This is a genomic window from Plantactinospora mayteni, from assembly GCF_016862935.1.
In the GTDB taxonomy this organism is placed as follows: domain Bacteria; phylum Actinomycetota; class Actinomycetes; order Mycobacteriales; family Micromonosporaceae; genus Plantactinospora; species Plantactinospora mayteni.
In genome coordinates this window covers 170,652-285,994 of sequence record NZ_BONX01000007.1, presented here as the reverse complement: position 1 = coordinate 285,994, position 115,343 = coordinate 170,652, and the positions used below count along the sequence as shown (strand labels likewise).

At 72.2% G+C, this 115,343-nt stretch carries 101 protein-coding genes (2 of these 101 cut by a window edge); 57 read left to right on the top strand and 44 right to left on the bottom strand.

What is annotated here, in order from left to right:
* Positions 1 to 934, bottom strand: the 5' portion of a protein-coding gene (locus Pma05_RS42370; protein ID WP_239311819.1) for a non-ribosomal peptide synthetase. It extends 16,748 nt beyond the left edge of the window; the window shows 934 of its 17,682 coding nt (coding positions 1–934); it begins with the start codon at positions 932 to 934; the stop codon falls past the left edge of the window.
* Between the two features lie 70 nt (positions 935 to 1,004).
* Complete coding sequence (locus Pma05_RS06995) at positions 1,005 to 2,030, bottom strand: iron-siderophore ABC transporter substrate-binding protein (RefSeq protein ID WP_239311817.1); 1,026 nt, start codon at positions 2,028 to 2,030, stop codon at positions 1,005 to 1,007.
* Positions 2,031 to 2,467: 437 nt separating this feature from the next.
* On the opposite strand from Pma05_RS06995, the gene Pma05_RS06990 reads away from it, so the two are divergent.
* The 3 genes from Pma05_RS06990 to Pma05_RS06980 all read left to right on the top strand — a co-directional run bounded on the left by Pma05_RS06990 (position 2,468) and on the right by Pma05_RS06980 (position 5,467).
* On the top strand, positions 2,468 to 3,514 hold the full coding sequence (locus Pma05_RS06990) for a FecCD family ABC transporter permease (RefSeq protein WP_239311815.1): 1,047 nt from the start codon (positions 2,468 to 2,470) through the stop codon (positions 3,512 to 3,514).
* Between the two features lie 5 nt (positions 3,515 to 3,519).
* A complete protein-coding gene (locus Pma05_RS06985) occupies positions 3,520 to 4,584 on the top strand; it encodes a FecCD family ABC transporter permease (RefSeq protein ID WP_203856455.1) in 1,065 nt (354 codons plus the stop codon).
* A gap of 73 nt (positions 4,585 to 4,657) precedes the next feature.
* On the top strand, positions 4,658 to 5,467 hold the full coding sequence (locus tag Pma05_RS06980; RefSeq protein ID WP_203856545.1) for an ABC transporter ATP-binding protein: 810 nt from the start codon (positions 4,658 to 4,660) through the stop codon (positions 5,465 to 5,467).
* 71 nt (positions 5,468 to 5,538) lie between these two features.
* Here the strand turns inward: Pma05_RS06980 and Pma05_RS06975 are convergent, their stop codons facing one another.
* The gene (locus tag Pma05_RS06975) at positions 5,539 to 5,850 is read right to left on the bottom strand and encodes a hypothetical protein (protein WP_203856454.1); all 312 of its coding nucleotides are present in this window, start codon (positions 5,848 to 5,850) and stop codon (positions 5,539 to 5,541) included.
* A gap of 122 nt (positions 5,851 to 5,972) precedes the next feature.
* Here Pma05_RS06975 and Pma05_RS06970 point away from each other — a divergent pair, with 122 nt between their 5' ends.
* Positions 5,973 to 8,978, top strand: a complete 3,006-nt coding sequence (locus Pma05_RS06970) for a glycoside hydrolase family 3 C-terminal domain-containing protein (RefSeq protein ID WP_203856453.1) — start codon at positions 5,973 to 5,975, stop codon at positions 8,976 to 8,978.
* Between the two features lie 83 nt (positions 8,979 to 9,061).
* Here Pma05_RS06970 and Pma05_RS06965 read toward each other — a convergent pair whose 3' ends face one another.
* The 4 genes from Pma05_RS06965 to Pma05_RS06950 all read right to left on the bottom strand — a co-directional run bounded on the left by Pma05_RS06965 (position 9,062) and on the right by Pma05_RS06950 (position 14,457).
* On the bottom strand, positions 9,062 to 11,266 hold the full coding sequence (locus Pma05_RS06965; RefSeq protein WP_203856452.1) for a hypothetical protein: 2,205 nt from the start codon (positions 11,264 to 11,266) through the stop codon (positions 9,062 to 9,064).
* A 29-nt stretch (positions 11,267 to 11,295) separates the two neighbouring features.
* Positions 11,296 to 12,588 carry an ABC transporter substrate-binding protein gene (locus Pma05_RS06960; RefSeq protein WP_203856451.1) on the bottom strand — a complete coding sequence of 431 codons (1,293 nt, stop codon included), beginning with the start codon at positions 12,586 to 12,588 and terminating at the stop codon, positions 11,296 to 11,298.
* A gap of 80 nt (positions 12,589 to 12,668) precedes the next feature.
* Positions 12,669 to 13,550 carry a carbohydrate ABC transporter permease gene (locus Pma05_RS06955; RefSeq protein ID WP_239311813.1) on the bottom strand — a complete coding sequence of 294 codons (882 nt, stop codon included), beginning with the start codon at positions 13,548 to 13,550 and terminating at the stop codon, positions 12,669 to 12,671.
* On the bottom strand, positions 13,543 to 14,457 hold the full coding sequence (locus Pma05_RS06950; RefSeq protein ID WP_203856450.1) for a carbohydrate ABC transporter permease: 915 nt from the start codon (positions 14,455 to 14,457) through the stop codon (positions 13,543 to 13,545). The genes Pma05_RS06955 and Pma05_RS06950 overlap by 8 nt, the downstream gene beginning before the upstream one ends.
* A gap of 354 nt (positions 14,458 to 14,811) precedes the next feature.
* Between Pma05_RS06950 and Pma05_RS06945 the strand changes: the two genes are divergently transcribed.
* A complete protein-coding gene (locus Pma05_RS06945) occupies positions 14,812 to 15,906 on the top strand; it encodes a LacI family DNA-binding transcriptional regulator (protein ID WP_203856449.1) in 1,095 nt (364 codons plus the stop codon).
* Between the two features lie 135 nt (positions 15,907 to 16,041).
* Here the strand turns inward: Pma05_RS06945 and Pma05_RS06940 are convergent, their stop codons facing one another.
* Positions 16,042 to 17,010 (bottom strand): NADP-dependent oxidoreductase, encoded by a 969-nt coding sequence (locus tag Pma05_RS06940; protein ID WP_203856448.1) that lies wholly within the window; start codon positions 17,008 to 17,010, stop codon positions 16,042 to 16,044.
* 94 nt (positions 17,011 to 17,104) lie between these two features.
* On the opposite strand from Pma05_RS06940, the gene Pma05_RS06935 reads away from it, so the two are divergent.
* Complete coding sequence (locus Pma05_RS06935) at positions 17,105 to 17,704, top strand: TetR/AcrR family transcriptional regulator (protein WP_203856447.1); 600 nt, start codon at positions 17,105 to 17,107, stop codon at positions 17,702 to 17,704.
* 174 nt (positions 17,705 to 17,878) lie between these two features.
* Here Pma05_RS06935 and Pma05_RS06930 read toward each other — a convergent pair whose 3' ends face one another.
* The 3 genes from Pma05_RS06930 to Pma05_RS06920 all read right to left on the bottom strand — a co-directional run bounded on the left by Pma05_RS06930 (position 17,879) and on the right by Pma05_RS06920 (position 21,690).
* Positions 17,879 to 18,562, bottom strand: coding sequence for a CPBP family intramembrane glutamic endopeptidase (locus tag Pma05_RS06930; protein ID WP_239311811.1), 684 nt, complete (start codon positions 18,560 to 18,562; stop codon positions 17,879 to 17,881).
* A gap of 41 nt (positions 18,563 to 18,603) precedes the next feature.
* Positions 18,604 to 20,142, bottom strand: coding sequence for a polyprenol phosphomannose-dependent alpha 1,6 mannosyltransferase MptB (gene mptB, locus Pma05_RS06925; RefSeq protein ID WP_203856446.1), 1,539 nt, complete (start codon positions 20,140 to 20,142; stop codon positions 18,604 to 18,606).
* A 192-nt stretch (positions 20,143 to 20,334) separates the two neighbouring features.
* Positions 20,335 to 21,690: a lysine N(6)-hydroxylase/L-ornithine N(5)-oxygenase family protein gene (locus Pma05_RS06920; protein WP_203856445.1), complete on the bottom strand. Its 1,356-nt coding sequence runs from the start codon at positions 21,688 to 21,690 to the stop codon at positions 20,335 to 20,337.
* Positions 21,691 to 21,979: 289 nt separating this feature from the next.
* Here Pma05_RS06920 and Pma05_RS06915 point away from each other — a divergent pair, with 289 nt between their 5' ends.
* Entirely contained in the window at positions 21,980 to 22,939 is a 960-nt protein-coding gene (locus tag Pma05_RS06915) for a methionyl-tRNA formyltransferase (protein WP_203856444.1), read from the top strand.
* A 192-nt stretch (positions 22,940 to 23,131) separates the two neighbouring features.
* Here Pma05_RS06915 and Pma05_RS06910 read toward each other — a convergent pair whose 3' ends face one another.
* Positions 23,132 to 23,575: a PPC domain-containing DNA-binding protein gene (locus tag Pma05_RS06910; RefSeq protein WP_203856443.1), complete on the bottom strand. Its 444-nt coding sequence runs from the start codon at positions 23,573 to 23,575 to the stop codon at positions 23,132 to 23,134.
* A 259-nt stretch (positions 23,576 to 23,834) separates the two neighbouring features.
* On the opposite strand from Pma05_RS06910, the gene Pma05_RS06905 reads away from it, so the two are divergent.
* Complete coding sequence (locus Pma05_RS06905; RefSeq protein WP_239311809.1) at positions 23,835 to 25,991, top strand: amylo-alpha-1,6-glucosidase; 2,157 nt, start codon at positions 23,835 to 23,837, stop codon at positions 25,989 to 25,991.
* 73 nt (positions 25,992 to 26,064) lie between these two features.
* Positions 26,065 to 26,853, top strand: coding sequence for an SDR family NAD(P)-dependent oxidoreductase (locus Pma05_RS06900; protein WP_203856441.1), 789 nt, complete (start codon positions 26,065 to 26,067; stop codon positions 26,851 to 26,853).
* Between the two features lie 190 nt (positions 26,854 to 27,043).
* Here Pma05_RS06900 and Pma05_RS06895 read toward each other — a convergent pair whose 3' ends face one another.
* Positions 27,044 to 27,523: a hypothetical protein gene (locus tag Pma05_RS06895; protein WP_203856440.1), complete on the bottom strand. Its 480-nt coding sequence runs from the start codon at positions 27,521 to 27,523 to the stop codon at positions 27,044 to 27,046.
* Positions 27,524 to 27,900: 377 nt separating this feature from the next.
* On the opposite strand from Pma05_RS06895, the gene Pma05_RS06890 reads away from it, so the two are divergent.
* The 5 genes from Pma05_RS06890 (at position 27,901) to Pma05_RS06870 (ending at position 33,246) form a co-directional block, all read left to right on the top strand.
* Positions 27,901 to 29,568, top strand: a complete 1,668-nt coding sequence (locus Pma05_RS06890; RefSeq protein ID WP_203856439.1) for a purple acid phosphatase family protein — start codon at positions 27,901 to 27,903, stop codon at positions 29,566 to 29,568.
* 68 nt (positions 29,569 to 29,636) lie between these two features.
* Complete coding sequence (locus Pma05_RS06885) at positions 29,637 to 30,341, top strand: hypothetical protein (protein WP_203856438.1); 705 nt, start codon at positions 29,637 to 29,639, stop codon at positions 30,339 to 30,341.
* Positions 30,338 to 31,192 carry a nickel/cobalt transporter gene (locus Pma05_RS06880; RefSeq protein ID WP_203856437.1) on the top strand — a complete coding sequence of 285 codons (855 nt, stop codon included), beginning with the start codon at positions 30,338 to 30,340 and terminating at the stop codon, positions 31,190 to 31,192. Before Pma05_RS06885 ends, Pma05_RS06880 begins: the two co-directional genes overlap by 4 nt.
* A gap of 76 nt (positions 31,193 to 31,268) precedes the next feature.
* Positions 31,269 to 32,225: a DUF1152 domain-containing protein gene (locus Pma05_RS06875; RefSeq protein WP_203856436.1), complete on the top strand. Its 957-nt coding sequence runs from the start codon at positions 31,269 to 31,271 to the stop codon at positions 32,223 to 32,225.
* Between the two features lie 151 nt (positions 32,226 to 32,376).
* Positions 32,377 to 33,246 (top strand): NAD(P)-dependent oxidoreductase, encoded by an 870-nt coding sequence (locus tag Pma05_RS06870; RefSeq protein ID WP_203856435.1) that lies wholly within the window; start codon positions 32,377 to 32,379, stop codon positions 33,244 to 33,246.
* An 81-nt stretch (positions 33,247 to 33,327) separates the two neighbouring features.
* Here the strand turns inward: Pma05_RS06870 and Pma05_RS06865 are convergent, their stop codons facing one another.
* Positions 33,328 to 34,173, bottom strand: a complete 846-nt coding sequence (locus Pma05_RS06865) for a patatin-like phospholipase family protein (protein ID WP_239311807.1) — start codon at positions 34,171 to 34,173, stop codon at positions 33,328 to 33,330.
* A 253-nt stretch (positions 34,174 to 34,426) separates the two neighbouring features.
* On the opposite strand from Pma05_RS06865, the gene Pma05_RS06860 reads away from it, so the two are divergent.
* From Pma05_RS06860 to Pma05_RS06850, 3 genes are read left to right on the top strand one after another with little or no spacing between them, the layout of a single operon-like run.
* A complete protein-coding gene (locus tag Pma05_RS06860; protein WP_239311805.1) occupies positions 34,427 to 35,335 on the top strand; it encodes an ABC transporter permease in 909 nt (302 codons plus the stop codon).
* Positions 35,332 to 36,228 (top strand): carbohydrate ABC transporter permease, encoded by an 897-nt coding sequence (locus tag Pma05_RS06855; RefSeq protein WP_239311803.1) that lies wholly within the window; start codon positions 35,332 to 35,334, stop codon positions 36,226 to 36,228. The genes Pma05_RS06860 and Pma05_RS06855 overlap by 4 nt, the downstream gene beginning before the upstream one ends.
* A gap of 52 nt (positions 36,229 to 36,280) precedes the next feature.
* Positions 36,281 to 37,942, top strand: a complete 1,662-nt coding sequence (locus tag Pma05_RS06850) for an extracellular solute-binding protein (RefSeq protein WP_203856432.1) — start codon at positions 36,281 to 36,283, stop codon at positions 37,940 to 37,942.
* 94 nt (positions 37,943 to 38,036) lie between these two features.
* On the opposite strand, the gene Pma05_RS06845 is transcribed toward Pma05_RS06850, so the two are convergent.
* From Pma05_RS06845 to Pma05_RS06835, 3 genes are read right to left on the bottom strand one after another with little or no spacing between them, the layout of a single operon-like run.
* Positions 38,037 to 38,819, bottom strand: coding sequence for an ABC transporter permease (locus tag Pma05_RS06845; protein ID WP_203856431.1), 783 nt, complete (start codon positions 38,817 to 38,819; stop codon positions 38,037 to 38,039).
* 28 nt (positions 38,820 to 38,847) lie between these two features.
* Positions 38,848 to 40,458 (bottom strand): DUF1349 domain-containing protein, encoded by a 1,611-nt coding sequence (locus Pma05_RS06840; RefSeq protein WP_203856430.1) that lies wholly within the window; start codon positions 40,456 to 40,458, stop codon positions 38,848 to 38,850.
* A gap of 1 nt (position 40,459) precedes the next feature.
* Positions 40,460 to 41,413, bottom strand: a complete 954-nt coding sequence (locus Pma05_RS06835; protein WP_203856429.1) for an ABC transporter ATP-binding protein — start codon at positions 41,411 to 41,413, stop codon at positions 40,460 to 40,462.
* A 167-nt stretch (positions 41,414 to 41,580) separates the two neighbouring features.
* Here Pma05_RS06835 and Pma05_RS06830 point away from each other — a divergent pair, with 167 nt between their 5' ends.
* Positions 41,581 to 42,816, top strand: coding sequence for a sensor histidine kinase (locus Pma05_RS06830; RefSeq protein WP_239311801.1), 1,236 nt, complete (start codon positions 41,581 to 41,583; stop codon positions 42,814 to 42,816).
* Positions 42,813 to 43,649, top strand: coding sequence for a response regulator (locus tag Pma05_RS06825; RefSeq protein WP_203856428.1), 837 nt, complete (start codon positions 42,813 to 42,815; stop codon positions 43,647 to 43,649). Before Pma05_RS06830 ends, Pma05_RS06825 begins: the two co-directional genes overlap by 4 nt.
* Positions 43,650 to 43,667: 18 nt before the next feature.
* On the opposite strand, the gene Pma05_RS06820 is transcribed toward Pma05_RS06825, so the two are convergent.
* Positions 43,668 to 44,240 carry a TetR/AcrR family transcriptional regulator gene (locus tag Pma05_RS06820; RefSeq protein WP_203856427.1) on the bottom strand — a complete coding sequence of 191 codons (573 nt, stop codon included), beginning with the start codon at positions 44,238 to 44,240 and terminating at the stop codon, positions 43,668 to 43,670.
* Positions 44,241 to 44,342: 102 nt separating this feature from the next.
* Here Pma05_RS06820 and Pma05_RS06815 point away from each other — a divergent pair, with 102 nt between their 5' ends.
* From Pma05_RS06815 to Pma05_RS06780, 8 genes are all read left to right on the top strand, one after another.
* A complete protein-coding gene (locus tag Pma05_RS06815) occupies positions 44,343 to 45,266 on the top strand; it encodes an oxidoreductase (protein ID WP_203856426.1) in 924 nt (307 codons plus the stop codon).
* 317 nt (positions 45,267 to 45,583) lie between these two features.
* On the top strand, positions 45,584 to 46,999 hold the full coding sequence (locus Pma05_RS06810) for an aminopeptidase P family protein (protein WP_203856425.1): 1,416 nt from the start codon (positions 45,584 to 45,586) through the stop codon (positions 46,997 to 46,999).
* A gap of 381 nt (positions 47,000 to 47,380) precedes the next feature.
* Complete coding sequence (locus Pma05_RS06805; protein ID WP_203856424.1) at positions 47,381 to 50,464, top strand: glycosyl hydrolase 115 family protein; 3,084 nt, start codon at positions 47,381 to 47,383, stop codon at positions 50,462 to 50,464.
* A gap of 84 nt (positions 50,465 to 50,548) precedes the next feature.
* The gene (locus tag Pma05_RS06800; protein ID WP_203856423.1) at positions 50,549 to 51,763 is read left to right on the top strand and encodes an extracellular solute-binding protein; all 1,215 of its coding nucleotides are present in this window, start codon (positions 50,549 to 50,551) and stop codon (positions 51,761 to 51,763) included.
* A complete protein-coding gene (locus Pma05_RS06795; RefSeq protein ID WP_203856422.1) occupies positions 51,760 to 52,983 on the top strand; it encodes an ABC transporter ATP-binding protein in 1,224 nt (407 codons plus the stop codon). Before Pma05_RS06800 ends, Pma05_RS06795 begins: the two co-directional genes overlap by 4 nt.
* Entirely contained in the window at positions 52,980 to 53,936 is a 957-nt protein-coding gene (locus tag Pma05_RS06790) for an ABC transporter permease (RefSeq protein WP_239311799.1), read from the top strand. The genes Pma05_RS06795 and Pma05_RS06790 overlap by 4 nt, the downstream gene beginning before the upstream one ends.
* Positions 53,936 to 54,796, top strand: coding sequence for an ABC transporter permease (locus Pma05_RS06785; protein WP_203856421.1), 861 nt, complete (start codon positions 53,936 to 53,938; stop codon positions 54,794 to 54,796). The genes Pma05_RS06790 and Pma05_RS06785 overlap by 1 nt, the downstream gene beginning before the upstream one ends.
* 136 nt (positions 54,797 to 54,932) lie before the next feature.
* Complete coding sequence (locus Pma05_RS06780; RefSeq protein ID WP_203856420.1) at positions 54,933 to 55,964, top strand: DUF4331 family protein; 1,032 nt, start codon at positions 54,933 to 54,935, stop codon at positions 55,962 to 55,964.
* Positions 55,965 to 56,076: 112 nt separating this feature from the next.
* Here Pma05_RS06780 and Pma05_RS06775 read toward each other — a convergent pair whose 3' ends face one another.
* The 5 genes from Pma05_RS06775 to Pma05_RS06755 form a co-directional block, all read right to left on the bottom strand.
* Positions 56,077 to 58,272: an AMP-binding protein gene (locus Pma05_RS06775; RefSeq protein ID WP_203856419.1), complete on the bottom strand. Its 2,196-nt coding sequence runs from the start codon at positions 58,270 to 58,272 to the stop codon at positions 56,077 to 56,079.
* Positions 58,194 to 59,414 carry a beta-ketoacyl synthase N-terminal-like domain-containing protein gene (locus tag Pma05_RS06770; RefSeq protein WP_203856418.1) on the bottom strand — a complete coding sequence of 407 codons (1,221 nt, stop codon included), beginning with the start codon at positions 59,412 to 59,414 and terminating at the stop codon, positions 58,194 to 58,196. Before Pma05_RS06770 ends, Pma05_RS06775 begins: the two co-directional genes overlap by 79 nt.
* Positions 59,401 to 60,630, bottom strand: a complete 1,230-nt coding sequence (locus Pma05_RS06765; RefSeq protein WP_203856417.1) for a beta-ketoacyl synthase N-terminal-like domain-containing protein — start codon at positions 60,628 to 60,630, stop codon at positions 59,401 to 59,403. The genes Pma05_RS06770 and Pma05_RS06765 overlap by 14 nt, the downstream gene beginning before the upstream one ends.
* Entirely contained in the window at positions 60,620 to 60,880 is a 261-nt protein-coding gene (locus tag Pma05_RS06760) for an acyl carrier protein (protein WP_203856416.1), read from the bottom strand. The genes Pma05_RS06765 and Pma05_RS06760 overlap by 11 nt, the downstream gene beginning before the upstream one ends.
* A 280-nt stretch (positions 60,881 to 61,160) precedes the next feature.
* Positions 61,161 to 62,267, bottom strand: coding sequence for an L-dopachrome tautomerase-related protein (locus tag Pma05_RS06755; RefSeq protein WP_203856415.1), 1,107 nt, complete (start codon positions 62,265 to 62,267; stop codon positions 61,161 to 61,163).
* A gap of 247 nt (positions 62,268 to 62,514) precedes the next feature.
* On the opposite strand from Pma05_RS06755, the gene Pma05_RS06750 reads away from it, so the two are divergent.
* Complete coding sequence (locus Pma05_RS06750; RefSeq protein WP_203856414.1) at positions 62,515 to 63,453, top strand: golvesin C-terminal-like domain-containing protein; 939 nt, start codon at positions 62,515 to 62,517, stop codon at positions 63,451 to 63,453.
* A gap of 252 nt (positions 63,454 to 63,705) precedes the next feature.
* On the opposite strand, the gene Pma05_RS06745 is transcribed toward Pma05_RS06750, so the two are convergent.
* On the bottom strand, positions 63,706 to 64,740 hold the full coding sequence (locus Pma05_RS06745; protein WP_203856413.1) for a TRM11 family SAM-dependent methyltransferase: 1,035 nt from the start codon (positions 64,738 to 64,740) through the stop codon (positions 63,706 to 63,708).
* A gap of 230 nt (positions 64,741 to 64,970) precedes the next feature.
* On the opposite strand from Pma05_RS06745, the gene Pma05_RS06740 reads away from it, so the two are divergent.
* The gene (locus tag Pma05_RS06740; RefSeq protein ID WP_203856412.1) at positions 64,971 to 67,352 is read left to right on the top strand and encodes a M64 family metallopeptidase; all 2,382 of its coding nucleotides are present in this window, start codon (positions 64,971 to 64,973) and stop codon (positions 67,350 to 67,352) included.
* Between the two features lie 95 nt (positions 67,353 to 67,447).
* Here Pma05_RS06740 and Pma05_RS06735 read toward each other — a convergent pair whose 3' ends face one another.
* Positions 67,448 to 68,299 (bottom strand): SAM-dependent methyltransferase, encoded by an 852-nt coding sequence (locus Pma05_RS06735; protein WP_203856411.1) that lies wholly within the window; start codon positions 68,297 to 68,299, stop codon positions 67,448 to 67,450.
* A 146-nt stretch (positions 68,300 to 68,445) separates the two neighbouring features.
* A complete protein-coding gene (locus tag Pma05_RS06730; protein WP_239311797.1) occupies positions 68,446 to 69,249 on the bottom strand; it encodes a hypothetical protein in 804 nt (267 codons plus the stop codon).
* Positions 69,250 to 69,654: 405 nt separating this feature from the next.
* On the opposite strand from Pma05_RS06730, the gene Pma05_RS06725 reads away from it, so the two are divergent.
* Genes Pma05_RS06725 through Pma05_RS06715 form a run of 3 tightly spaced genes read left to right on the top strand, consistent with a single transcriptional unit; the run spans position 69,655 to position 73,297 of the window.
* Complete coding sequence (locus tag Pma05_RS06725; RefSeq protein ID WP_239311851.1) at positions 69,655 to 70,110, top strand: (2Fe-2S)-binding protein; 456 nt, start codon at positions 69,655 to 69,657, stop codon at positions 70,108 to 70,110.
* Entirely contained in the window at positions 70,107 to 71,078 is a 972-nt protein-coding gene (locus tag Pma05_RS06720; RefSeq protein ID WP_203856409.1) for an FAD binding domain-containing protein, read from the top strand. The genes Pma05_RS06725 and Pma05_RS06720 overlap by 4 nt, the downstream gene beginning before the upstream one ends.
* A 2-nt stretch (positions 71,079 to 71,080) precedes the next feature.
* Positions 71,081 to 73,297 carry a xanthine dehydrogenase family protein molybdopterin-binding subunit gene (locus Pma05_RS06715; RefSeq protein WP_203856408.1) on the top strand — a complete coding sequence of 739 codons (2,217 nt, stop codon included), beginning with the start codon at positions 71,081 to 71,083 and terminating at the stop codon, positions 73,295 to 73,297.
* On the opposite strand, the gene Pma05_RS06710 is transcribed toward Pma05_RS06715, so the two are convergent.
* Positions 73,265 to 74,671, bottom strand: a complete 1,407-nt coding sequence (locus Pma05_RS06710; RefSeq protein WP_203856407.1) for a hypothetical protein — start codon at positions 74,669 to 74,671, stop codon at positions 73,265 to 73,267. The genes Pma05_RS06715 and Pma05_RS06710 overlap by 33 nt on opposite strands.
* 58 nt (positions 74,672 to 74,729) lie before the next feature.
* Between Pma05_RS06710 and Pma05_RS06705 the strand changes: the two genes are divergently transcribed.
* Entirely contained in the window at positions 74,730 to 75,080 is a 351-nt protein-coding gene (locus Pma05_RS06705; RefSeq protein WP_203856406.1) for an MmcQ/YjbR family DNA-binding protein, read from the top strand.
* Positions 75,081 to 75,203: 123 nt separating this feature from the next.
* On the opposite strand, the gene Pma05_RS06700 is transcribed toward Pma05_RS06705, so the two are convergent.
* The 5 genes from Pma05_RS06700 to fabG all read right to left on the bottom strand — a co-directional run bounded on the left by Pma05_RS06700 (position 75,204) and on the right by fabG (position 78,610).
* Positions 75,204 to 75,758: a TetR/AcrR family transcriptional regulator gene (locus tag Pma05_RS06700; RefSeq protein ID WP_203856405.1), complete on the bottom strand. Its 555-nt coding sequence runs from the start codon at positions 75,756 to 75,758 to the stop codon at positions 75,204 to 75,206.
* A gap of 37 nt (positions 75,759 to 75,795) precedes the next feature.
* Positions 75,796 to 76,122 carry a DMT family transporter gene (locus tag Pma05_RS06695; RefSeq protein ID WP_203856404.1) on the bottom strand — a complete coding sequence of 109 codons (327 nt, stop codon included), beginning with the start codon at positions 76,120 to 76,122 and terminating at the stop codon, positions 75,796 to 75,798.
* 73 nt (positions 76,123 to 76,195) lie between these two features.
* A complete protein-coding gene (locus Pma05_RS06690) occupies positions 76,196 to 76,666 on the bottom strand; it encodes a MaoC family dehydratase (RefSeq protein ID WP_203856403.1) in 471 nt (156 codons plus the stop codon).
* A complete protein-coding gene (locus Pma05_RS06685) occupies positions 76,663 to 77,835 on the bottom strand; it encodes an acyl-CoA dehydrogenase family protein (protein WP_203856402.1) in 1,173 nt (390 codons plus the stop codon). Before Pma05_RS06685 ends, Pma05_RS06690 begins: the two co-directional genes overlap by 4 nt.
* A gap of 16 nt (positions 77,836 to 77,851) precedes the next feature.
* A complete protein-coding gene (fabG, locus tag Pma05_RS06680; protein WP_203856401.1) occupies positions 77,852 to 78,610 on the bottom strand; it encodes a 3-oxoacyl-ACP reductase FabG in 759 nt (252 codons plus the stop codon).
* A 308-nt stretch (positions 78,611 to 78,918) separates the two neighbouring features.
* On the opposite strand from fabG, the gene Pma05_RS06675 reads away from it, so the two are divergent.
* The gene (locus Pma05_RS06675) at positions 78,919 to 79,572 is read left to right on the top strand and encodes a TetR/AcrR family transcriptional regulator (RefSeq protein WP_203856400.1); all 654 of its coding nucleotides are present in this window, start codon (positions 78,919 to 78,921) and stop codon (positions 79,570 to 79,572) included.
* On the opposite strand, the gene Pma05_RS06670 is transcribed toward Pma05_RS06675, so the two are convergent.
* The gene (locus Pma05_RS06670) at positions 79,527 to 79,829 is read right to left on the bottom strand and encodes a hypothetical protein (protein ID WP_203856399.1); all 303 of its coding nucleotides are present in this window, start codon (positions 79,827 to 79,829) and stop codon (positions 79,527 to 79,529) included. The two genes, Pma05_RS06675 and Pma05_RS06670, sit on opposite strands and share 46 nt — an antisense overlap.
* A 46-nt stretch (positions 79,830 to 79,875) precedes the next feature.
* On the bottom strand, positions 79,876 to 80,787 hold the full coding sequence (locus Pma05_RS06665) for a LysR family transcriptional regulator (RefSeq protein WP_203856398.1): 912 nt from the start codon (positions 80,785 to 80,787) through the stop codon (positions 79,876 to 79,878).
* A 68-nt stretch (positions 80,788 to 80,855) separates the two neighbouring features.
* Between Pma05_RS06665 and Pma05_RS06660 the strand changes: the two genes are divergently transcribed.
* Positions 80,856 to 81,932, top strand: a complete 1,077-nt coding sequence (locus Pma05_RS06660) for an EamA family transporter (protein WP_203856397.1) — start codon at positions 80,856 to 80,858, stop codon at positions 81,930 to 81,932.
* Positions 81,933 to 82,028: 96 nt separating this feature from the next.
* Here Pma05_RS06660 and Pma05_RS06655 read toward each other — a convergent pair whose 3' ends face one another.
* A complete protein-coding gene (locus Pma05_RS06655) occupies positions 82,029 to 82,679 on the bottom strand; it encodes a DsbA family oxidoreductase (protein ID WP_203856396.1) in 651 nt (216 codons plus the stop codon).
* A 275-nt stretch (positions 82,680 to 82,954) separates the two neighbouring features.
* Here Pma05_RS06655 and Pma05_RS06650 point away from each other — a divergent pair, with 275 nt between their 5' ends.
* A complete protein-coding gene (locus Pma05_RS06650; RefSeq protein ID WP_203856395.1) occupies positions 82,955 to 83,344 on the top strand; it encodes a winged helix-turn-helix transcriptional regulator in 390 nt (129 codons plus the stop codon).
* Between the two features lie 138 nt (positions 83,345 to 83,482).
* On the opposite strand, the gene Pma05_RS06645 is transcribed toward Pma05_RS06650, so the two are convergent.
* Positions 83,483 to 84,358 (bottom strand): sigma-70 family RNA polymerase sigma factor, encoded by an 876-nt coding sequence (locus Pma05_RS06645; RefSeq protein WP_203856394.1) that lies wholly within the window; start codon positions 84,356 to 84,358, stop codon positions 83,483 to 83,485.
* Between the two features lie 158 nt (positions 84,359 to 84,516).
* Here Pma05_RS06645 and Pma05_RS06640 point away from each other — a divergent pair, with 158 nt between their 5' ends.
* Both Pma05_RS06640 and Pma05_RS06635 read left to right on the top strand, forming a co-directional pair.
* Entirely contained in the window at positions 84,517 to 84,978 is a 462-nt protein-coding gene (locus Pma05_RS06640) for a carboxymuconolactone decarboxylase family protein (protein WP_203856393.1), read from the top strand.
* A 551-nt stretch (positions 84,979 to 85,529) separates the two neighbouring features.
* A complete protein-coding gene (locus tag Pma05_RS06635) occupies positions 85,530 to 86,549 on the top strand; it encodes a glycoside hydrolase family 11 protein (protein ID WP_203856392.1) in 1,020 nt (339 codons plus the stop codon).
* Positions 86,550 to 86,774: 225 nt separating this feature from the next.
* On the opposite strand, the gene Pma05_RS06630 is transcribed toward Pma05_RS06635, so the two are convergent.
* From Pma05_RS06630 to shbA, 3 genes are all read right to left on the bottom strand, one after another.
* Entirely contained in the window at positions 86,775 to 87,203 is a 429-nt protein-coding gene (locus Pma05_RS06630) for a hypothetical protein (protein WP_203856391.1), read from the bottom strand.
* A gap of 180 nt (positions 87,204 to 87,383) precedes the next feature.
* On the bottom strand, positions 87,384 to 88,643 hold the full coding sequence (locus tag Pma05_RS06625) for a hypothetical protein (protein WP_203856390.1): 1,260 nt from the start codon (positions 88,641 to 88,643) through the stop codon (positions 87,384 to 87,386).
* Positions 88,640 to 89,218 (bottom strand): RNA polymerase sigma factor ShbA, encoded by a 579-nt coding sequence (gene shbA / locus Pma05_RS06620; RefSeq protein ID WP_203856389.1) that lies wholly within the window; start codon positions 89,216 to 89,218, stop codon positions 88,640 to 88,642. The genes Pma05_RS06625 and shbA overlap by 4 nt, the downstream gene beginning before the upstream one ends.
* A gap of 213 nt (positions 89,219 to 89,431) precedes the next feature.
* Between shbA and Pma05_RS06615 the strand changes: the two genes are divergently transcribed.
* The 12 genes from Pma05_RS06615 to Pma05_RS06560 all read left to right on the top strand — a co-directional run bounded on the left by Pma05_RS06615 (position 89,432) and on the right by Pma05_RS06560 (position 103,039).
* On the top strand, positions 89,432 to 90,469 hold the full coding sequence (locus Pma05_RS06615) for an ABC transporter ATP-binding protein (RefSeq protein WP_275414650.1): 1,038 nt from the start codon (positions 89,432 to 89,434) through the stop codon (positions 90,467 to 90,469).
* A complete protein-coding gene (locus Pma05_RS06610) occupies positions 90,466 to 91,368 on the top strand; it encodes an MlaE family ABC transporter permease (RefSeq protein ID WP_239311795.1) in 903 nt (300 codons plus the stop codon). The genes Pma05_RS06615 and Pma05_RS06610 overlap by 4 nt, the downstream gene beginning before the upstream one ends.
* A gap of 6 nt (positions 91,369 to 91,374) precedes the next feature.
* Positions 91,375 to 92,172: an MlaE family ABC transporter permease gene (locus Pma05_RS06605; RefSeq protein ID WP_239311793.1), complete on the top strand. Its 798-nt coding sequence runs from the start codon at positions 91,375 to 91,377 to the stop codon at positions 92,170 to 92,172.
* 4 nt (positions 92,173 to 92,176) lie between these two features.
* Positions 92,177 to 93,517, top strand: coding sequence for an MCE family protein (locus Pma05_RS06600; RefSeq protein ID WP_203856388.1), 1,341 nt, complete (start codon positions 92,177 to 92,179; stop codon positions 93,515 to 93,517).
* Positions 93,514 to 94,548, top strand: a complete 1,035-nt coding sequence (locus Pma05_RS06595; RefSeq protein WP_203856387.1) for an MCE family protein — start codon at positions 93,514 to 93,516, stop codon at positions 94,546 to 94,548. The genes Pma05_RS06600 and Pma05_RS06595 overlap by 4 nt, the downstream gene beginning before the upstream one ends.
* On the top strand, positions 94,545 to 95,528 hold the full coding sequence (locus tag Pma05_RS06590) for an MCE family protein (RefSeq protein ID WP_203856386.1): 984 nt from the start codon (positions 94,545 to 94,547) through the stop codon (positions 95,526 to 95,528). The genes Pma05_RS06595 and Pma05_RS06590 overlap by 4 nt, the downstream gene beginning before the upstream one ends.
* Positions 95,528 to 96,781, top strand: coding sequence for an MCE family protein (locus Pma05_RS06585; RefSeq protein WP_203856385.1), 1,254 nt, complete (start codon positions 95,528 to 95,530; stop codon positions 96,779 to 96,781). Before Pma05_RS06590 ends, Pma05_RS06585 begins: the two co-directional genes overlap by 1 nt.
* Positions 96,778 to 98,268 (top strand): MCE family protein, encoded by a 1,491-nt coding sequence (locus Pma05_RS06580; protein WP_239311791.1) that lies wholly within the window; start codon positions 96,778 to 96,780, stop codon positions 98,266 to 98,268. Before Pma05_RS06585 ends, Pma05_RS06580 begins: the two co-directional genes overlap by 4 nt.
* Positions 98,268 to 99,554, top strand: a complete 1,287-nt coding sequence (locus Pma05_RS06575) for an MCE family protein (RefSeq protein WP_203856384.1) — start codon at positions 98,268 to 98,270, stop codon at positions 99,552 to 99,554. The genes Pma05_RS06580 and Pma05_RS06575 overlap by 1 nt, the downstream gene beginning before the upstream one ends.
* Positions 99,555 to 99,574: 20 nt before the next feature.
* Positions 99,575 to 100,585, top strand: coding sequence for an Rv1363c family protein (locus Pma05_RS06570; protein ID WP_203856383.1), 1,011 nt, complete (start codon positions 99,575 to 99,577; stop codon positions 100,583 to 100,585).
* Between the two features lie 13 nt (positions 100,586 to 100,598).
* Complete coding sequence (locus Pma05_RS06565; protein ID WP_203856382.1) at positions 100,599 to 101,177, top strand: hypothetical protein; 579 nt, start codon at positions 100,599 to 100,601, stop codon at positions 101,175 to 101,177.
* A gap of 101 nt (positions 101,178 to 101,278) precedes the next feature.
* Positions 101,279 to 103,039: a metallophosphoesterase family protein gene (locus Pma05_RS06560; protein ID WP_203856381.1), complete on the top strand. Its 1,761-nt coding sequence runs from the start codon at positions 101,279 to 101,281 to the stop codon at positions 103,037 to 103,039.
* A 30-nt stretch (positions 103,040 to 103,069) separates the two neighbouring features.
* Here Pma05_RS06560 and Pma05_RS06555 read toward each other — a convergent pair whose 3' ends face one another.
* Positions 103,070 to 103,450, bottom strand: a complete 381-nt coding sequence (locus Pma05_RS06555) for a hypothetical protein (RefSeq protein ID WP_239311789.1) — start codon at positions 103,448 to 103,450, stop codon at positions 103,070 to 103,072.
* A gap of 193 nt (positions 103,451 to 103,643) precedes the next feature.
* Between Pma05_RS06555 and Pma05_RS06550 the strand changes: the two genes are divergently transcribed.
* From Pma05_RS06550 to Pma05_RS43410, 3 genes are all read left to right on the top strand, one after another.
* On the top strand, positions 103,644 to 103,940 hold the full coding sequence (locus Pma05_RS06550; RefSeq protein WP_203856380.1) for a hypothetical protein: 297 nt from the start codon (positions 103,644 to 103,646) through the stop codon (positions 103,938 to 103,940).
* The gene (locus Pma05_RS06545) at positions 103,937 to 104,305 is read left to right on the top strand and encodes a DoxX family protein (RefSeq protein WP_239311786.1); all 369 of its coding nucleotides are present in this window, start codon (positions 103,937 to 103,939) and stop codon (positions 104,303 to 104,305) included. Before Pma05_RS06550 ends, Pma05_RS06545 begins: the two co-directional genes overlap by 4 nt.
* 68 nt (positions 104,306 to 104,373) lie before the next feature.
* Positions 104,374 to 105,399 carry a phosphotransferase gene (locus Pma05_RS43410; protein WP_203856379.1) on the top strand — a complete coding sequence of 342 codons (1,026 nt, stop codon included), beginning with the start codon at positions 104,374 to 104,376 and terminating at the stop codon, positions 105,397 to 105,399.
* 104 nt (positions 105,400 to 105,503) lie between these two features.
* Here Pma05_RS43410 and Pma05_RS06535 read toward each other — a convergent pair whose 3' ends face one another.
* The 3 genes from Pma05_RS06535 to htpG form a co-directional block, all read right to left on the bottom strand.
* The gene (locus tag Pma05_RS06535; RefSeq protein ID WP_203856378.1) at positions 105,504 to 106,658 is read right to left on the bottom strand and encodes an SGNH/GDSL hydrolase family protein; all 1,155 of its coding nucleotides are present in this window, start codon (positions 106,656 to 106,658) and stop codon (positions 105,504 to 105,506) included.
* Positions 106,659 to 106,690: 32 nt separating this feature from the next.
* Positions 106,691 to 107,230 (bottom strand): SsrA-binding protein SmpB, encoded by a 540-nt coding sequence (gene smpB, locus Pma05_RS06530; protein WP_203856377.1) that lies wholly within the window; start codon positions 107,228 to 107,230, stop codon positions 106,691 to 106,693.
* Positions 107,231 to 107,440: 210 nt separating this feature from the next.
* Entirely contained in the window at positions 107,441 to 109,354 is a 1,914-nt protein-coding gene (gene htpG, locus Pma05_RS06525) for a molecular chaperone HtpG (protein WP_203856376.1), read from the bottom strand.
* Between the two features lie 362 nt (positions 109,355 to 109,716).
* On the opposite strand from htpG, the gene Pma05_RS06520 reads away from it, so the two are divergent.
* Positions 109,717 to 112,761, top strand: a complete 3,045-nt coding sequence (locus tag Pma05_RS06520) for an AfsR/SARP family transcriptional regulator (protein ID WP_203856375.1) — start codon at positions 109,717 to 109,719, stop codon at positions 112,759 to 112,761.
* 158 nt (positions 112,762 to 112,919) lie between these two features.
* On the opposite strand, the gene Pma05_RS06515 is transcribed toward Pma05_RS06520, so the two are convergent.
* Positions 112,920 to 113,369, bottom strand: coding sequence for an SRPBCC family protein (locus tag Pma05_RS06515; protein WP_239311784.1), 450 nt, complete (start codon positions 113,367 to 113,369; stop codon positions 112,920 to 112,922).
* A 51-nt stretch (positions 113,370 to 113,420) separates the two neighbouring features.
* Here Pma05_RS06515 and Pma05_RS06510 point away from each other — a divergent pair, with 51 nt between their 5' ends.
* The 3 genes from Pma05_RS06510 to Pma05_RS06500 all read left to right on the top strand — a co-directional run.
* Entirely contained in the window at positions 113,421 to 114,005 is a 585-nt protein-coding gene (locus Pma05_RS06510; protein ID WP_203856374.1) for a TetR/AcrR family transcriptional regulator, read from the top strand.
* A gap of 107 nt (positions 114,006 to 114,112) precedes the next feature.
* Positions 114,113 to 114,889: a hypothetical protein gene (locus Pma05_RS06505; protein ID WP_203856373.1), complete on the top strand. Its 777-nt coding sequence runs from the start codon at positions 114,113 to 114,115 to the stop codon at positions 114,887 to 114,889.
* A gap of 215 nt (positions 114,890 to 115,104) precedes the next feature.
* A protein-coding gene (locus Pma05_RS06500) for a hypothetical protein (RefSeq protein ID WP_203856372.1) crosses the window boundary here: on the top strand, positions 115,105 to 115,343 show its beginning. 310 nt of this gene lie beyond the right edge of the window; the window shows 239 of its 549 coding nt (coding positions 1–239); its start codon is at positions 115,105 to 115,107; its stop codon lies beyond the right edge, outside the window.

Here is a 115,343-nt window from a genome sequence, read left to right as displayed (position 1 = left end):
CCAGTTCCGGGGATACCCGCTCGGTACCGGCCAGCAGGGTCGCCCCGGCCGGCAGGGTGAGCTCCCGGGGCATCGCGGCGAGCAGCGCGGGCGGCAGGATCATGAAGGTCACGCCGTGCCGGTGGGCGTACTCGGTCAGCGCCGGGCCGGGCACCCGACGCTCGGCCGGTACCACCACCAGCCGGCCGCCGGAGAGCAGCCCGAGGCAGAGGTCCCAGAACGCCACGTCGAAGCTGGGCGAGGCGAACTGGAGTACCCGGCTCTGCGGCCCGACGCCGAGCCGGGCGCGCTGGGTGGCGACCAGTTTGGCCACCCCGGCGTGCGAGACGACGACTCCCTTGGGTCGGCCGGTCGACCCGGAGGTGTAGATGACGTACGCGGCGTTCTCCGGGGCCAGCGGCGGCAACCCTCCCGGGCCGCCCGGCTCGACCTGATCGGTGTCGGTCAGCTCGTCGAGCAGCAGTCTCGGCAGGCCCGGGGTCTCCGGCAGCTCACCGGCCAGTTCCGCCGTGCTGACCAGGCAGACCGGCCGGGCGTCGGCCAGCATGAAGCCGATCCGCTCGGCCGGATAGTCCTGGTCCACCGGCAGGTAGGCGCCGCCGGCCTTGAGCACCGCCACCTCGGCCACGATCATGTCGACCGAGCGGGGCAGGCAGAGCGCCACCACCCGCTCCGGCCCGACACCCCGGGCCCGCAGCGCGTGTGCGAGCCGGTCCGCCCGGGTATCGAGTTCGGCGTACGTCAGCTCGACGTCCTCGCAGACCACCGCGACCGCACCGGGTGCCCGGCGTACCTGCTCGGCGAAGAGGTCTGGCCAGGTCGCCGGGGGTGCCGGCCGGACCGTCTCGTTCCACTCCACGAGGATCCGGTGCCGGTCCGGCGCGGTTTCCGTCGTCGGCCCGGCCTCGGCACGGTTCAGGTCACTTGTGGGCACGACGGAGTACCGCCTCTCGCGAGCGGGTGGGAACGGTCCGGTGTGGAGGGTGTCGGGGATCGGCCGGCGGTCAGCCGTCGCCGAGCAGCGGCAGGATCTGGTCCAGCGCGTACGGGACACTGAGTACGGTGCTGAACGAGAGCGCGGCACCGAGCGGCGGGTTCTCGTACGGCAGGAAGACCGCCCGGTTCTGCTTCGCCACGTCAAGGGTGGCGTAGACCTTGTCCGCCTTCACCCTCGGCTCGGCACTGGCGTCCGAGGTGAGGAAGAGCAGCTTGTCGACGTCGACCAGGTCGAGTCGCTCGGAGCCGATCTCGGCGGCGTACTCCTTGCCGGCCGCCTGCACGATCGTGTCCGGCACGGTGAAGCCGAGCTGGGTCATGAAGACCACCTTCGGGTCGCTCGGCGCGAAGACCGCGTACTTGCCGGCCTCGTACGGGTCGACCACCGCGACGGACCTGCCGGCGAAGCCGGGGTGTTCCTGCCGGGCCTTGGCGAACCGGGCGTCGACGTCGGCGATCAGCTTGTCGGCCTGCTCCGGCCTGCCCAGCGCGCGGCCGGCCGCCCGGGTCATCTCCTGCCACGGCGCGGCGTAGTCGGCGAAGCCCTTCGGCTGGGCGACGGTCGGGGCGAGCTGGGAGAGCTTCTGGTACTGCTCCTGGGTCATCCCGGAGTAGAGCCCGATGATCAGATCCGGTCGCAGTGCCGCGATCTTCTCGAGGTTGTAGTCGTCCCGCTCACCGACGATCTCCGGCGGGGTACTGCCCCAGAGCTGCTGCGCCCAGGGCCACTTGCCGTACGGCCGCTCCAGGAACCAGTCGATCGCGCCGACCGGTACGACGCCGAGGGCGAGTACCGGGTCCTGGTCGCTGAGCCCGAGCGTGACCACCCGGGCGGGCGCCTTGGTGATCTCGGTGCTGCCGTACTTGTGTTCGACCGTGACCGGGAAGGTGCCGCCGGCGCTCGCCGACGGGGCCGGGTCGGCGCCGTCGTCGCCACCGCCGCAGCCGGCCAGGCCGAGTACGAGGACGGCCAGCGCCGCCGTCAGGCGGGCGACCGGCCGTGGACGCATCGTGCGGGCAGGTGTCGTGGACATCGGCTCCTCTTCGGTCTCTCGGGTGTCCCGTCGCGCGGTCGGCGGTCGGGCGGAAATCGGTCTCGGCGCGGGACTCGGTCTCGGTGTGGGAATCGGTCTCGGTGTGGGAATCGGTCTCGGTGTGGTCTCGGCGCTCCGCGCCGGCTCTGGAATGCGGCTCGGAACCCGGCTCGGAATGCGGTCGCGCGGCGTCGGGCGACGGTCGCCTGGACGTCGGGCACGGCACCGGCGTCCGGCTCCGATGACGGTGATAGTAAGGTAATCCTTACCTAACCTCAACCGCTCCGCCAGAGAAGGGCTCTCCCCAACCGGCGAGGCCGTCAACTAAGGTATACCTACCCTAAGATGCGAAACCCCTGCACGTTGCCGGCGGACGGGACCCGAGCCGCCCGCGGAAGAGACCCGAGGACCGCGTGACGACCGACCAGGCAGCACCGGTGAGCCGACCCGCGCCCACCCGGACGACGGGTCACCGACCCACCCGTCCGGTCGGGCTCTTCCTGGTCGCCACGACCGTCCTGATCGTGCTGTGCCTGCTCTCCGTCGCGGTGGGCAGCCGGCAGATCCCGCTGGACCAGGTGGTGCAGACCCTGCTCGACCGGGCCGGGGCACGGTCCACCGACCCGCAGATCGAGGCGATCGTCTGGGGCGTACGCCTGCCGCGCACCGCGCTCGGCCTGCTGGTCGGGATGGCGCTGGGCCTCTCCGGCGCGCTGATGCAGGGGCTGACCCGCAACCCGCTCGCCGATCCCGGCCTGCTCGGGGTCAGCGCCGGTGCCGCGCTCGGCATCGTCGTCGCGATCGCCTGGTTCGGCATCGCCACGCTCTACGGCTACATCTGGTTCGCCTTCGCCGGTGCCCTGCTGGCCAGCGTGGTGGTCTACCTGCTCGGTGGGCTCGGCCGGGGCGGCTCCACCCCGGTCAAGGTGGCACTGGCCGGGGTGGCGATCACCTTCCTGCTCAACTCGGTGACCAGCGCCGTCGTGCTGCGCGACCCGGAGGCGCTGAACCGCTACCGGTTCTGGGCGGCCGGTTCGCTCTCCGGGCCGGACTTCGGCACCATCGGCCAACTGCTGCCGTTCCTGGCCGTCGGTGTCGCACTCGCCCTCGCCGCCGCCCCGGCGCTGAACAGCCTCGCCCTCGGCGACGACGTCGCGGCGGCGCTGGGCCGCCGGGTCGGACTGGTACGCCTGCAAGGCACCCTGGCGGTGACCCTGCTCGCCGGGGCCGCGGTCGCGGTCGCCGGGTCGATCGTCTTCGTCGGCCTGGTGGTGCCGCACGTGGCCCGGCTGATCACCGGCCCGAACCACCGCTGGCTGCTGCCGTTCACCATGGTGCTCGCGCCGAGCCTGCTGCTGCTGGCCGACATCGTCGGTCGGGTCGTCGCCCGGCCGAGCGAGGTCGGTGTCGGCATCATCGCCGCGTTCATCGGTGGTCCGTTCTTCATCATGCTGGTCCGGCGCCGCCGGCTCGCGGAGCTCTGATCGGCGTGACCCTCCTCGACCTGCGCCGCACCGGCGGGCGTACCGCGTTCCGGATCGGCCGGCCAGCGGTCTCCGGCGTACTCCGGGGGCGGCTGCTGACCTGCTGCCTCGGGCTCGCCGCACTGTCCTTCGTGGTCTTCTGCGTCGGCATCGCCACCGGCGACTACCCGGTCAGCCCGCTGCGGGTGGTACCCGCGCTCTGGGGTTCCGGCGACCCGGGCCAGGTTTTCATCGTGCGGGAGCTGCGGCTGCCCCGGGCCCTGACCGCCGTACTCGCCGGTGCCGCGTTCGCGGTCTCCGGGGCGATCTTCCAGACCATCACCCGGAACCCGCTGGCCAGTCCGGACATGATCGGCATCAACGCCGGGGCCACCACCGCCGTGGTCGCCGGCATCGTGCTCGGTGGCGCCGGGCTGAGCCTGCCGGCGCTGGGCCTGACCGGCGGGCTGGTCACCGCCGCGCTGATCTACCTGCTGGCCTGGCGGCGCGGCGCCACCGGCTACCGGATCGTACTGGTCGGCATCGCGGTCTCCTGGATGTGCGCCAGCGCCACCGACTACCTGCTGACCCGGGCTCAACTGACCGAGGCACAGGCGGCGCTCGGCTGGCTGGTCGGCAACCTCAACGGTCGCGGCTGGGAGACGGTCGGCCCGCTCTCGGTCGCGGTGCTGACCCTGCTGCCCGCCGGGATGTTGCTCGGGCGCTGGACCCGGACCCTGCACCTCGGCGACGAGGTGGCCCGGGGGCTGGGCACGCCCGTCCAACTGGCCCGGCTCTGCCTGGTGCTCGTCGGCGTCGCGATGGTCGCGTTCGCCACCGCCGGGACCGGGCCGGTGCTGTTCGTGGCACTGGCCGCACCGCAGATCGCCCAGCGGCTGGCGGGGCTCTCCGCGCCGCCACTGCTGGCCTCCGCGCTGACCGGGGCGTTGATGGTCTCGGCCAGCGACCTGGTGGCCCGCTGGCTCATCCCGGACGTCGACCTGCCGGTCGGCGTGGTGACCGGGGCGCTCGGCGCGGCGTTCCTGCTCTGGCTGCTCGTCCGGACCAACCGCGCCGGTTCTGGAGGCTGACGTGACCGTGGAACTGACCATCACCGACACCGGACTCGACGCCCCGCCGCCGAGCGCCGCCGACCACCCCGAGCTGCGGGCCGAACGGCTGCGCCTGGCGTACGGCGAGCGGGTGGTCGTCGACGACCTCGACCTGGTAATCCCGGCGGGCCGGATCAGTGTGATCGTCGGCGCGAACGCCTGCGGCAAGTCCACCCTGCTCCGGGCGCTGGCCCGGCTGCTCAACCCGACGGCCGGCAGTGTCCAGCTCGACGGCCGGGCGATCCACTCGCTGCCCACCCGGCAGGTGGCCCGGCAGGTGGGGATCCTGCCGCAGGCACCGGTCGCGCCGGACGGCCTGACCGTGCTCGACCTGGTCGGTCGGGGCCGCTCGCCGCACCAGACCTGGTGGCGGCAGTGGTCGCCGGACGACGAGCGGGCGGTGACCGAGGCGCTCGCCGCGACCGGGGTCACCGAGTTGGCCGACCGGCCGGTGGACGAACTCTCCGGCGGGCAGCGCCAGCGGGCCTGGATCGCGATGGCGGTGGCCCAGCAGACCCCGGTACTGCTACTGGACGAGCCGACCACCTTCCTCGACCTGTCCCACCAGATCGACGTACTCGACCTGGTGGTGGATCTGAACCGGCGGGACGGCCGGACAGTGGTGATGGTGCTGCACGACCTCAACCAGGCGTGCCGGTACGCCGACCACGTGATCGCGATGAAGGGTGGTCGGATCGTCGCGCAGGGCGAACCGTCGACTGTGGTCACCGCCGACCTGGTCGACGAGGTCTTCGACGTCCGCTGCGAGGTGAGCGTCGACCCGCTGACCGGTACTCCGCTGGTGATCCCGACCAGTCGGCACCATCCCCGGCCGCTGGTGCCGGTGGCCGCCGGCGCCTGACCGGTCCTCCGTCGAGCCGACCGAGGACGGGACCTCCGGCGGCCACCGTTCCGAGCACCCGAGGGCGACGGTCAGGCGCTGGCGCAGGTCGTCGTCGCGAGGTACGGCCCGGTCGTGCTGCCCGGGTAGTACGGCGTGAGCGTGGTCGCCGGCCGGGTACCCGCCGGGCAGGTCTCGGAGAGCACCCAGCGCGGGGTGAACGGGTCCGGCGCGCACTGGTAGATCCGCTGGTCGTGGTCGACCGGATAGCGGCCGTACAGCCGGAGACCGTCGGCGCTGCACGGCTGTGCCTGCGCGGCCTGTGCTGGAACGGCGGTGAGCCCGACCGCCGCGCCGGCCCCGACCAGCGCGAGTACCGCGAGCCTGATGGCGAACCTCTGCATGGATCCTCCCCTTTCCCCACTCCCATCGATGATGAGATCGTTGGGATATTAAACAAAATCGATGCGGGCGAGCACAACGAACCTGTGTCCGGGTGGGACAGGGTTCGCCGGACGGGGGAGACATGGAACGTGGCATCGGTCGGCGTCGACTCATCCGAAACGGCGGCGTGGCACTGGTCGCGGTGCTGCTCGACGTGCCGGTCCCGGCCGGCGCCGGCACCGCCGACCCGGCCGGCCGGTTTCCGTTCCAGGACCCTCGGCTGCCCGACGGACAGCGGATCGACGACCTGCTCGGCCGGCTGACGCTGGACGAGAAGCTCGCCCTGCTGCACCAGTCGCAGCCGGCCATCCCCCGGCTGGACATCGGCTACTTCAAGACCGGAACCGAGGCCCTGCACGGGGTGGCCTGGACCAACGACGTCGACGACAACTGGAACGTGGTGACCGCCACCGAGGCCACCGTCTTCCCGCAGGCGATCGGCCTGGCCAGCACCTGGGATCCGGACCTGGTCCGGCGGATCGGCTCGGCCGTCGGCGACGAGGTACGCGGCCACCACGCCGCCGACCCGACCGTCTGGGGCCTCCAGGTCTGGGCCCCGGTGGTGAACCTGCTGCGGGATCCCCGGTGGGGCAAGAACGAGGAGGGCTACTCCGAGGACCCGCTGCTGACCAGTGCGATCGCCACCGCGTACGGCCGAGGGCTGAGCGGGGACCACCCGGATCGACTCAAGACCGCGCCGGTACTGAAGCACTACGCGGCGTACAACCGGGAGGCGGAGCGGAGCCTGACCTCGGCCAACCTGCGACCACGGCTACGGCACGAATACGAGGACGCGGCTTTCCGGCCGGCGGTCGCGGCCGACGCTGTGACCGGGGTGATGGCCGGCTACAACCTGGTCAACGGCCGCCCGAGCCACGTGAACCCGGACTTCGCCGAGGTGATCCGGTCGTGGACCGACCGCGACCTCTACCACGTCAGCGACGCCTGGGCCCCGCACGCGTTGACCCTGTTGCAGGGCTACTACGCCGACGAGACCGAGGCGTACGCGGCGATGCTCCGGGCCGGGCTGGACAGTTTCACCGTCGACGACGGGCAGCCCGGGCCGATGGTGGCCACCCTGCGGGACGCACTCGACCGGGGACTGCTCACCGTCGCCGACGTGGACGCCTCGGTCCGGCGGGTGCTGTCGATCCGGCTCCGGCTCGGTCACTTCGACCCGGACGGCGGCCCGTACGCGGGGATCGGTCCGGAGGTGATCGGCAGCCCCGCGCACCGGCAACTGAACCGGGAGGCGGCGGAACGGGCGATGGTGCTGCTGCGCAACTCGGCCGGTACCCTGCCGCTGGACCCGACCCGGGTCCGGAACGTCGCCGTGATCGGCCCGCTGCACGACGCGCTCTACGGCGACTGGTACGGCGGCGCCCTGCCGTACCGGGTGACACCACTGGCCGGGATCCGGGAGCGGCTCGGCGACCGTGTCACGGTGACCGGGGTCGAGGCGCTCGACCGGGTGGCGCTGCGCGAGCTGGCGACCGGGCGGTACCTGACCGCCACCGGCACCGCCGCCGGGCAGAACATCGTCGCCGCGACCGGTCCAGCGACCGAGGCGGCGCACTGGGACCAGAACGACTGGGCGGGTGACGTCAGTACGCTGCGCAACGCCGGCAACGGGCGGTATCTGGCCGGCAACTGGGGGCCGTACCACACCGCCGAGGCGGAGATCGGCGGCTGGTTCGTGCCGCAGCAGTTCGCGCTGGAACGGCAGCCCGACGGGGCGTACCTGATCCGGTACGCGGGCTACGAGACCAACGAGAGCTGGTGGCCGTACCCGGGAACGTATCTGACCGTGAGTGCCGACGGCACGGTCGGCACCGGGGAGCGCGCCCTCGCCGCCCGGTTCGGCCGGGAGGTGGTGCGCAGCGGCGCCGCCACCGCCACCGCGGCGGCTGCCCGGGCCGACGCGGTGGTGGTCGTGGTCGGCAGCCATCCGCTGGTCTACGGCCGGGAGAACTCCGACCGGCGGAGCCTGGCGCTCGGGGCCAGCCAGTCCGCGCTGGTCGAGGCGGTCACCTCGGCCAACCCGACGACGGCGGTGGTGCTGGAGACCAGCTATCCGGTGACGCTGGCGGCCGAGCCGGCGACGCTGCTCTGGACCACGCATGCCGGGCCGGAGACCGGCCGGGCGCTCGCGGGCACGCTCTTCGGCGACCGCAACCCGGGCGGGCGACTCACCCAGACCTGGTACCGCGCCGACGCCGACCTGCCGCCCGACCTGCGCGACTACGACATCATCCGGACCGGGCAGACCTACCTCTACCACCGGGGAGAGCCGTTGTTCCCGTTCGGGCACGGCCTCTCCTACACCCGTTTCCGCTATGGCGAGCTGCGCACCAGCGCGCCGACGGTCGGGCCGGACGGCACGGTGACCGTGACAGTGGAGGTGACCAACACCGGCCGGCGGACCGGGGACGAGGTGGTGCAGCTCTACACCCGGCAACGCACCTCCCGGGACCGGATGCCGCTGCGGCAGCTCCGCGCCTTCCAGCGGGTGACCCTCGCCCCCGGCCAGACCCGGCGGGTGGCGTTCGCCGTCCGGGCGGCGGAGCTGGGGCACTGGGACGTGACCCGGGACCGCTGGGTGGTCGAGTCCGCCGGGCACGACCTGCTGGTCGGCGGCTCCGCGACCGACATCCGGCAGCGCGGCACGCTGCGGGTGCGCGGCGAGACGATCCCGGCCCGGGACCTGTCCCGGCCGACCCGGGCGGAGAACTTCGACGAGTACGCCGGGATCCTGCTGGTGGACGAGTCGAAGGTGCGCGGCACCGCCGTCGAGGGTGCCGGCTCCGGCGGCTGGATCGCGTTCGCCGGTACCGCCCTGGAGGCCCGATCGGGCACCCTCACCGTCCGGGCCGCCAGGTCCGCGCCGGGTGACGGCACCATCGAGGTACGCCTCGACTCGCCGACCGGTCCGCTGCTCGGCCGGGCCACCGTGCCGAGCACCGGCGACCGGTACGCCTACACCACCGTGCACGCCACACTGGCCCCCACGGCCGGGGTCCGGGACGTGTACCTGCGGCTCGACGCCGGCCTGCGGGTCAGCGAGTTCACCATCGGGCCGCCCGCCTGAGGTGAGGCGTCAGGGCATCGGGGGCGGCCTACCGAGGCGTCAGGGCATCGGGTGCGGCTGTCGGAGGGCCGCCGACCGAGGCGTCAGGGCATCGGGTGCAGTCCCTCGTGCCGGACCGTCCAGCTTCCGTCGTCGGGAAAGCCCGGCGTGGGTCGGCCGGCGTCCGCGTCCGAGCCCCGGGCCATCAGCGCGACGGCGGCCAGCAGCCCACCGTTGCCGGGCAGGTAGACCGGGAGCGCGGCGGTCTGCCGGTTGTGCCCGTTCGGCAGGTAGCCGTTCTTCGGTTCGGGTCGCAGCAGCGCGTCGACGGCGGCCTGCGGCTCGCCGAGCCGGGTCGCGGTCATCGCGATGGCCGGATAGTCCCAGCCCCAGGTCGACGGCCAGTCCCAGTCGGCCAGTACGCCGTGCAGGGTGGCCCGCATGACCTCCGGGTCGACCAGCTCGGTGGGTGGGACCAGGCCGAGCGCGTACAGCATCGACGGATGGTCGTCCCGGACCGTGTACGGCGGCACGTCGACGGCGGCGTAGACCCCGTCCCGGACGTGCGGCCGGACCAGGTCGGCGGCGACCTTCTCCCAGGACGGCTCAGGGGGAAGGCCGAGCCGGACCCGCCAGCGCTGCGCGATCCGCAGCCCCCAGCACCAGTACGCCAGCTCGAAGGTGGGATTGCGCAGGGTCTCCCGGACGTCGGCGTACGACTCCTGGGCCGGGACCAGTGGCGGGCCGAGCTGGAAGCCGTACTCGCCCCGGACCGGGTGGTCGGCCATGAACTCCGCCGTGCCGAGCACGACGTCGGCGTACCGCCGCAGCGCGGCCTCCGGGTCGGTGCTGGTACGCCGGACCAGCTCGGCGAGGAAGATCGGGTGCGGCTGCTGCCAGAGCAGGAACGGCCCGATCGGGCTCGGACTCTCCCGGCCGTCCGGGCCGACCTGCTTGGGCCAGCGGGCACCGGCACAGCCCTGCCGGCGGGCGGTCTCCCGGGCCCGGGGCAGGATGCCGGCATACCAGCCGAGGCTGCGTTCCAGCAGGCCGGGCCGGCCCCAGAGCGGGAAGTGCGCCCCGTGCCACCAGTGCATCTCCAGGTGGAACCGGCCGCGCCAACTGTTCACCATCAGGCCGGTCTCCTGCGGCGGCAGCGAACCGGCGCAGTGCACCGCGGTCAGGTATTGGGAGAGCACCACCCGCCGTTCCAGCTCGACCGCCCGCCCGTCCCGGCTGTCGGCCAGCTCGACCGCGCCACCGCCGGTCCAGAACGCGGGCCAGTGCCGGGCGGACGCGGCGGCCACCTCGGCGAAGGTCGGCAGCGCGGTGCCGGCCGCCGAACCGGCGCCGGGCGCGAACGCGACGACCAGCTCGACGGCGGCCAGCCCGGTGCTGACCAGGAACTCGTGCCGGCCGACGTGCAGGATCCGGGCGCCGTCCGGCAGCCCGATCCCGACCGAGTACGCGGTGTCGTCGAGTACCCGCCGCAGCACCGCCCCGTCCGGGCTCGGGCGGAGCGTGGAGGAGTGCGCCTGCGGCCGGGACCAGTCGGCGGCGTTGCTCCACTCCTCCGAGCCGTACGGGAAGGTGATCCCGACCGCGAGACCCTCGGCGAGCAAGGCCGACTCGACGCGTACGGCGAGGACGTCGCGGTCCGGGTGGCAGACCGTGTCGACCCGCACCGGGCTGCCGGCCAGCCGGAACCGGCTGCTGATGGTGCCGGTCCACAGGTCGAGTCGCTGGTGCGGATCGGTCAGCTCGGCCGGCTCGGCTGCCCGGGTGGTGATCCCGGAGCCGGCCGAGCGGGCCGTCCAGACCAGCCCGATCCGGCCCAGGTCGAGCCGGTGCGGATTGTTCCGCAGCCAGGACTCGGCCGGCGACTCCGGGGCTTCGGCGGTGCCGGAGAGTGCGCCACGCATGTCGACGTACTCGACCGGGCCGCGCGGCGTCGGATAGGCCCGACAGGTCTCCGCCAGGTCGTACGCCCGCCCGCCCGGCACGCTGTGCCAGCCCCACTGTGCCTGGGTGCCGAGCAGCGTGCCGGGCGTGCCGGTACCGCCGGGATTCTGCACCGGGTAGTACTCCGGAAAGGTCTGCAATCCGGTGACGTCGACGGTGTAGCAGAACTCGCCGTTGCCGACCGAGAGCGGGGATTCCGGCAGGATGCCGGTCAGCTCGACGGCGTGCCGGTCGACGAGGGCCCGCCGGTCGATCCGGGGCCCGCCGCGCGCCGCCGGTCGGCCGTCGTTCCCACCCCGGTCGGCTGCGGTCTTCTCCCGATCGCCGCCCCGCTCGGAGGCCGTCACCTGCCGACCCCCGCCCCGGTCGGACCGCGTCACTTGCCGATCGCCGCCTCGACCTGCTTGACGAACTCGTCGGCGGCCTCGGCCGGGGACTTGCGGTCGAAGAGCACCTCGGCGTTGAGCCGTTGCAGGATCAGCCGGGTGTCGGTGGAGCCGGTCGGCCCGATCACCAGCGGCGGTCCCACCTGCGGGGTGACCTTCTCGATGAACTTCGCCTGGGCGGACTGGTCCGGGTTGAGCCCCGGCAGCACCGCCGAGAGCACCTCGGAGTTCGCCGGGATGCCCCGGTCGGTCAGGATGATCTTGCCGGCCTCCGCGCTGTTCACCAGGAAGTCGACGAACTTCGCCGCCTCCTTCGGGTGCTCGGTCCGGGCGTTGACGGTGTAGATCTGGGACGCCTGCAACCACATCCCCGGCTTCTGGGTGCTCTCCCCCGGCGCCCGCAGCAGTTCCAGCGGCTGCCCGGAAGCCTTGCGCAGCGAGCCGAGCTGGTTGCTCCAGTCGAACTGCATCCCGGCCAGTCCCCGGCCCATCAGGGTCTGCTCCGGGGCCGGCTGGCCCTCCAGTTCGGTGGTCACCGAGGCCGGCGGGGTGGCGCCGGAGTCGCGCAGCCCGACGGTCGTCGTCCACCACTCGGTGATGGTGTTCCGGCTGATCGCGACCTTGCCGTCCGGAGTGTAGAGCCCCTCGCCGCGCTGCCGGGAGTAGAGGTCGAGCATGTCGGCACTGCTCGGGTCGGCCGCCCCGTAGGTGCCCTTCGGCGACTTCGCCGAGATGTCCCGGGCGATCCGGGCGAAGTCGTCCCAGGTCCACGTGCTGTCGTCGGGCAGCGGCACACCCGCCTTCTGGAACACCGCCGGGTTGACCACCACTGCGAAGGTGTTGACCCCGGTCGGTACGCCGTACTGCTTCTCCTCGAAGCGTCCGTTGCCGAGCGCGGCGGCATCGATCTTGTCGGTCCTCAGCTCGTTCTGCACCCGGGCCAGGTCGAGCAGCGCGCCCCGGTCGCCGTACTCCCGGGGGTAGGCGCCGCCCAGCGTGATGACGTCCGGCGCGTCACCGGCCGCGACCTCGGTGGCGAGCTTGTCGAAGTACGCGTTGAAGTCGGCCGACGAGCCGCTGACCTTGATGTCCGGGTTCTGCGCCTGGAAGGCGTCGATCACCTTCTGGGTGGCCTGGGCCCGGTCGTTGTTCCCCCACCAGGAGAAGCGCAACTCTACGGGCCCGCTGTCCCCGCCGGAGTCGCCGCAGGCGGCGACCGAGAGCAGCAGGGTGGCGGAGACGGCGACGGTGCTGAGGCGGGTCCGGACGGATCTGACTCTCATCGGAACTCCTTCGCTGACGGTGGGTGTAGCGATGGGGTGGGTATGACGATGCGGTGGGTGGAGCGGTGGGTTGGAACGGTTCACTTGAGGCCGGTCGTAGCCAGCCCCTGCGTCAGATAACGCTGCCCGGCGAGGAAGAAACCGAAGATCGGTGCCAGTCCGACGACGGACATCGCGAACAACTGCCCCCAGGCGGTCTCGCCCTGACCGTCCATGAAGGACCGGAGCGCGACCGGTACGGTGTAGAGGTCGGGGTTGGTCAGGAAGATGAGCTGGCTGAAGAAGTCGTTCCAGGTCCAGATGAAGGTGAACAGCGCCGAGGTGGCCAGCGCCGGTACGGAGAGCGGCATGATGATCCGCCAGTAGATGCGTACGTGCCCGCAGCCGTCCATCCGGGCCGCCTCGTCCAACTCCCTCGGCAGGGAGCGGATGAACTGCACCATCAGGAAGATGAAGAAGGCGTCCGTGGCGAGGAACTTCGGCACGATCAGCGGCAGGCTGGTGTTGATCCAGTCGAGCTGTGAGAAGAGGACGTACTGCGGCACGATCAGCACGTGGATCGGCAGCATCATCGTGGCGAGCATCGCGGCGAAGAGGATCCGCCGGCCCCGGAACTCCAGCCGGGCGAAGGCGTACGCCGCCAGCGAGCAGGAGAGCAGGTTGCCGACGATCGAGGCGATGGCGATCACCGCCGAGTTCCACAGGTAGTGCTGGAACGGGTGCTCCAGCGCCGTCCAGCCGCCGGTGTAGTTGCCGAGGTCGAACTCGCGGGGCCAGATCGACGGGTCCCGGAAGATGACCTCGGTCGGCTTGACCGAACTGGAGACCATCCAGAGCAGCGGATAGATCATCACGACGCCGAAGACGATCAGCAGGGCGTGTTTGGAGATCCGCCGCGCGGGCGGGTCGGCCCGGGCCGCCGGCCGTACGGCGGCCCCGGTGGTGGTGGTCAGGTCAGTCACCGTAGAACACCCATCGCTTGGCGAAGAGGAAGTTGAGGCCGGTCAGCACGGCGATGATGACCAGCAGGGTCCAGGCCAGCGCGGACGCGTAGCCCATCTCGAACGAGCCGAAGCCGCGCTCGTAGAGGTAGAGCGTGTAGAGCAGGGTGGAGTCGGCCGGGCCGCCGCTGCCGCCGCTGACCACGAACGCCTGGGTGAAGCTCTGGAAGGCGCCGATCATCTGGAGGATCAGGTTGAAGAAGATGATCGGGGTGAGCAGCGGGATGGTGATCCGGAAGAACTGCGAGACCGCACCGGCGCCGTCGACCGAGGCCGCCTCGTAGTACATGCTCGGGATCTGGCGGAGCCCGGCCAGGAAGATCACCATCGGTGCGCCGAACGTCCAGGCGTTCAGCACGACCAGCGTGCCGAGCGCGTAGTCCGGATGGGACACCCAGCTCACGCCCTCGACGCCGACCTTGGCGAGCAACTGGTTGACCAGTCCCTCGCTGCCGAAGATCTGCCGCCAGAGGATGGCGATGGAGACGCTGCCGGCCAGCAGCGACGGCAGGTAGTAGACCGAGCGGTAGATGGGCAGTCCGCGTACGCCCCGGTTGAGCAGCATGGCCAGGCCGAGCGCCAGGGCGAGCTGCAACGGTACGGAGACGAAGACGTACTGGACAGTGACCAGCAGCGACTTGTGCAGCCGGGAATCCTCCAGCATCCGCTGGTAGTTCTCCAGCCCCAGCCACTCCGGCGGGCTGAGCAGGGTGTAGTCGGTGAAGGAGAGGTAGAGCGAGGCCAGGATCGGCCCGATGGTGAAGACGACCATCCCGACGATCCACGGCGTCAGGAAGCCGTACGCCACCCGGGTTTCCCGGCGACGCGGCCCGGACCGTGCGGTGCGGCTGCCCGTGCGATCGCTCATCAGAGCACCCTCCGGGGAGATACGTCGCGGGTGGAGCCTCGGTGCCCGCCCGTCATGCCCGCCGTGCCCGCAGGGCCCACATCCGGGCTGAGTAACCAGTTTCTAACAAAGCCAACATCAACTGTCAACGCATCGAACACTCGCCAACTAGCTGTGGAAACGTCCCAGCGCAGGCCGGTGGCCACGTCGGAGAAACCGGTTGCTTCCAAGATCGGGTAACCGGTATCTTCGGTGCCCACGAGATGGCCACCAGGGCGTCAACGGACGACCACGGCGTGATGTCCGAACTGGACGGTCGACACGGCGGCCACGCCCTACTGCCCAACCGGATCGGCCACCCCTGGGAGATTCGAGATGAGCCTGACCGGAGACCGCCGCGCCGAGCAGTCGGCCGAGGAGCCGACCGACGGGTCGCGGCCGGGTCGGCGCGGACCCGCCCGGTCGGACCGACCCTCCGCCACGATCGGTCGGGTCGCCGAGGCCGCCGGGGTCTCCCGGGCGACCGTCTCCCGGGTGATGAACGGCAGCCCGACCGTGGCCGCCGAACTCGCCGCCCGGGTCCGCGCCGCCGCCGAGGAGCTGAACTACGAACCCAGCCTGGTCGCCCGCAGCCTGGCACTCGGGCGGACCAGCACGGTGTCGCTGATCGTGCCGGATCTGTCCAACCCGATGTTCCAGGACGTGCTGCGCGGGCTCAGCCACGCCGCCGCCGGCCGGGGGTACCGGCTGCTGGTCGCCGAGTCCAACGAGAACGTCGCCGAGGAGGCGATCCTGGCGGTGGAGGCCAGACGGCGCTCCGACGGGCTGGTACTCGCCTCGCCCCGGGTACCGGAGGCCGAACTGCGCGCCCTCAGCGACCGACTCGCCCCGCTCGTACTCCTCAACCGCGACCTGCCGGGCAGCAACGTCCCGTCGCTCTCGGTCGACTACGCGGCCGGCATCGCCGCGATCGTGGCCCACCTGCGCTCCCTCGGCCACCGCCGGATCGTCTACCTGGCCGGCCCGGCGGCCAGCACGTCGAACCGGGAACGCCAGGCCGCACTGCGGGCCGCCTGCGCCGCCGAACCGGTCTGCGCACTGACCGAACTGCCCTGCGGCGCCACCTTCGACGACGGACACGCGTCGGCCCGGGCGGTGCTGCGCAGCGGTGCGACCGCGGTGGTGGCGTTCAACGACATGGTGGCGTTCGGCGCGCTCAGCGGCCTGCACGAGCTGGGCATCGGGGTACCGAGAGACCTCTCGGTGGCCGGCTTCGACGACATCCCGTTCGCCCGCTACACCACCCCGCCGCTGACCACCGCCTCGATCCCCCGCAACGAACTCGGCCGACAGGCATGGGACCGGCTCTGGGCGTTGCTGGGCGGCGGGCCGGCCGGGCACGACGTGCACTTCCAACCCCGACTACTGGTCCGGGACAGCACCGGTCCGGTACCGGCCGGCCGAGGGTAGCCGGTGGGAACGGTGACCGTGCCGAGCTGGATCAGGGTGCACGGCGACCGGCTGGCCGGCGCGGGCCTGGCCCGGCAGACCTGACGTGTCGGTCGGGATCCGGTCGGTCGGCGGGAGGTGCCGACGCCGGCCCGGTCAGGTCGTGACGACCAGCTTGCCGGTGGTGTGCCGGCGGACGAAGTCGACGCAGGCCCGCGCCCCGTCGTCGAGGGTGTAGCGGCGGCCGATCGTGGCGGGCAGGTCGCCCCGGACCGCCAGTTCACCGACCTCGCGCATCCCGCCGAAGGTGCCCTCCATGTCCAGCACGAAATGCAGGGTGACGTCGTCACGGCCGAGCCACTCCTGCCGGGGCACCGGGTAGGTGATGGTGAGGAGGCGCCCACCGGGACGGACGGCACCGGCGACTCCGCCGAGGTGGTCACTGGGCAGGGTCAGGTTGACCGCGATGTCGACGTCGGACGGGTAGCCGGCTTCCGCGTACCCGATGGTCTGCTCGGCGCCGAGCGCGTGCAGGATGTCGGCGTCGGCGGCGGTCGCGGTGGCGATCACCCGGGCCCCGGCGCGGGCGAGCAGCGGGACCACGGCGGTGCCGACGCCGCCGGTGGCGCCGACGACCAGGACGGTTTCCCCGGGCCGGACCTCGGCGGTGGCCAGCAGCGCCCGGGCGGTCAGGCCGACGGTGGGCAGGGCGGCGGCGGCCTCGATCTCCAGGCCCGGCGGGCGGTGCGCCAGGAACGGGGTGTCGGCCTCGAAGACCGCGTACTCGGCCAGCGAGCCGGTGCTCAGCGACGGTCGAGTGGCGCCGGCCATCGCGCGCAGCGCCCGAGGCACGGCCTGGCCGAAGATCTCGTCGCCCACCTGGTAGCCACGCACTCCGGCGCCGACCTCGCTGACCGTGCCGGCGAAGTCGTTGCCGGGTACGTGCGGAAACTCCACCGGCACGCTGTCCCGGAACTCGCCGCTGGGGAGCCTGACGTCCGCCGGGTTGACCGAGGCGGCGGCGATCCGGACCTGGATCTGCCCCGGGCCGGGGCGGGGCGCCGGCACCTCGGCCACCGAGAACTCCTCGGGCGGTCCGTAGCCGGTCGCGACAACTGCCTTCATCACACGTCCCCCAATAAACGGACCGGGTGGTCATCTTATCTGCGCCAAAGCTAGCAATAAGCGGACCGGGCGGTCAACTTGTTACGGTGGTGCCGTGACCACGACCCGCCCGTTACGCGCCGACGCCGCCCGCAACCGGCGGTTACTGTTGGCTGCGGCAGCGGACGAGTTCGCCGAGCGGGGTCTGGACGCCTCGGTCGCCGACATCGCCCGCCGGGCCGGGGTCGGCAAGGGCACGGTGTTCCGCCACTTCGCGACCAAGGACGACCTGATCGCCGCGATCGTCCTCGACCGGATCGACGAACTCAACGCGGCCGGCGAGCGACTGCTCGAAGCGACGGATCCGGGCGCCGCACTACTGGAGTTCCTCACCGTCGCCGCACACCAGCGGCAGCAACGTGACCTGTCGTTCCTCCACGAGGCCGGCGGAGTGAGCGCGGAGGTCACCAGGGTACGCGAGACGATGTACCAGACTGTGTACACGCTGGTCGACCGGGCCCGTCGGCACGGCGCCGTCCGGTCCGACGTCACCGGCACGGACATCATCCTGCTGATGTGTGCCCCGAACTACGTCACCAGTTACGTGTCGGACGCCCCGCCCGACCTGTGGCAGCGATATCTCGCCATCATCTTCGACGGCCTGCGCCCGGAGGGCGCCCACCCGCTGCCCCACCCGCCGCCGACCACCCCGTGACGCCCGAGCACGCGGGCTGACCCGCCGACGGCCGCCGGTGAGCAGACGACCGAGCCGGACCGGGAGACGCCGAGCGCCGGAGGCTGACCGGCGATCCGGCGGCGGTCGGGTGCTCGGGCAGCACGTCCCGGTCCGGCGGCGGTCGAGGTGCTCGGGCGGTACGTCCCGGTCCGGCTACGCCGCGCCGTGGTAGAAGAAGTCGCCGAGCCCGACGGTGAAGACCAGCAGCCCGTACAGGGCGTGTTCGGCCGAGGCGACCAGGAGCGAGCCGGTGCGCTGGTAGCGGCGGGCGAAGAGCCAGCCTCCGGCCAGGGTGAGCAGCACCGACAACACGTTGCCGAAGATCAGGTGGACGAATCCGAACGCCAGTGCACTGGCCCCCACCAGCCAGCGCCCGGAGCCGAAGACCGGGGCGTACCGGTGCATCAGGAAGGCCCGGAAGACCAACTCCTGCGGATAGACGGAGAAGAGCGGGTAGAAGAGCACGATCGCGCCCCAGAGCAGCGGCGACTGCCGGGGCAGTTCGAAGAGTCGTTCCGGCGCGAGTACGGCGAGCGCCGCGACCGCCAGTACGGCGGCGACCGCCCAGAGCCGGAGTATCGGGATCCACTCGCCGCGCAGCGCGGCCCGGCCCCACCAGCTCCGCGGGTCGAAGTCCGGGCGTCGCCACAGGTAGCCGGCGGCGAGCCCGGCCAGCAGCAGCAACGGCGGGATCGGGCTGCCCGGGCTGCCGGCCAGTACGTAGCCGAGCACGGCGGCGAAGAAGAGCAGCGCGTACTCGACGGCCAGGTAGCCGCGGCGGGCGGCCGTGGGCGGCACGGCGGGCGGTCCGGCGGCCGGGATCACGTCGGCGGTCACCCCGGAAGGGTGCCCTGCCGAGGTGAACAGCGGGCGACCGGCTACACCGGCGACCGGAGCTGTCGGATCACGGCGCGCACCCTGCGCCGCCGCCACGCGTCGGCCCGGCCGAGCAGCATCCGCAGCCGCCCGAGCATCGTCTGCGACCGCCTGAGCAGCATCCAGGAGTGCTCGGCTGGCATCCGGGAGTGCTCGGCCGGGTGAGGTGGCCTCCGTCCTGCCCAGCGGGTCAGCAGCCAGCCGGCCAGGGCCACGTCGAGTAGCGCGCCCGGGACCTTGGTCTTGGTGACCAGTCCGAGACTGTCCGGCAGGGTGAGGAAGACCAGCCCGGCGGAGCCGGCGTCGAGTAGCGTACCCAGCCGTCCCCGGGGTGCGGCGGCGGCCAGCACGGCGATGCCGGCGAGGGCGTACCAGGCGTAGAAGACCGGGCCGAGCAGCGCGGTGGCGAGCAGTGCGACCCCGGCTGCCGGTACGGCGACCGCGACGCCGCCGCGCAGCGCCCGGCGCCAGGCGATCAGCAGGACGGCACCGAGTACCGCGATCCCCAGTAACCGGGCCACCTCGACGGCGTTACCGAACGCCTCGGGGCGGCCCGCCGCGCGCAGTCCGTAGCCGACCGCCATCCCGATCCCGGTCGGGATCGACGACCACTGCACGTTGCCGGCGGTCGCCGGCCAGCTCCGGACGAAGCCGAGGCCGTGCCCGGTCACGCCGGCCAGCAGCAGGACGGTGCCGAGGGTCGCGCCGGCCAGTACCGCGCCGGCCACGATCCGACGCGGGCCGGTCCGCGCCCACGGCACGACCGCGAGCGCGAACGGCACCACCACCAGCGCGGTGGCCTTGACCGAGGCGGCGGCCCCGAACGCGGCACCGGCCACGGCCAGCCGGCCGACCACGGCACGCAGCTCGACCGCGGCCAGCAGTCCGAGTACGACCAGCCCGGCGAGCAGCGCGTCGTTGTGCGCCCCCGACACGACGTGTACCAGCGGAAGCGGGCCGATCGCGCCGAGCCAGACCACCCGGGCCGGGTTCCCGCCACAGTGCCGGGCCAGCCGGGCACCGGCGGCGGTGGCCAGCAGGGTGCCGACGATCGCCACCAGCCGCAGCACCGTGACGGCGAGCGGCAGGCTCCCCGCCGACACGCTGGCGGCAAACCCTTCGACGAGCAGCCAGAGCGAGCCGTACGGCGCGGGAGTGTCCCGCCAACTCGGCGCCACCCACTCCAGCCACCGGCACGGCAGCGCGTCCGGCCCGACGGCGTACGGGTCGAGCCCGGCCCCGACGATCTCGCCCTGGCAGGCGTACGCGTAGACGTCGGAGCTGCCCAGCGGCGGCGCCAGCAGCAGCGGTACCGCCCAGAGCGCGCCGGTGACCAGCAGCCAGCCCGGTACGGTGACGGCGCGCAGTCGCCACCAGACGGCGGCCAGCCCGCCGGCACCGACCAGCCACAGCCCGACCCCGAGCACCCAGCCCGGTCCCCGGTCGCCGGCCGAGCCGGCCAGGTGGGCGCTGGCGGCCATCAGCGCGCTGCCGAGCAGACCCAGCCAGCGCAGTCGGGTGGGTGAGAGGGTCTCCCGCATCCGCGCAGGGTGACCGGGGCAGGTGAATCTCCGGCCCGCTCCCGGCTACCTCCCGGCGAACATCCGCCGACCGTCCGCCACGCGGGGACACCAGCCAACACCTACCGACCGTCCGCCACCCGCAGACATCAACGAACACCCGCCGACGCCCGCCGGCTGGAGACAGCGAGGACGGCCGGCGGGTCGGCAGGGTCAGGCTGGCGAGCCGGGGGCGCCGGCGTACTCGGGTTCGCGGTCGAGGGCCGGGTCGGCGGAGCGGGCGCAGATCGCGCCGAGGATCTCGGCGGCCCGGACGGCGGTGTTGGAGAGCAGCGAGGAGGAGATGCCGTGGCTGTGCTCGGTACCGCCCTGGAGGTAGATGCCGGCCCGGACCTCCGGGCGGGTGCGCAGCCGGTAGTCGCGGTCGACCAGGGCCCGCCCGGCGTCGTCCCGCAGGCACACCTCGGCCGCCTCACCGAGCAGGTCGAACGGGTCGACCGGCCGGTATCCGGTGGCGAAGACCACCACGTCGGCGTCGAGCACCGTCTTCTCGTTGCTGACCAGCGACTCCACCACCATCCGCACCCCCTCCGGGGTACGGACCGTCTCGACCAGCCGGGACAGGTTGAGGATCCGGAGCCGTTCGATCCCGCGCACCTTCTCCTGGTAGACGCGCCGGTACAGCTCGTCGATGAGTTCCTGGTCGACAACGGAGTAGTTGGTGTTGCCGTGGTAGGAGAGCATCATCTCCTTCACCTCCGGCGGGGCGGTGAAGTATTCCTGCACGGCCGCCGGGTCGAAGATCCGGTTCGCGAACGAACTGTCGTCGGCCGGGCTGTAGCCGTACCGGGAGAAGACCGCGCAGACCTCGGCGGCGGGGAACTCGCGGTGCAGGTGGTCGACGGCCTCGGCCGCGCTCTGCCCGGCACCGACCACGACGAACCGGGACGGCTCCGACGGCACCAGGCCGCGCAGGTTGGGCAGCAGGTCGCGGCTGTGCCAGACCCGGGTGTCCAGGGTGATCCCGTCCGGCAGGTACGGCCGCAGCCCCACCCCCAGCACCAGGTTGCGGGCCCGGTAGCTGACCGGGGCGGCGGAGCAGGGTCCGACCTGGGCCAACACCTCGAAGTGGTCGAGTTCGCCGTCCCGCCAGACCGGGCGTACGTCGACCACGTCGTGCCCGTACCGGACCAGGTCGTCGACCTGCGCTGCCGCCCACTCCAGGTAGTCGTGGAACTCGACGCGGGACGGGAAGAGGTTCTTGTGGTTGATGAAGTCGATCAGCCGACCCCGGCTCTGGAGGTAGCAGAGGAAGCTGAACCCGCTGGCCGGGTTGCGCAGCGTCACCAGGTCCTTCAGGAACGACACCTGCATGGTGGCGTCGTCGAGCAGCATCCCCCGGTGCCAGCCGAAGCTGGGCTGGCGCTCCAGGAAGACGGCGCTGTCGATCCGGCCGGAGCCGGCGGTGGCCTCGCGGATGGCGATGGCCAGGGCGAGGTTCGACGGACCGAAGCCGATGCCGAGGAGATCGTGGACCTGGGGGTCGTCGCTGCGAGTGCTTCGTGACATACCTGTCCCATCAGTCTGCCGGCCGGTCGGGCGGCTTGGTGGAGGACTGGATCCGTACGGACCCGGTGCGGCTGGCGCGCGGACGGTCGACCATCCGTGGCATTTAGGTTAGGCTAACCTACACCAAGGTCAAGAACAATATGGACCACCTGACCAGTGCGACCTTGCCGAAACGAACGCGCGGCCCTGCCGAGACGAGAGGCGCGACGTGGCGAGACAAGACGCGCGACCCTGCCGAGACAGGACGCGCGACCAGGGCGAGACGAACCGACCGAAGAGGAGACCGTCGATGCGGGTTGTGATGTTCGGCTACCAGACCTGGGGGCACCGCACCCTACAGGCGCTGCTGGACTCCGAGCACGAGGTGACCCTGGTCGTCACGCATCCGCGCAGCGAGCACGCGTACGAGAAGATCTGGGACGACTCGGTGGCCGAACTGGCCGAGAAGCACGAGGTACCGGTGCTGCTGCGCAAACGTCCCGGTGACCCCGAGCTGCTGGAACGGCTCCGGCAGGCGGCACCGGACGTGATCGTGGCGACCAACTGGCGTACCTGGATCCCGCCGGAGATCTTCGACCTGCCGCCGTACGGGACGCTGAACGTGCACGACTCGCTGCTGCCCGCGTACGCCGGGTTCAGTCCGCTGATCTGGGCGCTGCTCAACGGCGAGCGCGAGGTCGGGGTCACCGCGCACCTGATGGACGAGACCCTCGACGCCGGCGACATCGTGCTGCAACGCGCGATCCCGGTCGGCCCGACCGACACCACCACCGACCTGTTCCACCGCACGCTGGAGCTGTTCGGCCCGATCACCGTGGACGGGCTGGCGCTGATCGCCTCCGGTCGCACCGACTGGACTCCGCAGGACCGGTCGAAGGCGAGCTTCTTCCACAAGCGCTCGATCGAGGAGAGCCGGATCGACTGGAACTGGCCGGCCGAGGAGATCGAACGGCTGGTCCGGGCGCAGTCCGACCCGTACCCGAACGCCTTCACCCACCACGACGGCGCGCCACTGCGGATCCTGGCCGCCCGGGTCTCCGAGGGCCGCTACGGCGGCACGCCCGGCCGGATCTTCTACCGGGAGGGCGACGGCGTGGTGATCGTGGCCGGCGCCGACGCGCGCCGGGGGCACCGACCCGGTCTGGCCATCACCCGGGTACGCACCGACGACGGCCAGGAGCACGCCGCCACCGACTACTTCCGGACCATGGGCGGCTACCTGACCCGCTACCCCGACGGCCGGCTCTAACAGCCGACCTCCCGAAGCAGCCGGCCGGTGGCGGTCGCCTCGGACAACTCCCGCACTCCCCGAGGACGGCCACCACCGGCGGGGCCGACTACCGGACGCCGGCCTCCACGGCCAGCGTCCCGGCGGCGGCGTCGACTGATCGTCCACAAGCGATCCCTCCGTCACGGCGGTGGCCGCGGCGGGTACGGACCGTCAGCCGTGCGCCATGCCGGTCAACATCGCCACCCCGGTGTCCGGGTCGACCCGCTTGGCCAGCCCCGCCGCGACCTCGGTGACCACCACCTCCAGGGTGGGCCACACGTCGCCGCGCAGCAGGTGACCGCCGACCGTGCCGCCGTCCCGACAACCGAGCACCGCGTGCACGTGCAGTGCCGGCTCGCCGTGCAGCTCGGCGATGTCGCCGACCAGGGAGAGCACCTCCACCTGCTCGGGCACCGGTATCCGCAGGTAGTCCCGGGCCGGCCGGTCGAAGTAGCCGACCTCGGCGTCGGCGAACCCGCCCACCGCGGTGACCTGCGCCGCGCGGATCCCCCGGCGCCGGGCCACCTCGTTGACGGCGGCCACCGCCTCCTCACCGGCCTCGACCGCGATCACCACCACCCGACGGCCGTCCGGGGCCATTTCGACGTCGCGCATTCTCCGCCTCCTCGTCTCCGCTCCCCCTACCTGCCCACCGGAACCGCCCCGCATACCTGGCGGCTCCGGCCGGGTGGTGGGGCCGCCGTCGAATCCGCCTCGTCCGGTGGTACGTCCGCGCCGAATCACCCCGTCCGGTACGGGACCGGACAGGTGGCGGTAGCTCGTTCCCGCGTTCGGCACCGGTGCCGCCCCGGCGCTGCCTAGGCTGGCGTTGACCAGGATGGCCACACTTCTCGTCCGGGCGAAGGGGGCTGCCGTGACGAATGTTGTCCGGCGTCCCACCCCGGCCGACCCGACACCGGGAGTGGCGGGCGCCAACGCCCCGAGTTCGGTGGTGCGTACCCAGCCGCCGGAGTTGGGCCCGGACGCGGTCGCGGTGGTGGAGGGTCGGTCGTTCATGGTGAGCAACGCCGCCGGGGACGTACCGGTCGGCACCATAGGCGGTCTGGTGCACGACGACACCCGGCTGCTCAGCCAGTGGGAGCTGACCCTGGGCGGGGCGCCACTGCTGATCCTCAGTTCGGGACTGGTCGACGACGACTCGGCGGCGTTCTTCCTGACCAACTCGGACCTGCCGCACGTGCCGACCAACAGCGTCGGGGTACGCCGCCAGCGGTTCATCAGCGACACGATGCAGGAGCGGATCGAGCTGGAGTGCTTCGCCAACGAGGTGCAGTCGGTGCAGCTCCGGCTGCGGGTCGGCACCGACTTCGCCGACCTGTTCGAGATCAAGCAGCGGGTCCGGGACCGTTCCGCCAGCATCATCCGGGACCACTCGACCGACGGCTCGCGGCTCTGCTTCACCTACCGCAACGCGGACTTCACCGCGGTCACCGACATCCAGGTTTCGCCGCCGGTGGACCGGGTGGAGGAGAACGACCTGATCTGGGACCTGCACCTGCAACCGGGGGTCAAGTGGGAGGCCGAGTTGGTGGTGGCGCTGCCCCGCCAGCCGAGCGAGCTACCCTCGCTGCACCGCCGGTTCGGTCAGGGCTTCGACCTGGTCGGCGAGGACCCCACCCACGGCTGGCAGGAGGACTGTCCCGACCAGGACCTCGACTCCGACCTGCTGAACCGGGTGCTGCAAAAGTCCAAGATGGACCTGGTGGCGCTGCGGATCGAGCAGACCATCGGGGACGAGACCATCGTGCTGCCGGCTGCCGGCCTGCCCTGGTTCCTCACCGTCTTCGGCCGTGACTCGCTGGTCACGGCGTACCAGTCGCTGTCGTTCGGGCCACGGCTGGCCCGGGGCGCGATCCGGTCCCTCGCCAACTACCAGGGCAGCAAGCTGGACGACTTCCGGGACGAGGAGCCGGGGAAGATCCTGCACGAGGTACGCAGCGGTGAGCTGACCCGGACCGGCGAGAAGCCGCACAACCCGTACTACGGGACCTCCGACGCCACCCAGCTCTGGCTGATCCTGCTCTCCGAGTACTGGCGCTGGACGCTGGACGACGACTTCGTGCGGCGATTCCGGGACAACGTGCACGCCGCGCTGCGCTGGATCGACCGCTACGGTGACCTCGACCGGGACGGGTACGTCGAGTACGCCACCCGCTCGCCGCAGGGGCTGGGCAACCACTCCTGGCGGGACTCCGCCGACGGCATCGCCTATTCTGACGGCACCATCCCGGTGCTGCCGATCGCGACCTGTGAGATCCAGGGCTACACCTACGACGCGAAACTCCGGATCGCCGAACTCGCCGACGGCCCGCTGCGGGATCCGGAGTTGGCCGAGCGGCTGCGCGCCGACGCGCACCAGCTCCGGGAGCAGTTCAACCGGGACTTCTGGATCGACGAGCGGGGCGGCTACTACGCGATCGGCCTCGACGGGGACAAACGGCCGATCAACTCGATGACCTCCAACATGGGGCAACTGCTCTGGAGCGGCATCGTGCCGCCGGAGCGGGCCAAGGTGATCGCCGGCCAGCTCCTCTCCTCGCAGATGTTCTCCGGCTGGGGCATCCGGACCACCTCCACCGACGACCAGTGCTACAACCCGATCGGTTACCACAGCGGTACGGTCTGGCCGCACGACAACTCGCTGATCGCGTACGGCCTGGCCCGGTACGGGTTCCGCGACGAGGCGACCCGGGTCATGGTGGCGATGTTGCAGGCGGCCGACTTCTCCGCGCACCGGCTGCCGGAGGCGTTCGCCGGGTACGACCGCTCGTACGGGCGCAAGCCGGTGCCGTACCCGACCGCCTGCACCCCGCAGGCCTGGGCGAGCGCGGCGCCGCTGCTGTTCGTCCGTACCCTGCTCGGGCTGGAGGCCCGGGACGGTCAGTTGCTGCTCGACCCGCACCTGCCGGAGGAGTTCGGCCGGATCAGGCTGCACCGGATGCAGGCGTTCGGCAAGCGCTGGGATCTGGAGGCGACCGGCGATCAGGGCCACGTACGGCTCTCTCCGTGACGGTGGCCGGCCCGGCGAGGCGAGATACAGAGCGTACCTGCGGATCACCGTTCGGTGATGAGAGAGTGACCCCATGACCGGAACGAACGCCCAGGGCAGCGGATCCGGGCTGCTCCGCGACAAGGTCGCGCTGCTGATGGGCGCGGGTCGCGGCATCGGTGCCACCGCCGCCCGGCTGTTCGCCCGCGAGGGCGCCGCCGTGGTGCTGGCCGCCCGGACCGAGTCCGAACTCGCCGACGTGGTCGGGGAGATCCGCGACGCCGGCGGGACCGCCGACTACGTGCTCGCCGACCTGACCGACGGGGCCAGCGTCCAGGCGGCGGTGGACGGCGTGATCCGGTTGCACGCCCGGCTGGACGTGGCCCTCAACAACGGCGGCGTCTCGATCCCGCACACCCCGATGGTGAACGCGACGGAACAGAACTTCGACCTGGTCACCTCGGTCAACTACCGAGGGCTGTTCCTCTCGATGACCGCGGAGATCCGGGCGATCCGGGCCACCGCCGGTTCGGGGGCGATCGTCAACGTCAGCAGCGTCGGCAGCCTGCGCGGCGCACCGGGGCTGGGCCCGTACGCGGCGACGAAGCGGGCGGTGAACAGCCTCACCGAGACCGCCGCCGCCGAGTACGGCCCGGAGGGCATCCGGGTGAACGCCATCGCCCCGGGTACCACGATGACCGGGGTGATCCGGCAGTGGGCCGACGACGAGCCGGCCGCCGTCGACCGGCTCAACGCGCTCACCCCGCTGCGCCGGTCCGCCGAGCCGGACGAGATCGCCGAGGCTGCGGCCTGGCTGCTCAGCGACCGCGCCTCCTTCGTCACCGGCGTCTGCCTGCCGGTCGACGGCGGCCTCCGCGCCTGATCCACCCGACCGGCCGCAGACGCCCCGCCGGATCGGCGCGGCGGTGCCCGGCCGGCGGCAATGGTGCCCGGCCGGCGCAATGACGCCCAGTCAGCGAGCGCGATGATGTCCGGCCGGCGCGATGGTGCCCGGCCGGCGCGGCGGTGCCCGGACAGCGCGGCGGTGCCCGGACAGCGCGGCGGTGCCGTGGTCAGCGCAGCGGCAGCACCGAGTCGGTAAGTCGGCCGCGCGGCCGGTAGACCACGCACATCACGGTACGGTCGCCGTCCGCCCAGGTCTGCCCGGTGGGCAGGATCGGATAGAAGTCGAGGGTGCCGCCGGCACGGTCCGGCCACCGTCGGTCGAAGTAGCCCCGGCAGCCCTGCCAGGCGAAGTCCGCCAGTCGGGCGCGGTCCCACGGCCCGTCGTCGGCGCGCAGGAAGCCGTACGACTGGTTGTCGGCGCCGGACTCGCACGGCTCGTACCGGACGACCAGCTCGGCGGCCTCCCGGGAGTACGCCGGGTCGGAGAAGCACTCGCCGCCCTCGATGTTCAGTACACCACCGGTCTGGGCGGTGACGAAGGCGTCCCCCTTGACGATCGGCGGCGAGACCGACGGCTCGATCGCGGCGAGTGCCGCCAGGGTGCCGACGGTGGCGACCACCGCCCAGCGGCGGGACGGCAGTTTCATCGTGCTCCGTACGGGTTCGGCGGTCGGATGATCGGACGGGTCGGATGCGGGGGTGGTCGGCGCGGGCCACCCGGCCACCGCCCGGGCGAGGAACCCGGGCAAGGGACGCGGGCGAGGGACGCGGGCTGGTGCCGCCGGCATGGTAGGTGGGCCGGGATGAACGGCCGGTTCCCGGCCGATGGCCGAGCAGTCTCCGCGGGATGAAGCCCCGTACCGGACACGACGTGTTGATCATGAATTAACCCGCTGGCCAGGCCCGTTCACCCGGTGGCCAGTCGACGGCCGACCCCCGGTCGTCCACCTCTGGGTGAATGCGCTTGGCCACCGGCTGCGGGTCGGCGGCCGTACCCACTTTCACCCGAAAGGTGATCCCTGTAGTGAGTGACGTCAAGAGACCCTGGATTCCGGGCTCCCGGCGGGCCAGACTTGCCGCAATCGGTGCCGCCGCCATGCTCGTCGGCGGTTTCGCAGTCAGCCCGGTGGCGTTCGGTGACGCCGCGCCGGGCAAGTACCCGGCGGCCGAGATCCACCGGCCGTCCCCGATGCCCGACCGCATAATCCTCACCCCGACCACCGCCCCGGCCACCTCGCAGCGGGTGACCTGGCGGGCCGAGGCCACCCCCGAGTGGGCCCAGGCCGAGATCCTGGAGGCGCCGGCCGCGCTCGGCCAGGTGGTGCCGGCCGCAGGCACCGTCTCGGTCGTCAAGGCGATGTCGACCAAGTCGGTCAACACCTCCCTCGGGTACGCCTCGACCTACCACACCGTGGAGTTCGCCGGCCTCAAGCCGGGCACCCGGTACACCTACCGGGTCGGTGACGGCACCAACTGGAGCGCCTGGACCGACTTCACCACCGCCACCTCGGACGCCAAGCCGTTCTCGTTCATCTACTACGGCGACGCGCAGAACTACATCGACTCCGCGGTGCCCCGGGTGTTCCGGCAGGCGTTCGCGGACCGGCCGCAGGCCAAGCTGATCGTCAACGCCGGTGACCTCATCGACTCCGCGAACAGCGAGGAGCAGTGGGGGCAGTGGTACCAGGCCGGCGGGTTCATCGACGGCCAGATCAACAACATCTCGATCCCCGGTAACCACGAGTACAGCGGCAGCACGCTGTCGCAGTTCTGGACGCCGCAGTTCCCGTACCCGGACAACGGGCCGGCGGGCTGGCCGGCGGAGCTGGCCAAGACCGCGTACAGCGTCGACTACCAGGGTGTCCGGTTCATCGGCCTGAACACCAACGTGCAGGGCATCGCCGACGTGATGGCCGCGCAGACCACGTGGCTGGAGGGGCTGCTCAAGAACAACCCGAACAAGTGGACCGTGGTGACCTTCCACCACCCGGTCTACTCGACGGCCGAGGGCCGGAACAACCCGGTGATCCGGGCGCAGTGGGGCCCGCTGTTCGAGAAGTACGGGGTCGACCTGGTACTCCAGGGCCACGACCACACGTACGGCCGGGGCAGCGTCACCTCGTCGCGCCAGTCGGTGACCGTGCACGACAGCACCGTCTACGCGGTGTCGGTCTCCGGCGGCAAGATGTACGACGTCGACGGCTCGGTCTGGACCGACAACGACGCCGACATCATGAGCCAGGCCGAGGACAAGCAGCTCTACCAGCTCATCGACGTCACCGGCGACAGCATCCGGTACGAGGCCCGGTACGCCAACGGCCAGCACCACGACGGTGTCGTGATCCGGAAGAACGCGGCCGGTGAGCGCACCGTCAACGAGCTGCGTACCCCGGAGAACACCGTCGGCGAGCAGGTCAAGGTCAACAAGACCATCGTCGAGGCCAAGGGCAAGGTCCGGGTCAACGCCTACGGCTACGACCCGGGCGAGGAGGTCACCGTCTACCTGCGCAACACGAAGGACGGCGCGGGCAAGAAGGGCGTCTTCATCGGCTACCGGAAGGCCGACGAACTGGGCCGGCTCGTCTACAGCTTCGCGCTGCCGCCGTCGGCCAAGAAGGACACCACCCACGTGGTCTACCTGGACAGCGAAAACCAGCAGATCACCTCTCCGGTCATCACCGTGACCAAGTAGTTCCCCGCCGGCCCGGACCACCGCCACCGCGCCGTGGTCCGGGCCCGGTTCGTACGTCAGGAGACCTGTTGATCGCCCGCATCCCGTCGCCGGCCATCGCGCTCGGCCTGGCCGGTCTTGCCGTGCTGGCCGGGCTCGCCGCGCCGGCGCCCCCGGCCGCCGCGCATCCGTTCGGCCCACCGTCCACCGCGCGGATCAGCGTGCACGGCTCCCGGGTCGACCTCGCCTGGCTCGCTGCCGAGGACGACTGGGTGGCGCTCGGCCAGTCACTCGGCGCCTTCGAGGACCCGGGTCTCGGCACGGTCGCGACCGACCTCACCGGGGAGCAGAAGCTCCAGCGGTCGCCCCGGGTGCACGACTACCTGCTGGACCGAATCACGGTGCGGCAGGACGGCACCCCGTGCCCGGGCCGGCTCGACACCCTCGACCGGCTGCTCAGCGAGGGCGCCCGGCTCACCTTCGACTGCCCGGCCGACGTGGTCGAACTCGACGTCACCGTCGGCGCGCTGACCGACCTCAACCAGGCGTACCGGACGATGCTCACCAGCCAGACCCCGGCCGCACCGGACCGCACGCTCTTCACCGCCGCCGAGCAGACCCACCGGGTACGCTTCACGCCCGGCGCGGGCGGCCTGCCGCCGAGCACCGTACGCACCCTGGCCGGCGTCGCCGCCGCGCTGCTCGTCGGGGTCGCCGCGCTGGTCACGGTACGGCGGCGCCGTGCCCGCTCGGCGCGCCTGTCGAGGCTCGACAGCGCCCGGGGCCGGTCGTGACCGGTCTCGAGGGGCGGCTGGTCGCCATCTTCGACGGTCGGGGAGTCTTCTGGCTCGCCCTGGTGGTGGCGCTCGGAGTCGGTGCCGCGCACGCGGTCGCCCCGGGCCACGGCAAGAGCGTGACGGCGGCGTACCTGGTCGGCACCCGGGGACGCTACCGGGACGCGGTCCGGCTCGGCGTGATCGTGGCGGCGATGCACACCTTCTCCGTCCTGGTGCTGGCGCTCGCCTGGGTCGGACTCAGCGGCGCCGCGAGCCTCGGCACCAAGACGGTGACGGCGTGGATGCAGGTGGCGGCCGGACTGCTGGTGATCGGCGTCGGCGCGCACCTGAGCTGGCGGCACCTACGCGGCCGTGGCTCCCACCACCACGGACACAGCCACAGCCACAGTCACGTCCTCGCCGGGCACGGGCACGGGGCCGTTTCGGTAGCCGACCATGACCACGGACACGACCAGGGGCACGACCACCGGCACGGGCATCGGCACGGGCATCGGCACGACGTACCGGCGCCGACCGATCCGTGGTCCCGGCGCGGGCTGACCGTGCTGGCCCTCTCCGGCGGCCTGCTGCCCTCGCCGTCGGCGTTCCTGGTGCTGGTCAGCGGCCTGCTGACCGGCCGGGCCCTGGACGCGCTGGTCCTGGTGCTCGCCTTCGGGATCGGGATGGCCGGCACGCTGACCGGGGTCGGCGTGATCACGATCCGCGGCTTCGCGCTGCTGACCGGGACGGCCCGGCGCTGGCCGCTGGCGGCGACCGCGACGGCCTGGCTGCCGGCGGTCGCCGGACTCGCGGTCAGTCTCGGCGGCTGCCTCTACCTGGTCGCCGCGATCTCGGTACTGACCGGCTGAGCTGAGTAGTATTCGGCACCGGTACGGTCAGGACCGCCGGTCAGCCGTGCCGGGACGACGAGCGCGAGGAGGCCCGGTGGCCGGACTGGCGACCCCGCCGCTGTTCGCCGCACTGGCCGGGGCGCGCAGTGTCCTGATCGCGGGAGCTGGCGGCGGCTTCGACGTGTACGCCGGACTTCCGCTCGCGGTCGCGCTGTGGGACTCCGGTGTCCGGGTGCGGCTGGCCAACTACTCCTTCGCCCAACTGGAACTGCTCGACCTGGACTGTTGGCTGGCCGAGAACATCGCGGCGGTCACCCCGGAGACCAAGGGCCTGCCTGACTACTTCCCGGAGCGGGTGCTGGCCGAATGGCTGGCCGGGCAAGGCTTCCCGTCGACCGTGCACGCCTTTCCCCGGACTGGCGTCGCACCGCTACGTGCGGCGTACCGGTACCTGGTGGAGCGGTACGAGGTGGACGCGATCGTACTGGTCGACGGCGGTACCGACATCCTGCTTCGTGGCGACGAGGCCGGGCTGGGCACGCCGGTCGAGGACATGACCAGCCTCGGCGCGGTCGCCGGCCTGGACGTGCCGGTACGGCTGGTCTGCTGCCTCGGGTTCGGGATCGACGCGTATCACGGGGTCAACCACGTGCAGGTGCTGGAGAACCTGGCCGCGCTCGACCGCGAGGGGGCGTACCTGGGTGCGCTGTCAATCCCCGGCCGAGGCCGGGAGGCGACGCTCTACCGGGACGCGGTCGCCCGGGCCAGTGCGGCCACCCCGTTGCGGCCCAGCATCGTCAACGGGCAGATCGCGGCAGCCACCCGGGGCGAGGCGGGCGACGTCCAGTTCACCCGGCGGACCAGTGGCAGCACGCTCTTCGTCAACCCGCTGATGGCGATCTACTTCACCGTCGAGCTGGCCGCCCTGGCCCGCCGGTCGCTCTATCTGGATCGGCTGGAGCACACCGTCGGGGCCCGCCAGGTGGCGTCGCGGATCGACGACTTCCGGTACGACGTCTCCCGCCGCAAGCCCCGGGCCTTCCCGCACTAGTTTCCCCCGCACGTCCCCGACGCAGATTGCCGACACGCGCTTCCGGCACGCGACGTCCCCGGCCAGGCGACCAGGGACGATTTCGGGTCGGCAGCACCGTTCGCTCGCCTACGCTGCCGGGAGGGGGCAGTTCCTACGGGGAGAAACGCCGATGGCACAGGCACAGCGGGTGGCCGTACTCGGGCTGGGCGGGATGGGTCAGCCGATGGCGGCCAACATCCTCCGGGCCGGCCTGTCGACCGTCGTGTGGAACCGCCGGCAGGGGCCGGCCCGGCAACTCGGCGAGCAGGGGGCCGAGGTCGCCGACAGCCCGGCCGACGCGGTACGCCGGGCCGACGCGGTGATCACGATGGTGACGAACGGGGACGCGGTCCGGTCGATAGCGATCGACCAGGGCATGCTGGCGGCGATGGCCGACGGGGCGATCTGGGCGCAGATGAGCACCATCGGGGCCGCCGACACCGAACGGATCGCCGGGCTGGTCCGGGAGGAGCGGCCGGACGTGGTGCTGCTGGACGCGCCGGTGGCCGGCAGCCGGGGTCCGGCGGAACACCGTCAACTGGTGGTGCTCGCCTCCGGGCCGGAGCAGGTCCGGGAGCGAATCGCCCCGGTCTTCGACGCGCTCGCGCAGCGGACCGTCTGGGCCGGGCCGCTCGGCGCCGGCTCGCGGCTCAAGCTGGTCAACAACATGCTGCTGGTCTTCCTGGCCGAGGGGATCGCCGAGGCGATGGCGCTGGGCCACTCGCTGGGGCTGGACCGCACGGCGGTGTTGGGCGCGTTGCAGGACAGCCCCCTCGTCTCGCACTGGGCCGCCGAGAAGCTGGAGCGGATCGGTCGGGACGAGTACTCGCCGCAGTATCCGCTCTCGCTCGGGCTCAAGGACGTGAACCTGGCGCTGTACGAGGTCGACATCGACCGGTTCCCGGTGGCGACCAGCCTGGCCGGGCAGTGGCAGCGGGCGGTGGAGCACGGGCTCGGCGACGAGGACGTCACCGTGCTGGCCCGGGCACTCCAGCACTGAGCCGACCCGTACCGCCCGGCCGCTGCCCCTCGGGTACCGTCGCCGGCCGCCCCGTCCGTCGCCGCCGGTCGCCTGCCGGCGTCACGCCCAGAAGCGGGCGATCTCGGCGGCGTGGGCCCGGCCGACCACCCGACCGGCCTGCGCGGCGGGACCCCGGGTCGCCGGGGAGAGCGGGTTGGACCCGAACGCCGCGACCGACGCCCCGTCGGCGTGCACCACCAGCACCTCGGCCGGGCGCAGCCGCTCGATCTCGTCGGCGAGGCCGCCCAGCGGCTCCGGCGCGTCAGGCGGGCTCGGCGTGATCACGAGTACCCGGTCAGCGCCCTGGGCGAGATCCGCGTTGGTGCCGGACCGGACGCCGCCGTCGACGTACCGGCGGCCGTTGATCGTGGCCGGCGGCCAGACCCCCGGTACGGCGCAGCTCGCGGTGACCGCGTCGACCAGGTCGACCCCGGAGTCGCGGGTGAAGACGGTCAGTTCGCCCGTCCCGGCATCCACCGCCGGCACCAGTACGGTCCGGTCCGGCCAGACCGGGTGCGGCAGCCGGGCGGCCACCACCGCGCGCCGGGTCGCCTCCTCGACCGTCGGCGTCGCCAGCGCCAACGCGGCGATCCGCTGCCGGGCGTCCTGCGGCGAGGCCGCCCCGGCGGTCGCCTCGGTGATCCGGGCCGTCAACCCGACGAGGTCGACGTCGACGTCGATCTCGGTGGTGGTCGGCTCGAGCTGCCGGTCGAACAGGGTCGCCAGGTCGGTGCCGCTGGTGACCTGCGCCGCGACGGTCGAGCCGGCCGAGGTGCCGACGACGACGTCGGCGTCGAGCACCGCCGGTCGCAGCTCCGGGACCTCGTCCCGGATGCCGAGCAGTACGCCGAGTTCCCAGGCGATCCCCGCCACCCCACCCCCGGCGAGCACGAGTGCCCTCTGCACGATGCTTCTCCGATCAGCAGCTTCCTGATCAGAGGAATCTATCCGGCACCACCCGCGCGGATACCTGCTATCGGCCGGGTTCACCCCTCCGTCGCGCGGCGACGCGGCTGATGCCGACGGCATCGATCCACGTCTTGACGCTGCTCAGGGTCGACTCTAGGTTTACCCGGATGTAACAGCCGGCGTCCGGAACTGTCGCGATCCATCGTGTCCACGCGTCGCAGTCCGGCGGTACTGAATGGGGTGGGCGGGCTTGTCGTGGTGGGACCGGGTACGGCGGGACCGCATCCTGCTGCTCGCCACGCTCCCCGGCGTCGGGCTCCTGCTGACGTTCCACTATCTACCGTGGCTCGGCAACGTCATCGCGTTCAAGGACTACCAGCCGTACGTCGGAATTCTGGACAGTCCGTGGACCGGGCTGGCGAACTTCCGGATCATCGTCAGCGGCGACCCGGCATTCCTGAACGCGCTGACCAACACCCTGATCATCACCCTGCTCCAGGTGCTGGTCGTCTTTCCCGCCCCGATCGCCCTCGCGCTGCTGCTGGACAGCCTGATGTCCGCGCGGCTCAAGCGGGTCGTGCAGAGCGTCCTCTATCTGCCGCACTTCCTCTCCTGGGTGATCGTGGTCGCGATCTTCATGCAGTTGCTCGGCGACGGTGGCCTGCTCAACAACTTCCTCCGCGACCACGACCTCGGCACGGTCAGCATCGTCAGCAACCCGGACGCCTTCTTCGCCCTGGTCACCGGCCAGGTGCTCTGGAAGGACGCCGGCTGGGCGACGATCCTCTTCCTGGCCGCGCTGTCCCGGATCGACGGCACGCTCTACGAGGCGTCCGCAGTGGACGGCGCGACCCGCTGGCGGCAACTGTGGCACATCACCCTGCCCGGGCTGCGCGGCCTGATCGTGCTGCTGCTGATCCTGCGGCTCGGTGACGCGCTCACCGTCGGCTTCGAGCAGATCGTGCTCCAGCAGGCGGCGGTCGGGGTGGACGCCAGCGAGGTGCTCGACACGTACGTCTACAACAACGGCATCCTCGCCGGTGACTGGGGAGTCAGCGCGGCGGTCGGGCTGGTCAAGGGCCTGGTCGGGCTGCTCCTGGTGCTCGGCGCCAACCGGCTCGCGCACCGCTTCGGAGAGCAGGGGGTCTACCAGCGTTGACCAACCGGACCACCATCGCGGGGATCACGGCCGCGTCGAAGCCGGTACGCGCGCTGAAGGGCGTCGTGCTGGCGCTCTGCTGCGCGGCCGTGGTCGTACCGTTCCTCGGGATCGTCTCGACCAGCCTCGCCACGCACGAGCAGATCACCCGGGACGGCGGCTTCGTACTCGTCCCCGACGAGGTCAGCTTCGCCGCGTACACGGCGATCCTCTCCGGTGGGGTGGTGACCCGGGCGACCCTGGTCAGCCTCTTCGTCACCGTCGCCGGTACGGCGTTGAGCATGGCCACCACCATCCTGCTGGCGTACGGCCTCAGCCGCCCGCGGTCGACGGCGCACCGTCCACTGCTGATGGTCGTGCTCTTCGCCCTGCTCTTCGCCCCCGGCATCATCCCGAGTTACCTGGTGGTGAAGAGTCTCGGGCTGCTGGACAGCTACTGGGCGCTGATCCTGCCGGTCGCGGTCAACGCGTTCAACGTGATCATCCTGCGGGCGTTCTTCATGGACCTGCCCCGGGAGGTGATCGACAGCGCCCGGATCGACGGTGCCGGTGACGTCGCCATCCTGTTCCGGATCGTCCTGCCGCTGAGCAAGGCCGTACTCGCGGTCATCGGGCTCTTCTACGCGGTGGCGTACTGGAACGCGTTCTTCAGCGCCCTGCTCTACCTGAACGACACCGCGAAGTGGCCGTTGCAGCTCGTGCTGCGGACGTACGTGGTCAACCAGACCCAGCTCGGCGTCGACCAGCTCGGCTCGGCCGGCGCGGCACTGCCGCCCCAGGAGGCGATCCAGATGGCCATCCTGGTGCTCTCCGTCGTCCCTGTCCTCGTCGTCTATCCCTTCGTGCAGCGGCATTTCACCAAGGGTGTGCTGATCGGCGCGGTCAAGGGCTGAAAAACCGCTCCTCCTCACCCGATTCCCCCAGGCGTTACGCCAAGGAGCAACCATGACCAGTCATCCGGCGATCGGCCGCCGACAGTTCCTCACCGGTGCGCTCGGCACCGCCGCCATGATCGCCACCCCGGGCCTGCTCGCCGGCTGCGGCGACGGCGGCACCACTGCGGGCGGCGACCAGAACAAGGCCAGCGGCTCGGCCAGACTGCCGAACTACACGCCGTACACCGGGGTCACCCCGGACCTGAAGGGCAACCGGCAGGGCCTGCTGGACGCGTTCCTGAAATATCCGGAGCCGCCGGTGAAGGCCAGCGACGGCCCGCCCGGCGACGGCGGCCAGTTCTCCGCCTTCGTCCTCACCAACTCGCCGGTGCCGCCCGCGGTCGGGCAGAACCCGTTCTGGCAGGAGATGAACCGGCGGCTCGGCGTCGACCTGCGGTTGACCATCGTGCCCAACCCCGACATGCCGACCAAGTTCGCCACACTGGTCGCCGGGGACGACCTGCCGGACGTCATCGTGCCGGCGCTGTTCACCCCCAACGGCCTGCCCGCCGGTACGGCGAACCTGCCGGCCTGGCTCGCCGCCAAGTGCCAGGACCTGTCCCCGTATCTGTCGGGTGACGCGGTGCAGGAATATCCGTTCCTGGCGAACCTGCCCACCGACGCCTGGCGGGACTGCCGCTACAACGGCGGCATCTACGGCCTGCCGGTGCCCCGGGGCATCGGCGGCACCCTGATGATGCGCCGCGACGACCTGTTCACGCAGCTCGGCGCCAATCTCCAGCCGGGCAGCTTCGCCGAGTTCCGGGACGTCTGCCGCCAGGTCACCGACGCCAGGGCGAACCGCTGGGCGCTGGCCCAGGCTCCGCTCGACTTCGTCCGGCAGATGCTCGGCAACCCGTGGCGGTGGAAGCTGGAGGGCGGCAAGCTGGTCAGCGCGTACGAGAGCGAGGAGTTCAGCCAGGCGCTCGCCGACACCGCCCGGCTGGTCCAGGACGGCGTGGTGCATCCGGACAGCTTCAGCAACAACGCGCCGACGAAGAAGTGGTTCAACGCGGGCAGCGCGATGATGATCACCGACCGGTACACCGCCTGGCCGCAGTTCTTCGCGGAGAACATCGCCGGGCCCGGCTTCGAGATCGGCGGGATGCGCCCGCCCCGGCACGGTGGCGGTGGGTTCGCGGCCACCTGGCAGGCCCAGGCGACCAACAACTTCACCGCGTTCAAGAAGGCCGACGAGGGTCGGATCCGGGCGCTGCTGAAGGTCTGCAACTGGCTGGCCGCGCCGTTCGGCACCGAAGAGTGGCTGCTGCGCCGGTACGGCGTCGCCGGGGTGCACTACCGGATGGCGGACGGCGGGCCGGAGCTGACCCAGGCCGGGGTAAGCCAGACGGTACTCGGGATCCGCTACATCGTGGACGCCCCCGACGTGATCTTCGTACCGGGTGAGGCCGAGGCGACCCGGAAGTCGTACGAGTACCAGAAGTCGATCATCCCGACCGCCGTCAAGGACCCGACTCTCGGACTCTTCTCCGACACCTGGTCCCGACGCTCCGGCCAGCTCGGCACGATCGTCAACGATGCCCAGATGGACATCCTCAGCGGGCGCAAGCCGGTCTCGGCCTGGGACGACGTACTCAAACAGTGGCGGAGCACCGGCGGTGACAAGGTACGGGTCGAGTTCGAGGAGGCGATCGCCAACAGCGCCGACTAGCGGCCGGGTGGCGGTAGCGGACGACTCGACCGAGGGCCTGGACATCCCCTGTGTGGTGTCCAGGCCCTCGGCACGCCCCTGTTGTGAGCCTGGTTCAGGCGTCCCGGTACCGGAACAGCAGCGCACCGGCGAGCAGCGCGGCACCGGCCCAGATCGCCAGTACGCCGAGCCCGGCCCACGGTCCGATCGGCTGCCGCTCCAGCGCGGTGGTGGCCTGGACGGCCAGCCCGGACGTCATCGGCGCCGCCTTCTCCAGCCGGTGCTGCCACTTCGGGTCGCCGATCAGTTGCACCAGCACCGGGGCGGTGTAGAGCAGCACGAGCACCGCGACGATCGCCCCGGCGGTGTCCCGCAGCGCCGTGCCGACACCGACCGCGAGCAGGGCGACCAGGCCGAGGTAGAGCACGGTGCCGATCACGGCCCGCAGCGTCGGCTCGTCGAGCAGCGAGGGTGGCGGATAGCCGTTGGCCGCGCTGAACCCGTTGCCCGGCAGGATCATCCGGCCGACGAGCAGCGAGCCGAGCACCCCCGGCACGGCGGCGGCCAGCACCAGGGCGGTGACCACGCCCGCCTTGGCGGCCAGCACCGTACCCCGGCGTGGGTTCGCGGCCAGTGTCGTGCCGATCAGGCCGCTGGCGTACTCGTTCGTCACCGCGAGCACGGCGAGCACCACCACCGCGAGCTGGGCCACCCGGACCCCCCACAGGCTGACCCGGGTGGTGTCCTCGAAGCACTCGGTCGGCGACGGGCACCGGGCGATGTCGACCGCCGACACCGAGAGCGCGCTGAACACCACGGTGGCGACCACCAGCGCCAGCAGCAGCCAGGCGGTACTCGGCAGGGTACGCAGCTTCGTCCACTCCGCCCGGGCCGTCATGCCCGCTCCGCTCGCGCGTCGTACCCGGTCATGCGTCCCGCCGCCGGACCAGCCAGCAGGCGGCGGCCACCGCCACGACGACGTACCCGGCGAGCACCGCCACGCCCAGCCAGGGGCTGTCCGGCATGCAGCCGGTCTCCGGCAGGCACACCGTGGAGACGTGCTCGTACCGGGGATTCGTCTGCTGGATCGAGAAGCCGGCGGACGGCAGCAGCCGCATCATCCACCGCGCGGCGGTCAGCGGCAGCGCACCGGCGACCATCTGCGGCAGCACCATCAGCAGTACGACCACCGTGATCGCCCCGGCGCTGCGCCGCAGGATCGCGCCGAGCGCCAGACTGAAGACCGCGACCAGGGCCAGCACCAGCGCGGTGCCGAGCACCGCCCGGGCCACCGGCCAGTCGGTCAGCGACCGGTCCGGGAAGAGCGGTGGCACGAACCCGCTGTCCCGCTGGCTGGGCTGGGTGACCAGGAACGCGGTGACACAGGTGACGAGGCCGACCGCGAACGTCACGCCCGCCACCACCACCGCCTTGGCCAGCACCACCCGGCCCCGGCGGGGGCTCGCCGCGAAGGTGGTCCGGATCATGCCCCGGCGGTACTCGGCGGTGATGAACAGTGCCCCGAGTGCGACGATCGGCATGAGTCCGATCAGTGCCCCGCTCAGGCTCATCCGGGTCAGGTCCTCGTCGACCGCGCGCGGCGCGACGTCGCCGGTGCCGGTCACCGTACTGGCCCCGGTGGCGTCCGGGACACCGCTGAGCAGGGCGGCCGGCGGTACGCCCGGGCCGTCGAGCCCGGCCGGCGCGTCCGGAGCGACCGGGGCGACCCGACCGGCACCGGGCGCGTTGGGCTTGGCCTGCTCGACCATCCCGATCGCCTCGTCGGTCCAGGTCGCCGGCTGCTGCCCGCTGGCCGGCCGAACGCCGACATTGTCGAACCGGGCCGTGCTCCAGGTGGGGCGGGAGGTCACCGACGTGCCGTTGAACTGCCGCTCGACCCGGTCAGAGGGCGGCGAGGCGACGAAGATCCCCACCTCGGCCGTGGCCGGCAGCCCGGTCAGCTCGACGCTGCCGGCCTCGCGCCAGTCGGTGCCGTCCGTCGACTCGTACCCGGTGACGGTGTCGCCCGTGCGGGTCAGCCGGAGCCAGGGCTCGCCGCTGGCGATGCTTCCGGCCTCGTCCACCACGAAGTTGGTCTGCCAGCGGACCCCGTGGCCGGGGGTGAACAGCATCGCCGCGTACCGGGCGCCGGGCGTGGTGCCGTCCTTGACCATGATGCCGGCCTTGGCCCACGGATGGTTCGGGCCCTCGATCGCGGCCAGCCCCCTGACCCGGGCGGTGATCGTGCCGTCGCCGCTCAACGGTTGGTGCACGAACCGGAAGGTGTCCGTCACCTGCCCGCCCTCCGGGCCGGTCGGCGGCGGAGCCACCAGGTTCGCCTGGAACGAGCTGCCGGACGCGCTGAGCAGCGAGACCAGGATCGTCAGGCCGACCGCCGCCAGCATGATCAGCCCCCATCGAGGTACCGACCGCAGCTTGGTCCACTCGGCCCGGACCAGCCGACCGAAGCCGGGGGCGCCGAGGCGGCTGCCGGACGTGCCCAGACCCGTTCCGGGCGGTGTCGTCGTGGTGGTCATCTCACGCCTCCCGGCCGGCCGTGGCGGTGAACTCGGCCGGGTCCGCCGTGGCGGTGAACTCGGCCGCGTTCCCGGTGAGTTCCAGGTACGCCTCCTCCAGCGTGGCCCGGTGCGCGACCACCTCGGAGAAGGCCAGCGCGCGGGCGGTGAGCAGCGCGACGACCCGCTCCGCGGGCAGCCCGGAGACGGTGACCGTCTCGGCGTCGATCGCCGCCACCGTGGCACCGGCGTTGGCGAGTACCTCCATCGCCTCGGCGCGTCGGGACGTCCGCAGCGCCACCCGGTCGCCGGAGGCGGTGGCGAGCAGGGCCGCCACGCTGGTGTCGGCGATCAGCCGTCCCCGGCCGATCACCAGCAGGTGGTCGGCGCTGCCCTCCAGTTCGCCCATCAGGTGACTGGAGACGAGTACCGCCCGGCCCTGCGCGGCCAGCGACCGGAGCAGGCCACGGATCCACCGGATGCCCTCCGGGTCGAGCCCGTTGACCGGCTCGTCGAAGAGCAGCACCGGCGGGTCGCCGAGCAGCGCGGCGGCGATGCCCAGCCGCTGCCGCATGCCGAGGGAGAAGCCGCCGGCCCGGCGCCGGGCCGCACCGCCCAGGCCGACCTGCTCGATCACCTCGTCGACCCGGCGGGTCGGCAGGCCGTTCGAGTGCGCCATCCAGAGCAGGTGGTCCCGGGCCCGCCGTCCCGGGTGCACCGCTCCCGCGTCCAGCAACGCCCCGACCTCGCGCAGCGGCGTACGCAGCGCGTGGTAGGGGCGTCCACCGACCAGTGCGGTACCCCCGTCCGGGGCGTCCAGCCCGAGGATCATCCGCATCGTGGTGGACTTGCCGGCCCCGTTGGGCCCGACGAAACCGGTGACCCGTCCGGCTGGGACGGTGAACGACAGATCGTGCACGGCGACCGTGGCGCCGTACCGCTTGCGCAGGCCCCGGGCCTCGATGGTTGCTTCCATGCCGCGAGGTTACGGAGCCGGCGGCCCGGCGGTCGTCACGCCGAGGAGCAGTCTTCGCCGCTCCCATCAGGGGTGACGGGCCGGCCGGGGGTAGCTCCTGCGGGGGAGGCGGCAACCGCCGACCCGGCCGACGCCGGACCGGCCCGGCTCCGGCGACAATGACCTGTGTGGGCCAGCCGATCATGATCGAACGGGCGGTAGCCGCCGGCCGGCGGGTGACCGGAGCGCCCGAGTGGCCGACCGCCGCCGGTCTGCTGCTCGGGCTGCTGGCGATGGTCGAGGTGGCCCTGCGACCGGCCGCCTCCGGGCCGACCGTGTCGATGGCACTGCTGCTCGGACTCTGCGGAACCGTGCCGCTGGCGCTGGCGCGTACCCATCTGGTGGTCGCGGCGGTGACCACGACGGTGGCCACCTCGCTGAACCTGGCCGGCGTCGGGCGGCCGACCGGCGCCGCGCTGGTCGCCCAGCTCGCGGTCCTGTACCTGGTGGGCCGGGGCCGGTCCCGGTGGATCGCCGTGCCGTTGGCGCTGCCGTTCGCCGGCTACCCACTGTTCGGTCCACTGTGGTCGTTCAGCCGCCAGCCCGACGGTACGCCCGGCGGTGGCCGGCTCTTCGCCGTGCTGCTGGCCGCCGCCGCCACGGTGGCGCTCGGCGCCGGGGTGGCCCGCCGGCTGCGCCGGGAGGCAGCCGCGCGGGCCGCCTCCCGCCGGGTCATCGAGGACACCCTGCTGGAGCACGTGGCCCGGGGCGAGCGGGCCCGGATCGCCCGGGAACTGCACGACGTGGTCGCGCACCACATCTCGATGATCGCGGTACAGGCGGAGACCGCCCGGCTGACCACGCCCGGCCTGCCGGCCGAGGGGGCCCGGCGACTGGTCGCGATCGCCGAGACGGCCCGCACGGCGCTGACCGAGATGCGTCGGCTGCTCGGGGTGCTCCGGTCGGACGCCGAGGGCGCGCCGACCCGCCGTCCGCAACCGGGGCTGCACCAGCTCAACGACCTGCTGGACGAGGCCCGGGCGTCGACCGGTGCCGCCGCCCGGTTGATCGTGCACGGCCGGGTCGTCCCGCTGGACCCGGGGATCGAACTGACCGCGTACCGGATCACCCAGGAGGCGCTGACCAACGCCCGCCGGCACGCACCGGGCGCCGCCGTCGACGTCGTACTGCACTACACCGAGGACGCGCTGCGGCTCAGCATCCGGGACAACGGTCCGGGGCCGGTCGGTGGAAGTCCCCACGGGCACGGCCTGGTCGGGATGCGCGAGCGGGCGGCGATGGTCGGCGGCACCCTGACCGTCGGACCGGCGCCGGTCAGCGGATTCCTGGTCCGCGCCACCCTGCCGTTTCCGGACCCGATGCCGGCCACCGCCGCCGCTCCGGCACCGAGGAGCCCGGCATGACCGGTCCGGGCGTGGACTCGGTGGTGCCTGGGCGGATCCGGGTGCTGGTCGTGGACGACCAGGAGGTGGTCCGGGCCGGTTTCGGCGCGCTGCTCGGCACCCAGCCGGACTTCGCCGTGGTGGGCAGTGCGGCAGACGGCGCCGAGGCGGTCCGGATCTGCCGGGAGAGCCGACCCGACGTGGTACTGATGGACGTCCGGATGCCGGTGATGGACGGCATCGAGGCGACCCGGCTGATCGCCGACGGCTCCGAGTTCACCGGCGCGGCCGAGCCAACCAACGCGACCAGGACTACCGGCGTGACCAGAACTACCGGCGTGACCGGGACAACCGGCGCGACCGCCGCCAGCGGTGTGACCGCCCCGGGCGGTGGCGGCGAGCCGGCCGGACGACCGCCCCGGATCATCATGCTCACCACCTTCGACCTCGACGAGTACGTCTACGACGCGCTCTGCGCCGGTGCCAGCGGCTTCCTGCTCAAGGAGGTGACCGCCGAGCGGCTCTTCGACGCCGTACGGGTGGTCGCGGCCGGGGACGCGCTGATCGCGCCGGCCGTGACCCGACGGCTCATCGGCGAGTTCGCCCGGCTGCGCCCCCGGCCACCACAGCGGGCCACCCTGCTCGACGCGCTGACCCCACGGGAGACCGCCGTGCTCCGACTGGTCGCCGAGGGACTCTCCAACACGGAGATCGCGCAGCGGCTGGTGATCAGCGAGGAGACGGTGAAGACGCACGTCAGTCGGGTACTCGGCAAGCTGCGGCTGCGGGACCGTACCCAGGCGGTGGTCACCGCGTACGAGTCGGGTCTGGTGGTGCCGAGGAGTGCCCGCTGAGCGGTCGGCGCCAGCGGCTCAGCCGGGCTCGACGAGTCGGCGGACGGCGTCGACCACGGTTGCCCGGCGGTGGTCCCGGTCGGTGCCGGACAGCTCGGCGGTCTCGATCGAGAGCGTGGACCACATGGTCGCCAGGGTAAGCACCAGGGCGAGCAACTGTTCGGCGTCGAACCGGTCCGAGACGAGACCGTCCCGCTGGGCCGCCCGGATGGCTTCCGCCTTGGCCTTGCCGGCCTCGGTGATGGCCGGGATGGACCGCCCGGTGTCGACCCGTTCGAGCCGGTACCAGGTGGCGATCCGGGCCACGTCCGGATACGCCTCGGTGGCGTCGAAGAGCCGGCCGGCATAGTCGGGCAGGTCTTCCGGGGTGATCGGGGTCTCGGTAAGTGCCTGCCCGACGATCGCGTCGAAGACGGCGTCGAAGAGGTCGTCCTTGCTGCCGAAGTAGGTGTAGACCAGGCCGGCGCTGCATCCGGCCCGGCTGGCGATCCGGTCGATCCGGGCCCCGGCGAGCCCACGCGCGGCGAACTCGGCCAGCGCGGCCTCGATCAGTTGCCGCCGCTTGACCTCCGGTTCGCGGGTCCGCACCACGGCCCGAACCTTATTGGGTGAACGTTCAGTTGACAACTTCCGACCGCCGCTGCTTCACTGGGGCGAGCTATTGAATGAACATTCATTTGAGAGGTGACGACGATGGCCGGGACAGCCGGGTGGAGCGCAGCGGACATGCCGGGGCAGGACGGCCGGACCGCCCTGGTGACGGGCGCGAACAGCGGGGTGGGCTACGAGACCTGCCGGGCGCTGGCCCGGGCCGGGGCAACCGTGATCATGGGCGGTCGGGACGAGGCCCGACTGGCCGAGGCCGCCGCCGCGATCCGGGCCGAGACGCCCGGCGCCTCCCTGGAGGTACGCCGGCTGGACCTGGCCGACCTCGACTCGATCAGCACGGCGGCGGCCGGCGTACTCGCCAGCGGTCGACCACTCGACCTGCTGTTCAACAACGCCGGGGTGATGGCCATCCCGCAGCGGCGTACCACCCGGGACGGGTTCGAGCTGACCTTCGGCACCAACCACCTCGGGCACTTCGCGCTCACCGGCCACCTGCTGCCCGCGCTGCTCAGATCCGGGGCGGCCCGGGTCGTCACGGTGAGCGCGATCGCCGCCCGCTGGCGCTCGGCCGAACTGGTGGACGTCGACAGCGAGCAGACGTACCGGCCGATGCGGGCGTACGCGATGTCGAAGTTCGCCAACGTCGTCTTCACCCGGGAACTCGCCCGACGGGCCGCCGGCACCGGCCTCGTGGCGGTGGCCGCACACCCCGGGGTGAGCCCGACCGGGATCGCCCGGGAGGCCCCGCGCGTCCTGGCGGCGGCCAACGTCCTGCTCCGGCCCTTCCTGTTCCAGAGCACCGACCGAGCCGCCCTGCCGTCGCTCTACGCAGCCACCCACGCGGGACTGACCGGCGGCGAGTACATCGGGCCGACCGGGCGGGGCGAGAGCCGTGGCGCACCCGGCCTGGTACGGCTGCCGGAGCACGCCGACGACCCGGAGACCGGCCGCCAACTCTGGGACCTCTCGGTCCGCCGGACCCGGGTCGACTACGCCTTCCCGAACTGATCCGCGTTCCCGAACCGCACCGCGTCCCCGTACTGATCCGCGTTCCCGAACCGCATCGCGCCCGGACCGGCGTGCCCGGACCGGCGTGGCCGGTCGGATCTTCGCGGAAGTACCCCGACCGGCTGCCGTCGGCCTGTCCGCACACCGTTCCGCGACCGGCTGCCGGCGGCCTGTCTTCGGACATCTGCCGGAACCCCCGGCGGGGCCGGCGGTACGCCCGTAGGAGTTTTCCGCGCGGTCTTGCGGCCGGGCCGACCCGCCCGGGAAAGTGAGGACCGGTACCCGAAATGCCGGTCCCTCTCGGTGAAAGGCCACGGATGTCCGAGCGTGTCCCCGCCACCAGTAGTCACGACCTGCCGGTGCCCCCGGCGCTCGCGGAGTTCATGCTCGGCGGCTGGGCGCCGACCGAGGCGCCGGTCCGGGCGGATCCCGGGGTGGCCGGCTGGGCGGCGAAACGGCGGGCCCGGCTGGCCGGGATGTTCCCCGGCGAGCACCTGGTGGTGCCGGCGGGCGGCGCACCGGTACGCAGCAACGACCAGTTCTTCCGGTTCCGGCCCGGCTCCGACTACACCTGGCTGACCGGGGACGGAGACCGGGGCGGCGTCCTGGTGTTGGATCCGGCCGGCGAGGCGACGCTCTACACCGACGAGCCGCCCCGGCCCGGCACGGCCGCGTACTGGACCGACCGGAACGCCGGCATCGTCTGGAACGGTCCCCGGGCCGACCTGGCCACCCTGGGCGAGGCGCTGGAGATCCGCTGCCGCCCGATCGGCGAGCTGGCCGGGACACTCGGCTCGGCCGGCCGGGCCCGGCTACTGAGGACGGTCGATCCGGCCGTGGACGCACTGGTGCCGGTGACGGATCCAGTGGCCGACGCCGATCTCGCGGTGGCCCTGGCCGACCTGCGGCTGGTGAAGGACGAGTGGGAGGTCGGGCAGCTTCAGCACGCCGTCGACGTCACCGTACGCGGCTTCGAGGACGTGGTACGGGCACTGCCGGCGGCGCTGGCCGGCGGCGGTGAACGGTGGCTGGAGGGCACCTTCGCCCGGCGGGCCCGGTCCGACGGCGAGGAGGTCGGCTACCAGCCGATCGTGGCGGCCGGCGGGCACGCGGCGGTACTGCACTGGAACCGCAACACCGGTCCGGTACGCCCCGGCCAGTTGCTGCTGCTGGACGCCGGGGTCGAGGTCGGCACCCGGTACACCGCGGACATCACCCGGGTGCTCCCGGTCGACGGCCGGTTCAGCCCGCTCCAGCGGGACGTCTACGAACTGGTCCGCCGGGCGAACGACGCGGCGATCGGGCAGCTCCGGCCCGGGGCGATGTTCCGGGACTACCACTGGGCGGCGATGGCGGTCTTCGCCGCCGGTCTGGTCGACCTGGGCCTGCTGCGCTGCTCCGTCGACGAGGCGCTGGATCCGGAGCGGCAGCTCTACCGCCGCTGGACGCTCTGCGGCTCGGGGCACATGCTCGGGCTGGACGTGCACGACTGTGCGCGGGCCACCACCGCCCGGTACGTCGAGGGCGAGTTGCAGGCCGGCATGGTGCTGACCGTCGAGCCGGGACTCTACTTCCAGCCGAACGACGAGTTGGTGCCGGCCGAGCTGCGCGGGCTGGGGATGCGGATCGAGGAGGACCTGCTGGTCACCGAGGACGGCAGCCAGAACCTGTCGGTCGCGCTGCCGCGTACCGCCGACGATGTCGAGAGCTGGATGGCCCGGCTGGCCGACTGAGGCCGAAGGAGCGCGGCGGCGCCAACCGGCTGCTCCGGTTACCGCCCGGACGAATGGCGCCGGGCCGACCGGGATACCACTGAAACATGTCACTGGCATTAGCGGCGCTTTTCGGCGCCGCCCGATCGCTCGGGTAACCGATCGCCTATCGGCGACTTCGCTTCGTACCCGTATTCGCCGCCTTCTCGGATCACGTGCCCTTGACCGGGCATCGATACCTGTTTAGATTTCCTTTCCGGAACACTTCCGAAAAGTTTCGCAGGCACCGCCCGGTCATGCCCACCTCCTTACGGTCCGGAGCGCGGAATGAGCAGATCGACCACCGTCGCCGGTACACCGGCACCCGTCCCCCGTCGATCCACCAGTCGGAAGGTCTGGCGAATGCTGCTGTCGTCGACCCTCGCCGTCACGGCCGCCCCCGGCCTCGCCGCCTCACCCGCCGCCGCCTCCGGCTCCGGCGGCCGGGAGGTCGGGCGCGATCCCGCCGGCTTCGTCTCCACCCGGTCGACGCCGGGCAGCCTGCCGCTGGTCGAGCGGGGTCGGGCCGCGACGCTGGTGGTCAGCGCCAGCGACCATCCCGGAGTGGTCCGGGCAGTCGGTGACCTGCGGACCGACGTCGAGCGGGTCACCGGGGTACGACCGGCGTTCGCCACCGACCAGGTGCCGAGCCGGGGCGAGGTGGTGCTGGTCGGCACCATCGGAAAGAGTCCGCTGATCGACCGGCTGATCGCCGCCGGCAAGCTCGACGTGCACGGCATCGCCGGCAGGTGGGAGACCTCGCTCCAGCAGATCGTCTCCAACCCGCTGCCCGGGGTCCGTCGCGCCTTCGTGATCGCCGGCAGCGACCAGCGCGGCACCATCTTCGGGGCGTACGAGGTGTCGAAGCAGATCGGCGTCTCGCCCTGGTACTGGTGGGACGACGCGCCGGCCCGGCACAGCGCCGAACTGCACGTGCTGCCCGGCCGGCACAGCCAGGGCACCCCGGCGGTGAGGTACCGGGGCTTCTTCATCAACGACGAGAACCCGGCGCTCGGCACCTGGGCACCGAACTTCTTCGGCCCCGGCCTGGCCCCCGGCTATCCGGGCGGCTTCAACCGGCACTTCTACGCCAGGGTCTTCGAGACCATGCTCCGGCTGAAGGCGAACTACCTCTGGCCGGCGGTCTGGGGCCGCGCCTTCGCCGAGGACGACCCGGCCAACCACGCCACCGCCAAGGAGTACGGCGTGGTGATGGGGACCTCGCACGAGGCGCCGATGATGCGCGGCATCGAGGAGTGGAACCGGCACGCCCGGGGCGGCACCGACCCGTACGGCGGAACCGGCGAGTGGAGCTTCCGGCGCAACTCCACGGCGTTGCGGGAGTACTGGCGGGACGGCGTCGAGCGGATGGCGGAGCAGGACTTCGAGGGCGTGGTCACCCTCGGCATGCGCGGCAACGGCGACGTCAGCCTGCCCGACGGCGACGGGATCGAACTGATGGAGAGCATCATCGCCAGCCAACGGCAGATCCTGGCCGAGTCCAGCGGCCGGGAGCTGACCGCGATCCCGCAGGTCTTCACCCTCTACAAGGAGGTGCAGCGCTACTGGGACCGGGGCATGCGCCCGCCGGACGACGTCACGGTGGTCTTCTGCGACGACAACTGGGGCAACATGCGGAAGTTGCCGGACCAGAGCCTGCCGGCCCGCTCCGGCGGCTACGGCATGTATTACCACTTCGACTACGTCGGCGGCGGCCGGAACTACAAGTGGGTCGACACCATCAACCTGGCCAGCACCTGGGAGCAGCTCCACCTGAGCTACCAGTACGGCGTGGACCGGCTCTGGGTGGTCAACGTCGGTGACCTGAAGAACGAGGAACTGCCACTGCAACTCTTCCTCGACTACGCCTGGGATCCGTCGAGCATCCCGATCGAGAAGCTCGACGACTGGCAGCGGGCGTACGCGGCGCAGAACTTTCCCGAGCGCCACGCCGGGGAGATCGGCGAGATCCTGCACGAGTACGGCCAGCTCCAGGCGCGACGCAAGCCGGAGCTGCTGAACCGCCGGATCACCCTGGACCCGGCGAAGAACCCGGCGAACGACTCCTCGGCGGTGGTCTACACCGACACGAATCCATACAGCCTGACCGCCTACCAGGAGATGCGCCGGGTGGTGCGGGAGTGGGCGGAGCTGGCCGAGCGGGCCGAACGGGTCCGGGCGAGGCTGCCGGACGGCTACGACGACGCCTACTACCAGCTCGTGCACTACCAGGTGGCGGCGACGGCGAACCTCTACGCGCTGCGCGAGGCGCAGTTCACCAACCTGCTCTACGCGGCCCAGGGCCGGGCCGCCACCAACGCGCTGGCCGACCTCGCCGAGCAGCGGTTCGACGCCGACCAGGCGATGTCCGACTACTACAACACGACGCTGGCCGGCGGGAAGTGGCGGGGCTTCCAGACCCAACCCAAGATCGGGTACGGCGACATCGCGCGCTACGGCCCGAACGCGCCCTGGCAGCAGCCCGAACTGAACAACCAGGCGCTGCCGGACGCCTTCTATCCGCACCTGCGCCGGATCGAGCTGCCGGCCACCGCCGAGCTGGGCGTCGCGGTCGACGGCTCGGACAAATACTGGCCGGCCGAGCCCGGTGCGGCGGTACTGCCGACGTTCAGCCCGTACCAGAGCCAGCCGGGGCAGTACCTCGAAGTCTTCAACCGGGGTTCGGTGCCGTTCGACTACACGGTCCGGGCCGGCGTGCCCTGGTTGAAGCTGAGCCACAGCGGCGGTCGGGTCACCGACCAGGTCCGGATCGAGGTCCGGGTCGACTGGCGGCACGCGCCGTCCGGCAGCAGCACGGTGCCGATCACGGTCACCGGCCCGGATGGCGCCAGTGTGGTCGTGCAGGCCAATGTGGACAACCCGCAGGGTCTGCGGCCGAGGGGGCACGTCGAGGCGAACGGCTACGTCTCGATCCCGGCCGGCAACTACACCCGGGCGGTGCAGAGCGGCGGAGTGCGGTGGAAGCGGATTCCGGACCTCGGCCGGACCGGTGACGGGCTGACCCCGTTCCCGGTCACCGCCGCCAGCCGGACGCCGGGCGGGGACAGCCCGCGCCTGGAGTACGAGCTGACGCTGACCTCGGCCGGCCCGGTGAAGGTGTCGGCGTATCTGTCGCCGCGCAACAACGTGCTGCCGACCGAGGGGCTGCGCTACGCCGTCTCGATCGACGGTGCCGCGCCGCAGGTCGTCAACGTCAGCACCAGCACCGGGGCGAACGACACCTCGATGAACCGGCAGTGGGAGCGGAACACCTCGCAGAACGTCAACGTCACGACCACCACACACACCGTCGACGCGCCGGGGGTACACACGCTGACGTTCTGGATGGTCGACCCGACCGTCGTGGTGCAGCAGCTCGTGGTGGAGACCGCCGAACTCCCGTACAGCTATCTCGGTCCGCCGGAGAGCCGGCGGATCGGCGACTGAGGGGAGCTGAAAAAGGTTCACTGGACGACATCAGGCCCAAAGCGCGACATCATAGGATCGCCGCATCGAGAGAGAGGAATGCCCATGCGTCGAAGCCAACGCCGGCTGTTCGCCGCCACGGCCCTGACCGCGCTGAGCCTGGTCGCCGCCGCCTGCGGTGCCCCGGAGACCGCCGGGCCCGGACCGACCGGGGGCGCGGTGCCGGAGAAGCCCGGCTCGCCGGTCGTACTCAACATCCTCGACGTCGCCGGCAACCTGCAACTCACCCAGACGATGATCGACGACTTCGTCGCGAAGAACTCCGACACGGTGTCGCGGGTGACGTACTCGAAGTCGCCCTCGCCGGAACTGGTCGGCAAGGTCAAGGCCCAGCAGGACGCGAACCGGGTCGAGATCGACCTGGTGCTGACCGGGGTGGACGGGCTGGCCGCCGGCATCGACCAGGACCTCTGGACCCCGCTGCTGCCCACCCACGCCGGCCGGCTGCCGGGAATGGCGAACTACCTGCCGGGTGCGGCGGCGATGCAGAAGCTGGCCGGCGACCACGGGGTGACGATCACCTACTACCCGTCCGGGCCGCTGATCGAATACCTGCCGTCGAAGGTGTCCAACCCGCCGACCTCGGCGCAGGCGCTGCTCGACTACGCCAAGGCCAACCCCGGGGCGGTGCAGTACGCCCGCCCGTCCAACTCCGGTCCCGGCCGCACCTTCCTGATGGGCCTGCCGTACCTGCTCGGCGACTCGAACCCGAAGGACCCGGTGAACGGCTGGGCGAAGACCTGGGCGTACCTCGCCGAGCTGAACAAGTATGTCCGGCTCTATCCGTCCGGCACCGGCGAGACGATGAAGAACCTGGCCAACGGGTCGGCGAAGATCATCGTCTCGACCACCGGCTGGGACATCAATCCACGGGTACTGGGCACCGTGCCCGAGGAGGCGAAGGTCGGCACGCTGGAGGGCTTCCACTGGGTCACCGACGCGCACTACGCGGTCGTCCCGAAGGGAGTCTCGACGGACAAGCAGGCCGCCATCCTCGCCCTGCTCAACCACATGCTGACGCCGGAACAGCAGGCCAAGGCGTACGACCAGGGCTACTTCTATCCCGGGCCGGCAATCAGGGACGTACCGCTGTCGATGGCGCCGCAGGCCAGCCGCGAGGCGATCGAGAAGTACGGGCGCCCGGAATACGAGCAACTGATCGCGAACAACCCGCTGGAGGTGCCGCTCGACGCCAAGGCGCTGGTCGAGGCGTTCAACCGGTGGGACCGCGAGATCGGCGGCGCGAAGGTGAGCAAGTGAGCTTCGCCGAGTTGCGGTTGGAGGGCGTGACGCGGAGCTTCGCCGGTCATGACGCGCTGACCGAGCTGAGCCTGACGGTCCGGCGCGGGGAGTTCATCGCCCTGCTCGGGCCGTCCGGCTGCGGCAAGTCCACCGCGCTGAACTGCCTCGCCGGCCTGCTCCCGCTGACCCGGGGCAGCATCTGGTCCGACGAGACCCGGCTCGACACCGTACCGGCCGAGAAGCGCGGCTTCGGCATGGTGTTCCAGAACTACGCCCTCTTCCCGCACATGTCGGTACGCCGCAACGTCGCGTTCGGCCTCCAGATGCGCCGGCTGCCCCGGGCCGAGGTCCGGCGGCGTACCGAGGAGGCGATCCGGCTGGTCCGGCTGGAGGAGCACGCCGGCAAGCTGCCCGGACAGCTCTCCGGCGGACAGCAGCAGCGGGTCGCCATCGCCCGGGCGGTGGTGCTGGAACCGGCGCTGGTGTTGATGGACGAGCCACTGTCCAACCTGGACGCGAAGCTGCGGCTGGAGATGCGTACCGAGATCCGGCGGTTGCACCAGTCGCTCGGGCTGACCACGGTCTACGTCACGCACGACCAGGAGGAGGCGCTCTCCCTGGCCGACCGGCTGGTGGTGTTGCGCGAGGGACGGGTGCAGCAGATCGGCACCCCGGAGGAGCTGCACACCCGACCGGCGAACTGGCACGTCGCCGACTTCATGGGCTACCGCAACCTGCTGCGGCTGCGGGCCGAGTCCGGTGGCGGCCCGGAGGTGGTGGTGACCGGCCAGGGCATGCGGCTGGTCGGCACCCCGGTCGGGCCGGTCTCCGCCGGTGCCGAGGTGATCGCCGGGGTACGCCCCGAGGACCTGCGGATCACCGGGCCGGACGAGAGCGTACCGGCCACTGTGGAGGTGGTGGAATACCAGGGGCGGGAGGTGGCGGTCGAGGCGCGTACCGCCGAGGGGGTGCAGTTCAACCTGCGTACCGACCAGCGTCCGGCACTGGGTGACCGGATCGGGATCGGGGTCGATCCGGCCCGACTGCTGGTCTTCCCGCTGACCGAGCCGGCCGAGCAGTCCGAGCAGTCCGGGCAGTCCGAGCAGTCCGGGCAGTCCGGCGACGGACCGGCGCCGGACGTGGTGGCCGGGTCGTCGACGGACGCGCCGGTCGAGGCGGCACCGGACAGCTCCGCCGAGACGGCCGTGGACGAACCGGCCGGCGGAGGCTCCCGGTGAGGGCCACCGAGAGCCCGCCCCGGGCCGGTGGACCGACCGGTGAGCGACCGGCCGAGCGGCGGTCGCCGGGTCCGGCCCGGGTGGCGTTGCGGCACCGGTTGGCCGAGCGGGGCATCGACCGGCAACTCCTGCTGCTCGCCCCGGCCGCGCTCTTCGTCCTGGTGCTCTTCGTCTATCCCTTCGGGTACGGCGTCGGGTTGTCGTTCCAACCGGCGGAGGGTGGGCCGTTCGGCGCGTACCAGGAGTTCTTCTCCGATCCGTACCAGCGGGACACCATCTGGACGACGTTGAAGCTGTCGCTGCCGGCGGCGCTGCTCAACGTCGCCGCGTCGGTGCCGATCGCCTATCGGATGCGCGGGCGGTTCCGGGGGAAACGGCTGCTCACGACCGTGCTCGTGGTGCCGATCACCCTCGGCACGGTGCTCACCGCGCAGGGGCTGCTCAACTTCCTCGGCCCCACCGGATGGTTCAACCGGATCCTGCTCGGCGTCGGGTTGGCCGACGAACCGGTCCGGCTGACCAACAACTACTGGGGAGTGTTCTTCTCCATCGTCATCACCGGCTTCCCGTTCGCCTTCCTGCTGGTGCTGTCGTACCTGTCGGGGATCGACCCGTCGCTGGAGCGGGCCGCCGCCACCCTCGGCGCCGGCTGGTGGCAACGGTTCCGCCGGATCACCCTGCCGCTGCTGGCACCCGGCCTGGCCACCACGTTCTGCCTCACCTTCGTACTGGCGTTCAGCGTCTTCCCGTCGGCGATCCTGGTCGGTGACCCGGCCGGTACCACGAGGGTGATCTCGATCGCCGCCTACGAGGCGGCCTACGTCCGGTACGACTATCCGATGGCCGCCACCATCGCGGTGCTGATGGGGCTGGTCGAACTGCTGGTGATCGCGGCCGTGCTCGGCTGGCGGGCGCTGCTCTACACCGGATCGACGGCGGGAGGGAAGGGCTGATGGGCGCGGTGACCGCCCCGGCGCCCCGCCGCCGTCGCCTGGTCGCCCGGCCGGCGGCCTGGCTGATCTGGGGCGTGGTGGCGTTCTTCTTCGTCAACCTGGCCGGCGTGATCGGCTCGGTGCTGGTCAGCTCCTTCGGCGACCGCTGGTACGACACCTGGCTGCCGCAGGGCTGGACCACCCGCTGGTACGGCCAGTCCTGGCAGGAGTTCGGGCTCTTCCAGGTGCTGCTGGTGACCCTGGAGGTGTCGCTGCTGGTGGTCGGCATCTCGGTACTGGTCGGGGTGCCCGCCGCGTACGTGCTGGCCCGTCGCTCCTTCCCCGGCCGGCGGCTGCTCTACCTGCTGTTCCTGCTGCCGATCCTGATGCCGCCGATCACCTACGGCATCCCGCTGGCCACGGTGCTCTACAAGTACGGCTTCGCCGGGCACCTCTCCGGAGTGGTACTCGCCAACCTGGTGCCGTCGGTGCCGTTCGTCATCCTCACCATGACGCCGTTCATCGAGCAGATCGACCCGGCGGTGGAGCGGGCGGCCCGGATGTGCGGGGCCGGCACCCGGCAGATCTTCGTCCGGATCCTCGCTCCGCTGCTCACCCCGGGCATCCTGGCCGCCTCGATCCTGGTACTGGTCCGGACGGTCGGGATGTTCGAGTTGACCTTCCTCACCGCCGGGCCGGACTCCCAGACCCTGGTGGTGGCGCTGTACTACTCGATGTCGGCGGCCGGCATCCGGGCCCAGCAGTCCATCGACGCGATGGCGGTCATCTACACCACGATGATGCTGGTGCTGCTGGTGATCGCACTGCGGTTCGTCAATCCGACCCAGTTGGTCGCCCGGGTCCGCGAGGACGTCGACTGATCCCTGTCGCGGCCCGGGTACCGGCGCCTCGGACCCGGGTCGCGACAGCCGCCGGTCAATTTCGCGATAACCCAGAAAGCGGGGCGAATCACCTAGTAGACAGAAGTCCTAGCTGCCTCGCCCGCCAGGAGTACCCGTGTCGCATCACCTCGACTCCCCGCTCGCCCTCCAGGACACCCGGCTCGACCTGACCGACCAGTACGTCTTCCCGGGCGAGAGCGGGACCGTCCTGATGATGAACCTGAACAGCTCGGCGGCCGGCAAGGACGCCAAGCAGGGCTTCCACCCCGAAGCCCGGTACGAGTTCAAGGTGCACCTCGACGGTGCCACGGTGGAGAACCTGACCTACCGGTTCAGCTTCGACGAGCCCGACCAGAGTGGCGAACAGACGGTACGGCTGCACGTGCTCACCGGTGCGGAGGCGCCGGACGACACTGCGAGCGGGGACCTGGTCGCCGAGGGGCGTACCCACAGCATGATCTCCGGCCCGAACGGGCTGCGGCTCTGGGCGGGCCGGGCGGTGGACCCGTTCTACATCGACCTGACGCTGCTCGCCGCGATCGACTCGGCGGTCAAGGACGGCGCCCGGCTGGACCTGACCGGCTGGCGGTCGGACGCCGCCAAGAACAGCTTCGCCGACACCACGATCCACTCGATCGTGCTGGAGATCGCCGACGACGATCCACGGATCGGCACCGGCCGCGACATCTGCACCTGGATCACCAGCAAGCTCGCCACCGACGCGGGCGGCTGGCGCCAGGTCAACCGCTTCGGCCACCCGATGGTCTGGCCGATCCTGCGGCAGCCGGTCGACACCGAGTGGGCCAGCAGCGCCAACCTGGGCCACCCGGAGACCGACGCCCGCGCCGACGGAGAGCGGATCGCCCAACTCGTCGCCGGGGTGGTGGCCGCGAACGGCACCTCCCTCGACCCACCCGGGTACGGCGAGCAGGTCGCCCGCCGCCTGCTGCCGGACCTGCTGCCGTACCGGACCGGTACTCCGGCGAACTACGGCTTCAACGGTTTCAACGGCCGTACCCTGGCCTGCAACGCGCCGGAGACGATGTTCTCGCTGATCCTGAACCGGGCCACCACCGCCGGACTGACCGCGCAGCAGAACGCGGGCGCCCGCACCGACCAGTTCCCGTACGTCGTCGCCGCCCGCTGAACCTTTTTCAACCTGGACCGCGCGGCGCTCACGCACCGCCGCTGACCTTGCGGTTCGTCGGACCGGAAGGGGAGGTTGAAAAAGGTTCACTGAACGCCCGCCGGGGACACGGTCAGCCCTGGAACATTCCGGCGAGCACCTCGGCGGTCCGGGCCGGGTTGGTGGCGACGAAGTAGTGGTCACCGGGGACCATGTGCAGGCTGGCGATCCGGTCGACCGGGATCCGGGCGGTGACCGCGTCCCGGGTACAGAGCCCGTCGTCGGTGCCGAGCAGCAGGTGCACGGCCCGGGAACGTACCCCCTGGAAGCCGTCCGGGGCGAGCGCGATGTCCCGGCGGAACCGGGGCAGCAGCAGTCGGGTGATCTCCTCCGAGGTGAGCGCGTTGGTCGGCAGCAGCCCGGTGCTGCGCAGCCCGGCCAGCAGGGTCTCGTCGTCGTCGGAGACCAGCGCCGGCCGCTCGGCACCGGGCAGCATCGGCGGGGCGGAGAGCACCACCTGGGCCCCGCCCAGCCCGTCCCCGGCGGCGTCGGCCACCGCGGCGGCCAGCACCGCACCGAGGCTGTGCCCGAACAGGACCGCGCCGTCCGACAGGTACGGCGTGCCCGCCTGCCACCAGGCGCGGGCCGCGTCGGCGATGGTGGCGCCGTCCCGGTAGGTCGCCTCGCCGGCCACCACCCGCCACGAATTGGGCAGGTGCCGGGCCAGCCGGGTGAACGCCCCGGAGGAGCCGCCCGCGTACGGGATGCAGACCAGGGTCCGGCCGGGGCCGTCGCGCAGGATCCGCATCCGGACCGTCGCCGGCTCGCCGGCCCGGCCACGAAGCTGGAACCGGGCGAGCTTGCCGGTCGAGGTGGTCGGCAACGCCTCGACCACCTCGACGACGGCGGGGCGCTTGTGCGGCGGCAGCCCGGCCCGGAACGCCGCCCGGGCCGCCCGGCGCAGCGCGCCCGGGTCGACGCCGGGAGCCGGCACCAGGTAGGCGACCGCCTGCTCCAGCCCGGCCTGGTCCCGCGCGCCGACCACCGCGCACTGGGCGAGCCCGCCGAGGTCCCGGACCGCCGCCTCGACGTCGAGCGGCGAGACCTTGTAACCGCCGATGTTGATCAGGTCGTCGTGCCGGCACAGGTAGCGCAGTTCCCCGTCCGGCTCCTGCCGGACGATGTCCCCGGTGTATGCCCCGCCGTCGGCGAAGGTCCGCGCCGCCGACTCGGGACGGTCCAGATATCCGGCGGCCACCGCCGGTCCCGCCACGTGCAGCCGGCCCTCCGTCCCGGCCGGCACGAGGTGGCCGGCGTCGTCCCGGACGGTCACCGTCGTGCCGGGTACCGGCGTGCCGGTCGAGCCGGGCTGGCTGCCCCGGGTGGCCACCACGATGTGCAGTACCTCGGTCGCGCCCAGCCCGTTGACCAGCGGCACCCCGAAGGTGCCGGTGAAGTCGGCACAGAGCGACGCCGGCAGGTGCTCCCCCGCCGAGACGGCGAGGCGTACCGAGCCGAGGTCGGGGGCGCCGGTCGGGTCGGTCGGGTCACCCTGCCCGGCCCGGTCGAGCAGCGCGGCGTAGACCCGGGGCACCGCGCAGAGCACGGTCGGGCGGTACCGGGCGATCGTCGCGGCCAGCCGGTAGACGTCCGGTGGGCCCTGGTTGAGCAGTACCCCGGCACCGGCGGCGAGCGGGAAGAGCAGCGAGTTGCCGAAGCCGTACCCGAAGGAGAGCTTGGCGGTGGAGAGCACCAGGTCGTCGGTGCGCAGGTCGAGGAGCCGGCCGAAGCCGTCCAGTACCCCGGTCACGCCGGCCCCGGTGTGCAACACCCCCTTCGGCTTGCCGGTGCTGCCCGAGGTGTACTGGATCAACAGCACCTCGGACGCCGGCTGGCTGACCGGCGGCGGTGACGGCGGTGCGCCCGGGGCCAGCCACTCCGGCCCGCCCCGGGGCAGCCGCAGGCCGGCCTGGTCCGCCCGCGCCGCGCCCGCCTCGTCGGCGTGCAGGAATCCGGCCGCGCAGTCCTCGGCGATGAAGCCGAGTTCCGCCCCGGTCAGCATCGGGCTCACCGGCACCGCCACCGCACCCCGCCACCACAGCGCCAGGATCGCCACCACGGTCGGCAGGTCGTCGTCGGCCACCACCAGTCCCCGGGTGCCGGGGCCGATCCCGGCCTCGGCCAGCCGCGCCGCGTAGCCCCGCACCGCGCGGTACAGCTCCGCGTAGCCGAGCCGCTCGCCCGCGCCGGTCAGGTACGCGACCCGCTCGCCCCGACCGGACGCGAGCGCTCGCCCCACCAGCCGCTCGACGAGGTTGGCGCTCCCCATGATGAAACCTCCAGGATGGCTGCGTTGCCGGACGGTTCGATCGCCAGCGCGAGCAGGCTCGTCGGCGCCGGGGCGCTGGCGCAGTACGCGACGGCACAGGCCGCCGCCAGCAGGCCGCCGGCCGCCCCGAAGTCGCCGAGCGACGACTCCAGGTGCCAGACCGGCCGGGTGCCGTCGTCGGCGAGCGCCTCGGCCAGCTCGGTGTCGACGGTGGAAACGATCGTGCCGACCGGCCCGGCCGGTGTACCGCCGACCGGCGCGGCACGCTCGGGCGCGCGGCGGTCGGACGGTGCACCGGCGGGCGGTCCGGCCACCCTGCCCGATCCCGCGGGGCGGGCGGCGCGGACCAGGGCGCGGCACTGGGCCGCCAGGTCGGACGGGTCGAGGCTGGTCCGGCGGAACCGGCCGAGTCGGATACCCGGTTCACCGTCCCGGTACGGCGACACCGCGAGGCAGGCCGCCCCCTCGGCCGCGACGTACTCGTCGGCGAGTCCGGCCAGGCTCCACCGGCTCACCGTCGCCGAGCCGCCGACCAGGGCCCGGGCCGCCGCACCGTCGCCGAGCAGCCGGGCGGCCTCGACCAGTGCGCTCAGTCCGGCCGTCGTACCGCCGGTCGTCGTCTCGTTCGGGCCGTCGAGTCCGAGCCGGATGGAGACGGTCGCGGCCGGTCCGTTGAACGCCGAGGCGGGACCGATGCTCGGGTTGCTCAGCCCCGGGTCCAGGGTGGCCGCCTCGACGCAGATGGTGCCGTACTCGGCCAGCCCCGCGGTCGAACTCGCCCAGAGCACCGCCGCCGGACCGGCCTCGACGGGGTCGACCAGTGACGTCGCGAGCCACGGGTCGGGCGGTTCGCCGGCCGGGGCGGCATCGGCGTCGGCTGCCGCGGCCAGCGCGAGCAGGGACTCGGGGGGCAGGACCCGCAGTCCCCGCCCGGCGACGGCGGCCGGGAGGCGGGGCGGGACCGGGGCGTGCGTACGCCGGTCGAGCGGGCCGAGGTCGGTCTCCGGGGCCTCGAAGCGGCGTACCGGTGCCGGTGGCAGGGGTGCCCCGTCGACCAGTCGGGCCAGTTCCGCCACGTCGGCCACGCCGGGCAGCCGCAGCCCCAGGCCGCGTACGACCATCCATCCGTCAACCGGCGGCATGATCGTCCTTTCCGAGCAGTACCGTCGAGACCCCGCCGCCGAAGCCGAACGCCTGGCTCAGCACGACCCCGACCGGGGCGCGTCGGCCGGTCGGCTCGACCAGGTCGATGCCGCCACAGGCCGGGTCGGGTTCGATCAGCGTGACGTTGCCCGGCACCAGGTCGGCGGCGAGCGCGTGCACGGCGACGATCGCCTCCAGGGCGGCGGCGGCCCCCTCGGCGTGCCCGAACTGTCCCTTGATCGACGAGACCACCGGCCGGCGCCGGCCGGCCAGCGCCTTGGCCACCGCTCGGGCCTCGATCCCGTCGCTGGCCTGGGTGCCGGTGCCGTGCGCGCAGACCCAGTCCACGTCGTCGCTGGTCAGTCGGGCGCGGTCGAGGCAGCCGTGGATGGTCGAGACCAGACCGTTGCCGTCCGGGTGCGGCTGGGTGGGGTTGTGCGCGTCGGCCGCGGCGGCGCAGGCGAGCAGCCGGGCCAACGGCCGGCCGCCCCGGGCCGCGACCCGGTCGGCCCGTTCCAGCACCAGCACTCCGGCGCCCTCGCCCGGGATGGTGCCGCGCCGGTTGACGTCGAACGGCCGGACGGTGTCGACGGCGAGGGCGCGCAGCGAGGTGAACATGGCGAGGATCTCCAGCGAGAGTTCGGAGACGCCGCCGCAGACCGCAACGTCGACCTCGCCGGCCGCGACCGCCCGGGCGCCGGCGGCGATCGCGCTGTTCCCGGCCGCACAGCCGGGCGCGAACAGCACCGTCGGGCCGGTGACCGTGACCACCTCGCGGAGCGTGCCGAGCAGGGTGTCCGGCTGGGCCCAGGCCCGACCGGAGACGTCGAGCCGGCCCGCACCGATCCCCTGGTCCAGGATCGGCCGGGTGGCCATCACGGTGCCGGCGAAGACGCCCAACCGGTGCGCCCGGCTCCGTTCCGGTACCCCGGCGTGCCGGAGCGCCTCCAGCGCCGCGACCGCGAGGAACCGGGCGGCCAGGGACGCGTGGCCGGGCACCATCGCGTCGAGGTCCGCGACCGCGCCGGCCGGGATCTCGGCGCCGCAGCGGGCCGGATAGCGGGACATGTCGAACCGGGTCACCGGGCCGGTCAGCACCCGCCGTTCGGTCACCGCCGTCCAGAGCGCGTCCGCGCCGAGGCCGGCGCCGGAGACCGCGCCGACCCCGGAGACCACCACGGCCGGACGGCCGGCCCGGGTCCGGTCACGGTCCAACGGAGATGCCCCGATCCCGGAGTACGGCGAGCGTGTCGCCGAAGTCCTGGAGTCCGGCCGCCTCCTCGTCGGTCAGCCGTACGCCGAGCTGCCGCTCGATCCGGACGACGAATTCGACCTTCTGCACGGAGTCGATCCCGAGGTCTTCGTAGAAGGCCGCACCCTCGGTGATCTCGTCCGGGTTGACCTCGAAGATCTCCGCCGCCAGGTCCCGCAGAACGGCGGTCGACACCCTGTCTCGCTGTGCCAAGTCCGGCTCCCTTCCCGATCACCGCTCGCCACGTTTCATGGAACTTGCGGGTGGGCTCAGAGTGAAGTTTTCCAGGAAGGAAACGACGCGGGAATCGCTTGAGATGCGACCAAAGAGCTTGTTCGCGCCGACCGAACAGCTCGTTACCATAACCCGATCAGGTCGGTCCGGAACGGAATCCCTGGTATCGCCGCCGGACGATCTTTCGCTGTCGGAAGATGGTCGGTTCCGGTGTGGACATTGTCGGTGATCACTGCTAGGTGATCGAATACGATGCCGATCAAGGCAGCAGCGCCACCGGTCCGGCGTCGATACCGACCCGGAACAGGGCGTACGGGCGGCGTCGCCGGTCCACCCCGCCGGAGTAGTCGGGCTGCCGGTGGTACTGGTTGGCGGTCACGTACAGGTACCGGTCGGCGCCGACGGACATGGTGTCCGGCCAGAGCAGGCGCGGATCGCGTACCACGGTCTCGAACCGGCCGTCCGGGTGCCGGCGCAGGATGGCGTTCTGCTCGTACGCGGTCAGATAGAGCCGGCCCGCGTCGTCGCTCTCCAGCCCGTCGGAGCCGGACCCCTTGTCCCCCTCGTCGCGGACCGTCGCCGCCACCTCGGCGTCGTCCAGCGCCCGGTCGACCAGCGCGTCCGCCGAGACGCTGTAGAGCCGGCGGGAGGCGAGCGGGCAGTAGTAGAGGCGGCTGCCGTCGGCCGAGATCGCGATCCCGTCGGAGCCGGTGGCGACCGGGCTGGGCGGCCCGTCGGGCGGGCAGACCAGGAACGGCCGCCCCTCGACCAGCGGCCGGAACGTGCCCGGCGGTTCGGCCTTGGTGGACGGGTGGTCGTGCAGCCGGCGCCAGGACGTCCCGCTGGCCAGGTCCACCACGACGATCCCGTTCGGGCCGGAGTTGGACGAGTCGGTCAGGAACGCCACCCCGGCCGAGCGGCGGCGCAGGTCGAACCGGACGTCGTTGAGGTAGGAGGTGGGCAGCGCCACGTCGGCGGGGAAGAGGATGGTCTGGGTGACCAGGTCGGTGTCGAGGTCGACGCAGACCAGTTTCGGGCCGCCGGGGCGGGTCGGCTGGAGCTTCGGGCGGCCGGTGTCGAGCACCCAGAGCCGGTCGGTCGGGTCGACGACGACGCTCTGCACCGAGACGAAGGCGCCGGCGTCGTCGTCGCCGGCCGGCTCGTTCCAGTCCTGGTCGGGATAGGGCACGCAGGCGCCGTCCCGTACCTCGGCGACGGTGGCGTCGACCTGGTCTCCCCAACGCGGGAAGTTGACGAAGATCCGACCCTGCCGGGAGACGGTGACCCCGGTCGGCATGGCACCGGCGAAGGTGTGCACGGTCTCCAGCCGGCCGAGCGGCTCGTCGCTGGTCAGTTCGTCGCTCATCCGGCCCCCCGTGGCCCGCCCGGTCGCCGACCGGCGGCCGAGTCGGCGACCGGCTCGGCCACCACGCCACTCTAAGCCGAGCAACGCCGCCGAATAACCGGATAGCCAGATTTACTCGGACATTCCGGTTCCGACCCACCCCGGCGGGGCGGCACAGTCGCACATCGATGTAGAAGTCTTTCCAAGAGCGCCAGCAGTTGGTTAAATACCTTCAACTTTTCGCCTCGCCTGCGCCGAAAGGCCCCCGATGAAGACCGGATACGCACGTAGCCTGGCCATCCTCACCGCGGCCGCACTCGCCGCCCCGATCCTGCTGGCGGCCACCCCCGCCAGCGCCGCGACGGTCACCGTCGACAACGCCACCGCCGGCCGCTTCACCGCCAGCGCCAACTGGGGTACGTCCACCTGGTCCACCGACCGGCAGGGCCCCGACTACCGGTACGCCACCCCCGACACCACCGCCAGCGACGCCGCCTGGTTCAAGGTCAACGTACCGAGCGCCGGCAGTTACCTGGTGGAGGTCTTCTACCCGGCCGACCCCGGCTACAACAACTCCACCCCGTTCATCGTCGCCACCACCAGCGGAAACCAGACCATCCCGGTCAACCAGCGGGCCAACGGTGGCCAGTGGGTCGGCCTCGGCACCTTCTCGCTCGCCGCCGGTGACTACAACGCGGTCGGGGTCAGCCGGTGGACCAGCGGCACCGGTTACGTGGTCGCCGACGCGGTCCGGATCACCACCGCCACCGGTGGCGGCACCAGCTTCTCGATGCCGCTGCCCCGCGCCGCACTGCCGCGCAGCGAGTACGACGACCCGCACCACGACTACCCGGCGATCGACCTGCCGGTGCCGACCGGCACGGCCGCGTACGCCGTCCGGGCCGGCACCGTGGTCCGGGTCAACGACAGCAGTTGCGGCCAGGGCATCAACCTGACCGGTACCGACGGGGCGACCTACACGTACTGCCACTTCTCCGCCTGGTCGGTGGCGTCCGGTGCCACCGTCACGGCCGGGCAGCGGATCGGCTCGACCGGCAACACCGGCAACTCGACCGGCCCGCACCTGCACTTCGGCATCCGGACCGGCAGCACCCTGCGCTGCCCGCAGAACTTCCTGCTCGCCCTCTACGACGGCGTCACTCCGCCGGCCGCCAGCAGCCTGCCCACCAGCGGGTGCAGCTACTGAACCTTTTTCAACCTGAACCGCGCGGCGCATGCGCCCCGACTTCCGCCTACGGCCACGACGGACCGCAAGGGGAGGTTGAAAAAGGTTCACTGAGCGTCGGCCGCTGACCCGGCGTGCCGGGCCCCACCCGCCGTCTCCCCCAGGGGCGGGCGGGGCCCGGCACGCCGCCATCGAGCTGACCGCGGTCGTCCTGCTCGGTGCACGCCGTAGCTCGCCGGACGACGCGCAGCGGTCTACCCGGCCGGCCGGCGGTCAGGGCTTTCGGGCGACCAGTACGTCCCGGACGATCGCCTGGTCGACCCGGTGGGCGAACTCCAGGTACGGGCCGTCGGCCAGCACCTCCAGGCCGGCGTCGGCGAGTACCCCGGCCGCCTCGTCCCGGCGCGCGACATGGGTGTTCCAGGCGATGCCGAGCGCCCCACCGGGCCGGAGCAGCTCGGCCCAGACCGGCACCGCCTCGGCGAGCAGGGCCAGCGGGCTCCGCGCCAACCCCTGCCCGGCGCTCCGGCTGCCGTGCTGTACCCCGTACGGGGCGTCCGCCACCAGCAGGTCCTGGGTGCCGGGGCGGAAGAACTCGCCACTGCGGACCGTGTCCACCTGCACCACGTCCAGCCGCTGGGTCCGGCCCGCCCGGTAGGAGTCCTTGTCGGCGGCGAGGTCGACCCGCAACCGTCGGGCCACCACCTGCCGGTTCCGGCGTACCGGCCCGGACTCGGCCCGGTGCTTCACCCGCTTGCGTTTCAACCAGGTCTGGATGTACGTCGCGTACGCCTCGAAGTCCGCCCGGTCGTGGTCCACCCCGGCGGCGTCGTACCCGTACATCAGCGCCTGGTTCAGCGTGGTGCCCCGGCCGCAGAGCGGGTCGAGTACCCGGAACTTCCGGTCCAGCATCCGCGGGGCGAAGTCCGAGCCGAGCAGGGTCACGTTGAGCAGCAGCTTGGTGAACTGCTCGTTGGTCTTGCCCGGATACTTCGGAATGGTCAGCAGGTCGTCGTCGTACCGGTCCAGCCGGCACAGCTCGACCGGCCGGAGCAGCCCCCCGGTGACCTCGAACAGCACGTAGATCGACGACAGGTTGGCCAGGTAGGCGACGTCGCGGTCGTCGAGCTGGTCGGCGGTGAAGGTGACGTAGCGGGTGCCGCCGAGCACGGTCTCGGTGATGTCGTGCAGCCGACCGCCGAGCACGGCCCGGTCGAAGACCGCCAACTCGGCCCGGGTGAGCGACACCGAGGCGTCCGCGTAGACCCGGTTCGACGACGGGGAGATCAACAACGCGTACTGGCTCATCTGTCCTTCCAGCAGTTCACAGGGCTGCGACCGATAGATGGTAGACGGCCGTCCGGGCCGGCGTCGGGCGAGGTCAGCAGGGGTGTCGACGCGGCGGCGGATACTTGCGGCAGTTGATGGATGACCAGCCGCCGCACACCGGGTTAGCCTTCCCCGATGATCTATGCCGACGGTTCGGTTCCGGGCCTGTTCCCGGAGCCGACCACCCCCGAGTCCGGCAGGTGACATCGATGAGATTGACCGCGTCGAGCAGACGGAAACTCGCCACCCTCGCCGCCCTGTCCCTGGTGGCCGGGCTGCTGAGCCTGGCCCGACCCAGCCCGGCCGCCGCCGAGCCCGAGGTGGGCAGCGCCCGGCTCGTCCCGCTCCAGGTCACCGGCCCGGCCAGCGAGCGGCTCAACCTGATCCTGCTCGGTGACGGCTACACCGCCGCCGAGCTGCCGAAGTTCCACGCCGACGTGGACCGGCACATGAACGTGCAGTGGAGCATCGAGCCGTACCGCAGCTATCGGAACTACTTCAACGTCTACGTGATCGAGATCGTCTCCGGTGTCTCCGGTATCCGCTGCGACCCGGACGACGACCCGCCGGACCCGAACCGGATCACCCCGCTCGGCCTGCACTACTCGGACGGCTGCACCAACCCGCTCGCCCGGGGCATCACCTTCCAGCAGTACGGCACCCAGGCGCTGAACCGTTATCTCCAGCAGCTCGTCGCGCCGCTCGGGGTCACCGCCAACAACCGGCAGATCCTGGCGATCGCCAACACCGACACGTACGGCGGGATCGGCGGCACCAACGCGACCACCTCGGGCGGCGCACCGCAGGGGCCCCTGATCAGCCCGCACGAGCTGGGCCACTCGCTGGGACAGCTCCAGGACGAGTACCCGTACTCGAACCGGCCCGACCCGGGCGGCCCGTACTGCACCGACGACTGCGCAGAGCCGGGCTCCCGGCACCACACCCGGTTGACCGAGCAGCAGATGATCGACCAGCAGGCGAAGTGGTGGCGCTGGCTCGGCGAGGAGAGCGAGTCCGGCGGCACGATCGGCCGATACGAGAGCGGCATGTACGCCACCTCCGGCGTCTGGCGGCCCAGCGAGCACTCCATCATGCGCTGGATCGGCTTCCACTACGACCAGGTCAGCCGGGAGATCATGACGCAGCGGATCTCCGGCCGCCGTAACACCAACGCGATGGCGCTCTCCTCGACCCCCACCGACCGGGCCGTCGGACGGAACGACGTGCTCTGGGTGGAGACGCAGCATCCGAACTACCACGAGTTGGACGTGCGCTGGACGGTCAACGGGGTGGAGGTGCCGGACACCGGCAACAGCCGCAACCTGGAACTCGCCGACCTGGCCGTCCGGACCGGCGACGTCGTACGGGTGACGGTGTCGGATCCCACCGAGTTCGTCCGGGACCCGGCGATCAAGAACGGGCCGACGCTGACCCAGAGCCGGCAGTGGACGGTCGGCGCCGAGCCGAGCCCACCGTCGGAGGTGGACGTGGCGTTCACCGCCTCGACCCAGACCGACGAGCGCTCGGTCGGCGGCCAGGACGTGGTCTACGTCGAGACCACCCACCCGGTCGACCGGGTACTGGACGTGACCTGGCGACTGGACGGCACGGTGCTGCCGAACCCGCACAACAGCCGCAACCTCGACCTGGCTACGCTGCGGCTGGCCCCGGGCAGCTACCGGCTCACCGCCACGGTGACCGATCCGGCCGCCCCGGGCGGCGCCTCGGAGACCCGCACCTGGACGGTCGACAACGTCGAGGCGGGCACCACGGCGACCCTCTCGACCCCGGTCGCCACGCTGACCGGTGCCGGCAACACCCCGCACAACGTCTACTTCGAGCAGTTCACCATGGGGCTGGAGCCGACCGACGACCGGCCGGGGTTCACCGTCGGCGAGTTCCGGCTCGACCGCGACGGCTGGTTCAACTACTTCGGCTGGCCGGACGCCCCGGCCGGTACGCCGTTCCTGTTCACGCCCACCGGCACGGTCGTGAAGTCGCTGGTCTACGGCAACCTCGGCTCGGGCGGGCTCTCCAAGGCGGTCTTCGAGGAGACCGAACCGGGGTACGGCACGCACACCGTGGAGCACCGGGCGATCGACGCGGCCGGCAACATCGGTTCGGCGGACGAGTTCCGGGCCACCGTACTGCCGGGTTCCGCGCCGACCTGCACCCGGACGATCTCCGGCGCCCAGGCCGGCAACCTGACCGTCGCCAGCGGGGTGACCTGCCTCAAGGACGCCCGGGTGGCCGGGCAGGTCACCGTACGACCCGGTGCCTCGCTGGTGGTCTCCGGTGGTGCGGTCGCCGGTGGGATCAGCGCCGACCGGGCCGCCGTGGTGCAGTTCCTCGGCGCCACGGTCAGCGGATCGGTGCAGGTCAGCGGGACCACCGGGTCGGTGACGAGTGCCGGCAGCACGTTCAGCGGTGCGGTCCGGCTGACCGGCAACGCGGCCGGCGAGTACGGGCTGGCCCTGGTCGGCAACCGGATCACCGGAACGCTGTCGTGCGGCGGAAACGGCAACGTCGCCGACTTCGGGGCCCGCAACGAGATCCGGGGACAGCGCTCCGGCGACTGCGCCCGGCTCTGAGCTGACCCGGTGACGAGCGTGGTGGGACGGTGCTCCGGCACCGTCCCACCACCGCCACCGCCGTCCCGCTGGCGAGTGGCCGCCCGGGTCCGCGCTCAGGGCCGGCGCAGCACGCCGCCGTACTCGTAGAACCAGGTCTCGTCCGCTCCCCTGCCGAGGTAGGGCCGGAGCGCCTCGTCGACCGGGGCCAGCGGCGGCTGGGTCGGGTCGGGACGCCAGGTCTTCACGTCGACCAGCCCCGGCTCGACCGGCTCGAAGTCGCGGAGGAACTCCGCCACCTCGGCGACCATCCGGTTCTTCCAGGGGATGCCCATCTTCTTCACCATCGCGTTGCCGGCGTCCACCCCGGCCCGGTCGGTGCCGGCCAGTTGCGAGTAGCCCAGGTAGCTGTCCGGAGCCATCGTCTCGCGCAGCACCGCGAGCAGGTGCCGGACCTTGTCGTCGTCGACGATGGAGTGGGTGACCGAGAGCAGCAGCACCGCGACCGGCCGAGAAAAGTCGATCACCTTGCGAACGTCCTCGTCGGCGACGATCCGCTCCGGCTCGGTGACGTCGGCGGCGATCACCCGGGTCGTCTCGTCGTCGGCCAGCAGGGCACGCCCGTGCGCCAGCACGATCGGGTCGAAGTCGACGTAGGCCACCCGGGCCCCGGGCTGGAACCGCTGCGCCACCTGGTGCACGTTCGCCTGGGTCGGCAGCCCGCTGCCCAGGTCGAGGAACTGCCCGATGCCGAGGTCCCGGGCCAGGAACCGGACCGCCCGATAGAGGAAGAGCCGGTTCTCCCGGGTCACGTCCAGACTGGACGGGTACTGCGAGTTGACGAACTGCACGGCCGCCCGGTCCGCCGGGAAGTTGTCCTTGCCGCCCAACGAGTAGTCGTACATCCGGGCCGAGGTCGGTGCGTCGATCGGGAAGGCCGGGTAACCTCCGTCGTTTGGCGCGGTCACGAGATCAGCTCTCCGTACATATCGAGGGGACGGATTTACCAGGGTATCGGTTCCGTCGACCCTCTCTTTGCGAGAGTTGAGCCAACCGCGTGTCGATCTCATGACATAACCGCGCGTCGATCTCATGACCCCACCGCGTGTCGATCTCAGCCGGCGCAGCCCACCCGGTACGGAGCGAGGGCGATGTCGTCCAGCCACAGGTCGAAGTGGTCCGGGGTGGGGCCGCCCTGGTAAAGCTGCCAGCCGATCTTCACGGTGTCGGCGCGGGGCAGCACGAAGTCGACCGGGTTGCCGCCGTGCTCGCTGGTGCTGACCGTCAGCTCCGGCTGGGCGACACCGTCGATCCAGACCGCGACCCGGTTGTCGGTGGCGTCCCACTGCCACTCGACGCACTGCCACCGGTCCTCGACGGTGGGCGCGGACTCCCGCCAGTTGGTCCAGTCACCGGTCGGGCCGCCGTCGGCGCCGACACCCCAGTACGACCCGCCCAGCGGTGGTGCCCACTGGCCGCCGATCGGCCGGACCACCTCGGCGCTGCCCGGGCCGGTCGCCTCGACCAGGGTGAAGTGTGCCCAGTCGGGTGCGGTCGGAAAGGCGTCCACCTTCAACCGGATCCGGCCGTAGAAGCTGTTGCCGGGTGCGGCGAAGTCGTCCACCTTGAGGAAGGCCCGGCCGTTGCCCTCGGTGTGTACCCGGAGCACCTTGTCGTGCCGCTGCCGCTCGACCGTCAGCATCCCGTCCCTGGTGTCGATGCCCCAGGCCAGCGAGGCGGCGCCGCCGGTGGGCAGCCGCTCGAAGTCCTCGCAGAACAGCAGCGTACGCGGACCGCAGCCGCCGTGCCCGCCACCGTGCCCGGCCTGGCCACCGCCGGCCTGCGCGGCGCCGCCGCTGGCGAGTACCGCGACGGCGGTGAGGAGGATGAGGGGGAAGCGTTTCGTCAGCCCGACCATGGCGCAAGAGCATGACAGATATCGATGGATGTCGCCACCCGGCTGGGAGGCCGGTACATCGCCGAACTCCGTCGACATCGACAATCTTCCTTGCTTTACTGGGAGGTCCCGGCCGTGGCCCGGTGCCGCACCGCACCGCGCGTACCCGTACCCGCACGCGTCCCGCCCGGCCGGCGGCACCTCCGGAGGTGTGTGATGAGCAGTGGGTCCGGATCGGACTCGCCCCCTGTCGACCTGCTCCCGTCCGGGGTCTCCCGGCGCGGGGTGCTGCGCGGGACCGCGGTCGCGTCGGCCGGGCTGGCCGTCGGCACGGTGGCCGGAGCGACGATCGACACCGAACTCGCGACGCCGGCCGGGGCGGCTCCGGCACCCGAGCCGGGCGGCGCGGCGACCGTCGAGGTCACGCTGACGGTCAACGGGCGTACCGAGCGGCTGCGGGTCGACTCCCGGGTCACCCTGCTGGACGCGCTGCGCGAGCGGCTCGGGCTGACCGGCTCCAAGAAGGGCTGCGACCGGGGCCAGTGCGGCGCCTGCACAGTGCACGTCGACGGCCGCCGGGTGCTCTCCTGCCTGACCCTGGCGGCGGCCACCGCCGGTCGCCGGGTCACCACAGTGGAGGGACTGGCCGACGGCGACCGGCTGCACCCGGTGCAACAGGCATTCGTCGACTGCGACGCGTTCCAGTGCGGGTTCTGCACCTCCGGGCAGATCATGTCGGCGGTGGCGCTGCTCGACGAGGGGCACACCGGCTCGGACGACGAGATCCGCGAACACATGTCCGGCAACATCTGCCGCTGCGGGGCGTACGAGAACATCGTGGCCGCCGTCCGGACGGCCCGGCAGGGCGGGGCGGACCGATGAGGCCGTTCGACTACACGGCCGCGCAGAGCGTGTCGCAGGCGCTGGCCGGCGGCGGCGCCGGCACGGCGTACCTGGCCGGCGGGACCACGCTGGTGGACCTGATGAAACTCGAAGTGATGACCCCGCGCCAGGTGGTGGACATCAACCGGCTGCCGCTGCGCGGCGTCTCGGCGGACCGGGACGGGCTGCACGTCGGGGCACTGGAACGGATGAGCGACGTCGCCGGACACCCGCTGGTGACCGGCGGATATCCGGTGCTCGCCCAGGCCCTGCTACGCAGCGCCTCGCCGCAGTTGCGCAACATGGCGAGCATCGGCGGCAACCTGCTGCAACGGGTCCGCTGCGGCTATTTCCGGGACACCAGCACCGGCTGCAACAAGCGCCGGCCCGGCTCCGGCTGCCCGGCCGTCGACGGCGAGAACCGGGGCCACGCGATCCTCGGTACCAGCGACTCCTGCGTCGCCACCCACCCCAGCGATCTGGCGGTGGCGCTGGTCGCGCTCGACGCGCGGGTCCGGTTGGTCGGCCGGGGCGGGACCAGGGACGTCCGGCTCGCCGACTTCTACCTGCTGCCCGGGGACACCCCCGAGCGGGAACACGACCTGCGTCCGGGTGAACTGGTCACCCGGGTCACCGTACCGGCGCTGGCCTGGGCCACCCGCTCGGCGTACCTGAAGATCCGGGACCGGCAGTCGTACGAGTTCGCCCTCGCCTCGGCGGCGGTGGCGCTGGACCTGCGCGGTGGCGTGGTCCGGGACGTACGGGTGGCGGTCGGCGGGGTCGGCACCCGGCCCTGGCGGCTGCCGGCGGTGGAGGAGGCGCTGCGCGGCAGGGCGGCCCGGCCGGAGGTGTTCGAGGCGGCTGCCGCGCTGGCGGTCGAGGCGGCCCGGCCGCTGACACACAACGGGTTCAAGACGACGCTGCTCCGGCGCACCATCGTGCGCGCCCTGACGAATCTGGTGGGTTGACGATGAGCGGCGCGGCACGAACGGTCTCGGTCAACCGGGTCGACGGCCGACTCAAGGTCACCGGCGCGGCCCGGTACGCCGCCGACCAGCCCGTCGAGCGGCTCGCGCACGGCTACCTGCTGCTCAGCACCATCGCCCGGGGCACCGTCCGGGCGATGGACGTGACCGCCGCCGAGTCCTCCCCCGGCGTACTGGCGGTCTACACCCCGTTCCGCTCGCTGGCGCTACTCGGCAGCGGTACGCCGTTCAGCGTCGGGCACAGTTGGCTGCCGTTGCAGGACGCCGAGGTGCGCTACCACGGCCAGGCGATCGGGCTGGTGGTGGCGGAGACGTTCGAGCAGGCCCGGGACGCCGCCGCGCTGGTCCGGGCCGACTACGAGGTCCGGCCGGCGGCGGTCTCCTTCACCGACGGCATCCCGACGGCCACCGACCCGGGCCCGTTCATGGGCGAGCCCGCCCGGCTGGAGTTCCTGGCCGACGGGGTCGGCTCGATCGACGAGGCGCTGGCGGCCAGCGAGGTGACCGTCGCCGGCACCTACCAGCAGCCGGGCAAGCACCACAGCGCGATGGAGCCGCACGCCTGCGTCGCCGCCTGGCAGGACGGGGCGCTCACCCTCTACACCGGCACCCAGAGCGCGTCGCTGACCGTCGGGACGATGGCGGCGGCGCTCGGCGTCGAGGCGGCCAAGATCCGGGTGGTCAGCCCACACGTCGGGGGCGGCTTCGGCAACAAGATCGCCACCTGGGCGCATCCGCTGCTCGCCGCGGCTGCCGCGCGTACGCTGGGTCGGCCGGTCAAGGTGGTACTGACCCGGGAGCAGACCTTCACGATCACCGGAAACCGCTCCGCCGTACGCCAGACCGTGCGCCTGGGTGCCCGCCGGGACGGCACCCTGGTCGCGGTCAAGCACCAGGTCTGGGCCAGCCAGTCCGCCTCGGGCGGCATCTTCGAGAGTTCGGCGCACACCACCTCGCGCTACCTCTACCGAACCGAGAACCTGCACCTGGACCAGAAGATCGTGACGCTGGACGTGTCGCCGCCGACCTGGATGCGGGCACCCGGCCAGGAGTCCGGCTCGTTCGCCCTGGAGACCGCGCTCGACGAACTCGCCGCCGAACTGCGGCTGGACCCGGTCGAGCTGCGGCTGCGCAACGACGCCACGGTCTATCCGGGCCGGAACGTGCCGTGGTCCAGCAAGCACCTGGCCGAGTGCTACCGGGTCGGCGCGCAGCGGTTCGGCTGGGCCCGCCGCAACCCGGCACCCGGTGCGGTACTGCGGGGCGAGTGGCTGGTCGGGATGGGGATGGCCACCGCCAACTATCCCGGCGAGCGCTTCCCGGCCTCGGTGAACGTACGGTTCCGGCCCGACGGCGACGTGTCGGTCTCCAGCGCCACCGCAGACCTCGGTACCGGGATGTGGACCGTACTGGCCGTGCTCGGCGCGGAGGCGCTCGGCCTGCCGGTCGCCCGGATCCGCAGCGACCTCGGCGACTCCACCCTGGCCGCCAACCTCGGCGCGTTCGGCTCGGGCGCCACCGCGAGTACCGGCCCGGCGGTGGCCGTCGCCGCCGAGGCCGCGATCACCGCGCTGATCACACTCGCCGTGACCGACGAGCGATCGCCACTGCACGAGGTACCCGCCGCCGACGTCCGGTACGACCGGGGCGAACTCGTCACCTCCGACCGGCGGATCGGCTTCCCGGAGCTGCTGCGCACGGTCTCCTCGCCGGGTGTCGAGGCGACCGGCACCGCAGGCCCCGGCCCGGAGCACGGACAGCACGCCTTCACCTCGTTCGGCGCACACTTCTGCGAGGTACGGGTCAACCGGTGGACCGGCGAACCTCGGCTGAGCCGGATGACCACGGTGGTCGACGGCGGCGCGATCATCAACGCCAAGACCGCCCGCAGCCAGATCGTCGGCGGCGTGATCTTCGGCATCGGCCAGGCGCTGCTGGAGGGCGCCACCGTCGAGCCGCAGACCGGCCGGATCGCCAACGGCAACTTCGCCGACTACCTGCTGCCGGTGAACGCCGACATCCCCCCGATCGACGTGCATTTCCTCGACCACCCGGACCTGCTGTTCAACCCGCTCGGCGCCAGGGGGATCGGCGAACTCGGCACGGTCGGGGTCGCCGCCGCGATCGGCAACGCCGTCTACAACGCCACCGGGCGGCGCATCCGCGACCTACCGATCACCCTCGACAAGCTGCTCGACTGACGGCGGGCCTGGCGGGGACGGCACCTCGGCCGGCAACGACACCTCGACTGGGGACGGCACCTTGACTGGGGACGGGGCGTCGGCCGGGGACGGGGCGCCGGGCGGGGACGGGGCCGGTCGGCGGCGGCGCCGGGCGAGCAGCAGCGGCGGCCAGGGGGCGGCGCCGAGTAGCACCAGCAGGGCGAGCAGTGGCAGCCGCCACCAGCCGGAGGTCTGCGCCGGTAGCGGGGCGGGGGGCTCCGCCACCCATGGCCGGGCCGTCTTCGACCAGGCCAGGAAGGCGTCGCCGATCGGCACCGCGCCGAAGGCGTACCGCTTGGTCCACGGGGTTTCCAGGGGTACGCCGGCCAGCTCGCCGTAGTTCGCCAGCGCGCCGGCCAGCGCGGCGTCGCCGTGGACCTGGGCCGCGCCCAGTGTCACCACGGTCGCCGACAGGCTGACCCCGAGCAGCAGCGGGCCGGAGTCGACGTCACCCGCGCCGGAGGTGCCAGCCGGATACTCCCGGACGGCCGGGCCGAGCCCGAGCGGCGTGGTCACGAACCGGTCCCGGAAGCCGAGGTACTGCTCGCGGGCGAAGGCCGGGTCCACATCGACCAGGAAACGCAGGATCATGCTCTGCGAGGTGGCCCGGGCTCCCTCGGCCGGTGTCCCGGAAGTCGGATCGACGCGGTGCGGCAGCAGTCCGGTGGCCGGGTCGAGCCGCTGGCGTACCCCGGCCAGCCACCGGTCGACGGTACCGCCGAACCGGGCGGGCAACAGGGTGTCGTGCAGCCGCAGCGAGGCGACCGCCACGGTGGAGTCGACCGGCCACGCCTGGCCCGGGTACGCCGGCAGATAGGGCGAGGTCGACGTGTCGAAGGCCGTACCGAGCGCGACCGAGTCCTCGGTGAACCGGGCCAGCTCGGCCGGTTCCCGTGACGCTCCGGGTTGCAGGCTCAGCACACCGCCGCGCAACCAGTTGGTCCAGCCCCGGTAGAAGACCCCGTACGACGGGGTGAGGTCGGGGCTGAACGGCTGGCGGCCGGTCGGCGAGTCGAGGCGGTCCAGCGCCCAGCGGGCCTCCCGCAGGGCGGTGCCCCGCTCGCCCTCGGGCTGGCGCAGGCCGAGTTCCACCCAGCTCAGCCCGTAGAGGGTGTGCAGGAAGAAGTAGCCCTCGGGGAAGAGCTGCTGTGCCACCTCCCCGGCGCCACCGTCCAGCTCGGCGCGGAGGAAGGCGAGCTGGCGGCGTACCCCGGGCGGGTCGGCGATGGGACCGGCGGTGGCGGGCACGACCAGCCGGACCACCCCGATCGCCGCGCCGGCCGTGACCACGACGGCGAGCAGGAGGTACGACCAGCGCAGCACCCGGCGCGCCGTGACGGATCTTCCGAACACCCCGCCGAGGCTAGGTCGTCTGTCAAGATGGGACGACCAATCCGCAGGGAGGACGCCGGTGACCTGGGCCGAGATGCTCGCCTACTGCCTGGCCAAGCCGGGCGCCTGGCAGGACGAGCCGTGGGAGGGCGACGTGGTGGTCAAGGTGGGGCCGAAGATCTTCGCCTTCCTCGGCCAGGAGTCACGGTCCAGCGTCGGCCTCAAGTGCGGCCCGAACCGGGAGGTGGCCGACGAGTGGCTGCACCGGTTTCCGGACGACGCCTCGGCGCTGGCCTACATCGGCCGGTCCGGCTGGAACAGCCTGCGGCTCGGTGCCGGAATCCCCGACGACGAGCTACGGGAGGCGGTCGACGCCTCCTATTCCGCGGTCGTCGCCAAGCTGCCGAAACGCGACCGCCCAACGCCCTGACCGCCGCCGCCGGCGCCAGGCGCCCAAGATTCTTGGCGAGTTGGGGCGCCGGGCGAACCACAGTTCGCCATGAATCTTGACGCGCCCGGGTGTCTACGGGTGGCTCCGGACGGCAGGTTGGGATCAGCGGGGGTGGAGGCGGCGGATCGCGGCGGTCAGGGCCGGGCCGTCGAGGTCGGTGTCGGTGACCAGGGCCTGGAGCATCGCCCCGTCCAGTAGCGCGACGACGACCCGGGCCGCCTCGGGGCCGAGCCTCGGTTCCAGCAGGTCACGGAAGCCGTGCAGGCAGCCTTCGGCGAGCGGACGCAGCGCGGGATCGCGGGCCGCCGCGAGGTAGAGGTCGTACTCCAGCCGGGCCCGCCGCCGGTCCGTCAGGTATGCCTCGACCAGCCCGATCAGGGCGCCCGGAAGGTCCTCGGCGGTGTCGAGTCGCTCGGCCCAGGAGCGCAGCTCGGCGCCGAGCGCCTCGGTGGCCACGGCCAGACCGGCGGCGACCAGGTCGTCCAGGCTCGGGAAGTAATAGGTGGTGGCGCCCAGCGGCAGGCCGGCCCGGGCCGCGACCGCCCGATGGGTGGTCCGGGCGATGCCCACCTCGGCGATCACTTCGATGGCGGCGGTGGCCAGTGCCGCGCGGCGGCCCTCCGGGTCGCGGCTGCGCTGCGGGCGACGGGCGGTCACGGTGTCAGTCCCCGTCCGCGCTCGGGTCGACGGTCGGTCAATGCGCCACTCCCCCTCCGACGTTGAGCACCACGACCCCGGCGACGATCAGGCCGATCCCGGCGATCTTGGCCGGAGTGACCGGCTCACCGAGGAAGGTCGCGCCGATGGCGACGATCGCCGCCGTACCCAGGCCGGACCAGATGGCGTAGGCGACGCCGACCGGTACCTGTCGGATCGCCTGGGAGAGCGCCGCGAAGGAGACCACGTAGCCGGCCAGGCAGGCCACCGTCGGCCAGAGCCGGGTGAACCCGTGGGTCGCCTTGAGAGTACTGGTCGCGAAGACCTCGGCACCGATCGCCGCGAACAGGAAAAGGTACGCCACCACAACATCCTCCGATCGGTCTTGTACAGAAGTACTAGTACGACTGTACAAGACTGCGTCGGGAGCGTCTGGGTCAGCCGGGCTCCTCCTCCGTGTAGAGCCGGGTGACCGTCTCGGCGACGCAGCACGGCTTGCCACCCCGTTCCGGCTCGACGGTGACCCGGATGGTCACCTGCACCCCGCCGCCGGGTACCGGATCGACCTGGAGCAGTTCGGCGCTGACCCGGACCGCGTCACCGGTACGCAGCGGTGCCGGAAACCGCACCCGGTTCAGCCCGTAGTTGATCCCCATCCGGATCCCCTCGACCCGGTAGAGGTCGCGTACCAGCACCGGCAGCAGGGAGAGGGTGAGGAAACCGTGCGCGACGGTCGTGCCGTACGGGCCGGTGGCCGCCCGCTCCGGGTCGACGTGGATCCACTGGTGGTCGCCGGTCGCGTCGGCGAACGCGTTCACCCGGTCCTGCTCGATCCGGTGCCACGGGCCGGGGCCGAACTGCTCGCCGACCGCCCCGGCGAGTTCCGTCAACGAGGCGAACGTCCTCATCCCAGGTGCCCTCCGAGCTTGGTGTAACCGCGGAGCAGGTCCCGCGAGATGATCAGTCGTTGCATCTCGTCCGTGCCCTCGAAGATGCGCAGCAGCCGGACCTGCCGGTACCAGCGTTCGATCGGCAGCTCCCGGGTGTAGCCCATGCCACCGTGGATCTGCATCACCCGGTCGACCACCCGGTTGACCATGCCCGCGCCGTAGAGCTTCGCCATCGAGCTGGCGTGTCGGGAGTCGCGCCCGGCGTCGACCGTCCAGGCGGCCTGGAGCACCAGCCAGCGGGCCGCCTCCAGCTCGGTCTCCGAGTCCGCGATCATCCACTGGATCGCCTGGTTGGCGCCGATCGGCCTGCCGAAGGTCTCCCGGGTGTTGGCGTAGTCGATCGCCATCCCGAGGGCGCGTTCGGCGATGCCGAGGGCGTGCGACGGGATCAGGTAACGTCCCTTGCCGATCCAGCGCATGCCGAGGCTGAAGCCCTGGCCCAGCTCGCCGAGGATGTTGCGGTGCGGCACGCGTACGTCGTCGAATACCAGCGACGCTGGCCCGCCCTCCCCCATCGTCTGGATGGGTGCGGACGTCCAGCCCATCGCCCGGTCCACCAGGAACGCGGTCGCGCCGCCGTCGTGCACCTTCCGCTCCGGGTCGGTCACCGCGACGACGATGGCGAAGTCCGCGTCGTTGCCGTTGGTGATGAATGTCTTCTCGCCGTTCAGTACCCAGTCGTCGCCGTCGCGCCGGGCCCGCAGCCGGATGTTGGCCACGTCCGAGCCGGCGCCCGGTTCGGTGATGGCGAAACAGGAGACCCGCTCACCCTCGATGGTCGGGACCAGGAACTCCGCCCGCTGCGCCGGGTCGGCCTCGAAGAGGATGTTGTCCGCCTCGCCGCCGAACCGGAACGGTACGAAGCTGCGCCCGATCTCCGTCCAGATCAGCGACTGGGTGACGGCGGGCAGCGCCATCCCGCCGTACTCCTCCGGGGTGTCCAGGCCCCAGAAGCCGAACGCCTTCGCCTTGCGTTGGAGTTCCCGCAGTTCGTCGCGGTGCAGCCCGGGCTGGTGGGCCCGTTCCCGGCGCAGTACCTCCGGCTCCAGCGGCATCACCTCGTTGCGGATGAAGGCCCGGGCGGTGTCCCGGATCGCCCGTTCCTCGTCACCGAGCGAGAAGTCCATCCGTCCTCCTCTCGAGTTAGCGCGCACCACCGTTGACATAGAGCGTCTGGCCGCTGACGTAGGAGGCGTCGTCGCTGGCCAGGAAGGCGATCACCGCGGCGACCTCCTCCGGCTGGCCGACCCGGCGCAGCGGGGTCTGCTCCGCCGCGTACTTCTGGTGCTCGGCCGGGGTGGCACCGACCCGCTCGGCGGTGGCCGCGGTCATCGCGGTGGCGATGTAGCCCGGCGCGACCGCGTTGACGCCGATGTTGAAGGGGCCGAGTTCGATCGCGAGGGTGGCGGTGAGCCCCTGCACCCCGGCCTTGGCCGCCGCGTAGTTGACCTGGCCCCGGTTGCCGAGCGCGGAGCGGCTGCTGAGGTTGACGATCCGGCCGTACTTCGCCGGCACCATGTGCCGCTGTGCCGCCTGGCAGCAGTGGAACATGCTGGTCAGGTTGGTGGTGAGTACCGCGTCCCACTCGTCGGCCGGCATCTTGAACAGCAGGTTGTCCCGGGTGATCCCGGCGTTGTTCACCAGTACGTCGAGCCGGCCGTACGCCGCGACGACCTCGTCGAAGGTGGCCGCCACCGCCGCGCCGTCGGTGACGTCGCAGCCGTACCCGCTGGCCTTTCCGCCGGCCTGGACGATCTCGTCGGCGGTCTGCCGCGCCCGCTCGACGGCCAGGTCCACGACGGCCACGGTGGCGCCCTCGGCGGCCAACCGCCGCGCGGTGGCCGCCCCGATCCCCTGGGCCGCCCCGGTGACCACGGCGACCCGGTCGGCGAATCTGCCCACGTTGCACTCCTCGCTGGTGGATAACGGGTGACCTGGCGGGCTTCCTCGAAGCGAAGCGCCCCCTCCGGACACCCGGGCCGGCGGTGTCCCGGCCGTTGCCCGCTAAACTAGCGCTGGAAGTTTTTCCGCGCCAGTCCCCCGGCCGGCCCGGACACCGGACGAGTCCGATCTGCCAGCGAGTTCGGACACCGGACGAGCCCGGTCCGCCAGCGAGCCGGACGCCGGACGCGTCCGGCATCGGAGCGGATCCAGGCCACCGAGCCGGCATCGGAGCGGATCCAGGCCACCGAGAAGGAGGGCGACCGAGCATGCCGCGACCCCGCCAGGCCCTGTTGAGCCGGCAGCGGATCGTCGACGCCGCCGCCGCGCTCGTCGACGCCGAGGGGCTGGAGGCGCTCTCCACCCGCCGGCTCGCGGCCGTACTCGGGGTGCGTGGCCCGTCGCTCTACAACCACTTCGCGAACAAGGACGAGATCCTCGACGCGGTAGCCGACGCCATCACGGCAGAGGTCGACGTCTCCTACTTCGCCAGCCACGACTGGCGGGACGCACTGCGGCTGTGGGGGCACTCCTACCGGCAGGCGCTGGCCGCGCACAGCAACATCGTGCCGTACCTGGCGCAGGGGCCGGGGCGGCGACCGGCGGCGCTGGCAATGGCGGACGCCGTCTACGGCGGGCTGGTGAAGGCCGGCTGGCCACCAGCCCGGGCCACCCACATCGGCGCGCTGATGCGCTATTTCGTGGCCGGTTCGGCACTCGGCTCGTTCGCCCGGGGCTTCGTCGAGGACCCGCGGCTCTACGCCGCCCGCTATCCGCATCTCGGCCAGGCGCACCGGCTCGCGGAGCACCAGCAGAGCGTCGACGAGGGTGCCTTCGCGCTCGGCCTGGACGCCCTGATCGACGGGCTGGCCCGGACCTACGAGCGGATCGTCGGCCCGCTGCCACCGCTGCCGGAGAGCTGACCGTCCGCAGGCTCGGCGGCACAGTCTCCGTCGTGGTCGGTCCGCAGGCCGCAGCGCTGGCCACCGGGCACCAGCAGGTCACAACAGACCCGATGGCGTACGTGCGGCGCGTCCTCCGCGCAGACCGTGGTCTCCCCCGCGTCGATCTCCGGCAGGAAGCCGAGCGACCGGGCGAGCGCGTACGCCAGGTCGACCGCCCCGGCGAGGTCGGCGCTGGTCGCGGGGAGGTGGATGAGGTAGCGGGGCGCCGGCGCCAAGGACGGCGAGTTCGACTTTCCGCCCGCCTGATCCCGGTGCCGCGACCTAACTCGGGTTGCGGTCGAGCTGACCCCGTGCAGGGCGACCGGCGCGGTAGACCTCGCAGGTCAGGTTGACGAGTTCGCTGAGCTGGGCGGGCGGGTCGTCCTTCCACCAGGCGAGCCAGACCGGGATCGGCTGCGCGTCGCGGACGGCGCGGTAGGCCACCCCGGGCCTGGGGTTCTGGTTGGCGGTGGCTTCCGAGGTGATGCCGACGGCCTGCCCGGCGGCGATGAGGGTCAGCCATTCGTCGACACCGTGCGTGGTACGGATCGCCGGCGGCGCCGCGCCCGGCCGCCAGAGCGCGGGCGTGGTCGTGCCGGTACGGCTGTCGATCGCGACGGTGTACCTGACGATGTCGGCGATCCGCACCGATCGTCGCCGCGCCAGCGGGTTGTCGGTGGCCACGGCGGCGTACCGGGCCTCCACCCCGACCAGGGCGGTGTCGAAGCGGCGATCGGTCAGGGGCCGGCGGATCACGGCGACGTCGGCGGTACCCTCGCTGAGTCCGCCGGTCGGGGTGTTGGAGTGCACGAACACGAGCGGCACCCGGGGATGGGCGGCGAGCCAGGTCTTCTGGAGCCGCCGGGTGTGCTTGCCCAGCGCCGCCCAGGCGTAGCCGACCCGCAGTTCGGTACGGGACTCCTCGACGATCCGTCGCAGGTGGGCGACCTCGTCGAGGACGCGGCGCGCACCGGCGAGCACGCGGCTGCCGGTGACGGTGAGCGAGACGCTGCGGGTGGTCCGTTGCAGCAGGCGGGCGCCGAGCGCGGCCTCCAGCGCGGTGACGGAGCGCGAGACGGCCGCCTGGGAGACCCCGAGGACGGCAGCCGCGTCGGTGAAGGTGCCGGCGTCGACCACCGCGACGAGGGCCCGGAGTTGACGCACCTGCACATCCGTACCCGCAGCGACATCCATACGCCCAGCGTATAGCTGCGACTGCCGGTGCATTTCTCGCATCGATCGGCGGCGCCGACACTGAAGCCATGACCACCGAGAGCACGGGCGGACCCGCCGACCGGGCCACGTCCGCACCGGCCGGCCCGAGGCGCGGGTCGATGCTGCGCGGAATCGCCACGATGATCGGCAGCGGTACGAGCAACCAGGTCGGGGCCGCGCTGGGCGCGCACGCGTTCGGCACGCTCGGCCCGGCCGGTGTCGTCGCCGTACGGCAGTTCGTCGCGGCGGCGGTGCTGTGGCCGGTGGCCCGGCCGAACCTGCGCCGCTTCACCTGGCCGCAGTGGTGGCCGACGCTGCTGCTCGGGCTGGTCTTCGCGACGATGAACCTCAGCCTCTACACCGCGATCGACCGGATCGGGCTCGGCCTGGCCGTCACCCTGGAGTTCCTCGGTCCGCTCGCCGTCGCGCTGGCCGGCTCACGAACCCGGCTCGACCTGCTCTGCGCGGCCGGCGCCTGCCTCGGCGTGTACGTCCTGGTCCTGCCCGGCCCGGCCAGCGACTACCTCGGCGTCGGGCTCGGGCTGCTCGCGGCGGCGTGCTGGGCGGCGTACATCCTGCTCAACCGGCTGCTGGGCACCCGCCTGCCGGGTCTGGAGGCGCCGGCCGCGGCGACCCTGGTGTCGGCGACGCTCTACCTGCCGGTCGCGGCGGTCCTGCTCGCCCGGGGGCGCCTGGACGGTACCGCGATCCTCTACGCGGTCGCGGCGGGCGTACTCAGCTCGGTCGTGCCGTACGCCGCCGACCTGGTCGCGCTGCGTACCGTCCCGGCCCGACTCTTCGGGGTGTTCATGAGCGTGCACCCGGTACTCGCCGCGCTGGCCGGCATCGTGATCCTCGGTCAACTCCTCGCACCGCACGAGTGGGCGGGAATCGCCGTCATCGTGACGACCAACGCCCTGGCGGTGCACTCCGCGTCGGCGCGTCGGGCCTCCGGCATCGGCCGCGCGACCGGGCTCGGGAAGCGGTCGGCTGCTGTGGCGCGTCGGCTGCGGTCAACGGCGCCGCATGGCGAACCAGGCCGCGCCGGCCACCACGACGGCGAGCGACACGACGCAGAGGAGGGTCAGCAGATGCCACGGCTTGATAGCGCCCATGCCGGGTGACCCTAGTCGATCCCCTCGGGTCGGATCCGGCCGGCCACCGCCGACCGGACCCGACCTCGCACAGTGGACACGTCGACCTGAACAGCGCCGACCGGGTCAGCGGGCGCCGGCCGCCGAGTCCTGGTGGGCGGTACGCAGGGCGGAGAGGAACGCCTCGGTCGGCTGCGCGCCGGAGATGCCGTACTTGCGGTCCAGCACGAAGAACGGCACCCCGTTCGCGCCGAACGCCCGGGCCTGCCGGATGTCCGCATCGACGTCCTTGGCGTACTCGTCGCCGGCCAGTACCCGGCGGGCCGCCTCGGCTGGTATCCCGACCTCGGTGGCGAGCCGGACCAGGGTCTCGGAGTCGTCGACGTTCTCCCCCTCGATCAGGTTGGCCCGCATCAGCCGCTCGTGCATCTCCGTGCCGAGCCCGTGCTCCCGGGCCAGGTGGGTCAGCCGGTGCGCGTCGAAGGTGTTCGCCATGATCGACCGGTCGAGGTGGTAGTCCAGCCCCTCCTCGGCGGCGAGCGAGGTCACGTGCCCCTGCATCGCGGCGACCTGGGCCGACGAGGCGCCGAGCTTCTCCCGTAGCGCCTCCGGCACCGGTCGGGGCTCCCCCTTGGGGTACGACGGGTCGAGTTGGAAGCTGCGCCAGACGACCTCGACCTCGTCGGCGTGCTCGAACTGCCCGAGTGCCGTGTCCAGGCGCCGCTTCCCGAGGTAGCACCAAGGGCAGACGATGTCGGACCACACTTCGAGTTGCACTGAATCTTCTCCTCGTTCTACCGGCAGGTTCCGTCCGAGCACACCGGGGCGTCCTCGCCGGCGGCGATCATCACCAGACCCGGGACCGCCGGAAGCGGTGCGGGCTTTGTCGGCTCGTCACCTGACACGTCCGGTTCGGCGGCCGGTCGGGCAGCCGACCCGGCGCCCGACAATTCCGCCTCCGACCTGGTCAGACTCATCAGGGCTCCCTAGTTACTCCTTGTTAGTAACCCAATTGTGCGTCACTATGATGCCAGCGGTAAGGAGGCACTTCCATGTCGGCAACGCACACCCGTGTGCCCTTCACCCCGGACGCCGACGGCGACTGCCCGGTCCGCGAGGTACTCGACCGGGTGGGCGACAAGTGGAGCGTGCTGGTCGTGGTGCTGCTCGGTCGGGGTACCCACCGATTCAGCGAGCTGCACCGGGCCATCGACGGCATCAGCCAGCGCATGCTGACGCTCACCCTGCGCGCGCTGGCCCGGGACGGCCTGGTCAGCCGTACGGTGCACGCCAGTGTCCCGCCCCGGGTCGACTACGCGCTGACCGAACTCGGTCGTACCCTGCTGGTGCCGCTGGTCGCGCTCGACGAGTGGGCCAGCGTGCACCGCGACGACGTCCGCGCCGCCCGGCGCCGCCACGACGAGGCCGCCGGGCGGACCTGACCGGAGCGGCGGTCCCGGCCCAGCCACCCGGAGCCGCCGCCGGGCGAGCCCGGACCGGACCGGACTAGACCGGACCGTCGACCAGACCCGACCAGACCGAGGGTGGGCAAGGCGGGCTGGGCTGGGCCGGGGCGGCGATCAGTCGCTCACCATCGTGATGTCGAGTTCGCGCAACTGCTCCAGGTCGGCGACCGCGTCGATGCCGATGATCCGGCCGTTGCCGACGATGAAGCTGATGGCGATCCGGATCCGGCCCTGCACCACCACCACGGCACCCGGGACACCATCGACGACGGCCGTCCGCGCACCCCGGGCACGGCCGGCGAAGAAGCCGGCGACCCGCTCCGCGCCGCGTATCTCGGCGGCGGTACCGCCCAACCGGGTGGCGGCACTGTCGGCCCGGACGACCACGTCCGGGTCGAGCAGGGTGAGCAGCGTGGTGACCTCGCCACCACGCGCGGCGGTGAGGAAGGCGTCGACGATCTCCCGCTGGCGCGGCAGATCCGCCTCGGGGGTGGTGGCATCCGCCTGGACCCGGCGGCGGGCTCGGCTGGCGAGCTGCCGGGACGCGGCTGGGCTACGCCCGACGATCGGGGCGATCTCCTCGTAGGGGACCGCGAAGAGGTCGTGCAGGACGAAGGCGAGCCGCTCGGCCGGGGTGAGGGTCTCCAGCACGACCAGCAGGGCGAGCCCGACCGAGTCGGCCAGCATCGCCTCCCGCTCCGGGTCGTCCTGCTCGAGGGCCGCGACCGGCTCGACGGTACGGGCCTCGAGGGAGTCCTCACGGCGGGAGCCACGGGATCGGAGCATGTCCAGGCAGATCCGGCCGACCACGGTGGTCAGCCAGGCGCCGAGGTTGTCGACCTCGCTGGTGTCGGTCCGACTCAGCCGCAGCCACGCCTCCTGGACCGCGTCGTCCGCCTCGGCCGACGACCCGAGCATCCGGTACGCCACGGCGCGCAACTGTGGCCGGTTCGCCTCGAACCGGTCGGCCAGCAGGTCCTTCTCACTCACGGTAGAGCCCTCACTTCGCCGTTCTTGCCCGCATTGTGAGCTATGCCACCTTCGTCACAGCGCACTCCCGGGGTTCGTCAACACAGCGACGGACGAAGACGGACCGGTGTGACAGCCAGCGACGCCGGTCAACATCAAGATCGTAAGGGAGACAAGTCATGCCGGAGCCACGGATCACCAACCCCGCCGCCCTCCTGCCGGAGGCGGTCAAGGCGATCAACCTGCTCTACAAGGAGACCCACTCGGTCGGACTGCCGGCGTCGACGCTGGAACTCGTACACCTGCGGGCCAGCCAGATCAACGGGTGCGGGCCGTGCGTGGACGCCGGCGCCCGGGCCGCGAAGAAGAACGGCGAGACCGACGACCGGCTCTTCGCGGTGGCGGTCTGGCGGGAGACGCCCTACTTCACCGACGCCGAGCGCGCGGCGCTGGCCCTGTCCGAGGCGGCCACCCGGCTGGCCGACCAGGCCGACGCCGTGCCGGACGAGATCTGGGCGGAGGCGGCCAAGCACTTCGACGAGCGGGAACTCTCGGCCCTGGTGCTCTGGATCGCCACCACCAACCTCTTCAACCGGATCAACGTCACCACCCGGCAGCAGGCCCCGCAGAACTGGGGCTGAGCCGACAGGTCACCGGCCCCCGACGAGCGCTCGCGGGTGGCGACCGTCCGCCACCCGCGAGTTGCTCCCCGCCCACGCCCACGGCCCCGCCCACGGCCACGGCCCCGCCCACGGCCACGGGCCCGGCCACGGGCCCGGGACATGGTCCGGAAGATCTCCGCAACTTTCGGTCACGCCGTTCCGGATCTCGGGCATCCGGCGGGCACTCTGATCGGCGAGGCGCCACCTGGACCGGTTAGGCAACGCACTCACCAGCTAAAACAACCTCCTCGTAAATCGCCACCAAGAAAAGGTTTCCGCAATGTTTCCGGGAAGCGTTGACATGTGGACGGAGCCGGGCCAATACTGACGCCATCGACAGCCCTCAACGTCTGTCGATGGTTCGCCACCACGATCCGCTCCCTCCGGTCGTCGACCGCGCGGCGACCGGTCCACCACCACCGCGCCGTGCGACGCCGACGTCCCGGTGCCCGTTGCCGGGAGCTGACAGCCCTGCCGGGTCGTACCGCGCCGCTGGCCCCCGCCAGCCACCACGAGGAGGAAGCAGCTAGATGAACGACACGCACCACACCCCCGCCAGACCGAGCAAGCGCCGCATCCGGCTGCTCTTCGGTGCCGCCTGCGCCGTGGCGCTGGCGGTCAGCGGCACGGCGCTGGCCCCCAGCGCGTACGCCGAGGCCGACCGGCAGGTCTGCTCGAACACCACCGGCTCGCACAACGGGTACTACTTCTCGTTCTGGAAGGACAGTGGCGACGCCTGCATGGTGCTGCGCGAGAACGGCCGGTACTCCAGCTCGTGGAGTAGGAGCACCAACAACTGGGTCGGCGGCAAGGGCTGGGCCACCGGCAGTCGCCGGACGGTCAGCTACTCGGGCACCTACAACCCGGGCAACAACAACACCTACCTCGCCCTGTACGGATGGACGCGGAACCCGCTCATCGAGTACTACGTCGTGGAGAACTTCGGCAGCTACAACCCGAGCAGCGGCGCCACCCGGATGGGTACCGTCACCACCGACGGTGGCACCTACGACATCCTCCGCAGCCAGCGGGTCAACCAGCCGTCGATCGACGGCACCGCCACGTTCTACCAGTTCTGGAGCGTCCGCCAGCAGAAGCGGAGCAGTGGCACCATCACCACCGCCAACCACTTCGACGCCTGGGCCCGCGCCGGCCTGAACCTCGGCAGCAGTTGGGCGTACCAGGTCATGGCCACCGAGGGCTACCAGAGCCAGGGAAGCTCCGACATCACCGTCCAGGAAGGCGGCGGCGGCAACCCGAACCCCACCACCCCGCCCCCCGGTGGCGGCGGCTGCACGGTCAGCGTGAGCCGGGCCGACGAGTGGAGCGACCGGTTCAACACGACCTTCTCGGTCAGCGGCGCCAGCAACTGGGTCGTCACCATTCGCACGAACGGCAGCCAGAGCCTCCAGAACAGTTGGAACGCGTCGATCAGCGGCACCAGCGGCACTCTCACGGCACGCCCGAACGGCAGCGGCAACAACTTCGGTATCACGCTCTACAAGAACGGCAACAACACCACACCCACCGCGAGCTGCGCGACCGGCTGACCCTGGGTGTGGGGTGGGGTGTGGTGCCGCCGGTGTTCCGGGGCGCGGACTGACCCGACAACGCCGAGGCACTCGCCCCGGTGGCGCGGCGGCCGATGGCCGCCGCGCCACACTGCTGCCTACCGCCCAGGTCGGAGACCATGGGCGCCGTCTGCTGCCCGGAAGAACGCGCCCGCCAACTCGGGTTTCCGGAGGAACGCGCCCGCCGACTCGGGCGACACCCGGTCAACTGGCCGGCGCGGCGGCTCTCCTGGACATCCGTACGGCGGCCACCACCAGCAGTACCAGGCTGGGCAGGTAGAAGAGTCCGAGCGAGGCGAGGCTCACCAGCACACCCAGCCCGAGCAGCACCACGGCGGCGATCGCCAGCGGTAGCCGGGCGGCCCCGGTGCCGAGCAGCGGCATCGCGCAGAACAGCACCGGCACCAGAAACAGCAGTGCCACGCCCCACCCCTCGGCCTGCACGAGGCTCTGCCGTACCTCGCGGACCTCGATCATCGGGTTCGGACCGTTGCCGAGGGTGCTGCTCTGCACGCCGGTCACGACCGGCAGGAACAGCAGCAGGGCGCCGACCGCCACCGCGAGCAGCAGCGCGGCCAGTAGCCATCGGATGCCGGGCCGGGCCGGCGAGCGCAGCGACGTTGCCTGGTCCATCGCCATCCTCCGTACCAGGTCGTCGGATGCGTCGGGCGGCGATCCCGCCACTGTCCGTCAGCCTACCGCCGCCGCTCGATCCGTCCCGCCGCGAGCGGCCGGTCCGTCAGTCCGCTGGGCAGAACGTGGTCAACGATGAGGGCTGGCGTCGAGCGGAGCCCGGTCGTGCCGGAGGGCGCGTCAGTCGGGTGGGCAGAGCAGCACACAGCCGCCGCTGGGCAGCAGCGGCAGCCCGGACGGCAGCAGCGACGGCAGCAGGGGTAGCGGCAGCAGTTGTCGGTCAGATGGGCTCGCCGGTGCCGGCTGTGCCGGACCGGACCGCGCCGTAGGCGGTGCGGCGTCGCCCGGGGTACGCGCCGGAGCAGGAGTACGCCCCGCAGCCGGTGTCGTCGGCACCGGCCGGACCGACGTCGGCGGCTCGCCGGTAGGCGCCTCGGACCGGTCCGCCGAACCGGGCAGTCCGCGCCGGATCCACTCGACCTCGGTACGCAGCCGCCCCGCCTCCGCCCGGTCCCGGATCTCCGACACCTGGACGGCCGCCCGATCCAGTTCCGCGCGTGCCTCGGCGTAGCGGCGCTCCGCCACCGCGTCCCGGGCGAGCTGGATGGTGTGCTCGGCGGCGCGGACCGCGGACCGGTCCGGATAGACCGCCGCCGCGACCGGCCAGAGCGGGCTGGTCGGTCCCGCGTGGTTGACGCCGAGGCCGAGCAGGGCGGTCAGCACGACACCGACCACGCTGGACAGGACGAGTCGGCGGACGAGCCGGCCGGGGCGCAGCGGTGGGCGGGACCTGTCCGGTCGACCGAAGGCGTCGCGCGCGGAGTCCGACGGGCCGGTTCCGGGGCGCCCGGCCGGCGATCGGCTCGCGGAAGCACAGGGACGGGGTCGACGGCCGGGGACCGCCGGACGTGGTGCGCGGATGCCGTCCGGGCCGGATCCCTCGATCGGGTCGACCGGCTCCGACTCGTCCGCCCGAGGCTTCCGGGATCCGGCGAACGGTGCCGCCGTCCGGCCGAGCGCCGGGTCGGGCGGTGCGTGGTCGCGCTCGCCGACCTGGCCAGGCATCGTCCGGGCGAGCGCGGCGGCGAGGTCGAACGCGGGCAGGTCGTCGTCGAGTTCCGCCCGCCAGGCGGTGAGCAGCCCGGCCAGCGGGTCGTCACCGGGCGCCGACTCTGCCCGCCCCAACGTGTCGAGCAGCAGGTCGTCCGCCGCGACCACGGCCGGATCGATGTCGGCCGTCGGACCGAGGTGCGGATCGAGGTCGTCGGTGGGCCGGTTCGGCTGGTCCGGCTGGTCCGGGGACCGGCGCGCGGATTCCCGCTCGGCATCCCATCCAGACTCGCCGTCCCGGCCGGTCAACGTCCCATCCCGCCCCGGTACGGCGTCGCCGCGCGCTTCCGTACCGTCGTCTCGCTCTGCTCCGCTTCGCAGCGTACTCATGCGGCGACCTCGTCCAGGGCGGTGCCGGCCAGCGTACGGAGCCGGGCGAGCGCGCGGGACTGGGTCACCCGGACCGCGGCGGCCGACATCCCCACGATCAGACCGACCTCGTCGGCGGTGAGGCCGACCGCCACCCGGAGCAGCACGATCTCCCGGTGCACCTCGGGCAGCCGGGCCAGCAGCGCGGAGAGCCGCCGGGCCAGGTCGGTGGCGACGGCCCGCTGCTCGGGACCGGGTTCGGCGTCCGGCTCGTCCGGCAGCGGACCGTCGATGGTGGCGGCCGAGTCGCGGATGGCGGCCCGCTGCGCGTCGGCGACCTTGTGCGCGGCGATGGTGTAGAGGAAGGCGGAGAACGGCCGGCCCTGGTCCCGATAGCGGGGCAGCGCCCGGAGTACCGCCAGACAGACCTCCTGGGCCACGTCGTCGGCGGTGGCGTACGCGCCGCCGATCCGGCCGAGCCGGGCCCGGCAGTATCGGACCAGACCGGGGCGGACCTCGGTGAGCAGGGCCGCCGTCGCCTCGGGGTCGCGTCGAGCCGCGCGTGCGACGAGATCTGTCTCGGGTGCTGCGGTCATGTATGCGGTCGCACCTTCGTCGGGGCCACACCTTCGTCCGGCACCACGCCTGGGTTACCGGCGGGTTAACCGCACCGTAGCGGGAGCCGCCGGATCGCACCACCGGCGGGGGCCGGTTCGCCGACGCGGCGGCGGGACACCTCGGCGTCGTACCCACGGAAAGTGGTCGAAGAATTACCGGCCATCGCTGTTACGCGCGGGGTGCCCGGCGCGATGTCCACCAGAGACGGCGGTGGACGGACGGTCCACCGGGAGCTGCGGCGGGCGGGTGCGCGGATGGGCGTCGAGGTACGGGTCGAGGGGCTGACGAAGTCCTTCGGCGGGCAACCTGTCTGGTCCGACGTCAGTCTGACCCTGCCGGCGGGCGAGATCTCGGTGTTGCTCGGCCCGTCCGGCACCGGCAAGTCGGTGTTCCTCAAGACGCTGGTCGGGCTGCTGAAGCCGGATCGTGGGGCGATCTGGATCGAGGGCCAGGACCTGCCCCGGCTCTCCGAACGCGCCCTCTACGAGGTCCGCAAGCTCTTCGGTGTGCTGTTCCAGGACGGCGCGTTGTTCGGCTCGATGAACATCTACGACAACGTCGCCTTTCCGCTGCGCGAGCACACCCGCAAGTCGGAGTCCGAGGTCAGGGCGGTGGTGCACGAGAAGCTGGAGATGGTCGGGCTGCTCGGCGCCGAACGGAAGCTGCCGGGCGAGATCTCCGGCGGGATGCGCAAGCGCGCCGGGCTGGCCCGGGCCCTGGTGCTGGACCCGCGGATCATCCTCTTCGACGAGCCGGACTCCGGGCTCGACCCGGTCCGCACCGCCTATCTCAACCAGCTCATCATCGACCTCAACCAGCAGACCGGGGCGACGTTCCTGATCGTCACGCACGACATCAACACCGCCCGTACGGTGCCGGACAACATCGGGCTGATCTACCACGGCCACCTGGCGATGTTCGGGCCGCGCGAGATGCTGCTCTCCAGCACCGAGCCGGTCGTCCGGCAGTTCCTCAACGCGCAGCGGATCGGCCCGATCGGGATGGCCGAGGAGAAGGACTCCGACGAGTTGCGGGCCGAGGCCGAGGCGGGGGTGGAGCTGCCGCCGCTGCCGCCGATCCCGTTGCAGCTCGCCCCCTCCGACGGGCGACCCCGCGCCGCCGAGCAGCCGCCGGGCCGGTGGTGCGAGGAGCACGGCGTCACACCGCCGGCCGGCTCGTTCCGGGGCGTGCAGGGCAGCGTCTGGCAACCGACCGAGGCGCTCAGGTGAGCCGCCCGACCGGCGCCCGGCACGCCGATCCGAGCCACGCCGATCCGAGCCACGCCGGCACCGGCACCGGCACCGGCACCGGCACCGGCCAGGCTGGCGACAGTCAGGCCGGCGGCGGGCGGGGCGGCCCGACCCGGGCCACCGCCGGGCTGCGCGGCACCGGCTATTTCTTCGCCTTCTGCCTAGACGCGCTGCGTGGGCTGTTCCGGCGGCCGTTCCAGGTCCGCGAGTTCGTGCAGCAGGCGTGGTTCATCAGCTCGGTGTCGATCCTGCCGGCCGCGCTGGTGGCGATCCCGTTCGGTGCGGTGATCGCGCTACAGCTCGGTTCCCTGGTACGCCAGCTCGGCGCCCAGTCGTTCACCGGCGCGGCCTCGGTGCTCGGCGTGGTACGCGAGGCCAGTCCCATCGTGACCGCGCTGATCATCGCCGGGGCGGGTGGCTCGGCGATCTGCGCCGACCTCGGCGCCAGGAAGATCCGTGAGGAGCTGGACGCGATGGAGGTGCTCGGCATCGACCCGGTGCACCGGCTGGTCGCGCCCCGGATCGTCGCCGCCGCACTGGTCGCGGCGCTGCTCAACGGGCTGGTCAGCGTCGTCGGGGTGGCCGGCGGCTACTTCTTCAACGTGGTGATGCAGGGCGGCACCCCCGGGGCCTACCTGGCGAGTTTCCAGGCGCTGGGGCAGCTCTCCGACCTGGCCGTCGGCGAGGTGAAGGCGGTGCTCTTCGGTGCGGTGGCGGCACTGGTGGCGTCGTACCACGGGATGACGGCGAAGGGTGGGCCGAAGGGGGTCGGCGACGCGGTCAACCAGAGCGTCGTACTCACCTTCATGCTGCTCTTCGCGCTGAACTTCGTGATCACCGCGGTCTACTTCCAGCTCGTGCCACAGCGGGGGATGTGAGGGCCGGTGCTGCGTACCCTGGACAACCTCGGCGGGCAACTCGCCTTCTACCTGCGGGCGTTCGCCTGGACGCCACGGGCGCTGCGCCGCTACCGCCGCGAGGTGGTGCGACTGCTCGCCGAGATCAGCTTCGGCCGGGGCGCGCTCGCGGTCGCCGGCGGCACGGTCGGGGTGATCTGCTTCCTGACCTTCTTCACCGGCACCGAGGTGGGGCTCCAGGGCTACCAGGCGCTCGACCAGCTCGGCAGCAGCGCGTTCACCGGGTTCATCTCGGCCTACTTCAACACCCGGGAGATCGCGCCGCTGGTCGCCGGGCTGGCGCTGTCGGCGACGGTCGGCTCCGGCTTCACCGCCCAGCTCGGCGCGATGCGGATCTCCGAGGAGGTCGACGCCCTGGAGGTGATGGGTGTGCCGTCGCTGCCGTTCCTGGTCACCACCCGGATGATCGCCGGTTTCGTCGCGGTGATCCCGCTCTACGTGATCGGCCTGCTGTCGAGCTATCTGGCCACCAGAGCCATCGCCGTCTTCTACTTCGGACAGTCGGCGGGCACCTACGACTACTACTTCCACCTCTTCCTGCCCCCGGTCGACGTGCTCTGGTCGTTCGGCAAGGTACTGGTGTTCAGCGTGATCGTGGTGCTGGTGCACTGCCACTACGGCTACCACGCCAGCGGCGGGCCGGCCGGGGTCGGGATGGCGGTCGGCCGGGCCGTGCGTACCGCCATCGTGGCGATCAACATCGTCGACTTCTTCCTGTCGCTGGCCATCTGGGGCGCGACCACGACCGTCCGGATCGCGGGGTGAACGGATGAGCATGGAGCGTCGCGGGTCGCCGCTGGGCCGGCGCGTCCTCGGTTTCGTCTTCGTCGTGCTGCTCGGCGCGGGGCTGTCGCTGGCCGTCCTGCAATACCGCAAGGTCTTCACCCCGGTCTCCTGGGTGACCCTCTACACCGCGCAGACCGGGATGCAGCTCAGTCCCGGCGCCGAGGTGAAGCTGCGCGGGGTGCCGATCGGCGACGTACGCGAGATCGGCAGCGACGGGGCGCGGGCCCGGCTGCGGCTCGCGCTCGACCCGGACCGGATCGGGCAGATACCCGCCGACGTCACCGCCCGGCTGCTGCCGAAGACCCTCTTCGGCGAGCGGTACGTGGCACTGGTCGCCCCGGCCGACTCCACCGCCGGTCCGTTGCGGGCGGGCGCGGTGATCGACCAGGACCGCAGCCGCAACGGCGTCGAGCTGGAACGGGTACTCGACGAGGCGCTCCCGCTGCTCCAGTCGATCCAGCCGGACAAGCTGGCCAGTACGCTGGCGGCGCTGGCCACCGCGCTCGACGGGCGCGGCGAGCAGCTCGGGCAGACCCTGGAGACGCTCGACGGCTATCTCACCGAACTCAACCGGGAGTTGCCAACGCTCACCGAGGACGTCCGGCGGCTCGCGGCGGTACTGGACTCCTACGACGCGGCGCTGCCGGACCTGCTGGCCATCCTCCGGGACGTCACCCCCACCGCACGCACCGTCGCCGACCAGCGCACCCAGCTCGCCGCCTTCCTCGCCGAGGCCACCGACGCCGCCGACGTGGGCCGGCTGTTCCTGGGCCGGCACGGTGACCAGGTGATCCGGCTCGGCGAGCTGGGCCGGCCGGTGCTGGAGCTGCTGGCCGCGTACGCACCGGAATATCCGTGCCTGATGCAGGGGCTGGTCGGGGCGCAGCCGCTGGCCGAGGAGGTGTTCCGGAACGGCCGGATGCACGTGACCCTGGAGGTCACCCGGGACAACGGCGCCTACCAGCCCGGCCGGGACGACCCGGTGTACGGCGCCTCGACCGGCCCGCAGTGCCGGGAACTGCCGAACCCGACGCCACCGGCGCCCGAGGTGCGGATCGAGGACGGCTACGACCACGGCGGCTCCCGCCCCGGCCCGGTCAAGCTGCCGGTCGGCAAGCCCCCGGCGGGCACCGCCACCACCACCGGTGCAACACCGGCCGCCGGCAACCCGCCGACGATGGGCTCCGCCGGCACCGAGGAGGAGCAGAACCTGCTCAAGCCGATCATCGGGGCCGCCACCGACACCCTGCCGGTGCAGGTACCCGACATCGCCGTACTGCTCTGGGGTCCGCTGCTGCGCGGAGCGGTGGTGAACGTCAAATGAGGCGGGTACCGGTCGGGCCGCTGGTCAAGCTGGTCGTGTTCGCCGCGGTGACGCTGCTGCTCACCGGGATGCTCGGTCAGGCGCTCGGGTCGTTCTCGTTCGGCGGCACCAGCTATCGGGCCCGGTTCACCGACGTCACCGGGCTGCTGCCCGGGGACGACGTCCGGATCGCCGGGGTCCGGGTGGGCCAGGTCGACCGGATCCGGGTGGTGCAGGACACCGTCGCCGAGGTCACCCTGACGCTGACCGAGGAGGTGCCGCTCCGCAGCACGGTGCAGGCGAAGATCCGTTACCGCAACCTGATCGGCCAGCGGTACGTCGCACTCGCCGAAGGCCCCGGCGGCGGCCCGCCGCTGCGCCCGGACGGGCTGATCCCGATCGGCCAGACCACCCCGGCCCTCGACCTGACCACACTCTTCAACGGGTTCCGGCCGCTCTTCACCGCGCTGACCCCGGAGGACGTCAACAAGCTGGCGTACGAGATCATCCAGGTACTCCAGGGCGAGGGCGGCACCGTCTCCAGCCTGCTGGCGCACACCGCCTCGCTGACCAACACCCTGGCCGACCGGGACGCGGTGATCGGCCGGGTGGTGACCAACCTCAACTCGGTGCTGGCCACGCTGGACTCCCGGGACGCCGAACTCGACCAGACGATCCGGTCGTTGCAGCAGTTCGTCTCCGGGCTGGCCGGCGACCGGGAGGCGATCGGCGCGGCGCTGGTCAACCTCGGCAAGCTCACCGGCAGCACCGCCGCGCTGCTCGCCGACGCCCGGCCGGCGCTCGCCGCCGACGTGACCGAACTCGGCGAGCTCGCCGGCACCCTGAACCGGAACGCGGCGGTGATCGACGGCACCCTCGGCCGGCTGCCGGAGCGCTACGAGGCGCTGACCCGGGTCGCCTCGCACGGCTCCTGGCTCAACCTCTTCGTCTGCGACTTCGACGGCCGGCTGGCGCTGGGCGGGCAGGGCGTCAACCCGGCGACGTTCAGTTCCCAGGCCGCCCGCTGCGCCGGATCAGGAGGTGCCCGGTGAAACCGTTCCGGGAGCGCAATCTCGTCGCCGTCGGCGCGATCGGGCTGGTGGTGCTGACCGGCCTGCTGCTGACGGCGTTCCGGCTGGACGACATCTCCGCGTTCCGCGACCCGGCATACTCGGCGGCGTTCCGGGACGCCAGCGGGCTGGCCGAGGGGAACGAGGTCCGGGTCGCCGGGGTACGCGTCGGCGAGGTGACCGAGGTGGACCTGGCCCGAAACGGCACCGGCCCGTACGTCCGGGTGCGGTTCCGGATCGACGACGGTGAGCTGCGGCTCGGCCGGGAGACCGGTGCGACGATCCGGATCAAGACCGTACTCGGCCAGAAGTACCTGGCGCTGGCCCCGGCCGGGCCGGGCCGGCTCGCCGAGGACGCGGAGATCCCGCTGGACCGCACCGCGTCGCCGTTCGACGTGATGCAGGCGGTCACCGGGCTGGCCGGCACGCTCGACGAGATCGACACCGCGCAGTTGGCGACCGCGTTCACCACCCTCGCGGAGACCTTCGCCGACACACCGGGCAGCGTGCGCTCGTCGCTGGACGGGCTCTCCCGGCTCTCCCGTACGGTCGCCAGCCGGGACGCCGAGCTGCGCGAGCTGCTGGAGCGGGCCCGGAGCGTCACCGACGTACTCGCGAACCGGGACGAGGAGTTCCGCCGGCTGGTCGCGGACGGGACCCTGCTGCTCGACGAGGTGCACCGGCGGCGGGACGCGATCCACGAGTTGCTGGTCGGCACCCGGGACCTGTCGAGCCAGCTCTCCGGACTGGTCGCCGACAACCGCGCCACGCTGGAGCCGACGCTGCGCCAGTTGCGCGGGGTGGTGGCCACCCTGCAACGCAACCGCGACGACCTGGAGCGGACGTTGCAGACGATGGGGCCGTTCCTGGACGCGTTCACCAACGTGCTCGGCAACGGCCGGTGGTTCGACTCCTATCTTCGCGGGCTGCTCCAGCCGTACGTGCCGACGGGAGGTCGCTGATGCGCCGGCCGGGATTCCTCGCTCCGCCGAACCGTCGGCGGGCACTACTCGCCGCCGGGGTGACCGTGGTGGTGGCCGCCGCTGCCGCGTTCGTGGTGCTGCATCCGGGCACCCCACAGCGGCGCCTCGTCGCGCACTTCACCCGGGCGGTCGGCATCCACCCCGGCTCCGACGTACGGGTGCTCGGGGTGCGGATCGGTGAGGTCGTCTCGATCGCGCCGGCCGGGCGTACCGTCCGGCTGGAGCTGCGCTACGACGCCCGGCACGACGTACCGGCCGACGCGTCGGCGGTGATCGTGCCGCCGAGCCTGGTCAGCGACAGGTACGTCCAGCTCACCCCGGCCTACTCCGGCGGTGCCCGGCTGCCCGACGGCGCCGAACTGGCGGTGGACCGGACGATGGCGCCGATGGAGATCGACGACATCTACCGGGCGCTCGACGACTTCAACCGGGCGCTCGGGCCGGACGGCGCCAACGCCGACGGCGCGCTGGACAACCTGCTCGGCACCGCCCGGGCCAACCTGGCCGGCAACGGCGACAACCTGCACGACACCCTGGACGGGCTCTCCCAGGCGCTGGACACCCTCGCCGAGGGGCGGCAGGACCTCTTCGGCACGGTGGCGAACCTGCAACGGTTCACCACCGCGCTGGCCCGCAGCGACCAGCAGGTGCGGGCGTTCAACTCCCGGCTCGCCGACGTGGCCACCCAGCTCGCCGCCGAACGGGACGACCTGGCCGCCGCGCTGCGCAACCTGGCGACCGCGCTCGGCGAGGTCACCCGGTTCGTCCGGGACAACCGGGCGATCCTGAAGTCCAACGTGGACGGGCTGGCGAACGTGACGAACGTGCTGGTCCGGCAGCAGAAGGCGCTGATCAAGATCCTGGACGTGGCACCGCTGACGCTCTCCAACCTGAACCTGACCTACAACGCCCGGTCCGGCACCCTGGACACCCGGGACAACCTGCTCGGCCCGTACGACCCGGCCGCGTACGTCTGCGCGACCCTGGCCGACGCGCTGCCGGTGGCGAACGTGCCCAAGCGCTGCTTCGAGCTGGCCGAGACCCTCGACCTGAAGCGGCTCCCGCTCCCGGAGGAACTGCGCAAGCTGCTCAACCTGCCGCCGTCCGGCAAGCCCGCACCGGCGACGCCGGAGCCGCCGGCCACCGACGACGGAGGCGCCGAACCGGGAGCACCCGGGCCGGAGGTGTCGCTCGACCGCACGCTCGGCGGCATCCTGCGAGGTCTCCGTTGAACCGGCCGAGGTCTTCACCGACCCGTCCGCAGGCCGGGTTCCGGGGCTGGCGGGCGCTGACCCGGGCGGTCGCGGCGCTGGTGGTCGTGACGGTCGGGGTGAGCGGCTGCGGCGTACCGGACCTGGCCGACCTGCCGTTGCCCGGCGGCGCGCCGGACGGGCCGGCGTACCAGGTCACGGCCGAGTTCACCGACGTACTCGACCTGGTGCCGCAGGCGGCCGTCAAGGTCAACGACGTCACCGTGGGCAGCGTGCGGGAGATCTCGCTGCGCGGCTGGACCGCCCTGGTCCGGCTCCGGATCGACCGCACCGTGACGCTGCCCGGCAACGCCACCGCCGCGGTCCGGCAGACCAGCCTGCTCGGCGAGAAGTACGTCGCGCTGGCCGCCCCGGTCACCGAGCCGCCCGCCGGGCAACTCGGCGACGACGCCGTGATCCCGCTGGCCCGGACGAAGCGGTCGGCCGAGGTCGAGGAGGTACTCGCCGCGCTCGGGCTGCTGCTCAACGGCGGCGGGCTGGCCCAGCTCAAGACGATCAACCAGGAACTCGCCGCCGCGCTGGAGGGTCGGGAGCCGGCCGCCCGGGACGCGCTGCGCCAACTCGACACCTTCGTGACCGGGCTCGACCGGCAGAAGGCGGACCTGGTCCGCGCGGTGGACGCGTTGGACCGGCTGACGGATCGGCTGGCCCGGCAGCGCGCCGTGATCGGGGACGCGCTCGCCGCGCTCGACCCCGGCCTGACCGTACTGGCCGAGCAGCGGGAGCAGCTCAGCGAGGCGGTGACCGCGCTCGGCGAGCTGGGTCGGGTGGGCGCCCGGGTGGTCACCGAGAGCCGGGCCGACCTGGTGGCGAGCGTGAAGGCACTGCAACCGACGCTCGAACAGCTCGTCCGGGCCGGCGACGCGCTGCCGAAGTCGCTCGACTTCATGCTGTCGTACCCGTTCCCGCCGAACGTCACCGGGGCGATCGTCGGCGACTACATCAACCTGTCGGTCACCGCCGACCTGGACGCCGCCGCCATCCTGTCGAACCTCTTCTCGGCCAAGCCGGTGGCCACACCGCCGTCGAAGAGCGGGACCCGGCCGGGTGGCAGCGCCAGCGGCAACCGCCCCGGTGCGACCGGCGGCGGGCAGCGCCCCGGCGGCGACGACGGGCGGCCGGGCGGGGTCGGTCCGCTACTACCCGGCGTACTGCCGCCGGTCTGTCTGCCGATCGGCGGGCTGCTGCCGATCGACTGGCTGCCCCCACTGCTGCCCGAGTGCGAACTGCCACCGGACTGTGAACTGCTCCGCCCCGGATCACTGCTGCCGCCGGGCGGGCTGTTGCCACCCGGTGGGGTGGTGCCGCCGGGCACCATCTTCCCGCCCGGCACCAAACTGCCGCTGGGCACCATCCTCTCCCCCGGCTGCCTGCTGCCGCCGCCGGACGGGGCGACGAACGGGCGGACCGGCGGGCTGCTCGACATACTCGGCGGGGGGTTGCTGTAGTGATCGGACGTACCGCCCGGCTCCAGGTGCTCGCGTTCCTGGTGGTCAGCCTGCTCGGGATCAGCTACGTCGCGGTCCGCTACGTCGGGCTCGGCGACCGGCTGCTCGGACGCGGCTATCTGGTGCACGCCGACTTCGCCGACGCCGGGGGCATCTTCCCGAACGCGTCGGTCAGCTACCGGGGATTTCCGGTCGGCCGGGTCGATGCGGTCGACCTGCACGACGGGGCGGTCCGGGTCACCCTCCGGCTGGACCAGGGGGTACGAGTCCCCGACGCGCTGCGCGCGGTGGTCTCGCAACGGTCCGCCGTCGGTGAGCAGTACGTCGACCTGCGCCCCGAGCGCGACTCCGGCCCCTGGCTGCGGGACGGCTCGGTGATCCCGCAGGACCGCACCGGCACCCCGCTGGCCCCGGAGACCCTGCTGGCCAACCTGGACGCGCTGGTCCGCTCCATCGACCCGGACGACCTGGCGGTGGTGATCGACGAGCTGGGGGTCGCCTTCGAGGGCAACGAGGCGGCGCTGCGCCGGATCCTCGACGCGAGCGGCGCACTGCTGGCCGAGGCGACCGTACGACTGCCGGAGACGGTGACGCTGATCCGGGACGCGCGCACGGTGCTGCGTACCCAGCAGGAGTCCGCCGCCGCGCTGCGCCGCTGGGCGGACGGGCTGGCCCGGCTCGCCGAGACGGTACGGGCCGCCGATCCGGACCTGCGACGGATCCTCGCCGACGGGCCGGCAGCCGCCACCGAACTCGTCGGTCTGCTGCGCGACCTGGACCCGTCGATCGGTACCCTGCTGGGCAACCTGGTCGCGGTGAACGGGGTGGCCGCCCGGCGGCTGCCCGGCATCGAGCAACTCCTGGTGGTCTATCCGCTGGTGGTGGACGGCGCGTTCACCGTCACCCCCGGCGACGGTACCGTGCACTTCGGACTCGTGGTGAACGTCTCCGACCCGCCTGCCTGCGTCTACGACGGCTCCACCCGCTGCACGTCGGCGGAGGCGGCCCGCGGTTCCAGCGTCCGGGGCAGCGCGGCGGCGCCCCGCCCCGGCGGCGCGGACCCGGCGCCGCCGCGCCCCGACGGGTCGCCGCTGCCGGAGTCGGACGAGCCGGCCGAGGACGCCCCGCCGGTCTCCCCCGCCACGGTCGCCGGCTACGACCCCGCGACCGGGGTCGCGCTGGGTCCGGCCGGCGGCCCGCTCTCGTTCGGCTCGACCGGTGGGCAATACCAGCTAGCCGGTGACCAGTCCTGGAAGCAACTCCTACTCGCCGGCCTCGCGCCGTGACCGATCCGAGGAGCCGACCGATGCCGAGCGGTGAGGAACGCAGGTTGAAACTGGTAAAGGGCACGGCACCGGCCGAGCCGAGCACTCCGGCCGTCCCCCGGCAGGCACCCGCCGAGGGACGGGGCCTGGCCGGCGGGGCACGCCGGTCGGCCGACGGGACGCGGCAGCCGGGCCGGGGTGGGCGAGCGGCGACCCGGCGTACGGTGACCCGCCGGCTCCCGGCCGTCAAGCACCCGGTGGAGGAGATCCTGGAGCGGCTCGACCAGGAACCGGTCGACAAGCCGCCGAACACCGGGGAGCCGACCCCGACGGACGACCCGAACCCGACCACGACGGACGAGGCGACCGCGACGGACGAGGTGGCCACGACCGACAAGGCGACCGCGAGGGACGAGGCGGGCACGACAGACGAGGCGGGCTCGACAGACGAGGCGGGCACGAGCGGCGGGACGGGCAGCACTCGCAGGACGACCAGGAGTGGCAGGGCGGGCTCGACCGACGCGGCAGGCTCGACCGACGAGAGGGCGGCCGGGCGGAAGGGGGCGGGTCGGCGGCTCGGGACGACGGTCACGCTCGTCGTCGCGCTCTGTGCGGCACTCGCCCTGGCCGGCGTCTTCGGCTTCCGGTGGTGGGAGGACCGGGCGGTCGAGCGGGCCCACGCGCAGGCCCTGGCCGCCGCACGGCAGACGACAGTCAACTTCGTCTCGGTCAGCGCGTCCAGCGTGGACGGTGACCTCCAGCGGATCACGGCCGGCGCCACCGGCGAGTTCAAGGAGGAGTTCGTCCGGGGCCAGGCCAAGGTGCGGGAGGCGGTGCTGGAGAACAAGGTCGAGTCGAGGGGTACGGTGCTGCGCGCCGGTCTGCTCTCCGGCGACCGGCGCCACGCGGTGGTACTGGTGGCGATGGACGCGACCGTCAAGAACGTTAACGCCCCGGACGGGCGGCCCGCGCACTACCGGATCCAGGTCGACCTGACCAGGGAAGGCGACTCCGACACCTGGCTCGTTTCCCGGCTCCAGTTCGTCGGCTGAGAGGAGTTTCCCGATGCGAACGACCATCGCCACGCTCGCCCGACGGCTGCGCCCCGGACGCCGTACCGCCGAAAAGTCGGCGGCCGACGGCGCGGAACGGGGCTCCGACCGTGCCCCCGCGCGGCGCCGCCTGCACCTCGCACTCGCGGTCGCCACCGTGCTCGCCGGCGCGGCGGCCGGCACCGCCTGGTACGCCCACCACCAGGCCGAACAACGCGACTCCGCGGTACGCCAGGCGCTGGCCACCGCCGGTCCCGCCGCGAAGGCGATCTTCTCCTACGACTACCGCAGCTTCGACGCGAGCGTGGCGAACGGACGTGCCTTCGTGACCGGCCCATTCGCCGACGAGTATGCCGAGACGACCTCGGCGCTGAAGTCGACGGCCGTCTCCGAGCAGGCGGTGGTACTCGCGGAGGTCTCCGCCAGCGGGGTCATCCGGGCGGAGACGGCCGAGGTGGAGCTGCTGGTCTACCTGAACCAGTACCGGCGCAACGCCAACACCGACGGCGAGAAGGTCGACCAGAACCGGGTGGTCCTGGAACTGCGCCGGGTCGGCGGGGAGTGGAAGGTGTCCCGCGCCACCGCCATCTGATCCGCGCCGGCCCGCCGTGCCGGGGACCGCTCCGACTGCGGGTGAGCGCGGAGGCGGACCGGATCTTCGCCGGCCGGGGAGCGGATGGTTGACTGTCCGCGATGACGGAATACTCGGCACCGCTGCTCTGTGAACCGTATCTGCTGGATCCGGGCCCGGAGGGTGCCTGGGTCGTCTGGCACACCGAGGAGCCCGGCAGCGGCGGGTTCGTGCTGGTCGGCCCGGGGGTGGCCGGGATGTCGCCCCGGCAGGCCCGGGACGCCGCCTCCGGTGACCAGCCGTCCGGCCCGGGGTGGCGGCGGTTCGTGGCGGAGACCCGGCCGCTGTCCCGTACCCGGGAGGATGCCGAGTCCCGGGTGCCGGGGCGGAGCTATCCGACGGTGACCCGCCGACCGGTGTACCGGCACCTGACCCGGGTCACCGGGCTGCCGCCCGGCCGTACGCCGTACCGGGTGGTGGCGCTGCACGGTCCGGGTCGGGCCACCGTCACGGGGGCGTACTCGCTCGCTCCGGCGGTGCTGGCCGGGGCGGGCGTACGGCTGCTGCTGACCAGCGACCACCAGCTCAAGGCGATGACGGCGGCGAACCTGGAGAAGGTGGCCGAGACCGTCGGCGTACGGCTGGACGGGGTGCTGATGGCCGGCGACATGGTCAACGTCGGTGACCGGGCCAGCGACTGGTTCGACGCGGCCACCGGTCCCGCCTTCTTCGCCAGCATGACCGGGCGGGCCGAGACACCGATCGCCGGCCGGACCTACCGGGGTGCGCCACTGTTGCAGTACACCCCGATCTTCCCGGCGATCGGCAACCACGAGGTGATGGGCCGGTGGTCCGAGACCGCCAGCCTGGACAGCCAGTTCAACGACCCGCAGCCCCGGGACGTGGCCCGCGAGCGATACCAGTCGACCGGCTCGGACGGGTCTGGTGGGTCGGACGGGTCGGGTGGCTTCGACGGGTCGGGTGGGCTCGGCGAGGTGGAACTCGGGCGGCGGTCCTGGGACGTCACGACGTACGAGGAACTGTTCCCGTACCCGCGCAGTGCGGCGGGCGGTCCGCGCTGGTGGTCCCGGACGATCGGCGACGTACACCTGGTGACGCTCTTCGTCACGTCGATCTGGCGCCCGCACGTGTCGGTCGGACGGGGCAAGTTCCAGGAGGACGTGGCCGACCTGGCCCACCCCGAGCGGTGGGGACACGGCCAGTTCATCTTCGAGCCGGTGCACCGGGACTCCGCGCAGTACCGCTGGCTGGAGCGGGAGTTGACCTCGGCCGAGGCCCGTGCGGCACGGTTCCGGGTGGTGATGTTCCACCATCCCAGTCACGGGCTCGGTGGCAACTCGGCGCCGCCGTACACCGACCCGGTGCGGACCGTCGAGCGCGATCCGGCCACCGGGGCGGTCACCGCGATCCGGTACGCGTACCCGCTGGCCGAGGACCACATCCTGCGCGACCTCGAACCGCTCTTCTCCGCCACCGGAGTGCACCTGGTGCACAACGGGCACGCGCACCTGTGGAACCGGTTCCGGAATCCGGCCGGGGTCAACTGGCTGGAGACCTCGAACGTCGGTAACAACTATGGCGCGTACGACGTGTCGTCCGGTGCCGCCCGGGACCTCCCGGTGGGGCCGGACAACGTCCGGCAGGGCGATCCGGGCGGGCTGGTGCCGGTCGTCCCGACGATCGCGCCGCTGACCGGGCCGACCGGTGCCCCGCTGCCGTACGTGGCGAGCGACGACATCACGGTCTTCTCGATCCTCGACTCGACCGCCGGAGTGGTCCGGTCCTACCGGTTCGACACCCGGGACCCGGACGCCCCGGTACTGCTGTTCGACGAGTTCCCGCTGACCTCCGCGCCGTGGTGAACGTCGACAGGACGTGATCCTGGCCCGCCGTCAGTCCGGCGGCTCCGAGTTCGCCGTCAGCTCCGAGTCGGGCGTCTGATCCAAGTCGGGCGTCTGATCCGAGTCGGGCGTCTGATCCGGGGTCACCGTCTGGGCCGAGCTGCGCCGCTCCAGGAACGAGTCCGGGGCGGCGGCTGCCTCGGCGATCCGGCGCTCCGACTCCGTCGTCCGCGGGTCGGACTCGGCCAGCACCGCCGCGCCGGCCTCGCGCCGATCGGACTCGGCCAGCACCGCCGCGCCGGCCTCGCGCCGATCGGACTCGGCCAGCACGGCCGCGGCCTGCGCCTCCGGGTCGTCGCTGCCCACGGCCGCTTCCTCCGGGAGCAGGTGGGCGGCCCGGCTCTCGACCCGGTCACTCGGCTCTTCACTCATGCCGTGATCCATACCCGAACCGTCCCGCCGCTACTCGCCGCTACTCGCTGGAACATTCCCGCGCGCCGCCGGACCGCCCGCCGCAGCGGGGGGAACGGTGTCTCACGGATGGGGGGTCACCTTTCGCGCGTGCACAGCGTCAGGAGGGCGAGAGGCCAACAACCTGACGAGCGCGTTTCTGGAGGAGCCACGCATGAGCGTACAAATCGTCCGCTTCAGGACCGATGCCGAACGGATCCCGGAAGTCGAAGACGCCATCAAGAAGCTGTTCACCGCAGTCGAAGAAGCCGCTCCGACCGGCATCCACTACACCGCAGCGCGGGTCGGTGACGGCGCCGAGTTCTTGCTGTCCCTGCGGCTCGTAGACAGCAACGCCAACCCGCTCCTCGACATCCCGGCGACCCTCGCGTTCCGGACCAGGGTCGCGGAGTGGGCGGGTGCGCCGGTACCCCCGCAGCCGCTCACCGTGCTGGGGCGGTACTCCCGGTGATCGCCGTACTCGAAGGTGGGCTGCTCGTCGCCACCGTCGGCTGCATCCTGGCCAACGCCCTCGAGGTGGTCGCGAAGGTCGTCCGGGCACAGTTCGTGATGCGGAACTCCACCGAGGTCGGCCTGGAACCGCGCTGGATCCCCTACCTCGCGTTCCTGGAGGGATCCGGCGTCGCCGGACTCGTACTCGGACTCCTCGGAGTGCCGCTGCTTGGTCTGGCCGCTGCCGTCGGGCTGGTGTTGTTCTTCGTCGGAGCGATTGTCGCCCACGTCCGGGCGCGGGTGTTCCACAACATCGCCTTCCCCCTCGCCTTCCTGGGCCTGGCGGTGGCCGCAGTCGGACACTTCGGCTGGTCAGGCACCTGACCGACCATCCCCGTCTGCCACCGGGGAAACCCGGTGCGCGGCGACGCCCCGCGCACTAGCGTGACGGCGTGACGGTGGAGACCTCGGCGGAGGATCGGCTCGGCGCTGGCTGGCGGGCCGAGAGCGACGCCTGGATCACGGGCCGGCTGGCCGAGCGGGGCATCGCCGGCACCGGTCCGGTGCACACCGTCCGGGTCCGCGCCTGGTCGATAGTGCGGCGCGTGGAGACCAGCGCCGGCCGGATGTGGTTCAAGGCGAACGTGCCGGGCAACGGCTTCGAGGCGGCCGTGGTCGAGGCTCTGGCGGGCTGGGTGCCGGACCTGGTCGTACCGCCGCTGGCCGTGGACCGGGACCGGGGCTGGCTACTCGGGCCGGACGGCGGGACGATCCTGCGGGAGACGGCGGCGGGGCGGCCCGGCCCGGTCCGCTGGGCGGAGCTGCTGCGGACGTACGCCGGTCTGCAACGTGCGGTGGCCCCGCACGCCGACCGGCTGGTCGGGCTCGGCGTGCCGGACCTGCGGCCGGCGCGGATGCCGGCCGCGCTGGCCGGGCTGCTGGCCGATCCGACGGTCCGGCTCGCGGAGCCGCACCGGGCCGCCCTGGTCACGCTCCTGCCCGAGTACGACTGCTGGTGCGCCGACCTGGCCAACGACGGGCTGCCGGCGTCGATCCAGCACGACGACCTGCACGACGGCAACGTCTTCGTCGGCGCCGCCGGGATGCGGTTCTTCGACTGGGGCGACGCCTGCCTGGCCCACCCGTTCGGCAGTCTGCTCGTCGCCCTCGGCGTCGCCGCCGACCAACTCGGTGTCGACCCGGCCGGTCCGGAACTGTCCCGGCTCCGGGACGCATACCTGGAACCCTGGACCGACCTGCGGGACCGCGCCGACCTGCGACACTCGGTCCGGTTGGCGCTGCGGGTGGCGAAGGTCGGCCGGGCGGTGTCCTGGCAGCGGGCGCTACGCGGCGCGACCGCCCCCGACTGGCAGCGGGCGCTCGGCGGGCCGACCCCGATCGCCGCCGAACACACGACGGCGCCGGCCGCCTGGCTGGAGACCCTCGTCGAGCCCGCACCCGGTCAGGACGCGCGCTGAACGATCCAGGTGACCGAGCCTCTTCACCCTGAACCCGCGTGGCGCGCACGCACCGCGTCCGACCTAGCGGTCCGGCTAACCGCAAAGGGGAGATTGAAAATGGTTCAGCACTCGAAGAGGTGGGCCGGGACGGCGTCGGCGAGCATCCGGTAGCCGACCGGGTTGAGGTGCAGGTGGTCGCCGGTGTCGGCGGTCGGGAGCAGTCGACGGGGGTGCACCGGATCCCGGACGGCACGATCGAAGTCCATCACGGAGTCGAACCGGCCGCTGGTGCGGATCCACTCGTTGACCGCCTGGCGGGTGGCCTCCCGAAGCCCGGTCGGGTCGTCGTAGTCGGGGTTGCCGCCGAACGGGGTCAGCGTCGCGCCGTACACCCGGATGCCCTGCGCGTGCGCCCGGGTGACGATCTGGTCGTACGCGGTGACCAGGTCGTCGCCGACCGCCCGCTGGGCGTACTCGGTGGCCTCGGCGGTGCCGATGTCGTTGACCCCCTCGAACACCACTAGCCAGGCGACGCCGCTCTGCGCCAGTACGTCCCGGTCCAGCCGGGCCAGCGCGTTCGGCCCGAGCCCGTCGTCGAGTACCCGGTTGCCCCCCGCCGCCTGGTTCACCACCGCGACCTCCCCGGTCGGGTGGTACCCGTGCAGCCGGTCCACGAGCTGGTCGGGCCAGCGGTCGTTCCCGTTGGTGGTGGAGCCGCGCCCGTCGGTCAACGAGTCGCCGAGCAGCACCGCGACCCTGGTGCCGGACCCGGCCGGCACCTCCAGGCCGCTGAGCAGGTACCAGTGCTCGACCGGGGTGGCGCCGGGCAGCGTCGACTCCGCGACGTGGTTGCCGCGCAGCAGGTAGGAGGTGGTCCGGGAGCCGGGATGCGAGGTGACCCGCTCCGACGCCTGCCCCTCGGCGAGATAGAGCGTCACGGTGAGGTTGGCCCGGGCCGGCACGGCGAGGTCGACCGGGTCGGAGACGAGTTGCGCCCCGACCGGGACGGTCACCGACGCGCGACCGCTGAAGGTGACCGGCCGTGCGCTGCCGGGCCGGATCGCGCTGACCCCGGCCCTGCCCCCCGCCGGCAGCGCCACCGTGGCGGCGGTGATCGGCAGTGGCGCCCCGCCGAACGCGTTGGAGAGGCGCAACCGGATCCGCGATCCGGCCGCCGACACCCGGATGGTCTGCCGGAGCGTGCTGTCGGCGAGCACCCGGTCGTGCTCGGTGAATGGTGGCGGCGGCATGTTGTGCGGCTCGGCGAGCTGCGGCATCGACGCCCAGCTCGTCGCCCAGAGCTGCACGGTCAGGCCGGGGGCGGCGCGGACGCCCGGGACCGCCGGGACATGCCCTTGAGGTGGCGCCCCAACTCCCGGGCGATCTCCCGGTTGGCGTCCCGCTCGGCCAGGGCCTGGCGCTTGTCGTAGGACCGCTTGCCGCGCGCGACGCCGAGTTCGACCTTGGCCCAGCCGTTCGAGAAGTACAGCGACAGCGGCACCAGGGTCAGGCCGGGATCGTGGATCCGGTCCAGGATCTTGTTGATCTCCACTCGCCGGAGCAGCAGCTTACGCATCCGCTTCGGCTGGTGGTTCGTCCAGGTCCCGTAGGCGTACTCCGCGATGTGCAGCCCGTAGAGCCAGAGTTCGCCGTCGCGCTCCTGGGCGAACGCGTCGACCAGCGACGCCTGCCCGGCCCGCAGCGACTTGACCTCGGTGCCGCGCAGCGCGATCCCCGCCTCGTACGTCTTCAGGACCGCGTACTCGTGCCGCGCCTTCTTGTTCGAGGCGATGAGCCTGCGCTCGACTTCCCTGGACGCGACGACCTCCCCAGCGTCTCGACCCGGCACCCGGGCCGCCCGGCCGTACCGAGCAGCCAGACTATACGCAGAGGTCAGCACCGGATCGACGGATTTTCCGGTCGCCTGACAGGGGGACGGTCGACGCGCCAGGTGCTGGTCTCGCCCAGCGGCCCGGGGCGCCAAGCTGGTGCCTGGCCTCCCGGGCCGCCCCGCGTGGTGCCCGGCGGCCTGGCGCCGGCCGGGCCAACCGAGCCGGGATCAGAGGGTACGGGCGAGCCGCTCGGCGAGCAGCCGGGTGAACCGGGCCGGGTCGCCGAGTTCGCCGCCCTCGGCGAGCAGCGCCATCCCGTACAGCAGTTCGGCGGTCTCGGCGACCGTCGGGTCGTCCTTGCGCTGCCCGTACGCCTCCCGCAGCCCGCTCACCAGCGCGTGCGAGGGGTTGAGTTCCAGAATCCGCTTCACCGCCGGCACCTCCTGCCCCATCGCCCGGTACATCTTCTCCAGGGTCGGGGTCATGTCCTCGGCGTCGCCGACGATGCAGGCCGGTGAGGTGGTCAGCCGGGACGACAGCCGCACCTCCTTGACGTTCTCCGCGAGCTGGCTGGTCAGCCAACCGAGCAGGTCGGCGAAGTCCTTCTCCTGCTGCTCCCGCTCCGGGCCGGCGTTCTCCTTCTCCTCCTCGGAGTCGAGGTCGACCTGTCCCTTGGCGATCGACTGGAACTTCTTCCCGTCGAAGTCCGGCACCGAGGAGACCCACATCTCGTCGATCGGGTCGGTGAGCAGCAGTACCTCGTAGCCCTTGGCCCGGAACGCCTCCATGTGCGGCGAGTTCTCGATCATGGTGCGGGACTCGCCGGTGGAGTAGTAGATGTCGGTCTGCCCGTCCTTCATCCGCTCGACGTACTCGGCGAGGGTGGTCAACTGCTCCTGGTCGTGGGTGGAGGCGAACGAGGAGATCTCCAGGATCGTGCTCTGGTTGTCGAAGTCGTCGAGCAGGCCCTCCTTGACCGCCTTGCCGAACTCCGACCAGAAGGTCTTGTAGCGCTCGGCGTCGTTGGCCCGCATCTCCTTGACCGTGGAGAGCACCTTCTTGACCAGGCGGCGGCGCATCAACTGGATGTGCCGGTCCTTCTGGAGGATCTCCCGGGAGATGTTCAGCGACAGGTCCTGCGCGTCCACCACGCCCTTGACGAAGCGCAGGTATTCGGGCATCAGCTCCTGGCAGTCGTCCATGATGAAGACCCGCTTGACGTAGAGCTGCACGCCGCGCTTGGCGCCCCGCATGAAGAGGTCGTACGGTGCGCGGGACGGGATGAAGAGCAGCGTCTCGTACTCGAAGGTCCCCTCGGCCCGCATGTGGATGGTCTCCAGCGGGTCGGTCCAGTCGTGGCTGAGGTGCCGGTAGAACTCCTTGTACTCGTCTTCCTTGACGTCGTCCTTCGACCGCGCCCAGAGCGCCTTCATCGAGTTGAGCGTCTCGGTCTCGCTCGTCGTCTTGCCGTCGTCGTCGGCCCGCTCGACCGCCATCCGGATCGGCCAGGCGATGAAGTCCGAGTAGCGCTTGACGATTTCCCGGATCTTCCACTCGGCGGTGTAGTCGAAGAGCTGGTCCTCCTTGTCCTCCGGCCGGAGGTGCAGGGTCACCGAGGTGCCCTGCGGCGCCTCGTCGACCGTCTCGACCGCATAGGTGGCCCCGCCGTCGGATTCCCAGCGGGTCGCGGTCGACTCGCCCGCGCGCCGGGTGAGCAGGGTGACCTTGTCTGCGACCATGAAGCTGGAGTAGAAACCGACCCCGAACTGTCCGATGAGGTCCTGCGAGCCGGCCGCGTCCCTGGTCTCCCTGATCTTTTCCAGGAGTTCCGCCGTGCCGGACTTGGCGATGGTGCCGATCAGGATGACGACCTCGTCCCGGGACATCCCGACGCCGTTGTCCCGGACGGTGAGCGTACGCGCCTCCCGGTCGACCTCGATGGCGATGTGCAGGTCGGAGGTGTCGACCGCCAGCTCCTTGTCGGCGAACGCCGCCAACCGTAGTTTGTCGAGCGCGTCCGAGGCGTTGGAGATGAGTTCCCGCAGGAAGATGTCCTTGTTCGAATAGATCGAATGGACCATCAGCTGGAGTAGCTGACGCGCCTCGGCCTGGAACTCGAAGGTTTCGGTTCCGGTGCTCATGTGATCCTCCACGAAAATGCCCACTGCGCCGACAACCGAGCGACGCCGGTGATCCTGGCCCGGGGATACGCTCCGGACAGCCGGCGCCATACTAAATGACCCCGGCACGGCGACCACGCGGACCCGTCGCACCGACCAGCCGGTTTCGGCTCGTCGCAGCCGGCTCGTCAACAGCCGGCTCGTCACGGCCGGGTCCGTCGCCAGCCGGCTCGGTCGCCAGCCGGGTCCGTCGCCGGCCTCACTGGGATGCGGGACACCCCGAGCGGCGAATTCGCCACGGACGGTCGTTGTGTGATCCTTGAACCGGTCGTCCAACCCGACACCGGGCAGGGTTGCCCCGACCAGGCGGAGGTTCGCGGACGGTGCTGGAGTTTCGGCTGCTCGGCGACATCGACGTCCGCGTCGACGGGCACCGGATCGAGATGGGCCCGGCCCGACAGCGCTGCGTCCTGGTCGCGCTCCTGGTCGAGGCGAACGAACTCGTCTCCGTCGACCAACTGCTGGACCGGGTCTGGGGCGACCGCCGCCCGCAGCGGGCCCGCGAGACGCTCTACAGCTACCTCTCCCGGCTGCGCACCTGCCTCTCCCCCGCCGGAGGCGTCACGGTGCTGCGCCGGTCGGCCGGTTACCAGTTGGCCGTCGAGCCGGACACCGTCGACCTGCACCGGTTCCGGGGACTGGTCCGGCAGGCCCGGAGTACGTCGGACGAGGGCCGGGCGCTCGGGCTCTTCGACGAGGCGCTCGGGCTGTGGCGGGGCGAGGCGTTCGCGCACCTGGAGACGCCGTGGCTCAGCGCCCTGCGTACGGCGCTGGGGCAGGAGCGGTTCGCCGCCGAACTCGACCGCTGCGACATCGCGCTGCGCCAGGGACGGCACGCGACGCTGTTGCCGGAGCTGACCCGGCGGGCCGGTGAGCATCCGTTGGACGAGCGCGTCGCCGGGCAGCTCATGCTCGCGCTGTACCGGAGCGGCCGGCAGGCCGACGCGCTGGAGCACTACACCCGGCTGCGGCACCGGCTGGCCGACACCCTCGGCGTCGACCCCGGCCCGGAACTGCGCCGGCTGCATCTGCGGATGTTGCACACCGACCCGGAACTGGCCAGCCCGTCCGGCGGCGGCACCGAGGCCGCCCCGCCGGTGTCGACCCCGCCCCGCCCGCACCAACTGCCGCCGACCGTCGCCGACTTCACCGGCCGCGACGATGCCGTCGGCTGGCTGGAGAGCCGCCTCACCGGTCCGGCCGACCGACTGCGGGTCGTCGCGCTCTCCGGGCCGGCCGGCGTCGGGAAGTCCAGCCTGGCCTGGTATGTGGCGCACCGGCTGCGCCGGGAGTACCCGGACGGGCAGCTCTACGCGGACCTGCGGGGCACCTGGCCGGACCCGGCGGACGCGTTCGCCGTACTCGGGCGCTTTCTGCGGGTCCTCGGGATCCCCGACAGTTTGCACAGCGACAGTCTGGAGGAACGTGCCGGCCAGTTCCGGGACGCGGTGCACGATCGGCGGCTGCTGGTCGTACTCGATGATGCCCGGTCCGCCGCGCAGGTCCGGCCGCTGCTCCCCGGCGGCGCTCCGGGCGCGCTCATCGTCACCAGCCGGGCTCGGCTGACCGGGCTGGAGGGCGCCGCCCACCTCGGGTTGGCGACCTTCGCGCCGGACGAGGCGATCAAGCTGCTGGCGCGGATCGTCGGGCCGGACCGGGCCGGCACCGAACCCGACGCGGTGGCGGAGATCGTCCGGCTCTGCGGATACCTGCCACTGGCGGTACGCATCGCCGCGGCCCGGCTCGCCGCCCGGCCGCACTGGCGACTCGGGCAGCTCGCCGAACGGCTCCGCGACGAACTCGGCCGGCTCGACGAACTCGCCACCGACGACCTGGAGGTACGCGCCAGCCTTGGGCTCAGCTACCGGGCCCTGGCCGAGCCGGCCCGCCGGATGCTCCGGCTGCTGAGCCTGCTCGACGCGCCCGACGTGCCGGCCTGGGCCGGTGCCGCGATGCTCGACGTGCCGCCGGTCCAGGCGGAGAGCCTGCTGGAGTCGCTGGTCGACGCGTGCCTGCTGGAGCTGCTCGACCCGGCCGGCGGCGAGCCCCGGTACGGGATGCACGACCTCGTCCGGCTCTTCGCCCGGGAGCGGGCCGCCGCCGAGGAGTCCGACGAGGTCCGGCGGGCCGCGCTGGAGCGGGCGTTCGGGGCGTGGCTGACCCGGGCGGAGGCGGCGGACGAGCGGCTGCCGACCCGTACCCTGGCCCGGATCTCCGGTCCGGCCCGCCGCTGGCCGCCGGCCGCCCCGGCCGGACCGGTGGCGGATCCGGTCGGCTGGTTCGACCGCGAGCGGCCGGCGCTGGTCGCCTCGATCCGGCAGGCCGCCGGGCTCGACCTGGCCGACCTCGCCTGGAACCTCGCCGCGACCACCCAGCCCTGCTACGAACTGCGCGGCATGCACGACGAGGCGCGGCAGCTCCACCAGGCGGCGCTGCGGGCCTGCCGGCGGGCCGGGGAACTGCGCGGTGAGGCGGTACTGCTGCGCAACCTCGCCGACCTGTGGACCTCGCGGCCCGGCGTCGAACTGCGGGACAAGCTCGACGCGGCCGAGGCGGCGCTGCGGATCTTCCGGCTGGTCGGCGAGCCGCGCGGGGTGGCGGACGCGCTCTGGCTCTGCGCCGACGTCTACCGGGTCAGCGGCCGGCACGCGGAGGCGGCACCGCTGCTCGCCGAGGCGCTGTCGATCTCGACCGCCGCCGGCTACCAGCTCGGCGAGTGCCACGCGCTGGCGCAGCGCGCCATCATCAGCCGGGAACAGGGACGCGACGAGGTCGCCCGGGACCTCGGGCACCGATACCTGGACCTGGCTCGCCAGATGGGGGCCCGCCGGGACGAGAGCACCGCGCTGACCCTGCTCGGCCTGACGTACGGGGAACTCGACCGGCCCGAGCCGGGCCAGGAATACCTTCGGCAGGCGGTGGCGGTCGCCCGGGAGACCGGCGACGAGGTGCAGGAGACGTACGCGCTGGCTCGGCTGGGTCAGCTCTACGCCGTACTCGGCCATCCGTCCGCCCGGCACACCCTGGCGGTGGCGCTGGCCCGCAGTCAGGCCGACGGGCTGGCGTTCGGCGAGGCGATCTCGTTGGCCGGGCTCGGCGAACTGGAGCTGATCGACGGCCGTCCCCGTCGGGCGGTGGCGTTGCTGCGCCGGGTGCTCCAACTGCTCGGGGAGCCACGGTTCCACTTCCTCCGGGCGCGGGCGCTGACCGTACTCGGACAGGCGTACGCCACTGTGGACGACGACCCGGCCGCCGGGTCGGCGTGGTCCGCCGCGTACGCGCTGTTCCGGCAGATCGACAACGAGCCGGCGGCGGATCGGGTGGCCGCGCTGTTGCCCGGGATCCCGGTCCAGCGGACGGTCCACTGACGCACGATCGGCGGCCGGCCGAATCCGGCCCGGCGACCGGCACCGTTGCGGGCCCGGCGCGGGGATCAGCTTGGGCGGGTGGCCGTGGCGGGCCGTGGCGGGGATCAGGTTGGGCGCAGGGATCAGTTGGGCGGGTGGCCGTGGCAGGCCGAGCGGGATCAGCTTGGGCGGGTGGCCGTGGCGGTGGCGTGCGCGGCGAGGCCGGCCGCGACCTGGCCGATGAACCGGCCGAGCACCCGGCGGTAGAACCAGCCGGTGCCGGGAAGCTTGGCGGAGAAGGTGGAGTGCCAGCGGATCGAGGTGCCGCCGCGCTCCGGGGTGAGGTCGACGTCGGCCCGGTAGTCGCGCAGCGGCAGCCCGGAGAGGAGTTCGTAGCTGAACCGGCGGTCCGGCACCCGCTCGACCACCCGCTCCCGGCTGGTCGTCCGGCCGGTCCGGAAGACCCGGATCGCGCCGACCCCCTCCGGCTCGTCCGCGCCGGGGCGCTCCAACTCGAAGGAGCCCAGTGGGGACCAGCCGGGCCAACCGGCCCCGTCGACGAGCAACGCGTAGACCACCGCCGGGCTGGCCGTGGTGTGCACCCGCACGTCGATCTCTTTCCGTGCCACGTCGCGCCCTCCTCCGCTCCTGTACCAACTGGTACGTGTACCGTATGGTACATGCCTGCTGGAGTACGGGAAGAACTGCTCTCCCGCGTCGTCGACCGGATCGCCGAACAGGGCGTCGGCGCGCTGAGCCTGCGCCGGTTGGCGGCGGACCTCGGCACCAGCCACCGGATGCTGATCTACCACTTCGGATCCAAGGAGGGACTGCTCGTCGAGGTGGTCCGGGAGATCGAGCGCCGACAGCGGGCCGCACTGGCCAGTGTGGACTTCGACCCGGCCACCGCGCCTGCGGACGCGATCCGGAGCATGTGGCGGCGGCTCGCCGATCCGGCAGTCTGGCCGTACGAGCGGCTCTTCTTCGAGCTGTACGGGCAGGCGGTGCAGGGCTATCCGGGCACCACGGCACTACTGGAGGGAGTCGTGGACAGTTGGCTCGACCTCAACGTCGAGTTGGCCGCCCGCCGGGGCGTACCGGCCGAGGTGGCCCGGACGCACGCCCGGCTCGGCCTGGCGGTGATCCGGGGACTGCTGCTCGACCTGCTCGCCACCGGGGACCGGGCCGGCACCGACGCGGCGCTGGAAGCCTTCGCCGTGGGATACGAGGCGGGCCTGCCGGTACCATCGGCGGTGGGTTACTGACCTGACATCCTCTCCGCCCTAGAGAGCGAGCGGGTAGCCCGCACAGGGATAGGATCCGGGCCGCCTGGTCCCAGCGCCGAGGGCGCGGTAGCGGAAGGAGCCCCTCGATGGGAACTCGCCGGCATACCTCTATGGCGCTGACGGCGGTCGTCGTCTCACTCGCCCTGGCCCTCAATGGCTGTGGGCTCTCGGGCCGGGCGGACGGGCAACCCGCGCCCGTCGAGACCACCCCGAGGCAGCTCACCGCACTGGAGAAGCTGGCGGAGTCGGCGGCGCGGATGAACGCCACGACCATCGGAATCTCGATGCGTGCGCCGGGAGTGACGTCGGAGGCCAGGCTGGATCCGGTCGGCCGGAAGGGCACCCTGCGGATGGAACTGGACCAGGTCGACGGCGAGACTCTGGTGGTCGAGCTGATCCGGGTGGAGCAGGACCAGTACACAAGGTTGTCCGGCTTGCCAGGACTGCCGCGGAAGTGGCTGCGGATCCCGGCTGGGAGCGTCGCGAAGGGCAGTGCGCTGGATTTCATGCCGGAGGACGACCCGAGCGGTGCCATCACCCTGGTGAAGAGCATCGTCAACGCGAAACGGGACGGCGGGCACACCTTCCTCGGCACCATCGACCTGACCCGGTCGGGACGGGCCGGCGGGCGGGCGCTCAACGAGTTCACCGAGCGGTTGACCGCGGTTCCGTTCGAGGTCTTCACCGAACCTCAGGGCCGATGGAGCTGGATCGAGATCGACGTACCGAGCGTCGTGCCGGAGCTGGCCATGCTCAGGTTCAGTTACCACAGTTGGGGAGAGCCGGTGACCGCCCAGGCACCGCCGCCCGGGGAGGTCGACGACGCCCCACAGGCGCTTCTCAAGGACCTTGTCGAGGCGTGACCCGGCCCGCCGCTGCCGTTCGGCGCGCATCGCTGATCGTCTGATCCGTTTGTCCTGGCCGCCCTTGGCCGGGCCGGATGCCGACATCGCCTACCTTTGATGTCGACGGTCCGATGCCAGGGGAGACGGCCATGGCGGACAGCGAAGAGACCCGATCGGCACGCTTCACCCGACGGGCCCATGCGCTGAGTGGCGTCATCGGAGGAGTCCTCATCTTGATTGCCGCGTTCGGTGGGATCTGGGGCCTGGTCGGTGGCTTTTTCGACGGTGACGGCCCGGACAGTGCCACACCTGGCGCCTCCCGTTCCGCGTCCGTGGCCCCGGCCTCCCCGCCCACCGGACCAGCCGCTGGCGACGCACCCGTAGAGATCCCCGACGACCCGGCGGAACTGGTGGTGCCAGCCCCGTTGCGCGGCACCTGGACCGGCACCGCCTACCACACGGACAAGAGGAC

Coding starts and splice junctions, on each gene's coding strand:
- Pma05_RS06565 (WP_203856382.1), top strand. CDS start 100,599: ATGCGAACGACCATCGCCACGCTCGCCCGACGGCTGCGCCCCGGACGC.
- Pma05_RS06685 (WP_203856402.1), bottom strand. CDS start 77,835: ATGGACTTCTCGCTCGGTGACGAGGAACGGGCGATCCGGGACACCGCC.
- Pma05_RS06910 (WP_203856443.1), bottom strand. CDS start 23,575: ATGCGCGACGTCGAAATGGCCCCGGACGGCCGTCGGGTGGTGGTGATC.
- Pma05_RS06635 (WP_203856392.1), top strand. CDS start 85,530: ATGAACGACACGCACCACACCCCCGCCAGACCGAGCAAGCGCCGCATC.
- Pma05_RS06560 (WP_203856381.1), top strand. CDS start 101,279: ATGACGGAATACTCGGCACCGCTGCTCTGTGAACCGTATCTGCTGGAT.
- Pma05_RS06970 (WP_203856453.1), top strand. CDS start 5,973: ATGGAACGTGGCATCGGTCGGCGTCGACTCATCCGAAACGGCGGCGTG.
- Pma05_RS06570 (WP_203856383.1), top strand. CDS start 99,575: ATGCCGAGCGGTGAGGAACGCAGGTTGAAACTGGTAAAGGGCACGGCA.
- Pma05_RS06770 (WP_203856418.1), bottom strand. CDS start 59,414: ATGCCGCCGGTTGACGGATGGATGGTCGTACGCGGCCTGGGGCTGCGG.
- Pma05_RS06640 (WP_203856393.1), top strand. CDS start 84,517: ATGCCGGAGCCACGGATCACCAACCCCGCCGCCCTCCTGCCGGAGGCG.
- Pma05_RS06675 (WP_203856400.1), top strand. CDS start 78,919: ATGCCGCGACCCCGCCAGGCCCTGTTGAGCCGGCAGCGGATCGTCGAC.
- Pma05_RS06535 (WP_203856378.1), bottom strand. CDS start 106,658: ATGCCGCAGCTCGCCGAGCCGCACAACATGCCGCCGCCACCATTCACC.
- Pma05_RS06995 (WP_239311817.1), bottom strand. CDS start 2,030: ATGTCCACGACACCTGCCCGCACGATGCGTCCACGGCCGGTCGCCCGC.
- Pma05_RS06750 (WP_203856414.1), top strand. CDS start 62,515: ATGAAGACCGGATACGCACGTAGCCTGGCCATCCTCACCGCGGCCGCA.
- Pma05_RS06690 (WP_203856403.1), bottom strand. CDS start 76,666: ATGAGGACGTTCGCCTCGTTGACGGAACTCGCCGGGGCGGTCGGCGAG.
- Pma05_RS06785 (WP_203856421.1), top strand. CDS start 53,936: ATGGGCGCGGTGACCGCCCCGGCGCCCCGCCGCCGTCGCCTGGTCGCC.
- Pma05_RS06625 (WP_203856390.1), bottom strand. CDS start 88,643: ATGAGTACGCTGCGAAGCGGAGCAGAGCGAGACGACGGTACGGAAGCG.
- Pma05_RS06900 (WP_203856441.1), top strand. CDS start 26,065: ATGACCGGAACGAACGCCCAGGGCAGCGGATCCGGGCTGCTCCGCGAC.
- Pma05_RS06550 (WP_203856380.1), top strand. CDS start 103,644: ATGAGCGTACAAATCGTCCGCTTCAGGACCGATGCCGAACGGATCCCG.
- Pma05_RS06665 (WP_203856398.1), bottom strand. CDS start 80,787: ATGGATGTCGCTGCGGGTACGGATGTGCAGGTGCGTCAACTCCGGGCC.
- Pma05_RS06840 (WP_203856430.1), bottom strand. CDS start 40,458: ATGACCACCACGACGACACCGCCCGGAACGGGTCTGGGCACGTCCGGC.
- Pma05_RS06940 (WP_203856448.1), bottom strand. CDS start 17,010: ATGAAGGCAGTTGTCGCGACCGGCTACGGACCGCCCGAGGAGTTCTCG.
- Pma05_RS06555 (WP_239311789.1), bottom strand. CDS start 103,450: ATGAGTGAAGAGCCGAGTGACCGGGTCGAGAGCCGGGCCGCCCACCTG.
- Pma05_RS06870 (WP_203856435.1), top strand. CDS start 32,377: ATGGCACAGGCACAGCGGGTGGCCGTACTCGGGCTGGGCGGGATGGGT.
- Pma05_RS06615 (WP_275414650.1), top strand. CDS start 89,432: ATGTCCACCAGAGACGGCGGTGGACGGACGGTCCACCGGGAGCTGCGG.
- htpG (WP_203856376.1), bottom strand. CDS start 109,354: ATGAGCACCGGAACCGAAACCTTCGAGTTCCAGGCCGAGGCGCGTCAG.
- Pma05_RS06815 (WP_203856426.1), top strand. CDS start 44,343: ATGGCCGGGACAGCCGGGTGGAGCGCAGCGGACATGCCGGGGCAGGAC.
- Pma05_RS06975 (WP_203856454.1), bottom strand. CDS start 5,850: ATGCAGAGGTTCGCCATCAGGCTCGCGGTACTCGCGCTGGTCGGGGCC.
- Pma05_RS06960 (WP_203856451.1), bottom strand. CDS start 12,588: ATGAGAGTCAGATCCGTCCGGACCCGCCTCAGCACCGTCGCCGTCTCC.
- Pma05_RS06775 (WP_203856419.1), bottom strand. CDS start 58,272: ATGGGGAGCGCCAACCTCGTCGAGCGGCTGGTGGGGCGAGCGCTCGCG.
- Pma05_RS06920 (WP_203856445.1), bottom strand. CDS start 21,690: ATGTCACGAAGCACTCGCAGCGACGACCCCCAGGTCCACGATCTCCTC.
- Pma05_RS06805 (WP_203856424.1), top strand. CDS start 47,381: ATGCTGCTGTCGTCGACCCTCGCCGTCACGGCCGCCCCCGGCCTCGCC.
- Pma05_RS06660 (WP_203856397.1), top strand. CDS start 80,856: ATGACCACCGAGAGCACGGGCGGACCCGCCGACCGGGCCACGTCCGCA.
- Pma05_RS06845 (WP_203856431.1), bottom strand. CDS start 38,819: ATGACGGCCCGGGCGGAGTGGACGAAGCTGCGTACCCTGCCGAGTACC.
- Pma05_RS06595 (WP_203856387.1), top strand. CDS start 93,514: ATGAGGCGGGTACCGGTCGGGCCGCTGGTCAAGCTGGTCGTGTTCGCC.
- Pma05_RS06740 (WP_203856412.1), top strand. CDS start 64,971: ATGAGATTGACCGCGTCGAGCAGACGGAAACTCGCCACCCTCGCCGCC.
- Pma05_RS06510 (WP_203856374.1), top strand. CDS start 113,421: ATGCCTGCTGGAGTACGGGAAGAACTGCTCTCCCGCGTCGTCGACCGG.
- mptB (WP_203856446.1), bottom strand. CDS start 20,142: ATGCGGGAGACCCTCTCACCCACCCGACTGCGCTGGCTGGGTCTGCTC.
- Pma05_RS06745 (WP_203856413.1), bottom strand. CDS start 64,740: ATGAGCCAGTACGCGTTGTTGATCTCCCCGTCGTCGAACCGGGTCTAC.
- Pma05_RS06505 (WP_203856373.1), top strand. CDS start 114,113: ATGGGAACTCGCCGGCATACCTCTATGGCGCTGACGGCGGTCGTCGTC.
- Pma05_RS06715 (WP_203856408.1), top strand. CDS start 71,081: ATGAGCGGCGCGGCACGAACGGTCTCGGTCAACCGGGTCGACGGCCGA.
- Pma05_RS06585 (WP_203856385.1), top strand. CDS start 95,528: ATGCGCCGGCCGGGATTCCTCGCTCCGCCGAACCGTCGGCGGGCACTA.
- Pma05_RS06720 (WP_203856409.1), top strand. CDS start 70,107: ATGAGGCCGTTCGACTACACGGCCGCGCAGAGCGTGTCGCAGGCGCTG.
- Pma05_RS06600 (WP_203856388.1), top strand. CDS start 92,177: ATGAGCATGGAGCGTCGCGGGTCGCCGCTGGGCCGGCGCGTCCTCGGT.
- Pma05_RS06835 (WP_203856429.1), bottom strand. CDS start 41,413: ATGGAAGCAACCATCGAGGCCCGGGGCCTGCGCAAGCGGTACGGCGCC.
- Pma05_RS06800 (WP_203856423.1), top strand. CDS start 50,549: ATGCGTCGAAGCCAACGCCGGCTGTTCGCCGCCACGGCCCTGACCGCG.
- Pma05_RS06810 (WP_203856425.1), top strand. CDS start 45,584: ATGTCCGAGCGTGTCCCCGCCACCAGTAGTCACGACCTGCCGGTGCCC.
- shbA (WP_203856389.1), bottom strand. CDS start 89,218: ATGACCGCAGCACCCGAGACAGATCTCGTCGCACGCGCGGCTCGACGC.
- Pma05_RS06630 (WP_203856391.1), bottom strand. CDS start 87,203: ATGGACCAGGCAACGTCGCTGCGCTCGCCGGCCCGGCCCGGCATCCGA.
- Pma05_RS06945 (WP_203856449.1), top strand. CDS start 14,812: ATGAGCCTGACCGGAGACCGCCGCGCCGAGCAGTCGGCCGAGGAGCCG.
- Pma05_RS06755 (WP_203856415.1), bottom strand. CDS start 62,267: ATGAGCGACGAACTGACCAGCGACGAGCCGCTCGGCCGGCTGGAGACC.
- Pma05_RS06950 (WP_203856450.1), bottom strand. CDS start 14,457: ATGAGCGATCGCACGGGCAGCCGCACCGCACGGTCCGGGCCGCGTCGC.
- Pma05_RS06915 (WP_203856444.1), top strand. CDS start 21,980: ATGCGGGTTGTGATGTTCGGCTACCAGACCTGGGGGCACCGCACCCTA.
- Pma05_RS06730 (WP_239311797.1), bottom strand. CDS start 69,249: ATGGTCGGGCTGACGAAACGCTTCCCCCTCATCCTCCTCACCGCCGTC.
- Pma05_RS06825 (WP_203856428.1), top strand. CDS start 42,813: ATGACCGGTCCGGGCGTGGACTCGGTGGTGCCTGGGCGGATCCGGGTG.
- Pma05_RS06895 (WP_203856440.1), bottom strand. CDS start 27,523: ATGAAACTGCCGTCCCGCCGCTGGGCGGTGGTCGCCACCGTCGGCACC.
- Pma05_RS06850 (WP_203856432.1), top strand. CDS start 36,281: ATGACCAGTCATCCGGCGATCGGCCGCCGACAGTTCCTCACCGGTGCG.
- Pma05_RS06650 (WP_203856395.1), top strand. CDS start 82,955: ATGTCGGCAACGCACACCCGTGTGCCCTTCACCCCGGACGCCGACGGC.